Below are 115,343 nucleotides of genomic sequence, written 5' to 3' on the forward strand. Positions count from 1 at the left end.
GAATCTCGCGAGCACGACTTTTTAATTGGCGTGCAGTGGCATCCAGAATGGCTGATTTTCAACCGCCCCCAGCAGCGCCTGATTCGGGCGCTGCTGGAAGCCGCCAAACGACCGCTAAACGCTACGCATTAAGCGCCGCCAGCGCAGCATCGTAATCAGGCTCATTTTTGATTTCGCTGACAAGCTCACTATGCAGTACGCGGTTATCGGCATCCAATACCACAACGGCGCGCGCGCACAGGCCAGCCATGGGGCTATTGCATAGCGCCACCCCCCAGGTTTCCTGGAAATCAGGATGACGGAAGGTTGATAACGTTTTGACGTTATCCAGCCCTTCAGCGCCACAAAACCGTTTGGCAGCAAACGGCAAATCCGCAGATACCACCAGCACTACTGTATCTGCAAGGTTGGAGGCAAGCTCGTTAAAGCGCCGTGTGGACATAGCGCAGGTGGGAGTATCCACGCTGGGAATAATATTGAGCACCTTACGCTTGCCTGCATAGGTATCCAACGTGACGTCCTGCAGGTCGCTATTGGTCAGCGTCATCGCAGGGGCTGTCTGCCCTTTGGCAGGCAGTAAACCGGCGACATCCATTGGTTCGCCTGCACGGGTAACCTGTTGCATTACGTATTCCTTATATCGTTGATGATGAATGCGTTCTTACCATCTGAGAAGCCATGGTAGGCTATCTGCCGCGCTTTGCAGACTTATCGCGAAGCGCAGGGTTAACATTTGCGCTGCATTTCACCGAGGGAGTGATATGACCTGTGTACTGATCGTTAAAACCGGTGACGCTTATCCAGAAGTAGCCGACCAACATGGCGATTTTGAAACGCTATTTTTAAATCAGTTAAACACCGCATTGCCAGCGCATTTACACCTGCAAGTATGGGATGCCAAGCGTCATGCCAAAGCACCTTCCCTGGATACATTAGCAGGCATTGTGATTACCGGCTCCCATAGCATGGTAAGCGAAGCCGAGCCCTGGAGCGAGGCCCTTAAGCCTTGGCTGAAAGAGGCGCTGGAAAGTGATATTCCCATGCTGGGCGTCTGCTATGGACACCAGCTAATGGCGGCAGCCTTTGGCGGTGTCAGCGACTATCACCCGGCTGGCCGTGAGTCAGGCACCCATGGCGTGCAGCTGACGCAAGAAGGCCAGCAAGACCCGCTGTTTGGTCAATTACCGCAACGCTTTGACGCCCATCTTACCCATGCGCAGACCGTTTTGCAGGCACCCGCTAGCGCGACCGTGCTGGCCCACAATCACCATGATGCTCATCAGGCGCTGCGCTACGGCCCACGCCAATGGAGCGTACAGTTTCATCCAGAGTTTACCCCGGCCGTCATGCGAGCTTATATAGAGCGCCAGCGTGCCGCACTGCGCGACCAGGGCGAAGACCCCGGCAGCCTATCTGCCAACGTGATGGAGGCGCCTGAAGCGGCTAGTCTGCTGACACGTTTTCTGACGTTTGTATAACGGTCTGCTTACGCTGGTCGCGGCGCGAAGCGAGCCGGTCCGCCAGACGGGTTGGCTCGGGCAGTTTGGTGCGCCCTAAGCAGCGCATCACCCATTCAAGGGAGGTTTCCAGGCTAATGCGGTGGCCAGGGGAGACAAACACCGGCTTCACCTTGTTACGTGAACGCAGCACTGCACCGATGGTGTCGCGGCCTGAGCGCAGCGGCACCCACTCGCCTCGCTCCTCGCCTACCTCGTCATGCTTTCCGTATAGACGAGACTTGGCAACCCCAATCGTGGGCAAATCGAGCCACAGCCCCAGATGCGCAGCAATCCCCAGCCTGCGTGGGTGGGCAATTCCCTGCCCATCGACCATGATCAGCTCGGGCATGATGCTGAGTTTCTCAAACGCGCCTAGTGCGGCCGGAATTTCACGAAACGAGAGCAGCCCCGGAATATACGGCATGCGTGTGGGCTCGCGGTGAACAATCTGTTCGACCACGGTGAGATCCGGCGCGGTGGCAGGGTCCCAACGGAGCAGCACCACGGCGGCGCGTGTTGTGTCGCCGTTATCCTCAAAACCAATATCCATACCAGCAATATGGGTAACCGGATCAATACGGTCAGTTAACTCCAACTTCTGGGCAAGCTCTTTTTGTAAGGCAATGGCCTCTTTAGGAGCCAGATTCCATTCATGTAGCGCTGTTTTCATCATTGACTCCCTGTCGTGTTTAGCGGGATGTTTTTAGCGTAGCAAAAAAATGCCCCCGCACCGTTTCCGGGCGGGGGCATTTCAGGACGCGGCAGATACCGCTAGCGAGCGCTTATACGCCTACGCTTCGCGACGACGGATCGGCGCATCGCCATCGTCACGGCGACGGCGCGGAGCACGCTCGGGCGCGCTATCTTCGCTGATTTCCAACGGACGGCCAGCAACGCGGGCACGCGCCATCTTGGTCAGAATCGTGGCAGGCAGGCCACTGGGCAGCTCAACAACCGAGAAGGCGTTACGAATATCAATACGACCGATACGCGCACCTTCAATACCGCCTTCATTGGCCAGTGCGCCAACCAGTTGGCCTGGCTTGACGCCATCCTTATGGCCAACGGATACGCGGTAGCGGGTCATGCCTTCGCTGGGTGCACGCGGGCGCTCACCACGCTCGCCACGCTCACGACGGGCTCCCGGCTTGGCGCTGCCGCCATCACGCGGAGCACGCTCTTTACGCGGCGCCTGCAGGCGGCCAATCGGCGCCTCATCAGCACGTGCCATGGCAGCAAACGCACAGGCCAGCTCGATCGGGTCATGACCTTCTTCAACCAGACGCTCGACCAGTGCACGCTGTTCTTCAGCGCCTTTAGTCAACGCAGCTACCACACGGTGGTGGAAAACTTCGTCGCGGTGAGCGCGGATAGCAGCTTCGTCAGGCAGCGGCATTTCGGTCATTTTCTGACCAGTCGCCTGCTCCATCCAACCTACTTTACGGCCTTCGCGGAAACCGGCGAAGGTAATCGCGATGCCGCTACGCCCGGCACGACCGGTACGGCCGATGCGGTGCGTGTAGGCTTCTGCGTCTTGCGGCAGATCGTAGTTGATAACGTGCGTAATACGCGGCACGTCAAGACCACGCGCGGCAACATCAGTCGCAATCAGTACATCGACCTTGCTACGCTTCAAGCGAGTAATTGTACGTTCACGCAGGCTTTGATCCAGATCACCGGACAGGCCAGCGGCATTTACGCCGCGCGCAGTCAGTTGCTCAACCAGCGTGGTACAAGCAGCACGGGTACGCACGAAGACAATAGCGGCATCGACCGGCTCGACTTCAAGAATACGCGCAAGCGCTTCAAGCTTGGCACCGCCGTCAACGCGCACAATACGCTGTTCAATGTTTTCACCGGTGGTCGTGCGCGATTCAATCGCCACTTTTACCGGGTCAACCAAGTAACGGTTAACAATGCGCTCGATTTCAGTCGGAAGGGTAGCCGAGAAGAACACACGCTGTGCATCTTTCGGGGTATCGGCGACCACACGTTTAACGTCGTCGATAAAGCCCATGCGCAGCATTTCGTCAGCTTCGTCTAACACGAGCGCTGACAAGCCATCCAGCTTCAAGCTGCCACGATCCAGGTGATCGATAATACGGCCAGGGGTGCCAACGATGACTTGGGCACCGCGCTTCAGCGCGCCTAGCTGCTCACGATACTCTTGACCACCACACAGCGTCGCAACTTCGAGACCCTGCAGGTTTTGACCATACTTACTAAATGAGGCTGCAACCTGCTGAGCAAGCTCGCGGGTCGGGGCCATTACTAACACTTGGGGCACACGACGCTGGATATCCAGACGTGACAATAACGGTAAAGCAAATGCAGCGGTTTTACCGGTACCAGTTTGTGCCTGGCCCAGCATATCGCGACCTTCTAACAGCGCAGGAATGGTTTGCGCCTGGATCGGCGACGGAACTAGATAGCCCTGTGCTTCAACAGCAGACAGAACGGCAGGCAATAGAGCCAGATCGCCGAAGCTCGGCGAGGCGACAGAAGTCGAGGTCATTAATCACACCTTGGTAGGCCGGCAGTACCGGCAAAAAACATCGTAAGCGTCTCTGACTCTGTTATCGCTGCATAAAACGCATCAATAAACAGACTCCGCCAAGCGGATAATGTCATCAGTGGAGTCGGAGACGCCGGTCGCACCTAGCATCCGGTTGGCAAACCTATTATCAAGAGCCAACCGCTGTGGCGACCTTCTGCGCCGATTTCACCCGTTTGGTGAAATGCTGGAGGCGCGCCATCTTCACAGCAATGAACATCTGCAACTGGCTAGATGTTCCCGCAAGCTTTCCTGCGTATGAATATACAGCTACACAGGTAAATGCTTATCGTCGTGATGGAGGGGTCAACACATGCGAGGAGCGCGCATCCTAACACCCCACTTCATGAATGACCAGCTTTTTTACTTTACCAACATTAAACACCTAAACTTGAAGTTGTGTAAATCTAGTCTAACTTAAGAGATACCTTTGCATGTTCAGCAATTCAAGGAGTGATATATGAACTGGGACCAAATTGAAGGTAAATGGACTGAAGTCAAAGGCAAGGCCCGTGCTAGCTGGGGCGAGCTCTCGGATGATGAGCTTGACCAGATCGGCGGCAAGAAAGATCAGTTGGTTGGGAAACTGCAGCAGAAGTACGGTCTTGAGCGTGAGCAGGCTGAAAAACGTGCCGATGACTGGGCCAACGGTCTGTAAGCTGCCTGCTTATCCATTTTGATGACTATTTCGCTATGGGTAGTGAAGTGGCCTGTACTGACAGCTTGTCTTGAAAAGCCACCACTATCGTTTATTGCCACAGGGAGAGAAGCTATGCGTAAGTCAATGCTAACTACCGCGATCACTACGGCACTGCTAGGCAGCCTGGCATTTGGCGTACAGGCTTCAGAGCAAGAGCCACAGGGCATGTATTCTGCTGAAGATATTCTTGATGCAGAGGTTTACTTTGCCAATGGCTCTGGCGACGAGATTGGTGAAGTCGATAATATTTTGTTTGATGAAGAGATGCGCATTAATGCATTGGTTATCGAAAGCGGCTCTGTACTAGGCTTGGGCGGTCGTGAGATCGTAGTGGGTACTGATTACTTCTCGCTTGAAACACATACAGAAGATGATGGTGAGACTGAGCATCGGATTATTTTGAATGCGACGCATGAAGAGGTCGAAGCCTTCCCCGCCTATAATCGCGACTGGTGGGAACAAACCAAAGCCAATGCACGTGATGCTTGGGAAACCACGCGTGATGGTGCACAAAGCGCATGGCAGTCAACGCGTGAAGCCGTATCAGATAACGAGTAACCCTTTTATAGTCGCTATATGATAGTGGCTATTTTAAAGTTACCGACTGGTCAGCTTAACAGCTAAAACAAACAGGCCGCCCACCGGGCGGCCTGTTTAATTGTTGGCTTTCTATAAAGCCTTATTTCTTGCGTATACCCTGCCCCGGCAAGCGCTCCCGGTCGTGGGGGCGCTCGAAATCAAGCAGCGGCCCGGCAGGCACGATACGTGTCGGATTGATGTTGTCATGGCTATAATAGTAGTGGCGTTTTATATGATCCATATCGACCGTTTCAGCAATGCCCGGCCATTGGTAAATTTCACGCACGTAGTTGGCCAAATTGGGAAAGTCTTCAATACGCTTGAAGTTGCATTTGAAGTGGCCGTAATAAACGGCATCAAACCGGATTAGGGTGGTAAACAGGCGAATATCCGCTTCCGTTAGCCATTCTCCCGCCAGATAGCGCTGGGTAGCCAGACGTTTTTCGACACGCTCAAGCGCTTCAAAAAGTGCTTTTACATGTTTTTCATAAACTCTCTGCTCGGTGGCAAAGCCTGTCTTGTACACCCCATTGTTAATATGGTCATAGATATCAGCGTTGATGTTATCTATGACGTCGCGCAGATCATCCGGGTAGAGGTCCAACACGTTGCCCGTCAACTCGTCAAAGGCGCAATTAAGGATGCGCATTAAATCAGCCGACTCGTTATTAACAATCGCGCTGCGTTTTCTGTCCCACAGCACCGGTACGGTTACACGGCCAGTATAGGCGGGGTCCGTCATGGTATAGAGCTGGTAGTGATAGTCCACGCCGTTGAGCGTGTCACCGCTTGAACCTTCATCTCTTTGGTAAGTCCAGCCCTTATCGAGCATCAGTGGGCTTGTATAGGAAACATTGATCAGTGAATCAAGACCCTTGAGCTTGCGCATGATCAATACACGATGCGCCCAGGGACAAGCTAGCGAGACATAAAGGTGATAGCGATTTTTTTCTGCCGGATAGCACGTGCCATCGGTTTCGGGCTGGCTGCCTACCCAGTCGCGTAGCTGGGCCGATTCACGGATAAATTCACCTCCGCTTTTTTTCGTGTCATACCACTGATCATGCCATTCGCCATTAACGAGCAGGCCCATAGGTCATCTCCTGAAAGGGTGATCATCAGGCTATTTGCCCAACTGACCCTAGCATAGCCCTCTGATGCAAAGGCTCAAGCGGATGTTTTACTGTGTTTCATTCGAGAGAATCGAAGCTTTCCAGGCACTGCTCTTCAACCGCCTGCTTTAGCGCTGCAGCCATGGCATGGGCAGCTGGCCCTGCTCGGTCACGATCCCGGAAGATCATTTGGATAGGCACCACGCGAACGCAGCCTGCTGCCAGCGGAAGCGGCTTGAGCCGTCCCTGGCAAATGTCATCTGCAATACGCGTTTCCGGCATCCAGGCAAATCCTAGGCCTCGCTTCAACATGTCCAGCGAGGTATTCAAGTGGCCTACGGTCCAGCGCTGCTCGGCTTTAAGCCAACCGGCGTTAGTGGATTGGCGCAGTGCCGAGTCACGCACGACCAGCTGCCGATATTGCGCCAGGTCGCGAAGATCAAGAACCCGCCCCAACTGATGCAGCGGATGATCAGGGTGCGCCACTGCGACAAAACGAACGCTCACCAGCGGCTCGCCTAGAAAGCCCTGCGCTTCGATGCCTGATATCACTAAATCCGCGCGTCCATCATAGAGCATTTCGATCCCGCCATTGAGTACGCTTTCATGCAGCTGCACACGCACCTGCGGGTAGGTTTCTGAAAAGCGCTCAAGTGCCTTGGCTTGGGCTGACGCTGGAAACACCTGATCAATCGCCAGCACTATCTCAGCCTCAAGGCCCGATGCCAGGCGTGAAGCAACGTCTTCCAGCGACGCTGCACTCTCGATCAGTTGACGCGCACGGCGAAGCAGTAATTCGCCTGCCTCGGTCAGGCGTACCTGACGACCAATGGGTTCAAGTACCTGCACACCTAGCTGCTCTTCCAGCTTGTGAACGGCATGATTTAAGGTAGAAGGACTTTTGTGGACAACTTCCGCCGCGCGCGCAAACCCTCCATGATCCACGACCGCCGCCAGCATTTGCCATTGTGAAAGTGTTACCCGAGACATTTCGATTTCCTCAACGCTTCACAGCGAAATAATCCGCCTGATCTTCGAAAAATACCGCTAGGATGCCAGCAATTCACCGCGAATATTGTATTTTCACTCTACATTTCGCTTATAGGCCAAGAACGTGCCAATTCCCTGCTGCAGCTAACCTCTATTTGAGGTAACACTTTTGGGTTCATTGTTCTTATTGAGCCGAAAATTAGCCCTCAAGCTCCCAATTAACTTTTTGTTACAAAAAAAACTGGCGATAAGAAGCTCAGCTTAAGCATGAGGGACTCTTATTCTACTCAAGTTATTCTCTCTATCGCAGTCGGGCATAACTTAACTAATATATAAATTATTTAAATGACTGTTTTTACTAACAATAAAAGTAAGCCTTTTGAATTAAACCTGCTTGCAGCTTAATCGTTCTTTATAAAACTTTCACATAGAGACCATGTTGTCTATGGTTAGGTTAACAAAGAGAACGCTAGTAGCATTGATGACTGTGAAAAGCAGCCTACATTAGGTAACATTTTTTTACCTAAATGCTTACTTTTGTTAGCAATAAGCATGCATAAGCAGGCAATGTTCTAATTATATTTAACTTCCTGTCAGAGGCATGCAGATTGTATGGATATACAGTCTATTAACCCCTTCCTTCATGGGGTAAGGTTCCCGGGCTTGCTTCCATACTACTTTTTTGATCACGAACTCGGCGGCCTATTTACCCATGTTGCGAATCCTACATTCGCTGCCCCGCACGCATAAATTGTTACTGTTACCCGTGGCCACAATGGTCACTGTGTTGGGCGCACAAAAATTAATTACAACGTATCAAGATCTGAACCAACCCCATACTCCAATTGAAAGCGTGTTAGTACCGCTTCCAAGTGACTCGGCTCCCGGCATTCCATCGCTTCACCAAGAGCGAACGTCGGTCGCTGATGCAATCAACCGTGCCTCCCGCGCGATTGACGCCACCCGCGAACATATCCCGCTTAGCGATTTAGCAGTCAAGGAGGTTATTGACCTTGACGTTATCTCCAGCGCTGAAGCCTCTATCGCCGATACGACCCCGCCAGGTACCGCGCTTGATCATGGCGCGCTGCATATGGCCATTGTTGTCGGTACGCTGGCAAGCGGCATGCTCGATATCGATTCTACTTCTTCAGTCGAAATCGCCAATGCCACTTCTTATGAAGACTACGGAATCGACCTATTCGACGACGTCTCGTTTCTTGAACTTGAGCTCGCTGCTGAAGAGCCGTTTGTACCGGAATGGAAAACACATATTGTTGAATCCGGTGAGACCTTTGCGGTGCTGGCGCAAAATGAGCTGGGTCTAGGCTACAGCGAGGCATTGGCATTGCTTGATGATTTGCCAGAACCGCGGATGCTGACCAACTGGCAGGCAGGCCATAGCTTTGACTACCAGCTGGATGAAAATGGCCGCCTGATGTCGCTTCGCATGATGAAAAACACGCGTGATGGGGTATTGGTCGAAAGCGAAGACAACCAGTTTGCCGTTACCGCCATCGAGCGACAGGGTGAACCGGTTCAGCGCCTTTATGCAGGTAGCGTTAGCGGTAGTTTTGCCCGCTCCGCTCAAGCCACCGGCTTAAGCAGCAGCTCTGTAACTGAGCTGACCAAACTGCTCGAGAAAAAGCTGGATTTTCGACGTGATAGCCGCCGGGGTGATCAATTCCAGGTGCTGGTCGAGTCCGATATGATCGAAGGTGAAACGCTCGACTCACGCGTGCTGGCGGTCAAGTACAATGGCGAACGCATGGATCTTACCGTGGTGCGTAACGCTACAGACGACAATTTCTACACGCCCGACGGCAACAGCCTCGACCCGTCCTTTGCGCGCTACCCATTTGAGGGCAGCTACCGCTTGAGCTCGAACTTCAACCCTCAGCGCAAGCATCCGGTAACCGGCCGTATCAGCCCGCATAACGGTACAGATTTTGCCATGCCAATTGGCACCCCAGTGATTGCTCCGGCCAACGGCCGCGTCGAGCGGGTAGCCAACCACCCTGCCGCCGGACGCTACATCGTGGTACGCCATGATAACGGCTACCGTACACGCTACCTGCATCTTTCTCAGCCTTTGGTCAGCCAGGGCGATCGGGTAACCATGGGTGAGCGTATTGCGCTTTCAGGCAATACCGGGCGCAGCACTGGTCCTCATTTGCATTACGAAGTCATCGTTAATAACTCGCCGGTGAATGCCATGACGGTCGATCTGCCGGAAAACATGGGGCTAAGCGGCGATACGTTGATTGCTTTCCAGCGTCAGGCCGAACCCATGCTGGCCGCGCTGGATAGCGGCGAGACAGGTACCATCAGCGTTGCAGGCTATCAGCCGGAGAGTGACGCCGAATAACCGCCCTCGCCCTCGCCTCCTAAAACAGTAACGCCGCCCAATGGGCGGCGTTACTGTTTGCAGGGCGATAATTTCAAACTGCAGGCTGCTGGCCAGACGCTACACCGAGCGTTGCAGGGCGGCGAGCAGTGTAGCGTCGCGGCGATAGATATCTGAACGAAATTCGACTTCGCCCTCAGCATTTGGCCAGGCAGTCAAATAGTGCAGTGCCACCGGGATGCGCTGCGGCAGGTTCACGTTGCGGTCACTGCCTCCACTATTTAGCAGCGTACTGAGCTGATAGCGGCTGCCGCTATCCTGAAGCAGCATCTCAGCGAATTCTCGCACGCCCTCCACGCGTATGCAGCCAGAACTCAAGGCCCGCTGGTTACGCTGAAAAAGCCCTTGGGCCGGCGTATCGTGCAGGTAAATCATGTCATCGTTGGGGAAGCGCACCACGATTCTACCCAGCGGATTACCGCTCCCCGCTTCCTGGCGCAGCATAACGCCTCCAGGGCGTTGCCAATCCACCTCGGCGGGGTCTAGCTGTGCGCCGGCCATATTGATTACCTGCATATTGTGCTGAGCCAGATAGTCGGCGTTCTGACGTACACGAGGCAGAACATCCTCACGCATGATGGTAGGCGGAATCGTCCAACTGGGATTAATCGTCAGATGGCTAATAGACGAATGAATGATGGGCGTTTCGCGGCGCGGCGATCCAACCACTACCCGGGCATTCCACTGCTGTCCACTCGGGCGGATATAGTGCAACTGGAAGCCAGCAATATCGACCCAGACACGCGGCTCACTAGCTTGCATGGGGCCTATCCAGCGGGCGCGTTCCAGATTAACCCGCAACTGATCGACCCGGGAGGTGACAGGAGCATTAAGTGCTAGACGCGTCTGCTCGCCGACAACGCCGTCTTCCTTAAGCTGATGGCGTCGTTGAAAACGCTTTACCGCCGCTTCAAGCTCAGCGTCAAAGGCACGCTTATCACCCCCTGCCACCTGTACGCCAATCATCGGATAGGCACTGCTATCCGCCGAGAGCAGGCCGGTTTCGCCCCACAGTGTCAGGCGTTGGCGCAGTGTGGTTACGTCATCGTCGACATCACCCAGGCGCAGCGACTCCTCTCTCGAGCCAAGATAAGGCGCACTGCCCAACATGGCGATCTGGCGATACTGGCTTAACGCTTCACGCAGCTGCTGATACTCGCTGGAGGCTGGCCGCGCCAGGTTAAAAGCACGTTCCAGGTCCTGGTCATCAACCGCGTGTGTGACTCTCAAGAGCGAGTAGCGCCGTTCAGGACGCGTGACGTCCCAGCTGGGTTCAACGTCTCGCGGGTTGACCTTGCCACGCTCCAGGTGGTCAAGCGCCAGTAGCAACGCGCGGGTTGCCTGGATATCGAAGGCAGCCTGGACAGACTCCCCGGCATTCTGGCTACTCTTAAAGGCCCCCATCAACATGTCAGCACGGTAATCTGCCGGGTTTAAACCATCATCTTCAAGCGCATTAAGCGCAGCAACCAATGCCTGAACTGCCGATTCACTCTGCCAGGCCAACTTTTCGTTACGCAGTTGATAAAATTCTTCCACCGGCAATTGCCCCTGACTGTCGGCTTGGCCCTGCAGAGTAAGTGCTTGTTGAAGCGGCTCATTAGCTGCGTACGCCAGCACTGCGCCGAAGGGGATTTGGGACATCGCCAGACCTAGAGCGGCCCCTATCGCCCATTGTCTTAGTGTCTGCATCTCGTTCATCGCCCTCTCCTTGCGTTACTATGAGTTCCCATTTGCAGCATGATTACTTCTATCATAGCCGTTTACTTATTTTCGTCGTCAATATCGTCGGCAGGATTGCTCTGTATGGTAACCCGTTTGCGCCCTTTTTCCGTGTTGTGCTGTGTGCCGTTAGCGTTACTTAGCCTTCCCCTTCAAGCGAGTAGTTTTTTTTCAAGCGTTGCTGCCGCCTCGCCCCCTGGTGTTTCACCGCTCCAGCATCAGCTTCTTCAACTAGCTCCTAGCGCTACCCCTGAAGCCCTGCGCCTTGCAGCTCAAGCACTTAGCTGTGCGGACCCGAATGCCGAGCGACTAGCCGTTATCGACTACTCGCTACCGTCAACCGAACCCCGCCTGTGGGTATTTGATTTGCATGAACATAAACTGCTGTTTGAAGAGCTGGTGTCTCACGGCCAGGGGTCTGGCGACGCTTACGCCGAGGCCTTTTCCAATACCCCTGAGAGCTACCAATCAAGCCTTGGGCTATTTCGCACCATGAACAGCTACTATGGACGCAACGGCTATTCATTAAGGCTCAACGGGCTTGAACCCGAGGTCAACGATCTGGCCTATGAGCGTGCGATTGTGATTCATGGTGCCGACTATGTAAGCGATGACTTTATTGCCCAAACCGGACGCCTGGGCCGTAGCCATGGCTGCCCGGCGGTACGCCAGGATATTACTTACCCGTTGATCGATAGCTTACGCGAAGATCAGTATGTATTTGCTTATTACCCTGATCAGGAGTGGATTGCCACTTCAAGCTTCTTACACTGCACGCAATCCCATACCACTCATTTGGCACAGCGCTAGACAGCTTCTTCTGGCACGCCTGCGTTCTTATGCCATGCTAAAGAGCATTAAACTCACGAACGCATGAGGCCCTATGACGCAAGTCAAGAAGCTGGATCTCGCTTTACAAGGCGGTGGCGCGCACGGTGCTTATTCCTGGGGCGTGATTGATCGCCTGCTGGAAGATGAACGTATCGAGATAGAAGGCATCAGCGGCACCAGTGCCGGCGCCATGAACGGCGTGGTGATGGCGGATGCCTTAACCCGGGGCGACAAGCCCCTCGCCCGGCAGGCCTTGAAGGATTTTTGGCAAGCCGTCAGCCGCGCCGGCATGGCAAGCCCCATAAGACGCTCCCCCATGGATGTCTGGACCGGCAACTGGAGTCTTGACCGCTCCCCAGGCTATCTCGCCATGGATATCATGACTCGCCTGGTATCGCCCTATCAGTTCAACCCGCTTAACATCAATCCACTGCGTGAGATCGTAGCCGAATACATCGATTTTGAGCGAGTACGCCAGTGCAAGCAGCTCAAACTGTTTGTGACAGCGACCAACGTGCGCTCAGGTAAGCAGCGCGTCTTTCGCCGTGAAGAGATGAGTCTGGATGCCATCATGGCCTCAGCCTGCCTGCCGCACGTCTTTCAAGCGGTTGAAATTGACGGCGAGGCCTATTGGGACGGCGGCTATATGGGTAATCCGGCGTTATTTCCTCTGATGGAAGAGTGCAGCTCGCGAGATATTCTGCTGGTGCAGATCAATCCCATCAGCCGCGAAACAGTTCCCACCTCGGCCGCGGCCATCATGAACAGGCTAAACGAGATTACCTTCAACTCTGCCTTGATCAAAGAGATCCGCATGATCGCGCTGCTTCAACATGCACTGGAAGAACAAGGCATCGAAAACTGCTACCAGCAGGCGCTGTTTCATCGCATCAGTGGTGAACAGGCGCTGGAGGGGCTTTCGGTATCCAGCAAGCTCAATTCAGAGTGGGCGTTTCTTTCCCACCTTTTCGAACAAGGGCGAGCCGCCGCCGAGCGCTGGCTGGAGGAAAACTTTGCCGCCATTGGCCAGCATTCGACCCTGGATGTTGACTCGGTTTATCTGCACGAATAGATAGCACTAATGTGAGGCATGCAGTCCACGGTATGCCCATCAATAGCGCGCCTCACAACAGCACAATGGTTTTTCGCCCCTCTAAAAATACATAACCAGCTGATAAAAATACCAAAAATTTCCTTTGGCGAACTAATTGCTTCACTAGGCTTTGTGGTGGTAGGCGTAGACCAGGCCCAACCGGGTACGAGTGCGTCGAGCCTGACCTTCAACGACGAAGGCTTGTTCTCGTAAAACACGTGACGCGATATAGCGATTCGGCGTTACGTGATGCTCAACTGGTGATCCTGAGAGGCCATTCCATGGACATACGTAACAAAGCCAATCGTATACGGTTGTTGAATTTCTCGACGCCACAAATGCGCGCCTTCCACCTATCGTGGTTTGCGTTTCATATCTGTTTTTTCGGCTGGTTCGGCATTGCCCCGCTAATGGCGGTAGTGCGTGAGGACCTTGCGCTGACCCAAACGCAAATCGGCAACACGATTATCGCCTCGGTCGCAATTACCGTGATTGTCCGCCTGTTAATCGGCCTGTTATGCGACCGCCTAGGGCCGCGTAAAACCTACACGGGCCTGCTGGTATTAGGCTCAATTCCCGTGATGGGTATTGGCTTTGCCAACAGCTTCGAAACCTTTCTACTGGCCCGCTTGGCCATCGGCGCGATCGGCGCCTCGTTTGTTATTACCCAGTACCACACCACCATGATGTTTGCACCCAATGTAGTGGGCACGGCCAATGCAACCAGCGCTGGCTGGGGCAACCTGGGTGGCGGCACCACGCAGATTCTGATGCCACTGATTTTCTCAGGGCTATTGATGCTGGGGGTCAATGAGGCGCTTGGCTGGCGCCTGGCCATGGTAGTACCCGGCGTCGTGCTGTTGATTACCGGCATTGGCTATTGGCTGTTCACTCAGGATGCGCCGGACGGCAACTTCAGTGACCTGCGCGCTCGCGGCGAGCTGCCCGAGGCAACAGGTGAAAACGGCGCAATGCAGAGCTTTCTGGCAGCAGCGAAGGACATTCGTGTCTGGGCGCTATTTATCGTCTATGGGCTGTGTTTTGGCGTTGAGCTTACGATCAACAATATTGCCGCCATCTACTTTTTTGACCAGTTTAATTTGAGCCTGGCTACCGCCGGGCTGATCGCCGGGCTATTCGGGCTGATGAATATCTTTGCCCGCACGCTGGGCGGCGTTTTCTCGGATATGTTTGCCAAACAGGGCGGCCTGAAGGGCCGCGTGCGCTGGCTGTTTATTGCTTTGATTTGCGAAGGGGTTGCGCTGATCGCGTTTTCGCAGATGCACATTATGAGCCTGGCAATTGGCATCATGCTGGTGTTCAGCTTGTTCGTGCAGATGGCGGAGGGCGCCACGTTCGGCGTGGTGCCGTTTATCAACAAGAAAGCTCTGGGCGCCGTTGCAGGCATTGTGGGAGCAGGCGGCAATGTAGGTGCTGTCTCAGCCGCGTTTCTGTTTCGCAGCGAAAGCCTGAGCTATCAGCAGGGGCTTTTTTATCTAGGGCTGACCGTGTTGGTATTAGCATCATGTGTGCTGGTCGTGCGCTTTAGCGACGCCACCGAAGCACAGGAAGCCAGTGCTTACCGTAACGCAATGGGCGATGACACCAATGCAGGAGCGCTTTCATTACGTTAAAACCCTCACTACGCCATCATCAGGCGTTATATTCATCAAGACCGTCCCTGCCCTTGCCGTATCTACGCACTGGGGCAGGACGATTAAGGCAGAGAGGAAAAGGAAAACGCCATGTCATCTGCCCAGCAGCTGCTCTTAACCGCCATACGTTGCGATATCGACAACCTTACCCATTTGGCCACGACCTCGGAGATGGTTGGCGACATCAGCCGCTTTATCCACATGCTTCAACGCGAGCGGGGTGCTTCTACGGTTTATCTTGCCTCGCAAGGCCAGCGCTTCAAGACGCGCAGACAGGCCTACCTGACACATAGCCAGAAGGCCGAAGCGCTAATGCGAAAACGCTTGGAGGCGCTAGGTGAGGAAGCGCGACCTCAGGCGGCAGCCCGCTTATTGCGCCGAATTGCCGCAGTATGGAGCGCATTGGACGAACTGAACGCTCTGCGCCGCGCCATTGATACGTTTGCCATTGCCCCGGATGCGGCCACCCAGGCCTACAATCATCTGATCAGTGGCCTGCTCGCTGTGGTGTTTGAAGCGGCCGACACTGCTGACGACCCGGATATCACCCGTACCCTGGTGGCAATCTTTCATCTTATGCAGGGCAAGGAGCTGGCAGGGCAGGAGCGTGCCTGCGGCGCCTTTGGTTTTACCCTTGGTCATTTTGATGACCGCCATCGCCAGCTTCTCCGCCAGCTGATTGAAGATCAGCAACGCTGCTTTACTACCTTTATTGAGTTTGCTACGCCAGAAGCCGAGCTTGGCTGGCAGCAAGCAGTTTCAACCAGCACGCTTACCGGCATTCAACAGCTGCGCGAGGCTGCCTGCCAGCCGGTTTCAAGCCATACCACTTCGAATGCGGTAGGCGAAACCTGGTATGAGCTGACCACACTGCGTATCGATGCAATTAAAACCGTGGAAGATGCGCTGCATACCCAGCTTACGACGCTTTGCTACCGTAAGATTTCCCAGGCTCAGGCAGCGCTTGAGCAGGCCAAAACCCAGCCTTTCCGACCTACCAGCGCGCCTTGTGAGCAGTTGTTGACCCTGGGCCAGGTCCAATCGCTTGGCGACCTGACCGCCAGCGCCCTGACCTCCCCGCTTGGCCGGTCGCTGATTGAGCTTACCCAAGCACAGTCCAGCCGTTTGCAAGGCTTGAGTGATGAGCTGGAAACCACTCGCAAGACGCTGCGTGAACGCAAGCTTATTGAACGCGCCAAAGGGCTGATCATGGCGCACCAGTCCATGAGTGAAGAGGAGGCTTACCGTTTCCTGCGCAAGACATCGATGGATCAAAGCAGGAGCATGGCAGATATGGCACAAGCTATTCTCGATCTTTCCCTCATATTGAAAAAGGATCAGGCACGCTCGTACTAGATAGCTCATCAATCGCCTATGCACGGTTTGCAAGATGCTCATGTATTAGCCATTCTAAAAGTCCCTGTCTATGGCTTAGCAAGGAGTGCCAACCATGCAACACGGCGTGTTACTGATTACCGGCGCATCAAGCGGCATTGGTGCAGCGACAGCACGCGCTGCCGCCCGAGAAGGCTATAAGCTGGTACTGGCTGCCCGCTCAGCCGACAAGCTGGAAGCACTAGCCCATGAGTTGGGCCCTGAAAACGTACTGACCTGTGAGCTTGATGTTACCGACATGGAACAGCAGCTGGCGATGATCGATCAGACCTTGGAAACCTTTGGTCGCCTGGATGCGGTATTTGCCAATGCGGGGCAAAGCGGCTCATCGGGTGGGTTCAGCAGCGCTGACCATACTACATGGCGCGAGATGATTCTAACCAATGTCTATGGAGTGGGTCTTACGCTTCAGGCAACCTTGCCAACCCTTAAACGCCATAAAGGCCACGTACTGTTGACAGGCTCTGCTGCTGGCCGCACCACCATTCCCGGCTCCATGTACAGCGCTACCAAGTGGGCGGTTACCGGCGTGGGATATAATCTTCGCGAAGAGCTGCGGGGTAGCGGAATGCGGGTTACCTTGATTGAGCCCGGCATGGTCGATACGCCTTTCTTTGATGAATCGCCTGAAAATGCCCTGGAAGATCGCGATATCGCAAACGCGGTTATCTACGCACTTTCTCAGCCAGCTCATGTCGATGTTAATGAGATTCTGATTCGTCCTACCCCGCCGACTGAGTAACCGAGCAAATATGTTATGCAGCCCAGCGTGGGCTGCTCCTTGCATTTTGTCTTCTTAGCCCGCATAACACGCTACTACCAAGCGTGCTAATGATTTAAGCCGCGTGCTTTCCCACTGCGTACGCGCCCTGGTCTTTCAAACACGCCCCATGTTTTCAATAGTAGGTGAATTATGAGCCAACTTTCCTCGACGGCACTTTCTGTGCTCGATCTAGCCCCTATACGCCAGGGTGGCAGTGCCGGTGAAACTTTTCGCGACAGTGTTGAGCTAGCACAGTTAACCGAACGACTCGGCTATACCCGCTACTGGCTCGCCGAGCACCACAATATCGCCGGGATCGCCAGCGCGGCAACCTCAGTTTTGATTGGCCATGTGGCGGGCCAGACATCTACCATCCGAGTGGGCAGTGGTGGCATTATGCTGCCTAACCACCCGCCGCTGGTGATTGCCGAACAGTTTGGCACACTGGAAACCCTTTATCCTGGACGCATCGACCTGGGACTGGGGCGCGCCCCTGGTTCTGATGGCGCAACCATGCGCGCAATGCGCCGCAGCATGCACGCAGGTGTCGACGACTTTCCCGAACAGCTAAACGAGCTGCGTCGTTACCTGGGTGATGAAGAGCCTGGCCAGCAGGTGAAGGCTGTGCCTGGTCAGGGAACTAACGTGCCTATCTGGCTTTTGGGTTCGAGCGGCTACAGCGCTCAACTGGCGGCAAGGTTAGGTCTGCCGTTTGCTTTTGCCGCGCAATTTGCACCCGGTTATCTGTTTGAGGCGCTGCGACTTTATCGTGATAACTTCCGCCCTTCCGAGCACCTGGATAAACCCTATGCCATGGTCGGGCTACCGGTAATCGCGGCTGAAAACGATGCCATGGCGCAGTACCTGGCCACCTCGGCACAGCAAAAGTTTCTCAATCTTATCCGCGGCAAACCCACCCAGTCGCAGCCTCCGGTCGAGCAATTGGATTGGTCCCCCATGGAACAGTCACAGGTAAACCAGTTCCTGGGCGCGGCCATTATTGGCGGCCCCGAAACCGTCAAGGCGGGGCTTGCTGATTTCCAGGCGCGTACAGGGGCGGATGAGCTCATGATCAACAGCGACTTCTTTAGCCACGCTGACCGCATGCGCAGCTATGAAATTGTGGCAGACGCCGTGCGATGAGCGCAAAGCTCGACGCACAAGGCACACTACGGGGCTTTAAACGCATGGCCCCCGTTTCACTGTTTGTGGTGGCGTTTGGCTTGGCTTTCGGGGTTGCCGCCATTCAGCACGGTTTAAGCAGTCTGGAAACGCTGCTAATGAGTGGGTTGATATTCGCAGGCGCGTCACAGTTTGCCGCCTTGGAACTCTGGGGACCCACCATTCCGCTAACCGCTCTTGTCGCCACCACGTTTGCGATTAACGCCCGTCATTTATTGATGGGCGCTTCACTTTACCCCTGGTTACGCCACCTACCTCCCGGCCAACGCTATGCCTGCCTGGGGGTAATGAGCGATTCCAACTGGGCCATGGCCGTCGGTGACCATCAGCGCGGAGAAACGAATGTAGGTGTGCTGTTCGGCGGAGGCATCGCCCTGTGGACCGCCTGGATGCTGGGCACCTTGCTGGGGGTAGTGTTTGGCAGCGGGATTAGCGAACCCGAACGATTTGGGCTGGATGTGATTATGGGCTGTTTTTTACTCGCCATGCTGGTCGGCAGTAAACACAAGCCCTCGCTTGCCCTGCTACTTCCCTGGTGTGTAGCGGGAGGTGCCGCGCTTCTGGCGCTTTACTACTTGCCGCCCAATGCGCATGTCATCGTGGGTGCGCTGGCGGGCGGGTTAACCGGTTTGCTCACTCCCCAGACAAGCCCGCAAAAGGAGGCTTAGCGTGCCATTGACCACCACCACAGCGCTGCTGGCGATTCTTATTATGGCACTGACCACCTTTACGACCCGTATTGGCGGCGCGATTATCATGTCGCGTATTCCTATTGGACCTAAGGTAGAGCGGTTTATCAATGCCATGGCCGGGTCGGTGCTGGTGGCGGTCATCGTGCCGCTTGCAGCTCAGGGCGATTGGGGAGCACGGTTTGCGCTGCTAGCGACCCTGGTGGCCATGTTGATAGTGCGCAAGCCATTGATAGCCATTACAGCGGGGGTTGCTACCGCTGCGTTGTGGCGCCTTGTATAAATGCTAAGCTAGCCAGCCGCGCTATTGGTTTTACGGCTCTTGACCAGGTACTCAGAATGTCCTCACTTACCTTTACTCCCATGAACGACGACGCTTTTGCCCTTTTCTGGCCGACTTTTCAGGCCATTGTGGCTGAACAGCAAACCTACGCCATTGACCCCGATATTAGCTATCAGGCGGCGTACACACTCTGGTGTGAAGCCCCCAAAGCCACGTTTGCGGTAAAGGATGCGTCAGGCGAATTGGTGGGCAGCTACTACCTGAAAGCCAATGCAGCAGGCCCAGGCGATCATGTCTGTAACTGCGGCTACATGGTAACCGCAGCTGCCCGAGGCAAGGGCGTTGCCCGTGCCATGTGCGAGCATTCTCAGCAGGTAGCCCAAACACTTGGGTTTAAGGCCATGCAGTTCAATGCTGTCGTGAGTACCAATGAAGTGGCCGTGGCGCTTTGGCAGCGGTTAGGGTTCAATATCGTGGGTACCGTCCCCCATGCTTACCGCCACGCCACTCTGGGGCCGGTGGATACTCATGTCATGCATAAACTTCTGTAGTTTGTTATTTGCTCTCTAAATTGTTTTCACTTCCTGCCGATATGATAGCTAACGTAATGGGCTGATTCGTTCATTGCGTTAGCCTTTCCCCTTCTGAGTGAGTCCCTAACGCAATGAAAGATCTACCCGTAAAATATGCCCTGGCAGGGGCATTAGGTTTGCTGGTTTTAATGTTGGTAGTGGTGGCAGCGCTTGGTATACAAGCGGAGAGAAACGCAGTCAAAAATCTAACCGAGCTGGATGAAGTGGCTGCCCGACAGGTAGCCTATATTAACCGTGCCGAAGTCAACCTGATGGAAGTCAGAGTGCGTCTTGCACGCTATCAGGACTATACCGGACAGGGCAACGCGACGCTGGCCGAACAGTCGCTGGGGCTTGCCCAGGCAGCACTGAAGCGGGCCAACAGCCGATTCGATGAGTTCAGATCTATTCCTATACCTAGCAACTCGCCCCGTGCACCGCTGGTTGCCTCGCTTATCAGCGAGTATGAGCGCCTGATCAACCCAACGTTTCATAATGATATGGAGCGGGGCGACTTCACAGTCCTGATGGCCCACCGCGAACGGCTTAACGCACAGTTTGATACGTTTACCCAAAGCGTGCGTAACTTTAACGCCTACGCCCAGACGTTTGCCCAGGCAACGGCTTCCCAAGCCCAGGCCACGCTTAATCGCGATATGGTGATAAGTGGTGCTCTGATCGCCATTGCGTTAATTACTTACCTGCTGGTTCAAATAGGTATTAACCGTTTGGTAGCCACTCCTTTGCAACGCGCAGTAACGCTTTGCGAACGCGTCGCCCAAGGCGATTTAACCAATGCCATCGAAGCACGTGGACGCAATGAAATAGGCCGACTATATAGCGCTATGAGCGCCATGCAATCCCAGCTGCAGCAGATGATTGCAACGCTTGGGCACAGTAGCCGGGCCGTGGCAGCAAGCTCCCAGGAAATTGCCAGCGGCAGTCAGGACCTCGCTTCGCGTACTGAGCAACAGGCGGCCGCCATTCAGCAGACAGCAGCCAGCATGGATGAGATCTCATCCATCGTCCGGCAGAACGCCGACACGGCAACCCAAGCGGAAAAACTGACGGTGACCGCCGCGCAAAAAGCTGAGCAGGGTCAAACCGAAGCCCAGCGTGCCAGCGACTGGATGCGTGATCTTGAGGAGGATTCGCAGAAGGTTCATGACATTGTTCAGGTGATCGACTCGATCGCCTTCCAGACCAATATTCTGGCGCTAAACGCTTCCGTCGAAGCGGCCCGTGCCGGTGAGCACGGCCGTGGCTTTGCCGTGGTGGCCAGTGAAGTGCGCTCGCTCGCCACCAAGACCTCCAACTCATCGAAGGAAATCCGCACGATGATTGAGGACATTGCCCAGCGCATCGCCGAAGGCGCCAACCAGGCCATGCATAACGGCGAAAGCATGGGCCAGGTTAATACCGCTATTCGCCACGTGACTGATATGATGCAGGAGCTGGCTCTGGCGGCCAAGGAGCAGGAATCGGGAATTGCCCAGATCAGTACGGCCATTGCGCAGATGGATTCCGCTACCCAGGAAAACGTATCACTGGTGGAAGCGACCAGCACGGCCTCCGCCTCGCTTGAAGATGAAGCTACGCGTCTGGCGCAGCTTGTCGGTGCGTTCAAGCTGTCCCATGGAGAGCAGCCCGGCTTATTGAAATCAGTACCCGCTGCCAAGCCCGCCCCCGCTCTACCGCGCAGTAAGCCCTCCACGCTTCACAAGCCGGTATCGGCAGAGCCTGAATGGGAAGCATTCTAGGCTCTTTTGCCGCCTTTCTGCCCGGGCAGCTCACGCTGCCCGGCGCATCAACCTTTGTCAGACTTGTCCCAGAGAACTGGCTAATCGGCCTCCTGATTCAGCGCCTTCTGCAGACAGCGTTCGGCTTCTTCACTGCCAATGGTGTTCAGGTGCTCGATGTTGCGCTCAGGGATCACCGAGGTATCGCCGTAAAACTCAATGGCTTTTTCTACGCTCGCTTCGCGCAGTAGATGCACCATCGCGTAGGGAGAGCGGTTGGTGTAGTTCGAAGCGTCGTCTGGGTCGGCGTCTTCAAAGCAGTAGTCAGGGTGAAAAGTCGCTAGCTGGTAAATGCCTTCGTAGCCCTGCTCGGCCAGAATACTTTCGGCCAGCTCCACATAGTCCAGATAATGCTCAAAATGCTTGAAAAGCGTTGGGAACACTAGCAGCGTAGTTTCGGTTTCCGGATGCTCATCAAGCCACTGCACTTCCGCCATCAGCTCTTCCAGCGCCACTTCAAGCTTTTTAGAGCGCACCACTTCGACACGAATAGAGTCACGCTCTACTTCACGCTGGGCGAAGGGACACACGTTATGGGCAACAATAAAATTACGTACCCATTTCAATGTCTGCTGGGCAACTACCTCATCTGAATATTGCATTACTCGTTTACGCCTGCGCTGTCACGTGTCTGATACGCGCCAGTGTACACCCTTATAGCCGCTGAAACTCACGGACCTTTTCAACTGCCTAGCCGTGTTCCAGAAAACACTGCAGCGCTACATCATAAGATTTGCGAATATGTTCATCCAGAAGCGTTCGCGCGGCCTGCGCATCGCGCTTTAAGGCAAGCTCTACCAGCTCATGGTGCTGTTGATCCAACTCTTGGCGAATCACCGGCATCTTGGGCCCCAAGCGGCGATAGCGGTCAAACTGATCGTGTAACTGTTCAATGAACCGCAATAGCCAGACAGAGCCACAGGGAGCCACCAAGGTACGATGGAACTGGGTATGCAGCTTTTCCCACTCATCGTCTTTATCCAGGGTTATATCTGCGCATTTAAGCCGATGCTCCGCTGCCAGCAGGTCGGCTTCCCAAGCGGCATCGCCGTTAACGATCGCCTGTTCAAACGCCATTCCCTCAAGCGCCAAGCGCATCTGTGCGATATCATCGAGCTCATCACGGGAAAGTGTGGGCACTCGAAAGCCCCGCTGGTTTTCCTGGATCAGCAGACCATAGGCCGCCAGCTTGTTCAGGGCCTCGCGCAGAGGGCTCAAACCTACCTGGTAATGCTCTTTTAACGCATTGATGGCCAGCTTTTCGCCAGCTGCAAAGCGTCCACCGACCAAGTCTTTGCGCAAGACATCGTAAATTCGACTTGAGGCCGTGCTTGCAGAGGGCTGAATGTATTGGTTCATGGTAAATCCTTTCATCCACCGTGACGCGCGTGTTAATTATTCAGTGTTGACGACGATTAACGCACTCGCCTATATTCTACCTCAGCTAATAATCGATTTTTAATGAATAAACGATAAAAAAGAGAAAAATATGTTTTTCTTGACTACTCATACCGGTATGCCGCTCAAATGAAACAGACCGCCCTGTTCTGGGCCTTTTTCCGTGTCGGTATTTTCGGCTTTGGCGGCGGCCCCTCCATGATACCGCTGGTACATGCAGAGGCCGTTACGCGCTACAAATGGCTAACTGATGAAGAGTTTGCCGATATATTGGCGATTGGCAATACGCTCCCCGGTCCTATCGCCACTAAAATGCCTGGCTACATTGGCTATCGCGTTGGCGGCATTCTGGGCTGTGCCCTCTCCATTATTGCAGTTAGTTTACCCATGGTAATCGCCATGATCGTCATGCTGGGGGTTTTTAGTCGCTATCAGGATGTCGCCTGGATCCGCGGAATGGGGCAAGCGGTGGTGCCTGTTGTCATGGTAATGATGGGGCAATTGGCCTGGGACTTCTTTGATAAATCGCAAAAAGCCATGGGTTGGCTTGTCAGTAGCCTGATGGCGATTGTTGCTGGCGTGTTGATTTATTGGCTGGGCATTCACCCTGGCTTTATTATCGGCGCGATTTTACTCGCTGCGCTGTTACGTCCTTCCAAGATGAAAAAAGCGGAGCGCTCAGCATGATTTATTGGGAGCTGTTCCTTGCGTTTTTTATTCCTAACATTGTCGGCTATGGCGGTGGACCGGCCATTATTCCTCTGCTTGAAGCCGAAGTGGTAGGCCGCTATGGCTGGATGACATCGCAAGGCTTTGCTGAAACGCTAGCCCTTGGCAATGCGTTGCCTAGCCCGATCGCCACTAAAATGGCCGGGTACGTGGGTTATGAAGTGGCCGGTATCGGCGGTGCCGCGGTTGCCATAGCGGCAACAGTGGTTCCTTCAATGTTGCTGATGATCGCCGCGCTGGGACTTTTGTATCGTCATCGCGAATCGCCTCAAGTCAAGCGTATGAGCCAATGGGTACGCCCAGTGATTGCGATCATGATGGCCTGGCTAACCCTCGGCTTTCTGCTGGAAGGTGTCAATGGCGCCGGCTGGATACATACGTTGATTATCGGCGTCGTTGCCGTTATTGCTCTGGTACGCTTTAGCCTCCACCCCGCGTTTGTCGTAATGGCCGCTCTTCTGTATGGCGCATTTATCATCCCTTAATGCCCGCTCCCCCATACCACATGCCCTCAACCGCCGAGTATTTAACGTCTCTCGGCGGTTGAATTGGCTATTGCATTGCAAGCCGCGCATCATGGTAGCCCCTTTTGGCTACTGTTTACGCTAACGCTCTATGCCTCCACTGTTTTCTTCCCCTACCGACACGTCGGTTAACGGTTTTTTCAACGTCTTTCGCTACAGCCAGCGAGCTCTCGGCCTTGTTTGGGAAACATCCCGCTGGATGATGTTCGGGCTGGCGCTCTGCACCCTGGTGGCCGGCGTATTGCCTGCCGCTGGTGCTTGGGTGGGCCAACTGATTGTTGATGGTGTAGTAAGCGCGATGGAAACCTATCGCGATAACAGCGCCGCAAATCTGATAGTCACTATCACCCCCGTACTTGAGCTTGTCGCTTTAGAGGCACTTATCATTGCGCTTATTGCCTTGGCCCAGCGCGGGCTTTCTGCCCAACAGTCACTACTTCGTGCGCTGCTGGGCCAGAAAGTGAATGTGATGATTTTAGAAAAAGCGGGCACGCTGTCATTAAGCCAGTTCGAAGATTCAGAACTGTATGATCAGCTGACACGCGCTCGACGCGAAGCCTCCACGCGCCCTTTGGCGTTAGTGAATAAAACCTTCGGGCTATTGCAAAACGCCATCTCGCTGGTCAGCTTTAGCGTACTGCTCGTTCAGTTTTCTCCCTGGGCGCTGTTGATACTGGTGGTCGGCGCCCTGCCGGTGTTTATTTCAGAAGCCAAATTTTCAGGCGATGCCTTTCGGCTATTTCGCCGACGCTCGCCCGAGACGCGCATGCAGGGCTACCTGGAGACGGTACTGGCCCGTGAAGACAGCATTAAAGAGGTCAAACTGTTTGGTCTTGAGCCACTGTTTTTACAACGTTACCGCGACATTTTTAACCGCCTGTTCACGGAAGACCGCCGCCTAACGCTGCGCCGCGAGGGCTGGGGCTTTTTGCTTGGCCTGCTAGGCACGCTGACGTTTTATGCCGCTTACGGCTGGGTGGTAATCGAGACGATTGCAGGCACTATCACCCTGGGCCAGATGGCCATGTACTTGATGGTATTCAAACAGGGGCAATCCGCGCTTTCTGCAAGCCTCACGGCGATCAGCGGCATGTACGAAGACAACCTTTATCTTTCCAATCTCTATGAATATCTGGAACAGCCTACCCAGCAGGAAGGCGGCACACTCAAACAAGGGGCTCTGCCCGGCGACGGGCTGCGCTTTGAAGACGTGAGCTTTGCCTACCCAGGTGGCAAACAGGTGTTACAGCACATCTCGCTGCACCTGTCACCTGGTCAAAGCCTTGCGTTGGTAGGTGAAAACGGCTCGGGGAAAACCACGCTCATTAAGCTGTTAACGCGGCTTTACAACCCCACGCAAGGCCGAATCCTGCTGGATGGGAGTGATCTGCGAGACTGGGAAACCAGTGCGCTACGTAAACGTGTTGGGGTCATTTTTCAGGACTTTGTGCGCTATCAGCTGCCGGTGGGCGAAAACCTGGGCGTTGGCGACATTCACGCGTTTAACGATGAAGCGCGCTGGCAGCAAGCGGCCCACAACGGCATGGCTGATAGCTTTATCAAACGTATGCCCCAAGGCTATAACACCCAGTTAGGCCGCTGGTTTAAAGATGGCCAGGAACTCTCCGGCGGGCAGTGGCAAAAGATAGCGCTCTCCCGCGCCTATATGCGCGAAGAGGCCGATATTTTGGTGCTGGATGAGCCCACCGCCGCCATGGACGCCGCCGCTGAAGCCGATGTATTTACCCGTTTTCGCCAGCATAGCCGCGATAAAATGACGATTCTCATCTCGCACCGCTTCTCGACCGTACGCAGCGCGGATCTCATCCTGGTCATTGATCAAGGAGAGATTATTGAACACGGCACCCATGAAGCGTTACTGGCGATCAATGGCCGCTACGCCCATTTATTTCACCTGCAGGCGAAAGGCTATCGCTAAGTGAGTTGCCCTATACCCGGGCGGAGCAGGAGTATTGCCAAAACGCCTGATCAAGCGGCTTGGCGATACCCCCGCAGGGCCTGGCGCCCTTTACGGGAGTAGCTGCCTTTGCCCTTTTTGGGCGTTTGTTGCTGCATCTTGAACATGGGGGTTCGTAGCTGCGCTTTGAGCGCGTTGTCGCGAATCTTGTGTTGCTTCATGGAATCTTCCTGTAAAGCGAATTTATACAAAAAGGTGCCTGCTAAAACAGGCACCGCTAGGACATTACGAAATACTTAATGTTCCAAAGCACTCACTGAAAATCACTCATCCCAGACGGGTGCAAAGTCAGGGTTAGCGATACGTTCCTTGTGATCCAGCTTGGCAATGCCGGCCATTTCACTTTCGCTTAGCACAAGATCAAACGCGGCAATATTGCTTTGGATATTATGTGCTTTGGTGGAAGAGGGAATCGTGATCATGTTGCGCTGATTAACCCAGGCCAGGGCAATTTGTGCAGGCGTTACGCTATGCGCATCAGCGATCTGCTTGAGGGTGGCATCTTCCATTACCTTGCCTACCGCCAGCGGCATAAAGGCAGTTACCTGGATACCGTGCTGTTCGCAGCGCTCAACCAGCTTGCGGTTTTGGAGGAAAGGATGCACTTCAATCTGGTTGGTCAGGATTTCGCCTTTACCTAAAATCTCCACTGCCTTATCAAGCTGTGCAATAGTGAAGTTGGATACGCCGATATGGCGCGCCTTACCCACCGCTTTGACCTCTTTGAGAGCGGCCAGATAGTCTTCCATCGGCACTTCGTTGTCCGGCGATGGCCAATGGATCAGCAGCAGGTCAACGTAATCGGTGCCGAGCTTTTCAAGGCTTTCATCAACGCTTTCTTTCAAGCGCTGTGGCTCCAGGTTGTCGAACCACACTTTGGTGGTTAAAAAGATGTCGCCACGCGGCACGCTGCTGTCGCGGATCGCCTCGCCAACGCCCTTCTCGTTACCGTAAAACTGAGCGGTGTCGATATGACGGTAGCCCGCTTCAAGCGCAGCATAGATGCTCTCTTTAAGCGTATTGCCTTCCAGGCGAAAGGTACCGAAACCGGGGTTAGGCATGACATTTTGCATCATTGGCATCCTTTTCTATTGATAGCGTGTTAATAACCATGGGGCAGCCATCGCGTGACTTCAACCATCCCTTTAAAAGCTTTTAATAGGTTTGGTGTTAAACAGGCGGAATTTACGGGCTTTTTGATCCACGTTTGGCTTCATAAGCGATAGAATTATAAAAAATTCGCTTGCTAACAAAGATACCGCCCATGCCCACACATAACGACACGCTTGCGGCTACCGATGCTCCGCTGCTTCCCATTCATCGCCAACCGGGCTTTTTGAGCTTTCTTCTCTCCCGCCTTGCCGCCGTTTTTGCCATGCAAATTCAGGCTATTGTGGTGGCCTGGCAGGTATATGACATTACCCGTGATGCCATGTCGCTTGCCTATGTGGGGCTTGCGCAGTTTCTGCCTATGGTGATTTTACTGCTGCCCGCGGGGGATGTGGTTGACCGCTTTCCTCGCAAGCGCATCCTGCAAATGAGCTGGGCGGTACAGGCTATCTGTAGTGCCCTGCTGCTTTTATTGGCGCAGGCCAACCACGGTAGCGTCATTGAATTCTATGCCGTGCTGGCCCTGTTTGGCTGCGCCCGGGCCTTTACTGGCCCTACGCTTCAAAGCCTGTTGCCCAATATTGTACCCCGTGCCCAGCTGGCCCAGGCCATTGCGCTGAACAGCTCCATCATGAAAGTTGCTGTGATCAGCGGGCCATTGCTGGGCGGCGTGCTTTACAGTGTGGGCGGCGGTAGCTTGGCCTATACCGTCTGCTTGGGCTGCTTTATTGTCGCGCTTGTCTTACTGGTGCTGGTACCGGTGCGCTATGTTGAGAAAACTCAGGTATTGGAAAGCACGGCCTGGAAGCGTTTTTCCGCAGGCATTCGTTATATCCGCTATCAGCCGATTATTCTGGGCGCCATTTCCCTGGATCTGTTTGCTGTGCTGCTGGGCGGCGTTGTGGCGCTACTGCCTATTTACGCTCAGGAAGTCTTGCATGTGGGTCCTGAAGGGCTAGGCGCACTGCGTAGCGCAATAGCGGTGGGTGCGCTATTGATGGGGCTTTATCTTGGCGTTCGCGGCATCAAGCGGCGCGCCGGACACGTGATGTTTGCCGCCGTGGCCGTGTTCGGCCTGGCGAATCTGGTGTTTGCGTTCTCCACCCTGTTCTGGGTGTCGATGATCGCTATGCTGGTAGCAGGTGCGGCCGATATGATCAGCGTTTATGTGCGCACCACTGTGATTCAGCTAGCCACGCCAGATGAAATGCGCGGCAGGGTCAACGCCGTTAATATGCTGTTTATTGGCTCAAGTAATGAATTAGGCGAGTTCCGCGCGGGCAGTATGGCCGCCGGGTTTGGCGTGGTGCCCGCCGCGGTGATCGGCGGCGTAGGCACGCTGGCAGTGGTCGGCCTGTGGATGCGTCTATTCCCGACGCTATGTCGGGTCGACCGCTTCGATGATGCCCGCTGAAGAAAGCGCATTAGCGGGGCTGTTTGCGACCAGGCTCACGACGCTGCCCACCAGAATAACGCAGGGCGATGGCAGCGGGTGGTCCGCCAAGCGCTGGGGCATATCTTTAAGCGTGCCCACCAACGCCTGCTGTTCGGGCAGGCTGGCATTGGCTACCAGCATAATCGGCCACTCATCGGGCAGCCCAGCCTGGCGTAGCCCTGCGCAAATGGCCTCTACCTTGGAAAGCCCCATATAAAACACCAGGGTTTCATCGCGGCGAGCCAGGGTTTGCCAGTCGGGCGCGCCGCCCTCACGGCATAGCTGTGCGGTAATAAAGCGCAACTGTTGGGAATGGCCTCGGTCAGTTAGCGGAATCCCCAGGCTCGCGGCAGCAGCAGACGCCGCGGTAATGCCAGGCACGATGTGTGCGGGCACATTCGCGCCAGCCAGGGCGGCAAGTTCTTCGCCCATACGCGCAAATATGCCGGGGTCACCGCCTTTCAAGCGCACCACCGATTTGCCAGCGGTCGCCAGCTTGACCATTAAGGCACCAATTTCTGCCTGGGGCATGCTGTGGTGGCCGCTGGCCTTGCCAACGTAATAGCGCTCGGCTGAAAGCGGAATCAGCCCCAGCACATCGTCGCCTACCAAGCGATCATACACGATAGCATCGGCCTGCATTAACAGCCGAGCGGCTTTCAGCGTTAACAGCTCCATATCCCCGCTGCCCGCACCGACCAGATACACATGCCCGGCAGTACATTCGCCCCGCAGCTTAAGCGAAGGAGTGCTTGAGGCGCTGCGCGTGGAGCGCTGGAACGGCGACAGCACGCGCTGCGTAAAGCGCAACGTGGCCTCAGGCCACTTCTGTATAAGACGCTTGCTTAGCACGCGCATGTGAACGCTCCTCTTCAATCAGGGACTTCAATTCAGGCAAACAACTACCGCATTGGGTTCCACAGGCAAGCCGTGCGCCCAGCGCTTCAACGCTGGTATCGCCAGCACGAATGGCATTAACAATGGCCGCTTGGCCCACCTGGTGGCAGCTACATACCACAGGGCCGGTATCGGCGGCGCCATATTCCCCCCCCGCCAGCAGTCGGCGCCGGTGCTTATCGCTTATGGTCGTCTCGTTAAAACGCGCTTCAAGCCAGGCAAGCCCGGGCAACTCGCGCGGCGGGCCGACCATCAGCCACCAGCGCAGCTTGCCTTGCACAATAGCCGCAGCGCGCAGGCGACCATTGCCGCTGTCTTCACACCACAAGGAAGCTTCGTCAGGTAGCCATTTAGCCAGTAGCGCCAGCCAGTTGTGTACCGGCTTTGCATCTGCCAGCTGCCAGCGCTGGCAGCCCTGCATGGGCACACGCGCCCAGTAATCGCTTTTACACCACGGGGGCGCTTCCTGCTGGCTATTATCCTCTAATGGTTGGGCAATCAACAGCGTTGCCTCCCAAGCCGTTTTAAGCGGCGCCAGCGCCACCGCGCCGTGCTTGGCTTCCGGCTGACCTGAAATGGGGTCGGTAATGGCTTTCAGCATGGCGCCGCTACGCGCTGATTTACTGAACGCATCGCTCCAGTGCATGGGAATAAACACCTCGCCACGGCGCTGAGCGTTTGAGATGCGCACCCGCCCCCGGTACGCGCCGCTCGGGGCGGACAATACTGCCAGCTGCTGGTCGCCAATGCCATAGTTCGCGGCATCGTTTGGGTGAAGTTCGATAAACGGCTCATAGCGGTGATTCATCAACCGGGGTGCGCGTGCCGTTCGGGTCATGGTATGCCACTGATCACGGATACGCCCGGTATTCAGGCGTAACGGATAGGCATCACTCAAGCGTTGCTCCGGCAAGCGCGGCGTTACCGCAATGAATTTGGCACGTCCATTGTGCGTGGCGAATTCACCGTCTTCAAATAGCCGTGCCGTTCCGTGAGGTGCTGAACACGTAACCGGCCACTGAATCGGCGCCAGCGCGTCGTAGCCCTCGCGCCCAAGCCCCACCAGGCCGGAAATATCGAAAAGCCGTTTGCTCTCCCCGTCATTCTCGAAGCCAGAAAGGCGCGCGTGCTCGTCGAAAATTTCATGGGGATGGGTATAGTCAAACGCCTCATGAAAGCCTAAACGTTTGGCGGTTTCGCAAATAATCCACCAGTCGTGGCGCGCCTGCCCAGGAGCGGGTAGCAAACCACGCTGGCGCGAAATACGCCGCTCGGAATTGGTGACCGTGCCGTCTTTTTCAGACCATCCTGTAGCGGGCAGAATGATATCGGCGTACGCCAGCAGATCGGTATGGCTTGCGCATTCAGACACAATCACCAACGGGCATTTTTCAAGCGCGCGCCGCACGCGGACGGCATCCGGCAAGCTGACCGCCGGGTTGGTAGCCATTATCCAAAGCGCCTTTATCTCGCCTCGCTCAACCGCGTCAAAAAGCTCAATCGCTTTATAGCCGGGCGCTTGGGGCAATTCGGGAGTTAGCGTTTCAGTCGCCCAGAAGTGCGTAACTCGGTCCAAGGCGCCTGACGTGTGGTAGTCCATATGCGCGGCCAGCTGGTTGGCAAGCCCACCCACCTCGCGCCCGCCCATGGCATTAGGCTGGCCGGTAATCGAGAAAGGCCCCGCCCCCGGCAAGCCGATTTTGCCGCCCGCCAGGTGGCAATTGATGATCGCATTGCACTTATCAGTACCGCTTGTGGACTGGTTGACGCCCTGGGAATAGAGCGTTACGACATGGAGTTGACTGGCAAACCAGTAGTAAAAAGTTTCCAGCCGCTCAGGGTCAATATCACACATAGCCGCCACGTCATTTATATCGTGGTGGCTCGCGGCCAGCAGCGCTTCGTCGAAACTTTCTGTATGGCGATCCAGATAAAGCTGATCCAACTTATTATTCTCAGCCATCCAGGCTAGCAGGCCGTTAAATAGCACCGCATCGCTGCCAGGTGCGATGCCCAAATAGAGATCGGCAATCTCGCAACTGTCGGTTACGCGCGGGTCGATAACCACCACTCGCATCAGCGGATTGCGCGTTTTGGCGACCTTCAAGCGCTGATAAAGTACCGGATGGTTCCAGGCCAGATTCGAGCCCACCAGCACGACCAGTTCAGCCTCTTCGAGATCTTCATAGTTGCAGGGGACGGCGTCCGCGCCCAGCGAGCGCTTGTAAGCCGCCACGGCGGAGGCCATGCAGAGCCGCGAGTTGGTATCCAGATGCGGCGTGCCTAAAAAGCCTTTAAACAGCTTATTGGCCACATAGTAATCTTCGGTTAGTAACTGCCCTGAAAGGTACGCGGCGACAGATTCAGCGCCATAGGCCGCCCGAGTCGCCTGCAGTCGCTCAGCCAAGGTAGTCAACGCCACATTCCAGTCAACCGCCTGCCCATCGACCCAGGGCGTTGTGAGCCGGTCATGGTGGCCGAGGGTTTCGTGAAGTGCTGAGCCTTTGACGCAGAGCCGCCCAAAGTTGGCAGGATGATCACGGTCGCCTTCAACGGCGCTGAGGACGCCGTCGGCCATGGTAGCGGTGACACCACAGCCGACACCGCAATAAGGGCACGTCGTGTTTACTTTACAAGCCGAGCGTGTGGCCTGGGACATACTGATTTCCTCCCGCTTAAAAAGCAAAAGGCATCCAAGCTAGCCTCAAAGAAGCCTGCCTGGACGCCGTTGTCTCAGGGACACCTGCACCGGTGCCAAATGTTGCACTGCTGGCATTGAGCACACTTGTTAATAGCCTGTCGTCTGATGGCGTTAGCGTTGTTATTTGCCCGTCAAACCCGATGGCTGCATTTTATTGTGCCGATAAACCTGTCTGTGCTTTGTTACTTGTTGACAAGGTAATAGCAAGGCCTGCGCCAACAAGCCAAATAAAATAAAAAATCATTTTTAAACAGAAGGTTAAAATACAAAAAAACACCTGCTGGCTTACCTTGCAGGCATCTATCTTTCTGCCGCTGGCTATTCACGGTGCACCCTTACCACCTAGCGCACCAATAACGTGCGCAGGCTGAGCTCAGGCGGCTGAAAAGATGATATCGTTAACCTGCCCACTTTAATTAAATTATTGATTAAAAATACAAAAACTGAAAATGGCCAATATTTGGCTGATAAATTGCCCTGTACTGAATAGATAAATTTAAGCTTAGCTGGCAGCCAACGGTGGCTGCTCTGCGCTTAACCCAACTCACGGGTTTAGCCTCAGCTACCGGGCAATGAAGCCCCTGATACTGCTTTCCTGGCAATACACTTGCCTGGAGCGCTGTATCAGGGGCTTTCTTTGTTGGGTGTTTTCTTCAGCGCTGCGCCACTAAAGCGTTTATCGCGGCCAGGTATTTGCAGCCAAGTGATGCAGCCAAGCGCTAAACAGTAAGGAGCAACCTATGATACCTATCTCTCGGTGCTCGTCTAATGATCACTTAGTCATTATCGGCAACGGCATGGCGAGCCATCGACTGCTAGAGGCCGTTGTTAAATTGCCTCATCGACCCAAGCAGATAACGGTGATTGGCGCTGAAGCATCACCCGCCTATAACCGGATACTGCTATCGCCACTGCTCGCCGATGAAATGCCGCCTAGCGCTCTCGCATTGCGGGATATGCAGTGGTACGCCGAGCAAGGTATTACCCTGCACCTGAATGAACGTGTGCTGAAGATTGGCCGTGAAAAGCAGTGTGTAGTAACCAGCTGCCGCACGCTGGCTTATGACCGCCTCGTGATTGCCACCGGCTCACGCCCAACGCTACCCGAGGTGCCCGGCATTGGCCTTAAAGGTGTGTATGGGTTTCGTACTCTGCAAGATGCCGACACGCTCGCCGAGCTTGCCCTACGGGGCGGTCAGTGTGTCGTGGTAGGTGGCGGCCTGTTAGGGCTTGAGGCCGCCGAAGGGCTTCGCAAGCGTGGCGCCAGCGTCAGCGTTCTACAGCGCAGCGAGCGGTTAATGAATCGTCAGCTGGATAGCATGGCCGCCGAACTCCTCGAAACGACGCTTGCCAAGCGTGGTTTAAATATTTTAACCCACGCACGCATCAGCCACTTTGAAGACGACGGCGCTGGCAGCTTAGCCGCCGTTGTACTGGAGGATGGCCAGCGCATGCCTGCCCAGAGCGTCATTGTGGCGACAGGGGTTACGCCTAATGCGGAATTGGGGCATCAGGCAGGCCTGACGACACAGCGCGCCATTATGGTCGATGACACGCTCACCACTTCAGACCCGCTTATTCATGCGTTGGGTGAGTGCTGCCAGTTCGAGCAGCACACCTACGGCCTGGTCGAGCCGATCTGGCGCCAGGTAGATGTCTTGGCCAACACGCTGTGTGGCGATGGCAGCGCCCGCTATAGTGAGGCGCCGACCGCGACCAAGCTTAAAATTAGCGGCGTGGCCCTCTACACGTTTGGCCCCACAGAGGCTACGCCAGAACACGAAGTACTGCATTACAGAGACCCGGAAAGCGGCGATTATCGCCGCCTGTTACTGCGCAACGGCCAGCTGGAAGGCGCCGTACTGTATGGCGACACTCATTCCGGCCCTTGGTACTTCGCTCAGGCGTTGGCAAAAACCGATCTTTCCGCCTGCCGCCAGGCGTTGTTGTTTGGTGAAGCCGATGCCAACGCCCTGCTTTTCGATAACCCGCCCACTCCCTCATCGACGCTGGAGGCAGCTTAGCCATGTCCACCACCTCTAAACGCAACGTGGTTATTATTGGTAACGGTATGGTCGGCCACCACCTGGTCGAGCAATTGATTGAAAACGGCGCCCTAGCGCAGATGAACGTCACCGTGTTTGGCGAAGAGCGCCACCGCGCTTATGACCGTGTGCATCTTTCCGAATACTTCAAAGGCCGCGATGCCGAAGCGCTGGCCCTCTGCGATGCCGATTACTATGCACGCCACGGCGTTACGTTCAACAGCTGCGAAGCGGTTGTATCCATCGACCGCGCTGCAAAAACAGTCGCCACCGAACGCGGCAATTACGCCTATGATCACTTGGTACTGGCCACCGGCTCCTACCCCTTCGTGCCGCCCATTCCCGGTAATGATCGCGAAGGCTGCCTGGTTTATCGCACGCTGGACGACCTGGACGCCATCCGCGATGCATCTCAAAGCGCGACCACCGGCGTAGTGGTGGGCGGCGGCCTGTTAGGTCTGGAAGCGGCCAATGCGTTACGCGGTTTGGATCTGGAAACCGCGGTGATCGAGTTCGCCCCGCGCCTGATGCCCATGCAGGTGGATGCTGAGGGCGGCGAGCTGCTGCGCGAAAAAATCGAAGCCTTGGGTGTTCAAGTGCTGACCGAGCGGGCTACCCAGCGTATAGAAGATGGCGAGGCAAGCCGCCATCGCATGGTCTTCCAAGACGGTAAAGTGCTTGAAACCGACCTGATCGTTTTCTCGGCAGGCATTCGCCCGCGTGATCAGCTGGCCCGGGAGTGCGGCCTGGAGGTCGGCGAACGCGGCGGCGTGGTAATTGACGATCAGTGCCAAACCAGCGACCCCGCGATTCTAGCCATTGGCGAAGTGGCGCTATGGAATCAGAGTATTTTTGGCCTGGTAGCGCCTGGTTATCAAATGGCTAAAGCGGCGCTTTCGACCTTAACTCAAGGCGAGACGCGTTTTAAAGGTGCCGACATGAGCACCAAGCTCAAGCTTTTGGGCGTGGATGTTGGCTCGATTGGCGATGCTCACGGCAACCAAAACCCCGGCGCGCGGATGTTTCGCTACCTTGACCCGCTTACTCAGATTTACCGCAAGATGGTGGTTTCAAGCGACGGTAAAAAGCTTCTGGGCGCCATGCTGGTGGGCGATAACAGCGCTTACGACACCCTGCTTCAGTACTACGCCAACGGTATCGAGCTACCCAAAGAGCCCGCCTCACTGATTCTGCCGCAAAGTGGCGCCGCCCCGGCACTTGGCCCGGATGCGCTGCCGGACACCGCAATGATCTGCTCGTGCCATAACGTCACCAAGGCCAGCATTTGTGCGGCCATAGACGCAGGTGCCAGCGACTTAGCGGCAGTAAAAGGCAACACTCGCGCCAGCACCGGCTGCGGCGGCTGTGCGTCGCTTTTGAAAAGCGTGGTGGATCATGAGCTGGCTGCACGCGGTGTTGAGGTGGACAAGTCGATTTGCGAGCACTTTCAGCACACCCGCCAGGAGCTTTACGACATTGTTCGCGTCGAGGGAATCAAGACCTTCAGCGAGCTGATTGAAAAGCACGGCACACCTAGCGCTCACCGTCTGGGCTGTGATATCTGCAAGCCTGCGGTGGGCTCCATACTCGCCTCCTGCTTTAACGAGCCGATTACCGATGCCGCGCATATCCCGCTGCAGGATACCAATGACACCTTCATGGCCAATATGCAGAAAAATGGCACCTACTCGGTGGTACCGCGCATCGCAGGCGGGGAAATCACGCCGGATAAACTGGTAGTGCTGGGCCAGGTGGCCCAAAAATACAGCCTTTATACCAAGATCACCGGCGGCCAGCGAATTGACCTGTTCGGCGCCCGCCTGGAAGATTTACCCGATATCTGGGGCGAGCTGATCGAAGCCGGCTTTGAAACCGGTCATGCCTATGGCAAGTCATTACGTACGGTTAAATCCTGTGTGGGCAGTACTTGGTGCCGCTACGGCGTACAGGACAGTGTGGGCATGGCGATCAAGCTTGAGAACCGCTACAAGGGCCTGCGCGCACCGCATAAAATCAAGTTTGGCGTATCGGGCTGTACCCGCGAGTGCGCCGAAGCGCAGAGCAAGGATATCGGGATTATTGCCACTGAAAACGGTTGGAACCTCTACGTATGTGGCAACGGCGGCATGCGCCCGCGCCATGCAGAGCTGTTTGCAACCGACCTTGACGACGAAGCGCTCTACCGCACCATCGATCGCTTTTTGATGTTTTACGTACGCACAGCGGATCGCTTGCAACGCACCTCGGTATGGCGGGAAAACCTGGAAGGCGGGCTGGATTACCTTAAAGAGGTAATTCTCGATGACAGCTTGGGCATGGGCAACGAACTCGAGCGCCAGATGCAAACTGTGGTGGATAACTATCAGTGCGAGTGGGCAGGCGCTATCAGCGACCCGGACAAACTCAAGCGCTTTAGAAGCTACGTCAACGATAGCCGCCCGGACCCATCGATCATCATGACCAGTGAGCGCGGCCAGCTACGGCCTGCCTAATCATCATTCTCCCAAAGGGCTATTTATGACCGCTACCGCAATGAAGCACACAGCTGTTACGCCAAGCAGGCAGGCACCAGCTGGCCAGAGACTGTGCAGTAAAGCCGATCTGGTCGCGTTTTCCGGGGTTGCTGCGTGGCTTGAAACGCCCCAGGGGCCAAAGCAAGTCGCGCTGTTCTACTTGCCGGGCTACCCGCGCGAGCTTTACGCCATTGACCACCACGATCCGTTTTCCAACGCCAACGTCATCGCCCACGGCATTGTGGGCGATATAAAGGGCGCGGCCGTGGTGGCTTCACCTATCTACAAACAGCACTTTCGTTTAGAAGATGGCCAGTGCATGGAGAACGAAAGCGTCAAGCTACGTACCTGGCAGGCTGAATTCAAAGGCGATGCCGTGTGGATTGAGGAATAAGTCATGTAGGCGAAGCTGCACATACAAGAAGCACTCAGCGTTCTAAACCGTGCTATTAACGGGTAAAGATGCCCTCGGCAATGCGCATTTTTTCCTGACGCGTTCGCTCCAGGTGTTCCGTTAGATAAACAGCCGCTTGTTGATTATCCCCCGCCTCCAGCAGGTCAAGAATCGCCAAGTGCTCTTTATACTCAGGCACTGGCGATTCACGCCGGGCATATACGTGGTATTCAATTAGGCGACGCAGCCTATTAGCGCGCTTAAGGCTCTCAATCAGAAACTGGTTATTTGAGCCGTTAACGATGCTTTCATGGAAGTAGGTGCCGTTTATATACATTTGACGCTCAGAGATCGTGCTACCTTCTTCAGACACGGCCTCAATTAATGACTGCCTTAACTGGCCGAAGACTTTTTCATTAACCTGGTAGCCAGGCTCTCTTAACGCGGCGGGCTCAATTAACAGACGAAAACGAAAACACTGATCATACGTTGCTTGAGAGGTTAAGAACTCGTTAAATTCCCAGCCATAGCCCAAAAGCCTGGACACCCAGCCTTCAGCCTCCATGGCATGCATCGCTTGAAGAATCGTGCTGCGACCAAGCGTATATTTCTTGGCAAGTTCCGCCTCGGTAATTTTCCCGGCGATCTGCTTATTTAAATAATCGACGCCAATCGTAAAACACAGTGGCGAGATGGAAGACCCTTGCTCTAGCGGCTCGTCAGCATCGGCAAAAAGCCCACGCTTGGTATCCACTAAAAAGAAGCCACGATTAGGCTGGCGCTTCACCACCCCCTGCTCTTCCAAAAACTGAAAGGCCGCACGAATGGGCGTCCGCGAGACCTTCAATTTCGTTACATAGCTCGCCTCCGTCAGGTGGCTCCCTACGGGTATAGCCTCTTCATTAATCAACGTGTGAATACGCTTTGCCAAAAGCTCAGCGGTAAGGGGTGATGCACTATTAGCCACGACCCATCCTTTAAGCGCTTGGCGCGACCGAGGCACCCTGAATATTATGCTTGGCTAACAAGCGAGCAACCTCCCCTTCCGCCTTCGCCTCTTCAATAAACGCGGACAGAAAATCGGCGGCTTCCTGGGGCCGGTTTTTCGGAACGCCCATCGCCTGCTGGATCGTCATAAAGTGCCCAGGCAACAGCCGCAAACCACCAAACTCCTCAATACCCGCTTCCAGCTGCTGCTTCACGCCTGCGGCGATATCCAGCTTGTGTTCAATAAAAAACTCCACCACTTTCGGAGAAGTAGGTGCTCTAACCAGCTCGGCGTATTGAATAGCGCGGCTAAGGTAAAGATCATAAGCACTGCCCTTACCAACCACGATCTTCTGACCATGGCGGTCAGCCTCTTGCTGATCAGTAATTGGCGAATCCTCGCGCACCAGATAGCAGCCTTCAATCAGCACATAGGGCGCGGTAAATTGAATACTTTCAGCACGCTTGGGGTCTAGCGCAAAAAAGCCCATATCGGCCTTTTCATCGCTGACAACGGCAACGGCCTCACCGGCGGAGGCATATACTTGAAGCTCAAGCTCAACGCCCAGCCGGTGCGCAATCATCTTTGCCAAATCAACCGAAACGCCATAGGGCTGCTGATCGGCATCGAGCCCGGCCAAAATGGGGTTACCCACGTTAATAGTGGTGCGCAACACGCCGGTAGGCGCCATTAGATCTCTTAACCGGTTAATATCGTTCACTTATCACTTTCCTTATGAAGGGTTTGGCCAGTATTAATCAGGCCAATGTTTTTTCAGTAGAGAGGGAATAACGCCGCCTTCTTTAAGCAGTGCAATTTCTGCCTGCGTATCGACCTGGGCGATAGCCATTAGCGACTCTATCTCGCCTTGCGCTCTTAAAATATTAACTTGAATCCGGGCGCGAGGGGTTAGCGTATCGGCCTGCGCCTGAATTTCGATTTGATCACCCGGTTCAATATTCAGCGTGGTTGAGCTAACGCCCGCGGGTAAGCTCAGCGGCAAAATTCCCATACCGATCAGGTTTGAGCGGTGAATACGCTCAAAACTTGCGGCAAGTACCGCACGAACGCCCAGCAACCGCTGCCCTTTTGCAGCCCAGTCTCGCGATGACCCCATACCGTAGCGCTCACCCGCGACGATCACAACGGATTCATTGGCCTCACGGTAGCGCCTAGCTGCCTCAAAAAGAGGCATAACATCGCCGCTGGGTAGATGACGCGTGTGTGCAACCGGCGCACCAGGGGCAAGATAGTTTTTTAACGTCTTGCTGTGGAAGGCGGCCCTTACCATGACCTCCCAATTGCCCCGGCGTGAGGCAAAAACGTTTAGATCGTCACGACGTTCACCGCGCTCAACCAGATAGTCAGCGACACGACTATCAGCCGGAATGGCACTGGCAGGTGAGATATGGTCGGTCGTGACATCATCACCGACTATCAGCAGCGGGTAAGCAGTGTAATGGCCTAGCTGACTGCCCTCGGATACCGCAGCAAACGGTGGGCGGCGCAGCGTGTTAGAGGCTTCCTCCCATGGGAAGGTTGCTGTTTTAGGCGCATCCAAAGCCTCCCAACAGGCATTGCGGCTTGCGTGTTTGAAATCTTTTGCAAAATCGGCAGCGTTCAGCGCCTTGGCTAACGCGGCATCGACTTCTTCCCTGGCAGGACATAGGTCACTCAGGTAGATATTCCTACCGTCATACTCCGCCAGTGGCTTTTTGAAATCATGCTCGGCATTACCTGCCAAGGCAAAACCCACAACCAGCGCAGGCGACATGATAAAACCCAGGTCAAGATCTGGGTGCACGCGTCCTGGGAAGTTACGATTACCCGACAGCATCGCTACTGCACGGCAGTTGCCTGCTTCCTGTGCCTGTCTGATCTCTGGGATCAATGGCCCCGAGTTACCGATGCAGGTGGTACAACCATACCCGACGATATCAAAGCCGATAGCGGCCAGATCTTCCATTAGCCCTGCCCGCTTGAGATAGGTAGCCGCTGCTGGCGAGCCTGGGGCAAGCGAGGTTTTTACCCAAGCAGGCGGTGTTAACCCATAGCGGCGAGCATTTCTGGCCAATAGCCCTGCGGTGATAATAAGGCGTGGGTCGCTCGTGTTGGTGCAACTGGTAATGGCGGCAATCGCTACGGGATGGCGGGGCAGATTTGAAACTGCGCGGTGAGGTGCTGCACTTGGCTTAAATCCAAGCTGTGACAACACCGCTCCCACGTCGGTGTAGTCATGCACATCCTGGGGTCGCGCAGGCCCGGCTACCTGTACACCAATACCGCTTAAATCAATTTCTATACACTGTGTGTAAGTCGGCTGCTCATCGGCTTCAAACCAAAGCCCTGTCGCTTTGCAGTAGTGTTTTACCCGTGCAACGGCTTCTTTTGAACGCCCTGTTTGGTCAAGATAGCGGAGGGTTTGCTCATCCACCGCAAAAAAACCGGTAGTGGCACCGTACTCAGGCGCCATATTAGCCACAACAGCACGATCACCGGCCGTTAATGTGCTCACGCCCGTCCCAAAAAACTCAACGAACTTGCCTGTTACGTTCAGCGCCCTCAGGCGCTGAGTAACTATCAGTGCCAAGTCGGTGGCCTGTGCTTGCGGCGCCAGTGTGCCTGTCAACTTAACCCCCACCACGTCAGGAATGCGCAACATGGTGGGTACACCAAACATTACCGTTTCCGCCTCCAGGCCACCTGTTCCCCAGCCCAATACACCAATGCCGTTAATCATTGGCGTATGGCTATCAGTACCTATCATCGTATCGGGCACCATCCAGCGTTCGCCGCCACGCTCTTGAGTGGTTACGACGGTGGCCAGTTGCTCAAGGTTTAGCGTGTGCATAATACCGGTGCCCGGCGGGTGAATGGTCACGCCTTCAAGTGCACTAGAGGCCCAGCGTAAAAAACGATACCGCTCGTGGTTACGGCGCATTTCGTGCTGAAGGTTGTCTTCTGAGGCGCTGCTGCTGGCGAACACCTCTACAGCAAGCGAATGATCTACAGAAACATCTACCGGTAAATGCGGCTTAAGAACTTCAGGGTCACCACCCGCCTCACGTACAGCGTCACGCATAGCGGCAATATCCACTAACGCAGGTGTACTCGTTGTATCGTGCATCAATATCCGCCCCGGCTGAAAGGCGATTTCATCACTGCTCGTGCCGTTTTCCAGCCACCTCAAAAGCGCTTGAGCACTGCGCTTACGCTCCTCCCCCGTCGTATTACGCATAATATTTTCAAGCAGAAGGCGCAGCACATAGGGCAGCTTGTGAAGCGTCTCGCCGAGTAATTTGGGCAGTTCGATAATCGCGTAATCATGGCCCTTGAACGACAAATAGCCATGCGCGTAGTGGGTTAGCTTCTCAATATTGTGCATAGTTCAGCCGCCGTATCTGACGATTGTCGTTATTGATTGATGAGTCGATCGCAGGCGCCATAATTGCACTTTATGAATAAAAAATACAATATAGTGTTTTAACCGATTTTCTGTCTTGAAGAAGTCTACTGTTTGATTCTTCCAACGAAAACGCCGCCTTGATAGGCGGCGTTAGAAGCGCTTTCAGTAATTAGCCGTTAAGCATTAAGAAAATTGATCAGCGCTTTATTAAACTCATCGGTATGGGTTGCGTTAATTGCATGCGGGCCGCCTTTAATGACATGCGTTTGCACTTTAGGTAAAAGCTCGGCGGCACGCTTACCGCTGACCTCAAACGGAACGATCTGATCGCCGTCGCCATGGAGTACTAGCGTAGGCACATCGATTTTAGGCAGGTCTTTGCGAAAGTCGGTATAGCTAAACGCTTTTACACATTCATAAGTGGCTAGCGGCGAAGCAAAGGCAGCGATATCGCGATGATATAACCGGTTAGGTTCGCTAATTAAATCGCTGTTTTCGGCGGTCGAGAAAAAGTCTTTGGTGAAATCTTCCAGGAAAGCCAGACGGTCACCACTTACGCCATCAAGAAAGCCGTTAATGGTTGCATCATCTAACCCACCATCCGGGTTGTCGTCTGCCTTATAAAGGTAAGGCGGTACAGCGGCGGCAAATACGCCTTTCGTTACACGACCCGTGCCGTAGCTTCCAAGATAACGGGCCACTTCACCACCGCCCATTGAGAAGCCCACTAGCGTGGCATCGTGGAGATCAAGCTTATCAATCAACTTTTTCAGGTCGGCAGCCAACGTATCGTAGTCATACCCACCGTCTGCCTGGGTAGACCAGCCAAACCCACGGCGGTCGTACGTAATGATCTTATAGCCCGCTTTTACCAACGCGCGTACCTGCTTTTCCCAAGAACGGCCGCTTAATGGCCAGCCGTGAATAAGTACCACGGGCTTACCTGCACCGTATACTTCGTAATAAAGCTCTACCGGCGTACCTTGCTCCGTGCCGACGCTCAGCATAGGCATTTTTAACCCTCCCGTTGGCGTAATTTTTATCCATCAATGCGCTTAAAGGTTAGTACACGTTGTTAACCCTTACCAAAAGACGATCAGCCCATACTGGCACGGCTTGAACTTACGGGCACTCGACCTTTTCCCTCAGGGCACACTGATACACCACGCAGCCCAGACGCTGGTCGACCACCTGGGAATAAGTCGGCAATTTATCAACTACCGTGAACTTCGCTTTTTCCAGCACGCGCTGAGAAGCCTTATTGTCAACGGAAACGGTCGCTGTCAGCGTATCCAGACCATAAATACAGCGGGCCTCTTTCATCAGATGGTTAAGCGCTTTGTGAGCGATCCCTTGCCCACAGGCATTTTCAGCAAGGCGATAACCGACCCTTGCACTGTTTTGATCAATATCATGCAGATTGGCACGCCCGATAATGACGCCTTTATGGCGAATAAGCAGAGGGCTCATACGGCCCTGAGCATTCAGCGCCAAACACTCAATAATATGCTGCGACATACCATGTGGGGTATAAAACTGCTCCCTGCGCGCTTCGATATGTTGCTCAAACCATGCCCGCTCTGCGATTTCAAATGCCAACAGTTCAAAGGCATCTTCAGGGGTTAACAGGCTGAAGGCTAAATCCCTGGCATGGCGTACACGTACATCTCTTTGTGGATACATCGCCGTTCATCCTTGTGGGCGCAGCTATCGTTAGTGAATAAGCCATCAACATTGCTATGCTAGCGTGTTCCACGACTGGCGTTGGAGCCACGACTTTCATGAAAACAGAAGCACGCACGCTGGCATTTTCCGCCTTTATGGCGCTCTTGATCGGCTGTGCCGGTATTACCGCGACGCTAGCCTCCAATTCCCAGGCTATTTTGCTCGATGGGTTATTTAATCTAATCTACTTTAGTGTAGCTTTAGTGACGATCAAGGTAAGTAAATTAGCTAGCCGCCCTGATAGTGAATCCTACCCATTTGGTTACAGCTACTTCGAGTCGCTGGTCAACCTGTGTAAAGGGCTATTGATTCTAGGGGTATCCATCTTTGCTCTGGTTGATGCCATTGCCGCTCTTCTGACAGGCGGCCGGGAGATTGTCGCTGGTCTTGCCGTTATCTATGCATTATTTGCCACCTTTGCCTGTTCGGTCACCGCGTGGGTCATGCACCGCAGCCAGCGTTATGTTCATAGTCCGCTGATCGTCGCCGACAAGCTTAACTGGGTAGTAAATAGCGTGATTTCAGCGGCCGTGCTTGCAGCGTTTTGCCTGGTCATCGTATTTGAGCAGTTAGGCTTGAACACCTTCGTGGCGTATATTGACTCGATTCTAGTGATAGCGGTCGTCGTGCTCTGCTTGGGCGTCCCCGTGCGCATGGCTTCTCAAGCGTTAAAAGAACTGCTGAACAAGACGCCTGAGGAAGCGATTGCCGTGCCCGTGCGTGAGGCTATTAAACAGGCGCTGGCAGGCACGCATACCCATGAAGTACGTGTACGTATGGTGCGGCCCGGCCGGTTGCTTTATGTCATGGTTCATGTTGTGCTGCCTGATGAGGGCACGACCTCCTCATTGAAAGCGCAAGACGCCCTGCGTGTACGTATCGATGATGAAATACGCCGCTGCTATTCTCCCGTTGTATGCGATGTGGTGTTTACCGCAGACACGCATTGGGCAGCACCGTCTTGTGGCTTACTGATCAACAAAACTCCTTAAAAGTGGCCTCTTTCAAGGCTACTACATCCCAGCTGCTTCCAGGGGACTTTAGCCTGGCTGATTAGCAGCAGACTAATAGTGGCGATAGCGCCAATGAGTAGCGCCAGCCCAAAAACTATTAAGGCGACCGTATGACCCACAGCATCAATTAAAGCGCCCGTAGTGATTACCGGCAGGCTAAATCCTACGTAAGCCATCAAAAAATAGCCTGCACTTGCCTGGGTGGGTGAGGCTTCCGCTATCTTCAGCACCCCATTTAATCCACCCAGGTAGATAAACCCATAACATGCGCTGCTAGCCGCAACCGCTCCCACCAGAACGGCCACCAGCATTCCTTGAACTGCCCCCCAGGCGATCAACCCGTAGGCTAACGGTAAGATAACAAGGCCCAACACCGTGGCATGCGTCGGCGTTAATGCTCTTGCCCAAGGTTGAAATAATACTCCGCAGCTACATATACCGAACGTTGCAAAACCGCTCCAGGCTGTTAAACCATGTGAGTGTAATACAGAAGGCAAAATAGCAATCACTAGCCCCACTGTCGCCCAGGCAAACAAAATAGCCAACCCATAACCGAGCGTGCCGGCTGGGTAGCTGGGCAATCGCAGCATTGCGCGTTTGTTAGGGTTGGGAGCCGTATTTTTCAACGTACTAACGGCCACTAATGCGACAACGCCAGCGCCTAAATACAACCATAAACTGGGTGGCGTTACGCTTGGTGTATGGAAGATAAACAGGCTGGTAACCGCCGCCCCTAGACCAAACCCAAGCGCAGTACTGGTCGCTACGTACTTCGTTGCCATGCTGCTACCCCCTCTATTGAGCAGCTTGTGCATATAGGTTGGTGCAACCGCTGATGTCAGGGCGGTGCCTATTCCGAGCAAAAACCGAGCCGCCCCCAGCGCCACCAAACCTGGCACGATCAATGTTAGGGAAGTAGCAACGAGGCATAAGAGCAGCGCGATAATAATCAACGGCTTGCATCCTACCCGCTCTGCCAAACCATTAAGTCCCAGCAATATCGGCATAATGCCCGCTACATAACAGGCAAAAGCGAGCGTCGTTGCGCCGACGCCCAGGCCATCACGAGCTGCTAATGCTTCATAAAGCGGTGCTTGTAAATTGACCGCTGTAGTAATCATACACAGTGCAAAGGCTAGCTTAATGGCATTAGCTCGGTTCATCATTTAATTCTTATCCCAGTCGCCCATGTGAACCGTTACGTTCGCACTCTTAAGGGGCTGGGATAAGGTACACTCAGCCATTATTACTCAGACACTGTTCTGCTTTTTTGAAGAACAGTTGAGGGCAATAAGGACTCTTATGAAATTCCAGGTCGACCGGCACGCGGCCACCCCTGTGGCACAACAGTTAGAAGAGGGCCTTCGTCAGTGGATTCGACATAACGGCGGCGGCCGTCGTTTACCGTCGATACGCCGCTTGGCAGCGACACATAACATCAGCCGCAATGCGGTAATCGATGCCTATGAACGGTTAGTGTCGGCAGGTTTAATTCGTTCAAAACCCGGTTCAGGCTTCTATGTAACGGATAGGGTCGCCGTACAAGCCAACAAACAGCCCACTTTTAACCCGCTACAGGAGGTCACCAATGGATTATGGGGGCTTTTCAGCGCTGAAGAACACACGCTTAAACTAGGCTGTGGATGGTTACCCAATGATTGGCGCGAGAGCGACGACCTTACCTACGCGATTCGTCAAGTTGCCCGTAACAGCCGCTCAGGAATTTTTGAATACAGTACGCCACAAGGGCTTTTAACCTTACGCCGCCTGATACAAGAGCGCCTGCGCCCGCTTGCTATTACAACCGATGCACAACAGATCGTTACGACCAACAGCGGTAGTCATTCTCTAGACCTGTTAGTACGGTTGCTACTTGAGCCCGGCGACGTTGTCTTTGTGGAATCACCCGGTTATTACAACCTTTTTGGACTCCTTCATTTGCAGCGTATCCACGTGGTGGGCGTTCCCCGCTTAGCCGATGGACCTGATATCGAACGTTTGGAAGCGTTGTTAGCCCAACACCGGCCAAAGCTTTTCTATATCAATAGTGTTTACCATAATCCCACCGGCAGTACATTAACGCCTGCAATTGCGCACCGCGTTTTACAGCTTGCTGAACGGTATGATTTTAAGATTATTGAAGACGATATTTATGCTGATTTTCAGCATACCCCAACCACGCGATTAGCAGCACTTGATGGGCTTAAGCGCGTCATCTATCTGGCCAGCTTTTCGAAAACCCTCTCTTCGTCACTTCGCGTTGGTTTTATCGCCTCTCCCCCGGATTTAGTACAACGCCTGGTAGATATCAAAATGCTGACCAGCATTTCCGCTTCCCTGTTTTCAGAACAGGTATTGGTTACGTTGCTGCAAAACGGTAGCTACCGAAAACTGATTGAGCGGCTAAGAACCAGACTTTCCAACCAAATGGCCATAGCACTTACCTTGCTGAAAAAGGCGGGATGGGAGGTTTTTACTGAACCGGCGGGCGGTATGTTCCTATGGGCCAAGCCACCCACAGATGATGAAACGCTCAAGGCAACCGCACAGCGCTATGAAATTATGCTATCGCCGAGCCATCTATTCTTACCCGATAATGCGACAACACCCTGGCTACGCCTTAACGTGGCCTATATGCAGGACCCGAGGGCCAAGGCGTTTATTGAAGCTAATCGCAGTTATGCCAACACGTCAAAATAGGTCATCAAGCCGACAATAACGCTAATGGTGACAAAGGACATGAGCGTGCCAGCCATCAAGGTCCCTGCCGCTACATTCCCCATACCGTAACGTTGGCCAAGCAACGGGTAGATACTTGCCATAGGCGCGCTGGCAAACAGTAAGGCACCTGCTGTCAGCAGCGCGTCGTTATCCGCAATAAGCCACATGCAGATCAATACGCCCAGCGGATGAATAACGAGCTTACCCGTGACGATCTGGCTCACCTCCCCCATTACGCCACGTATTTTAAGACCGTAAAGCGTACCGCCAATCGCAAACAGTGCGGCAGGGCCGGCCGCGGTTGCCAGCATATCAATGGCCTGGGTCACCGGCTTGGGCAGGTGTATATCGGTAATGGCGATCAATACGCCGATAAACAGGCCAATCAAAATGGGGTTTTTAGCCAATTGCTTGAGCGTTTTCTGCAGTGACTTCATAACCCCACGCCCGGCTTGTGAGCCTGCTTCCGCCAGAATAAGCGCCAGCGGGATAATCAATAGATTCTCGATAAGCATGTTCAGGGCAAGAAAATTAGCCGCAGGCGGGCCGATAATCATCACCGCGACCGGGTAGCCGCTAAAAGCGCTATTAGATACCGACATCCCCAGCGCGCTGATACTTCCTGTGGTCAGCGGCTGTTTTTTAAGCATGACGGTGTACCCAAGCGCTAATCCAAAAACACCCAAGGACCCTAGCCCGTAGGCCAGCAGATAGGTGACATTGAAAACTTCTTCCAGAGGATTTTGGGTAATGGCGCGGATTAAAAGTGCGGGGAGTGCAATATACAGCACAAACCGACCCACTCCCTGCATCTGCTCGTAACTGAGAATGCTAAGCCGCATGGCCATAAAGCCAACACCGATCAATAAAAAGATAGGCGTAATGATGGCAGCAATCTCAAGCATTCAACCCACCGTTAGCTGGGATTATCTTCATTTAGCGTTCGTTCCTGTGAGGCATTCAGTGAACCCAGCATAAGCGTTGTTGGCAGCCTTTCACGGTTAATGCGTTAACGCTTTAAGCTCATCATAAAGTGCTTTAGGTAGCGTTACGCCATAGCGCAAGCTGTGTTCGCGAGCCTCGAAGCGGCGCTGTGAAGGTAACCGAGCACCCTGGCCCAGAATATTATCAAACAGCACTTCTGCGTGCTGAAGGTGATGGGTAGCTTGCTCTCCCATAAATACCGCTGGCGATATAGCGATAATCAGCTCGCCATGAAACGGCTTACCGGTTTTCTGCTCGTTGGCGGCCTGGGTTTCATGGCCCAATACATCACCAATCAGCGGCCCGGCCAACAGTTCAATCATGGTAGAAAGCGCTGAGCCCTTGTACCCGCCAAAGGTTAGCATGGCGCCCGCGAGCGCCGCTGCCGGGTCGGTAGTGGCATTGCCTTTATCGTCCATCGCCCAATTCGAGGGAATCGTTTTCCCGGCACGCTTGTGCAGCTCAATTTCGCCGCGTGCCACTACACTGGTCGCAAAATCAAACGTATAGGGTGTGCCGCCCGGCCGCGGCCAGGAAAAAGCGATAGGGTTTGTGCCTAGTAACGGCTTGGTGCCACCCGCTGGTGCGACAAACGCATGGCTTGGGGTCATGGCAATGCCGATCAACCCTTCGCTTGAAAGCGCCTCTACTTCAGGCCACAGCGCTGAAAAGTGAAAACTGTTATTGATTGCAAGCGCCGCGATTCCGGTCTGGTTAGCTTTTTCAATCAGTGGTTTCTTGCCCATTTCAAAAGAGAGCAGAGAACAGCCTTGATGGGCATTGACCCTGACAACCCCTGGCGCTTGGTCAATAACTTCTGGCATAGCGTGCGTATCTACCCCGCCATTTCGTGCCGTGTTAACACAGCCGATCAGGCGATAAAGGCCATGGGAATGGCACTCATCGCGCTGTGCGGCCAGGACGTTGCGGGTGATAGCCTCGGCATGTACCTGGCTATAACCATTATGTTGAAGCACCTTAAGGCTTAGGGATTCAGCGTCTTTCAGGGAAATAGTAATCTCTTCATTCATGATCAGCTCCTGCGCATTCTATTTATTGGATACGCACTTATTAAAAAAGCAGGTAATTGCTTACCTGCTTTGGGTCTTAACTGATTAATGGCCATCGGTGGCTAATAGCGCTGGCTATTCTCTTACCAACACGGCGTCAAATGGGATCAGGCTTCGCGCTTGCCATCAACCAATCGGCTTACCTTCAAGGGATTCGCTTCTTTTAGCGCTTCGGGCAGTAGTACCTCGGGCAGTGACTGATAGCATACCGGGCGCAGGAAGCGCTTGATCGCGGCGGTGCCTACCGAAGTAGTGCGGCTATCCGACGTTGAAGGGTAAGGCCCGCCGTGTACCATGGCGTGACCTACCTCAACGCCTGTTGGCCAGCCATTGGCAAGAATACGCCCTGCTTTACGTTCCAGCGTAGGGATCAAGCCCTTCGCGGTATCTACATCCCCATCCGTCATATGGAGTGTCGCGGTTAGCTGGCCTTCCAACTGCTCGGCGACACGCTTCACTTCGGCCATATCCTGACACTCGATGATCAGTGAGCTTGCACCAAACACTTCTTCCTGCATCACTTCTGAGGCAAGAAAATCACTGGCTGATGTGGCAAACAGGCCGGTTTGGCACTGGTAACTGCCGCTCCCGGTTTCCCCACGCGCGATTTCACGCACGTTGGCTTCACTGCTCAGCGCGGAGACCCCTTTTTGATAGGCCTCATGGATGCCCGGTGTCAGCATGGTTTGCGCGCCGCTGCCCTGCACCGCTTTTTGCGCCGACTGAATAAAGGAATCCAGATCCGGACCTTTCACCGCAATCACCAAACCGGGGCTAGTGCAGAATTGGCCAGCCCCCATATTGAGTGAGCCAACGAATGCCTCGCCCAGCGCCTGACTATTGGCTTTCAAAGCTTCGGGGAGCAAAAAGACCGGGTTGATGCTGCTCATCTCGGCGTAAACCGGAATAGGCTGAGGGCGATTTTGAGCCGCCTGCATCAGCGCCGTACCGCCGCTGCGTGAGCCGGTGAAACCTACCGCCTGAATACGCGGGTCGGTGACCAGCGCCTGACCAATTTCATTACCCGAGCCAAACAGCAGCGAGAACACGCCTTCCGGCAGGTTGCAGGCTTTCACTGCTTTTTGGATCGCCCGGCCCACCAGCTCCGATGTGCCGGGGTGCGCGGAATGGCCCTTCACGATTACCGGGCAACCCGCTGCCAGCGCAGAGGCGGTATCGCCCCCGGCCACTGAGAATGCTAACGGGAAGTTGCTGGCACCAAACACGGCCACCGGCCCCAACGCGATATGGCGCTGGCGTAAATCAGCACGCGGCAGCGGCTGACGATCCGGCATGGCGGGGTCGATACGTACATCCAGCCACTCGCCAGCGCGCACTACCGATGCAAATAAGCGTAACTGGCCACAGGTTCTGCCGCGCTCACCGGCAAGACGCGCTTGCGGAAGACCGGATTCCGCCATGGCACGCTCAATCAGCTCGTCGCCAATCGCTTCGATCTCATTGGCAATGGTTTCAAGAAAGGTAGCACGTACTTCTAGTGAAGTTTCGCGATAGGTATCAAACGCATCCCAGGCGAGCTGGGTTGCCTGTTCAACGTGGCTTCGATCGCCACCTACGTAAACCGGCTCAAGCAGCTCACCCGTTGACGGGTTGGTGGCTTGGATATTAGCGTGTGTGCCGGTGACAGCCTGCTGACCGATTAAGAGTTTGCCTTCCAGTGCCATGGTCGATCTCTCCTAGTAGATTCGCGTAGGGCGCCACCATCAAACGCACCTACTTATATGAATAATACGTTTTGTATGCCCGGTTCAGATGTTGATACATGGCGGCATTTGCTGCCTTTGAATCGCGTGCCAAAATCGCCTCGAGAATATCAGCGTGTTCTTGACTCACTTTTTCCAGATACTGATAAGTCGTTTGCGAGCCCGACTCCACAGACATCAACTTTGCGCGAGGTATAGCGCCGACATCCCACTGTTCATAAATAGTGACGAATGCCGGGTTATGCGTTGCCTGAGCAATTGCGGCATGAAAGGCAAGATCTTCATCACGCGCCTGCGTGGTTTGTTTGCAGGCTTGAAGGAACTTCTGATGGAGTTCTACCAAGCGTTGCTTGTCTTGCTCATCATGCCTGCTGGCCGCTAATGCCGCTACTTCCGGCTCAATAGTGAGACGTAGCTCAAGAATATTTAAGATGTCCTCGATCGTGCTTAGCTGAATTTTCTTTTCAGGATTCTTATGTTCAGGAACTGAGCGCAGTACACGTGTTCCGATCCCGCGACGGGTTTCCACAAGCCCTTGTGACTTTAGGTGAGTGATGGCTTCACGTATGACCGTACGGCTAACACCAAACATGTCACACAACGCTCCCTCAGGAGGGAGCTTGTCACCTACCGGAATTTCCTGGCGTGCAATAATGCTTTCCAACTGCTGGGAGACCTGCCGCGACAAGCTGCCACCATGCACTAAAGGTTTTATGCCAAGACTATTCATGCTTAACCAACTCTCACTGAGATCAAAGTTTCAGGCTTGTTTAACGCCCTCCGTAATGCTTGGTACTATATAGCATCTGTTGTTTTTTTTAATCATACATATGACGATCAGTCATCTGGATGGCCTGAAGCGGCGAACTTTCCACCCTGATAGACTACTTCTGGCGAGTTAGGGTCAACTAAGTTACCCCGTGATTCAATTTCCTCCCGCCACTGCTCAGAGCTATGGCGGGGCTTCCAACCCAGAAACGAAACCAGCTGATTGTCCCACCACTGTTCAGCGTTGTCCGACGCCCCATAAATTACGGTATTACCCAGTTTGGGCGCCTGGAACCCGCGCTCGAACAGCCCCATCAGATCCTCGACGTGAAGCCAGGTGGCCAGCATGCGAGCATCAGCTGGTTTGGGGAAACAGGAGCCGATTCGAATACTTAGCGTTTCAATACCAAATTTATCGAAGTAGAGGCTTGCCAGGTCTTCGCCAAAACACTTTGAAAGACCGTAGATAGAATCAGGACGGCGCGGCACCCGAGTATCAATTTTCTGGGTGCGCTCGTAAAAGCCAATGGTGTGATTCGAGCTGGCAAAGATGATGCGGGGCTTATTCAAATGACGCGCCGCTTCATAAAGATTATAAGTGCCAATAATATTTGACTGTAAAATGCCTTCCCAAGGCTTTTCAACAGAGACGCCGCCTAAGTGAATGATACCGTCACAGCCGTCTACCAGTGCCTTCACGCCTTCATAATCGGCCAGGTCACAAACCATCACTTCTTCATGAGAAGCCGGATCTTCGATATCTGAAATATCGGAAAGGCGAACATTCTTGGCAAGTTTTTGTAAGTAAGGGCGAATCGCTTTGCCCACACCGCCGGCTGCACCGGTCACAAGTAATTTATTCAACATACCCTTCTCCTTCTCATCTTATAGTTGCTAGATATCAAATAGTTAATAACGACCTGTTTATATTTAGAAACCGTAGAGAAATTCCGGGTTGTCTACCAATATTTTCTTTTGGGTTCCTGAATCAGCCCAATCCAACAGGATGTCCAGCTGTTCAGCATCGCTTGGGTACTGCGCCCGATTAACGCCAACATGGGGCCAGTTGGACCCCCAGATAATCCGATCCGGCGCATGTTGGATGACTCGTTTGGCAATAGGCGATACATCTGAGTAATCTGGCCCGCCAGTCAAGCTGGTTTCATAAGCGCCACAGATCTTGAACCATGCGTTACCCTTATCGATCAAGCGTAGTATGTCGTCAACACGCTGGTCATCGGCAGGCACTGGGGCAATGAACTTACCGATATGATCAATAATGTAATGCCCTTTAATCTTTTGCAGCTCTTCATAGTAGTCAGACAGATCGCGGCCGTTGAACTGGACCATCAGATGCCACCCCATATCCTGGATGACATCTTCCACAGCCAACATACGATCAATGCCTACCGCACCGCCTGGCAACTGCATGATACGAGCGCCACGTACGCCCTTCTCATGTAACCGCTCAAGCTCACTCTGCGGGGTATTCGGCGTAATGACCGCTATGGCGCGAGCTACCTCAGGGCCAAACTGCTCTAACGCTTCGACCAGAGCAGCGTTGTTGGTTTGGTAGGCATTCGGCTGTGTAATAACCACACGCTCCAACCCTAGCCACTGCTGTAACTGGCGATAGTTGTCTACAGTGGCCAGTTCAGCAATTTGTGGCCCGCCCTCTTGAGCCTCAAAACCGGGTAGAAAAACATGAGCATGGCAATCTGTTGCCCCCGCAGGCGCTTTGAAACGCGGGGCTGGCCCAGTTAACGGACGGGTGTTTTCTGGAATCGACATCATGCCTCCGAATGACTTGTATAAAGATTGCTGCTGTAGCGGCCTTTAATATTGTTTGGCCACATTAATCAAATCGCTTAACTGATTACGCTCTGACTCTGAGGGCATAACCAGCGGCGCACGCACCTTACCTGCAGGCTTGCCGATAATGTCAGCGCCCAGCTTGATCAAGCTAACGGCATAGCCTTTTTTCTGGTCGCGTAGATCAACAAACGGAATAAAGAAATCCCGGGTAATCGTCTTTACGGTTTTATGCTCGCCTGCACGCAACGCTTTATAAAACGTTGACGCCATAGCCGGCACAAAATTAAACACTGCAGACGAGTACGTATTAACGCCGATCGACAAGTAGGCTTCAGCGAAAATCTCAGCGGTAGGTACGCCTCCAATGTACGCCAGACGATCGCCGACGGTTTTAACAATCTTGTTCAGCGCCTGAATATCGCCTTTACCATCTTTAAGACCGATCAGGTTTGGACAAGCATCGGCTAGCTGCTGAACCGACTCGGCATTCATAATGCCGTTACCACGGTTGTAGTAGATAACGTTGATGGACGTGCTGTTACATACTTCACGTGCATAGTCGACCAAACCGTCCTGAGGGCACTCCGTCAGATAAGGAGGCATCAAGAGAATGCCGTCAGCTCCGGCCTCTTCAGCAATTTTGGCCTGCACCTTCGCCATCTCAACACTTTGGCCTGCGCTGGCAATAATAGGCAGTTGACCACCTATGGTTTCGACTGCCGTCGTCACCACGTCGCGGAAATCTTCCATCGACAGGCTGAAGAACTCACCCGTTCCACCAGCAACAAAGACAGCGGAAATTTCATGGCTTACAAACCACTTTAGTCGATCCTGATAGCTCTCTCGGTCAAAGCGCCCTTGGCTGTCGAAATCCGTAATTGGAAAAGACAACAAGCCATTTGAAATAGAAGCCAACGTGTTTTCGCGTGAAAAATGCATAAAATTATTCCTGTATCATGTCTCGTTGTAATACATCACACAACTATAAGGGGAAGTAGAGGCTGGATCAATATCAATCTGGCAAATATAAATGATCCGGCCTCTATCACTATTGAGATTTATGTTTAAAATTTGAAACTGTATGTTAGCTGAACAGCATCATTGTGCCTGCCAGCATTGTAAGTAGCCCCTTCGCGAGTTTCATCCTTACGCTTGTAAGTCACTGCAAGGGCATTTGCCGCATTGATTCGATACCCAACGCTCAGCTCATGCTCCCATCGATCATCTTCGCCAGTATACATACTGCCAGAGTCACCCAGCACATAGGCATAACTGGTATTCCAGGCCAGCCCGATCTGCTCGGTTAACGCGTAGCTTATATAGCCATCAAAACGATTAACACGTGATCGTACTCCGCCCCCTTCCCTAAAGGTTTGATACTCGTAACGATAGCGAGCACCTACTCGCCAAGCATCGTTGACTTTATAATTTAGCCTCAGCATGGGGCGAGCCGTTTCCGAACCAGGATTGAACTTATACTCAAGCTTGGGCTGAAGCGACCAGCGTTTTGCCTCATCCAGTGTGTAAGAATAGCCAATCCCAAACAGGTTCTCGGCCAATTCCGGCGAGCCACTGATTTCGTCTCTCCAACGACGCTGGTGCTCAAATGCGAGTGACATATTATTGTCGAACACATGTCCGACGCCGAATTTGACTTTGTAATCCTGGTTTTCGCGAAAGGTTTGCTCATACTTTGTTGCAATAGTGGTTGACCCTGCATAAGCAAAACCACTAAATAAAGTAGCCAGCGTTGCTACTCCCGTTAAGAGTTTTTTGTTTTTCATAAAAATAGCCTTTTTGATTTAATATTTATTTTCTAGCGCTAGTCGTTAGGGTTCTAAAACCTAAACCCTATCTTCATCTCACATAATACTTATAACGTATTATGTTTATTTTAAGCACTCTCACATATTTCATAATAAGAGTGCTTGTAGGGGTGAATTACTTATAAGCCACTTGAGGGTTATTACTGGCTATCTGCATTGCCCGCTTGCTGGAACGTGCAGAAAGAAGCATCAGAACCGCAGGGATCATTATTAAAGCACCGCAAAGCAGCATAATCAGGCGGCCATTAGCCGAGTTGGGGAGTAACGACAATCCCATGACCATGACGCTGCCAATCAGAATTAAGCGCCCTAGAATGATCTTCTGGCCATAATCAATCGCATCTGCTGCAGGATCCGCTTCAGTGCTCTCTACTGGCGTTTCCCAACGCTGCCACATTTCCTGACGCTCAGCCGCACGTTCAGTAGATTGCGCTTCGGGTTTATAGAAAAGTGTACTGAGCAAGAAGAAGCCGCCGGTTATTACCACGTGTGCACCGATGGCAAGTGAGACACGAAAATCGGACCACTCACGAGCCGTGATATCCATTCCCAACATATTATTGACAAGTTCCGGGCTCAGCCAAGCGCCAACCGTATAAGAAACCATACAGCCAACAACGAGCGTTCCCCACCCTGACCAATCTGGCGTCTTGCGGATAATCATACCCAGCATGGCAGGAATGGTAATCGGGAAGGTGATCAAGGCACTTGCCGTTAACAGGATCTCAAACAGGCTCATGCTTTTCAGCGAGTTAATAAACAAGCTGATACCAATAATGATGGCACCGAAACTAAGGGTCACAAACCGCGAAACACGCAGCATTTCTTGTTCGGTAGCATGGGGCTTAATGATAGGCAGATAGAAATTGCGTACGAAGAAGCCTGCGTTTCGATTCAAGCCTGAGTCCATTGATGACATGCTGGCAGCAAACATGGCGGCCATTAGAAGCCCAAGCATACCGGCGGGCATGTATTCACTGACGAAGGCAACAAATACCGCTTCATTGGCCTTGGCACCTAGTGAAGAGAAGCTTTCCATGAAGTCAGGGCTGTAGGCGTGCATGAACCATGCAGGGAAGAACCATACAATGGGACCAATCAAGGCAAGGCAAAGTGTAAAGAGCGCGCCATAACGAGCATTTTTACTGTTTTTAGCACACATGTAACGGTAGCCATTAAGCGTATTATTCATCATGAATATTTGCTTAATGATTAACATGAATACCCAGAAACCAAACAACCATGCATAACCGTAGCCACTACCGGTCAGGAATTCGCCATCGTAGCTTGAGATAATGCTACCGACACTTTCCGTATTACCCCAAGCCACAAAGAAGCAGACAAAGGTAACCGACATGATGATCAGCATCTGCACATAATCAGAGGCTACAACGGCCCAGGCACCACCGGTTACCGACATTGCCACCACGGCGATACCCGTAAGCAAAATAACCGTTTCAAGAGGCACGTTGAATACAGCTGAGGTAATAATCGCCAAGGCACTTAGCCATGTAGCGGCAGAAACCAAGCCATCGAACATGCTAAACCAGATAAACGTTTGCTCACTGGGCTTGCCAAAACGCATCTTCAAAGCTTCTGCGGCAGTTACCACGCGCAGCTGACGGAACCGGGGCGCAAAGTAGACATAATTCAGGAAATAGCCGGCGGCATTGGCCATAAAAAGAAAAATGATTGCAAAGCCACTTACATACGCCTGAGAGGCTGCCCCTGTAAATGTCCAGGCTGAGAACTGGGTCATAAAAGCAGTGGAACCCACCAGCCACCACAACATATTACCGCCACCCCGGAAATAATCGCTGGTATTAGTGTTGAAGTTTTTGAAGACCCAACCAATTACCATCAGAAAGACCAGGTAAATTAGTATTACCCAAACATCAATACTCATAACAACTCCTTATTCTTTATTGTTGGAACATCGGCTTAGCCGAATAGTTATAAAGCTGGCGTTTAGAAACAGACGCTCTTAAGCAAACTGGTTACCGAAGCCGATTAGTAACTCTCCAGCGTATTATTTTTGATGTACTCAAAATTTATGCTTTCGCCCAATCCAGGCCGCTCCGGCATGTGGACATAACCGTCAGCATCCATTTCATCCGCAATATCATTGAGATAAGCAGGCGCTTCGTCGTACTCCATATGAGGATGAAGCAGGCCGCGCTCATACCACTGGCAGTTTGTGATGGCGCCTACCACGGCGAGATTAGCCGCACCGTTACCATGGATTTCACAATCCATACCGAAGGCTTCAGCCAAATGGGCCACTTTTAAACAGGGTGTAATACCGCCACCGTTGGCAACCCCTGCCCGCAAGATGTCGCAGGCGTTATGCTGAACCCAGCTGGCACGGCTATAGTGTTTACCAGCGATGGTTTCAGGACCAATAACGGGCACGTCTACCTGTTGAGTAAGCCAACGGTATGACTCCATGGAGTCTTCCGGCATCGGCTCCTCAAACCAGGCAAAATCCAGACGAGAAAGAGCCCGCCCGATCTTGAGGGCGTCTGTGCGGTTGTACCAATGATACCCATCCAACATCAGGGCAATATCCGCTCCCACCGCCTCGCGTACCGCTTCACAGGCGCGAATATCCATTTCAACACTCGGTGCAAAGCTGACCGGGGGCATCCAGGTGTGCAGCTTGATCCCTTTATAACCACGAGCGACCAATTGCTCTGCAAACTGTGCGTATTCATCAGGCGTTGAAAGCCCGCCTGGCGTTTCATCGCCACACATGGTGCTGGCATATGCCTTTACCTTGCTGCGCGCTCCACCCAGCAACTGATAGACAGGCACATCAAGTTGACGCCCGGCCAGGTCCCATAAGGCTTGGTCCAGAATGGCCATGGCTCTATCGGTTAGCTGCGCCCCGCTGCCCCGCTGGCGAAGCCAGAGATCCTGCCAAATTAATTCGCGAGCATGCACCGGCTTGCCTAGCGCTGCTTTCTTGAAATATTGCTCCACAATATACGGCCGAATTAGCTCTTGAGGTGCAAAGGCATGCCCCTGAACGCCGTTTTCGGCTGTAATACTCAGCATGGCAATTTGCGCTTCGCTAGGTTTACCAGCATGCGCGTGGCCGGCACTGTCTCGAGCTAGTTTCGATTCATAGCGGATCACGTCTACAGATATGGATTCAATTTTCATGGTGCTTGGGCCTCCCGCAGGTAGCAGGCTCCTGCATTTGTAATGGATTCTTAAGATCATACATAATATGTTTGATACTAGAGACATCCATGGCCGACAACAATATAGACAATGGTATGAATGCGATAAAACGTATCAGTAACGCTTATATTAAATATATAAATATGAGTTTAATCTAAACTTCGGTTACTAAAACCGCAAACTAAGGAGCTCAAATGAGCGATAAAAATCAAACGTTATATGTTGGGTGTGCATTAAGCGGAGAGCTTTATACCATTAACCTATCAGTAGCTACAGGTGAACTCGAGTATTGTACTCATGAGCAACTACCCGGTTTGCAGAAACCAGGTGGCGCAATGCCGCTTACTATATCCCGTGACCGCAATACGCTGTACGCCGTTTCCAGGGGAACCCCCTTTTTTATTGCGGCTTATAATATTGGTGCACAGGGCCGCTTACAGCATATTGGCAACACACCCATTGAAACTAACCTGGCCTACATTCAGACAAGCGTCGATGATCGCTATTTATTAAGCGCTTCTTTTATCGACCACCATGCGGCCACTTTCCCAGTACGGGAAAACCGTTGTATTGGTGAGCCAGTCCAGCATATTCGCGACATCCCCAATGCCCACATGCTCTCCATGAGTCCCGATAACACAACAGTACTGGCTACTGGTCTGGGTAAAGACGTTATATATCAATGGAAATGGCTGTCTTCCACAGCAAATGATAAAGCCCCTCTCCCCTTGGAGAGTATCGATCAGCTACAGCTCTTAGAGGGAACCGGACCAAGACATATCGCTTATCATCCAACCCAACCTATTGCGTATATTATTGGCGAAAAAAACGGCGCCATTAACGCTGTACATTATAACGCTTCAGGGTTAACCCTTGTTCAAACGGCCTACTTGCCTGATCAGGAGGACAACTTTCAAGCAGCAGATATTCATATCACGCCTGATGCGCGCTTCCTTTACGCTTCCGAAAAGGCAACTTCGGCCTTGCACTTATTCAAGGTTGAGCCAAATGGAAACATTCGATTTGAAAAACTTTTCTCTACGGAAAATCGCCCCCGGGGGTTTGCTATTACACCTGATGGTAACTACCTCGTAGCAGCGGGCCAATTCTCACATCATATTTCGAGCTATCGTATTGATGCTGAAACCGGATACCTACAATTCATTAACCGCCTTGCTGTGGGCCAAAGCCCCGATTGGATTGAAATGCTATAGGCAAATCCACTAGTTAGCCCTGTAGCTTTTAAGCAAGGCCGTAATACTTTTAGCCAATTTCTGATATAAAACATACTATGTATTATCTTTAAAACTATTATATTCCTATTTACTCTTTCTGCCTCAACAGGTGGCAGACTCGCTTGAATAATCATAATGAAAATAAGGTTTAGCCATGAAAAAAATAGCGACGCTTGCATTAACAGTTATCGCGCCTACCTTCGGTACCTCCCTGGCACTTGCAGATGATGCGCACGAACTTACCTGGCAGAGTATTACCTTTGGACAGTCCACCGACCTGAATTTTGGATCTACCATTCTCCCTGAAAAAATAGGCACCAACGAAGTTACCAGCAACGGCCAGCCTGTCTCGTCAGGCGCTTTACTCGATAACATTACGATTGAAAGCCGCGGTGGAAAGCTAGCCAATTCCCATGAAGGCGGCACGTTTTACTACACAACGCTCCCCACCGATATAAATTTCACGCTTTCTGCCACGCTGATATTGGAACAGCTGGGCCCCGAAACAGGTGCGACACCCAATCGTCAGGAAGGCGCAGGCATGATGGTGCGCGATATTATGGGTGCCCCTCGCGCCAACCCTCAACCGCTAGGGCACGAAGAGTTTCCGGCGGCATCCAACATCGTTATGAACCTGCTGCATTCCCATACGCGTGAAAATGACGGGATGGCTAATGTAGCGGCGGTATACCGTGAAGGCATAAACGACCCGTGGGGTAATCCGGGTAATTTATTGAGCAAACAGGACTACGCCCAAGGCGTCCCTCACGGTACCCAATATCAATACCGTATGACCCTGACTCGCACCGATGAAAACTTTACGGTAACCGTCGATAGCGAGCAGGAAAGCTACGTCAAGGAATTGAGCGATGCCCCTGCCAACCTGGTAGAGGTGCAAGACCCCGATCACCAGTATGTAGGCTTCTTTGCTGCGCGTAACGCACGTTTGAACGTTACGGATATTCACCTTGAGCTGAGCGATGCTGATACTAGAGACGATATTGCCTATGAAGCATCTATGCCCCCGCTGGTGTGGTCATTGGCATCGTCAGAAGTAACCAGCGTACCGGATTACACGCTTCAAGCGATTGCCAACCAGCCCGGTGAGTTCAGTATTACTCAGGCAGGCCAGCCTCTGGCAGAAAAACAGGCAGTTGAAGCCGGCGATCTCTTCCAGTTTGCGCTTGAGATTACCGCCCCCACCGATGTGGTGGTGTCGTTTCACCCATCAGAAGGCCAAGGCAGTGAAGAGCACAATGGTGAGGAGCACAGCCAGCAACTTACGATTGAACCTGTAACGCTGGCCGACCCTTATAATATTCATGTGACACCTGATGGGCGCCCCAATCATGCCGGTGATCAAGCGCAGCCACTAGACCTGGCATCTGCCATAGCTCAAGTGGCGCCAGGCGGAACCATTTACTTGGCAAGCGGTGAGTACGAGGCTATTGAAATCCCCCTCACTGCCAGCGGCTCTCCGGGTAAATTGAAGCGTTTAACCGGAGAAGGTGGCGATGTGCGTTTTACCGGAATGGTTTCACATAACGCCCATTACTGGCATCTGGATCATTTAGAGGTTGCGGGCGAACGTTTGATCGTGCATGGCAGCCATAACCTGTTTGAGCATATCGTTACGCATAGCGCTCCAGACACGGGTTTCCAGATTACCTCTCCTGATAATATTGGGAGGGCGCTTTGGGCAAGCCACAATACGGTTCGTTATAGTGAAAGCTATAACAATGAAGACGCCTCAGGTATCAATGCGGATGGGTTTGCCGCCAAAATGCGTATTGGGGAAGGCAATTCTTTTGACCACTGCATTTCCCATCACAATATCGATGACGGCTGGGACTTGTTCAACAAGGTAGAGGATGGTCCCAATGGTGCAGTTACCATTACCAACTCCATTGCGTTCAAAAATGGCCAGACCTTTAACACCCAGCAGACAGGCGGAAACTTGGGGAATGGATTCAAGCTGGGCGGAGAGGGCCTGCCTGCCCCTCACGTTGTTGAGGGTAATCTCTCGTTCAACAATGGAATGGACGGCTTTACCGATAACTTCAATTCCGGCACGTTAACCATTAATAACAACGTGGCAATCGACAATAAACGATTTAATTATATTGTCCGTAAAAGCCCCTATGAAGGCCAACTTGAACCCGCCCAGCTATCTCGGAATATTTCACTGCATCTTGAAAACGTCAGTGACTATAGTGATAGCGTGCATGGCAATATCAGCGATGATAACTGGTTCATTCAAGATGAAAATTCATCAGTAAGAGAGCTACCTTTTGATGAAGAAACGCTCGCCGGAATCAGGACGCTGCTTCAGCAGGAAGCCAATACTGAAAGCGAACAGCGTGAACGCGCCTTTGCCCTGCAGCGGTTAGTGTTCAACCAATAAAAACTAGCGTTGAGTGCTTAGTGCTATCTCTAGCATTAAGCACTCTTTTTTAATACTGCTGTATGAAATGTTATGTGAGTCATCAACCATGCCAAAACGAGTAAAACGTTCAGCTATATGGCTGACGTTAGCCTTGTGGGGCAGCATGAATGCAGGGGGAGCTATGACTGATGCTTTACAGCATGAAGCGGTGTTGCCGCTTTGGAACGGGCGACCCGAGGGAACGCCCGATGACCTCGCACCATTAGTGGAAGAGCGCTCCAAGAACCTGTTCCGACCTGATCGGGCGTTAACAGGCATCGCTGAACCAAGCCTAACGGCATGGATTCCGAAGCATCCCAACGGCACTTCCATTATTATCGCTCCCGGTGGCTCTTATAGGCGTGTCGTCCTAGACAAGGAAGGTATCGAGATCGCCAGGGCGCTGGCACCGCTCGGCATTACCAGCTTTCTTCTGACCTACCGACTACCTGGCGAAGGACATGCCAACCGAGCGGATGCACCTATCGCCGATGCGCAGCGTGCAATGCGCCTGGTGCGCGGACATGCAGAAAAATGGGATCTTAATCCTGAACGAATCGGATTCCTGGGCTTCTCCGCGGCAGGTCACTTGGGAGCGTCGCTTGCGACCAGGTACGATCAGGCAGCTTATGAAGTGGGTGAGGATGAACAGACTATATCGGCCCGGCCAGATTTTATCGCCCTCATTTATCCTGTCGTGACAATGCAGGATGACGATGTTCACGAAGGATCACGCACCGCCCTGCTGGGCGATAGCCCTACATCGCAGCAGAAGCTGGATCGCTCGCCTGAAGTGCATGTAACAGCTGATTCACCTGAAACATTTCTAGTGCTGGCCGATGACGATCTATCGGTGCCGCCCGCCAACGCCGTCGCCTTTTATAGCGCGCTTCACGAGGCAGGGGTGAAGGCTGAGCTGCATATCTTCCGTGATGGCGGCCATGGCTTTGGCATCAGTGGGGCTAAGAATAAGCCCGTTGCAGGCTGGCCATATCTATTAACAGAGTGGATGATGCAAATTGGTGTTATGCCAGAAACACTGCCATAGGCTATACCAGAGCAGGCGCAACGAAAGCGCTAATAATTAAAAAAATCAATAGCGTTAATCTTATAAAAAATTTAGTTACTAATTGCTGCGTTACAACTAACAGCTTTATTAATTAACCCGATACTTCATACCTCTTTTAACGCATAAGCATTCAGCGCTTCACGATTAATCTCAATACCTAGCCCCGGGCCATCCGGAATGGTCATTATGCCTTGCCGGTGCTCAATGGGCGTTTGTACCACCGCCTGACGAAACGGGTTTTCAGTACGGTCAAATTCCATGATCGGTTCAAGTGGCTTTCGGCGTGGCGGATTGGGCGCAAGTGCGGCCATAAACTGTAAGCTGGCCGCCAGGCATACCGCCGTTCCCCACACGTGGGGCACTAACCTTACGCCATGCATAGCAGCCATATCCGCCACTCGGCGAATCTCACTAAAGCCACCTACACCGCAAATATCCGGCTGTACGATATCAACGGCTCTTCGCGCCAGCGGCTCGTGCATGGCGTAGCGCCCATGCCAGTTCTCACCGCTAGCCACTGGTATAGGCTGCCCTGCCCGAACGGCTGCATAGGTATCGATCTGTTCCGGCAGCACCGGCTCTTCAAACCAGTCGATACCAAACGCTGCCGCACGCTGGCCTACTTCGATGGCTTCCAGATAGTCGTAGCCGTGGTTGGCATCAATCATAAGGCGCACATCCGGCCCGATTGACTCACGCACGGCCTCAATCACTTCCAGGTCTTCTTCCACATCAAAGCCGATCTTGATCTTGACGGCGTGAAAACCCTCGTGACGATAGCGCGCCACTTCTGCGGCTACGTCGCTGATACGCTCAACGCCCTCACGGCAAAACGAACCGGTAGCATAGGCACGCACAGATTCACGGAACCGCCCGCCAAGCAACGTGGAAACAGGTACGTCGAAGTGCTTGCCCTTGATATCCCACAGCGCGATATCGATACCACTCAAGGCGGTCATGGTTAACCCGCGCTGCCCCTGATCACGAAGCCGGTTATAAAGGTTGAGCCACACTTTCTCGGTTTGCAGCGGGTCTTCGCCGATTAGTGCCTGGGCGTATACCTGAACAATGGCAGCATTGGGTTTGGCGGGCCCCAGACATTCGCCCCACCCGACAGTGCCGTCTTCACAAATGATTTCGACTAAACAATGCTGGCGGCGCGTGAATGACATCGAAGCACTTTCAAACGCTGTTTCAAGCTTGTGATCCAAAATATGAGTCTTGACCGCTTCTATTCTCATGGCTGATTTTCCTGTCATGGCGTTATCTAAAGAGGCTAGGTAGCGTTAATGAAACCGCCGGGATGTAAGTCACCAGCATTAGCGCCACAAACAGCGCCAGAAAGAAGGGCCAGATGGTACGAACTGCATGTTCAATTTTGATTTTCCCAATCACGCAGCCCACAAACAGGCACGCGCCTACCGGCGGGGTACATAAACCTAGCCCCAGATTCATCATTAAAATGATGCCGAATTGGATAGGGTCCATGCCAAACTGCATGGCGACCGGTAGGAAAATAGGTGTACAGATCAGAATTAACGCCGCCATATCCATGATCATGCCCAACACCAGCAGAATCAGGTTAAGCATCAGAAAGATAACCACGGGCTTGTCTGAAATCGTCATTAATCCGGTGGTCAGCATTTCAGGCACGTTATAGAGCGCCAGCAAATAAGAGAAAGCCGACGCGCAGCCCACCAGAATCATGACCAGCGATGTAGTTTTAACCGACTGAATAACGGCGGCCTTGAAGGACGACCATTTAAGCTCACGGTAGACAAGCCCGGTCACAATAATGGCGTAGATGGCGCCGAAGGCCCCGGATTCTGTGACCGTTAAGATCCCCGAAAGAACACCACCTACAATAATGACGGCTGCCATCAAGCCAGGCAGCGAGGCGACCAGGCTAAGCAACAGGGCTTGCCAGCCGGGAAATGCCTCGCCTTTATAACCACGCTTAACGGCAACAACATAAGCGGCTACGGCCAAGCTTAGGCACATCAAGATGCCGGGAACGATACCAGCAATAAACAGCTGAGTAACGGAAATACCGCCTCCTGCTGCTACGGCATAGAGAATCATGTTATGGCTGGGAGGGATAACCACCCCGGCGACCGACGAGGTTACCGTGACGTTAACCGCGTAGTCAGCGTCATATCCCTTCTCTTTCATCACCGGGATAAGAATCGAGCCCAAGGCAGACGTATCGGCTACCGCTGAGCCAGAGATGCCGCCAAACAGCATCGAAGAACTTATATTGACCATCCCCAAACCGCCGCGCATCCTCCCCACCATAGCGGAGGCCAAGCGAACAAGCCGGGTTGAAATTCCACCATGAAGCATCAGCTCGCCGGCAAAAATGAAAAACGGAATCGCCAGTAGCGAAAAAACGGAAATGCCGGACAGAATGCGCTGAAAAGCGACAAACAGCGGCAGCCCTTCATACATAAAGGTAGCCACAGCGGCCAGCCCAACGGCAAAAGCGACCGGCGCCCCTGCGACAAGGCCGAGAAAGAAAATTCCAAACAGTATCATCAGCCCCATAACTTATGCCCTCTCAGCGCTTCGAGACAGTAATCGTTGCACTATATCCGTCCCTGCAAACAGCATGATCAGCGCGCCACAAATCACCAGAGGGGCTGCACGCCAGCTTTCAGAGAGACCAATCATAGGAATGGCCCTTTCCATGTTTGTCATGACAAGCTTCCAGCCCTGAGCTGCCATAAAACCACCAAATACAAGAATGAAAAGATCCGAGATATGGCGCATTAATCCGCGCAGAAAAGGCGGAAAGCTCTCACGAACAAAGTCGATATTCAGGTGACTGTGATATCTGACGCCAGCAGCGGCGCCCAAGCAGGTGATATACACCACTAATACCAGGGAGGTTTGCTCTACCCAGGTTGGCGTGTTGTTAAGTACATAACGCCCGAAGACCAGCCAACCGAAAGTAGCAATAAGAATGACCAGCATGATCCCTGCCAAGAGCACGCATAGCTCAGCCATGCCGTCCAACACGCGGTCTACAGAGCCTTCTCTTGTCGTGCTTTTCCTACTGCTGGGTGTTTCAATTTCTATACTCACGACACATTTCCTTTTAATCTTTCGGCGGCATCAAGCCGCCGAAAGGAAGTCACAAGAAAATTATTGAGCGGCCCTGATCTCCTCGATCAACTCACCCGTGCCCGGGTTATTGGCGATAAAGTTCTCATACATCGGCTCCATCAATGCCTGGAAAGCCGCTTTATCTTCTACTTCATTAATTTCCACGCCGTGGTCCAGGATAATCTGACGACTCTCTTCAGAACTTTCGACCCACAGCTCACGCTGCATGGCGGAAGCCTTCATCGCTTCTTCACGAACGATTTCCTGGTCTTCTTCGGATAATTTCTCCCAGCTGGCTTTAGCAACACACAGGCACTCGGGAATAATCAAATGCTCGGTTAACGAGTAGTATTCCGCCGCTTCGTAGTGGTTACTGGATTCAAACGAGGGGTAGTTGTTTTCAGCACCGTCCAGAACACCGGTTGTCAAACTCTGGTAGACCTCACCATATGCCATTGGCGTCGCATTCCCGCCAAGCGCTTCCATCATCTCGACGTAAAGATCGTTATTCATGACTCGGATCTTTAAGCCCTGAACATCTTCTGGGGTGTTGATCGGATGCTTGGTGTTGTAAATACTCCTGGCGCCTGAATCGAACCAGGAGAGCACCACCAGACCTTTCTCTTCTAATGCATCAGCAAAGCGCTGGCCAATCTCGCCATCCATCACCGTGTGCATATGATCTACATCGGTAAACAGGAAAGGCAGCGAGAAGACATTCGTTTCCTTAACAATTGGCCCCATGGGCCCCATATTGAAGTTGGCAAAATCAAGCGCCCCATTGCGGGTCTGCTCAATCGCGTCAGACTGGTCACCCAGCACGGCATTGTTGTAAACGCGCGGATTAACGCGCCCTTCCGTCTGCTCTTTAACCGCCTCCGCAAAGGCTTCCAGCGCTACCGTGTTGGGGTAGCCGTCAGGGTGAATATTCCACCCCCGCCAGTTATCGGCCTGGACAGAGATAGAAGCGGCTAATAGCGAGGCACCCGTTAGGGCAAACAGAGCTTGGCGACGGATAGTTTTTGTTTTCATCACTTAAAACCTCTTATTATTACGTGTGGTTTTTTCAGCTTTTAGAAAGAACGCGCTATACCCACCAGGCGCTCTAACTGCTGGCGTTGCTCTTGGGTCGGCATGGTTAAAGGCGCACGGACGTTACCTGCCGGGCGGCCGATAATATCTGCACCCTCTTTAATTAGGCTAACGGCGTAGCCTGCTTTTTGATCACGCAGATCAATAAAGGGAATAAAGAAATCAGTCGTAATCTTCTTCACGGTGTCTTTATCCCCCTGACGTAACGCTTTGTAGAACATCACAGCCATATCCGGAACAAAGTTAAACACCGCGGAAGAGTAGGTATTCACGCCAATGGAGAGATACGCTTCAGCAAAAATCTCGGCCGTAGGCACGCCGCCTACATATACAAGACGGTCACCGACTGTTTTAATGATCTTGTTAAGCGCCTGGATATCGCCCTTACCATCTTTCAATCCGATAAGGTTCGGGCAGGCATCGGCAAGAGTTAGCACAGAATCAGCGTTGAGAACGCCGTTGCCGCGGTTGTAGTAGATAACGTTGATAGTCGTGGCGTCGCAGATCTGCCGGGCATACTCAATCAACCCATCCTGAGGGCACTCGGTCAGATAAGGCGGCATCAGTAGAATACCATCAGCACCGGCTTCTTCAGCGGCATTGGCGAATGCCTTGCCGGCTTCCACACTTAGCCCAGCACTGGCAATGACCGGCAGTTTCCCGTCGACCACTTCAACCGCCACGCGAACAATCTGACGATACTCATCAAGCGTTAAGTTAAAAAACTCGCCAGTTCCTCCTGCCACGAATACGGCAGAAATATCGTGGCTGATAAACCATGTCAGGCGGTCGCGATAACTCTTTTCATCAAACTTTCCATTCTGATCGAAATCGGTAATGGGAAATGACAGCAGTCCGTCTCCAACTGCTTGTATAACTTGTTGTTTGGAAAACTTCACACAGATTCCCTCTCGTTTTCTTACCCAGGCAAATAAGTAATTCAACCTTAAATAAGCAGCATTTGTAATACATCATACAAATTAGAAAGTAATCAACGCCATGAGGCTGTGCAAGCGAAATACATGGGATTTCGACCAAAGTGCTAACGTTAAGACAACGCTTCACGGTCAATTAATATCTTTTAAATAAGAAAAACAGCGGGTTATCTTTTACCGCGATATCGCTAAGTAAACATTAATCGTTTCTTAAAGTGCTGACCACTTGTAGCCAGCCTAAACCTCAATCACAAGGTCCGGCTTAAAGCGTGATGGTTCAAACTCTCCCGGATAGCCGCCAGGGTTGGCAAGCACACGGGTGCCCTGATAGATCACATCCACCGGTTCATGAACGTGGCCGTGAATCCATAGATCCATTTTGCCCATCAGTTGCGGCAAGTGGGAGGCAAACGCAGGCGATAGCGCATCACCTAAATACTGATCAGGAATGCATGCCTGAAGCGGTGCGTGGTGGCTTATGACGACTTTGAGGCCATTAAAAGGCTCTGTCAGTGCGCTTTCTAACCAATTAATAGCCTCTTGATGCAGCTGCTGGCTTGCCTGAGGCGTAAACGTTACGCCTGGTGAAGTTTGCACAATCTTGAAGTCAGGCATGTAACGTAATGCTTTGGCCTCGGTATGAGTAGGATGTTTCGTAGGATCATCAGCGTATAGCGCAAAATCGGTCCACAGAGTCGTGCCATAAAAGCGCACGCCATCAAGCGTAATTGCACGATTATCTAATAGCTCAATAGCATGTCGCTTGGCCTCCTGTGCCAATGCTTCGCGCATCAAAGGCAAGCAGGTGCCATAAAACTCGTGGTTTCCGGGTACAAAAAGAATCGTCTGGTATGGGAAGCGTGTCCGTGCCCAGGCAAGCCCTTCGCACTGGCGATGGATATCCCCTGCCAGTATAACAACGTCAGCGTCAATATCCGGTAGCGGGCGGCCATCCTCGAAATACTCAAGATGCAGATCGGACAAAACACGTAAACGCATATTACTCCTTCTTTTCTACACATCTGCCCGCGCCGATGGCCACCGCACAAGTCAACTGCAGATAACAGTTTATCGTTTCAAGAAGTTGCTCTTCACCAGATGGACCACTTCGTCCATGCGCCCACTCAATACCGCCTTGGCTGAGTACAGCGCGGTTGAGGCAACCTGTCCTGCTTCAACCTTCGGCGGCATTACAAGCTCCATGGGATTAACCGCGACATCCAGTAACGCGGGGCCAGGCTGAGCCAACCATTGGCTAATGGCCGATTCCAGCTGATCCTCTCGTTCAACCCGCTGGCCCCATAGCCCCATGGCCGTGGCCACTTCGCCAAAGTCCGGATTTTGAAGCTCGGTGTAGGCGTCCAAAAGGCCCTCCACTTTCTGCTCCAGCTCGACGAAGCTGAGCGAGCAATTGTTATACACCACAATTTTTAGCGGGATACGTCGCTGTACCAGCGTCAACAGATCGCCCATCAGCATGCTTAGCCCACCATCGCCGCACATCGCAATGACTTGACGCTCGGGGTACGCCAGTTGAATGCCTAGCGCCTGCGGGTAGGCATTGGCCATGGTGCCATGCTGCAGGCTGGCCAGTGTTCGGCGCTGGCCGCTGGCCTGTATATGACGCAGCATCCATACGTTTACACTTCCCGTATCGGCGGTAAAAAGAGCGTTATCAGCCGCTAGCCGGTCGATTGCCAGGGTTAGTTCCTGAGGATGAATCAATGCAGCATCGCGGCTTTTATGCGCCGATTTTTGCAATGATATGGCGTAATGTTTGCGGCACTTTTCCAACCAACGCGGGCTTTGATTATTTTTGACTACTTGGCAAAGCGCTTCACAGGTATCACGTACGCTGCCTACGATACCTACGTTGACCGGGTAGCGCTTGCCTATCTGGGCAGGGTCGCTATCTACCTGAATGATGGCAGCATCTTCTGGGTAAAACTGTTTAAAAGCGAAATTGCAGCCCAGCATCAACAATGTGTCGCATTCGGCAACGGCGTGGTAACCGCCTTCCAGGCCATAAACACCGGTCATGCCCACCTGATAAGGATTATCGGGTTCGATAAAATCTTTGGCCCGGGATGTCCAGGCAATGGGCGCCTGGAGTTTTTCGGCAAGCGCTATTACCTGCTCACGCGCGTCACGGCAGCCTGAGCCGGCAAAAATGGTAATCTTGCCGCCTTTATTAAGTTGCGTAACGGCAGGTACAAACGCTTCTGCGCTTGGGCGCAGGGAGTACTCAAACCGATGTGTACGGTAAGCAAGCTGGTTTTCCGGCGTTTGGCTCATTACATCGCCCGGCACAATCAATACGGCGACGCCGCCTTTGGCCAACGCCGTTTGCGCGGCAAGCGCTGTCATGCGGCGGGCCTGCTCAGGCGAGGCTACTGTTTCACAAAACACGCTGTACTGTTTGAAGATCTGTACCTGATCAACTTCCTGGGGGAAACTGCCCCCCGTTTCCGATAGCGGAACCTGTGTGGCGATTAGTACAACAGGAGCACCATTTCGGTGGGCATCAAACAATCCATTCACAAAGTGAAGGCTGCCAGGGCCGCAGGAACCCGCACAAAGCGCCAGCTCTTGGGTTAAATAGGCTTCGCCGCCTGCCGCAAACCCACCGACCTCTTCATGGCGTACGCCGACCCACTCAATATCGCTTTGACGTAACGCGTCCGTAAAGTGATTAAGTGTATCTCCAACGACTCCATAACAGCGTTTGGCTCCCGCGTTTTGCAAGGTATCGACCATAATTTCAGCAACATTAATGCTCATCCGCGACTCCATTCGCAAGGGTAAAGAGGTGTTCTTGACTGAAGCTTAGCGGGTGATGTGTATTTCTGCCGTTATCGCGTTTGATTCCTGCTGCTCTGTCAGTCAGCCACCGAATTCCACCCTTGCTGCAAAGCAGCAAAAACCCGCTATACTCAATTGTGTGTCCTAACAGGAGGACTCCACTATGACGCTAACCCTACTTCCCTTTAACGATGATAATGACGTTCTTCAATTCTGGTTCCTTCAAGCGCAGCTACAGCGTGCGGCCATGAATGCATTGGCAGGCTATTTAGGCTAACCATCTATTTTTCTTCGCGGTTTAGAAAATATACTTATCGAAGCCGGAAGAAATTCTGGCTTTTTTATTTATTACGAAATTCTTTTCCATTCAATTAGATAGGAGGCTAACTACCACCTTGTAAGTAAATGCTTACAAGACATAGCAATATACCTACATCTTTTTTACTAGATGGAGGAGTAAAAAAAGCCTACTATCCCGCACCACAGCATATGCTGCACCGCACTAAACACTCACCATAATAAGAATATTTGATAAATTACTGAAAAGGAGTGCATGCCATGCAACACTCAACGACGCAATATCCGGCCACTAGTGAAGATATTATGAAAGTATGGGCTCAATGTGCTCAGGAGCAGCGCGCAGCATTCGATGCGCTGGCTGCCTATATGCGCCAGCTGTAAAAGCTTTGCGATAACAGTTGAACCAACGCCTCAGTATGAGGCGTTATTTTTTACAATCAGGTAAGTCTAGACCTCGTTACGCTCCAGCGCTTCCAGATAAGTTTCTTGCAGGATATACATGCGTTTTACATCCCGGTATTTGCCGTTGATAAAGAACTCCTGAACCAGATGCCCCTCTTCAATAAATCCGCTCTCTTCATAGAGATGGATTGCCTTGACGTTTTCCACTGCAACGATCAAAAACACCTTGTGAATATTCAAGATGGTAAAAGAATAATGCAGAGCCTGGCGGATCAGCGAACGAGCAAAGCCTTTTCCCTGGTGGTCTGGTGCAACAATAATCTGAAATTCGGCGCTCCGGTGGATGTAGTCGATTTCGATCAGCTCCACCAACCCAATGGCAATCCCTGCACTATCTTCTGCAATAAAACGTCTTTCGGCATTGTCATGAATATGCTTGTTATATAGCTCTTCGAGTTCATCAAATGACTCGTATGGCTCTTCAAACCAATATGACATGATGCTTTGATTATTATTTAATTCATGCACAAAACGTAGATCACTACGCTCAAGCGCACGTAAAAAAAGTAGATGGTTCATGGGTACTGCTCTCATCGTGTAGTGAGCTTATACGTGACGTGGTACTTAAAAATAGTTTTGTGAGTCGGGGGGCTCCCTGCCCTCAATCAAGGCGCACATCAGTTTGGTCACGGGCATCGTGAAACCCAAAATAAGGCAATCCGCCACTTGTTTTGCCTAGGTTCCCGCCCAGCTAAATGTAGGATTAATTATCAGCGAGAGCCAGAGCGCCTTTATCTTGTCAGCTAGTCCTTGGGTCTTTTCCAGCATTCGATCATTACGGCACTCAAGCACCACCACGTTGTGGCTATGCTGTCTTAACTCATGGGGAGCCAATGGCGACTATTCCGCCATCTATTAGCGTCTATATCACATTGATGCTCAGGGCCAAGCTGTGGGAAAGTAGCCAATAGACCATTTTTGCCGTCCCAAACGGATAGCCGCTTTTAAGATCCATTCTACTCCCTTTACAAAGTGGGTATCGATAGCTTTACCAATAGTTGCTTATCGTAAAAATCACTTATTTATAAAGGAAGATTTTATGATTGATTTACGCAGTGATACGGTCACTCGCCCAAGCGCCGCTATGTTAGAAGCCATGATGAATGCGCCCCTTGGTGACGATGTCTGGGGTGATGACCCGACGGTAAATGCGTTTCAGGAGCACCTTGCCACCTTGACAGGCAAGCAGGCGGCGCTGCTGTTTCCAAGCGGTACTCAGAGTAATCTGGTAGGCCTGATGGCCCATTGCGAGCGCGGTGACGAGTATATCGTCGGGCAGTCAGCCCATACCTATCGCTATGAAGGGGGCGGCGCTGCGGTGCTTGGCAGCATTCAGCCGCAACCCATTGAAAATGCCAGCGACGGTAGCCTGCCGCTGGAAAAAATCGACGCTGCCATTAAGCAAGATGATTTTCACTTTGCCCGTACACGCCTTTTGGCCTTAGAAAATACCATCGGCGGTAAAGTGCTGCCGGAAGCCTACGTTCATCAAGCCACCGAGCTTGCCCGTTCCCGGGGCCTGGCAACGCATCTGGACGGCGCGCGGCTTTTCAATGCAGCCGTTGCAAGCCAGGTACCGATTGAACAGCTGTGCCGCCCCTTTGACAGCGTATCGCTGTGCTTTTCAAAAGGCATGGGTACACCGATCGGCTCTGCTCTGGTAGGTTCGCGCACGCTTATTGAGCGTGCCCGCCGCTGGCGAAAAGTGGTAGGTGGGGGAATGCGTCAGGCAGGGATCATAGCCGCCGCCTGCCAGTATGCGCTTGACCACAACGTGCAGGACCTGGCCGACGACCACCGCCGCGCGGCACGTCTGGCCGAAGGGCTGGCCGCCCTTCCCGGTGTCGAGGTGACATCTCAAGCGACCAACATGCTGTTTGTGCGCATTTCTGAAGAGCACGTGCGGCCCCTTTCCACATGGCTTAAACAGCACGATATTTTAATCGAGCTTTTATATGCCACGCGCCTTGTCGTGCACCGCAATATTAATGATGAAGATATCGAAAAAGTACTTGATGTGATGACAGCCTATTTCAAGCAGCAAACCGCTGTCTGAGCGTAACATTTGAGCATTGAAGACTTAGAGCCGCCGCAGGCCCCACATGAAGTAAGCCCCGCCAATGAGCGAGGCAACGAGGCCTGCCGGTATCTCATAAGGGAACATGACCTGGCGGCCAACCCAGTCAGCCAGCACCATTAGCAGCATGCCGATGAGAGCAGCGCCAACAAGGTGTTGTCGAGCGCGCGAAAACCCCACCAGGCGTGCCATATGAGGGGCCAGCAGGCCGATAAATGAAAGCGGCCCGACCACCAGCGTGGCGCATGCCGTTAATAGCGCAACCAGTAATAGTAGCCCTAATCGTGCCCGGTTCGAGGTGACACCAAGCGCCTGAGCCATCGGCGCGCCCAAAGGGAGGATATCCAGCCAACGGCTAAACGGAAGCGCTACCAGTGCAAGCCCGGCAGCCAGACTGCCTACCACCACAGCACTGGTAACATCAACGTAATAGGTAGACCCTGCCAGCCACGCAAGCACCTGCTGACCACGCGGATCACCGCCCGCCAGCAGCACGCTGCGCACAGCGTCAAACAGGGCACTGATCGCCACGCCACTGAGTAGTAGCCGTTCGGGCACAAAGCCGCTACGGCGGTTCAAGCCAATCAGTACCAGTAACGAGGCCAACGCGCCTAATGTCCCGATACCGATCAGTGCCAGGTTACTTGGGCCGGGTAGTAAATAAATACCCAGTATCAGCGCGATGGCGCAGCCGCCGCTGATACCCAACACCTCGGGGCTTGCCATGGGGTTGGCGGACAGGCGCTGCAACACCGTACCGGCGACGGCCAGCATCAGGCCACTGGCAGCGGCCGCCATGACGCGGGGTAGGCGCCACTCCATAACGTTCCAGTTGAACGGGCTTATCCATCCCCAGCCATTGGCACCCTGGCCTGACAGCAGCCCCAGGCACGCGGCAACCAGTAACGCTACCAGCAGCCCAGTCGCCAAGCGATACGGCGATGGATGGCGGCTAACCAGCATGCTGAGAGGCTGAGGCGGCCGGTCACCCTGAAGCTTCAACCGAGGAATTAGCCATAACAGCAGCGGTGCACCCAGCGCACCGGTAATCGCTCCGGTGGGAATCAGCGTTGTCAGCAAGCCGGAAAAGCGTTGTAGCAAAAGATCGGTAGTTGCCAGCAGCACCGCACCCAAGAGCGTAGACCAGAGTAGTCGGCTACCTAATCGGCGGACTCCGGCCATACGCACAATATTAGGCGCTGCAAGACCTATAAAGCCGATAATGCCGACAACGCTAACCACACTACCGGTAATAAACACCGCAAGCCCAAGGCCTGCAAAGCGCAGGTATTTAAGCGAAATACCCAGGCTTTTGGCGCTGGCATCATCAAGTTCCAGCACGGCCAGAGGACGTAACAGCAGCCATGCGGCCACAACACTGATGGCCAGGTGGGGCCATAAAGTAGCAACACCATCCCAACCATTCTGAGCAAGCGACCCCGCTCCCCAGATCAATAGCCCCGCCAGAGTTTCATGGTTGAACAGCAAAAGCGCGGTTGAAAGCGCGCCCAGGTACAGGTTGACCACTAGCCCTGCCAACACCACCACAACGGGCGCAAGCCCGCGGCGCCAGGTAAGTGCAAACACTAGGCCAACGGCCAAACTGCCACCTGCTAACGCCACCCATTCACGCCCGATAACCAGCATCCCCGGTGCCATCAACGTGGCGGCCATCAACGCCAGATTGGCGCCCGACGCCACACCCAATGTAGTTGGCGATGCCAGTGGATTACGCAACACCTGCTGCATTAGTACCCCGGCGAGCGCTAAACCGCCGCCGGCCAGGAGCGCCACGTAAAGCCGCGGCCACCAAGCATAGTAAAGTAATACCTCATCGGTGTTTTCAAACGAAGGCGCCAGCAATGCGTGAAACCCGGAAACAATGCCGCCCTGAGCGTGAAGGCTAACCCCGAAGAGCACTAGCAGCGGCAGGCTAGATAGCAAGAAAACGCTGGCAGGCGACATACCGCGCGCTTTCTGTTTAAGAGCGACTGCATTTAGCATGGCGAGTTATCCCGGCTAAACACCCAACCCTGGGTGATGGGCAATGCAACAGGCAGCACGGTCATTTCAGAGCCTTGGCTTTATTAGGACAGATACAGATAAATATAACGCAGTGATTTTAAATGATAACGATTAGCACTACAATTGACGCTCTTATTATCGGAATGCCTCTTCATGGGCCCCAAAATCAAGTTACCCACTATTAATATCTCTTTACGCCTGATTTGAGGCCAAAACCACCATACAACTGCGCCGCTATCGGATGAGCCAAGGCTGTAATAACTTTTCTCTGTTTTAACTTCCCCTGCTTTCTGCCGAGTCCTCGGCCATCCTGACGAATAGCATTCAGCCGCACTTTGCACTAGTTGGCGGCGGTTATTTTACTGCTTCAGTTCAGCGTTTTATTGGCGTGGTGTGAGTATGGCGAAACCACGTTTACCCTAATAATTCCAGGCAGCGGCCCTCACGGCTCGCTGGGCGTTTTGCTTTTAGGTTCTGTCTGAAAAGTCGACGAGCGAAGGTAAGACAAGGCAAAATCGGCGAAGAAACGGAGTTTACATGTGGTAAATGAGTATTCTGACCGATTTTTAACGCCGTATTGCCAAGTGTAAGCACTTTTCAGACAGTACCTAGCGCTTACCTTACTGCGCGCAGACTAAGCTTGGCTCAATCGCCAGCATCGTCCTTTACCCGCGTTGGGCTAAACGGCGCGTTAGTGTGGGGCTCATCCAACTATTAAGCGCAAGCGCATTTGCACCGCTATTAAATGATAACCATTAACGATACAATCCACGCTTTATTCACCATCTTCTGACGGCCAGGAGTCCTTCATGTTCGAGGTCAAAGGCGCTACCTTTGCGATCAATGGCAAGCCCCTTTTACAGCCCATTGAGCATACCTTTCAGCAAGGTAAGGTCTACGGCCTGATTGGCCATAACGGTTCGGGCAAATCGACCCTGATTAAGCTGCTTGCCCAGCAGCAGCCGATTAGCCAGGGTGATATCCATTTTGATCAGCGCCCGCTAAACGCTTGGGGCAGCCGGGAGTTTGCGCGTCAAGTGGCCTACCTTCCCCAGCACCTGCCCAGCGCTGAAAACCTGACGGGGCGCGAACTGGTCGCTTTCGGCCGTTATCCATGGCATGGCCTATTGGGCCGCCATAACCAGAAAGATACAGACGCGATCGAACGTGCGATTGCCCTCACCCATACCGAAGCCTTTGCTGACCGCCTGGTCGATACCCTTTCCGGCGGTGAACGCCAGCGCGTCTGGCTCGCTATGCTATTGGCACAAGGCAGCCGTTTTCTACTGCTCGATGAGCCGCTGGCCGCATTGGATATCGCTCACCAGATGGAAGTCCTCGCCCTGATTCGCAAACTCTGCGACGAGCTTGACCTGGGCGTCATTATCGTACTGCACGATATCAACATGGCCTCACGCTATTGCGATGAACTGATGGCCTTGCACAGCGGCCGCTTACTCGCCCATGGCCCCCCGAGGGACATGATGTGTAACAGCACCTTGGAAGCTATTTATGGGCTACCCATGCAGGTCATGAAGCATCCTAAAGGCGATCACCACATTGCAGTGGCTCAATAGCGCACCTTTTTTGTAAAACGCATTGATTCGCAACTAACACTTCAACTGATAAGCATTATCGATTAAGCTAAACCTCTCACTTTCAGCCTGCGCCAACGCAACGTATTCCTCATTTGCCTTTGCGCGGGTGTGCTTGAGCTTTCAAAGAGCTCATGTTCGGGAGTTTCGTTATGCCGCCGCTAGCCCTGCACTATTCAGATCACGCCATGTCTGAACACGTCTTGCTTACGCTCGCCGACTGCTATCAGGGGGCGTTGGTGCTGTTTACCCCTCCATTGATCGGCGGCGCGCCGCCGGCAGGTGCGGTAAAAGCTTCACGCTGGCGCAATACGGCACTATTGGAGCAGGACCTGGAACGCTACGCTGCCCGCTATCCGGGTGGAGATAAGCGTGCGATTACCTCGTTATGGTCCAAATGGCATTTCAGCGCGCTTACCGTACCTACCCTCGCCTCTCATCTACTTCTCAACCGTGACTTGCCGGTAGAGCTTGATGATGTACACGTCATTTTTAATGATGAAGGGTGTACCAAGCAGCTATGGCTACCCCATGAAGGCGCGCTTATGGAGGCACAGGATTCCAGCGAGCGTTTTGCCAAACTGATTACTCACCACTGGGAACCGCTTATTGAACGCCTATCGGCCATTTCAGGCGCCGCGCCACGCGTGTTCTGGAGCAATGCCGGTGGCTACCTGAATTACTATGTGAACGTGCTTGCCGAGCATCCTGAGATCAATCGAGAGGCACTTACCGCCGCACGAGCGCTGCTGGAATCCCGCCATATTGGCGGTCAGCGTAATCCTCTGTTTGAGCCAGTGCGCACGTACACACCCAAGGGCAGTGACGAAGTGAAGCAGGTGCGCAAGCTTTGCTGCCTGCGCTACTTGCTGGATGAGTTCAGCGTGTGCAGTAACTGCCCGCTGGAAGGGTGTGATCGAGTGGCCCGCAAACGGGTCACTTAACGGCTGCCAAGTAATCAGGTAGTAATCTGCGCTACCGCATCCTGGCTTGCCAGATCGCGCTGAGTGCCGGTTAACTCACGCAACTTTCCCTGGGACATTTCCAGCAAACGATCGGCGTGCACGAAGTAGCTGTCATCGTGGCTGATCGCAAAGACCGTTTTCCCCATATCGCGCAGGTGTGGCAGCAGCTCACGGTAAAAAAGTCGCCTGAACTGCGGGTCCTGGTCGGCGGCCCACTCATCGAGCAGCAGAATGTCGCGCTCCTCGGCGATAGCCAACAGAAGTGCCAGGCGCTTGCGCTGCCCCTGGGATAGCTGGGTATTAATTACCCGATTACCATCCCACTGCAGCTTGTGCTGCATTTGCAGCCGCTCAAGCCAAGTCTCCATCAGCGCCGGGGCAGCCTTCTGGCCACCAGGTCCCATCGCCAGGTCGAACTGATGGAAGTCGGTAAACACACTAGCGAACCGGGCTCGAAATCCCTGCCATTGCGCGGGCGTAAGCGTTTGCCCATCCACCTTGATATGTCCGCTTTGCGGCTGGTACAAGCCGGTCAACAGGCGCGCCAATGTAGATTTACCGCTGCCATTGCCGCCAATCAGGAACACCTGTTCCCCCCGCTCAAGGGTCAAATTGACAGGCCCAACGTGGAACCCCTCGCCCTGTTCAACCGAAGGGTAGTGGTAAGTAACCTCAACAAGCTCCAGGCACTGCCAGCATGCAAAGGTATCATCGACATCAAAGCCCGGCTGATATTCGGCCAGTTCCAAGCTTGCCAGTTTATCAAACGCCACCTGAGCGCTAATCAGAGTCGGCCAGGCACCAATCGCCTGAATGAGTGGCGTACGTAAAAATAGCAGGGTCAAGGCAAAGGTGGCAGCAACAGCGGGGGTTGCCCAACCAAGCCCGTTGGCCATGAAAAACACCACGCCGATCGCCCCCAGCATCATGATATTCGACCAGTTGCCCGCACTCAGGTGATACGTGTCAGCACGAATAATATGGTAACGGTAATCCCGTGCATTTTTGGTGAAGGTTTCATCGAAGAAGCGCTTCGCCCGGTCGCGGTTTAGCGCAAGCTCCTTGCGCCCTTCAATCGCCGATTGGTAATCCTTGTATAAACGGTCTTCGCTTTCCCGCACCAGATTGAAGTGGCGGTACACCTTGGAAATCAGTACCCAACCAATACCCATGGAACAAGCGATCCATAGTACGGTGATAACAACCATTTGCGGTGATAGCCAAGCGAGATAGGCGATAGAAGCAAGCGTCAGCACCACGCCTTGAACGAGCTCAGGCAGGCGCACAAAACCGATGGTGATATTGCGTACATCGCTTGAAAGGCTTGCCAGCAACGTGGCATTACCAAGCTGTTCAAGGCGCTCGATATCCGTGTCCAGAATGCGTTTAACGAGCCTTGAACGTAGGTCATAGACAAAGTGATGACCCAGTAAGGTCAGCGCCAGCTGTGTGCCCAGCGTGACCGCCAGCAGCACGGCAAGCAGCCCCAGAAATTGGGGGAGCGCAGAAAGCGGGCTACCCACTTCAATAAGGCGCTGGTTGATAAAGGCGATCACTCCGACCCCCAAGCCTGCACTGAGCAGACTCAGGCCAATGGCACCTAGAAAGGGCCAGCGATAATGACGAAAAACAACCTTCAACAGCTCCATGAGTGCTTCCCTACTGCGGTATAAGCGGCGAATTGTGACGTACTAACCTGCCAAGTCAATAAACAAAGTGATTTTCATTTACCTTGGCAAGCGATAATACTTAATCCAAAACACTCGTGCCGATCAGGCAGACAGCAAAAAGCACAGATGGACGTAACCAAGCATAAGCCCAGCACCTTATGGTTCAGCGAATACCAACAACACGGTGCTGCCCGCTAACCCCAGTGCAAACGGCCAGAAACGACTACGCCGGTCTTCAGGTAGCTCCTCTTTAAGCACGTTAAGCACCAGGCCGCCGGCAACAAACGCGTAGAGCAGGCTGACAAAGGCTTCGGTTACCTCAACCATGACACCCACCAGCCAGCCTACCACTACCGCACTGGCCAGCACCCATCGCCCTTTCGCCAGGTAACGCTCGCGGTGATGGCGCACCAGCCCATGATCATTGACCAGAAAATGTGCGCTCATGGCCAAAAAGAAGAACACAACATCTGGAAAGTGGTTGTCGCGATAAACCAGCAAGTAACCGATGAGCGCGTTATACAGCGAGAAAGACCCTACGTGTATCCAGAAAACGCCTTCAAGTTTTCTAAAATTGGTCCTGACACCCTGCTGGTAAGGCTGTGAGTGCCGGGTGGCTACCTGCTCAAGTCCGTAAAATGCGGCCAGACCGATAAGCGCGACGATATACGCATTATGCTCAAGAATCGCCAGCAGGCCGTGGTCATTGATGGTTTGATGGGCTTCGCTCAAGGCAGGGAAGACATGGATGAATACGTAGGCAACCGATATGCCACCTGCCCACGAAAGCCAGGCGCTACGCGGTACGGCGCTAAGCTTTCGAAGCTTGTTGGCAAACACATGAACGGCGGCTAAGCCAATAATAAACACGATTTGCTGGCCCATGGCGATTTCGCTCTCTGCGCGCCGTTATGATTACGCTTCAATCAAACAGGCTCATGCGTTTGGTGACTGTGTCGCACTTGATACGCCAGTGAAATAGCGCCCCTGCCACGTGGAGAACGGTCAATACCAAAATGGCCCAGCCAATACGCCCGTGCCAGATATAAAGCTGGCTGGAAAGCGCCGGATGCTCACCTAAAAGCCCTGGCAGGTGCCACTTAAAGAACTCGATCGGATAACCGCCGGTGGCGGTTGCCGCCCAGCCGAGTAGCGGCATGACGATCAGTGCTAAATATAAAAGATGATGCACGCTGGTACTGACTATCCGTTCAAAGGCATTCAGGGGCGGGTCGTGGTCGGGTACGACAAAGGCGACGCGAGTGATAATGCGTAAGGTCATCAGCAGCAAGATAGTCACGCCCAGCGTCTTGTGACTGGTGTAAAGCAGGTTTGTGAACGTATTGCCCACTAGATCAAAGGTACGCTCATAACCCAGCGTGCCGATGGTAAAACCACTGGCCAGCGCCAGCGGCACAGCCCCGGCCACTAGCCAGTGGAGTACCCGGTGTGGATAAATATAGTGATCCAGCTCGTGCATTCAGCGCTCCTAGTGACAAGATTCTTTGGCATTCAGTCTAGTTCAGTTCGGCTAACATTAGCCGATGAATCCCTCAACGCTAGAGAAAGGAGAAAGCCCGCCACCCTCATACCGCTTCACTGGGCGCGGCCAACTGCTCGCGTATCAGCTCACCCAAACGCCTTGCAGGCTCTGACGGCCGATGGGGTGCCCGGTGAAGAGCCAGTTCAATCATGGGCAAGGCCGGCAGACCACTGCTTTCATCCAGCGGACGCAGCGAAGGCGTCAACATGCTGCGGGTCACCACCACCACCGCAAGGCCAGCAATCACGATGGGAGCAAGCCCGGCCATGGACTGGCTGGTGTAAGCCACCCGCCAGTTACGTCCGGCCCCCTGCAGGGCCTGCTCGGCCACTTCCCTGAACACGTCGGCGCCGGGCGAGTAAAGAGCCAGCGGTATGGGGTCGCTAAGCAAAGGCTGCTGATTAACTCCTACCGCCCATACCAGTGGTTCGCGACGGATAACGTCTCCGCCCGGCGAGTTGCGCTGGCGTGTCACCAAAGCCAAGTCAAGCTCGGCGGCTTTTACCTGTTCAACCAGATGAGCACTCGTGCCACAGATAACTTTCAGCCCCACGGCTGGATAAAGCTGATGAAAGTAGGCAAATACCGACGGCAACAGCGAGGCGTAATCCTCAGGGATCCCCAGCGTCAGATCGCCAGTTACCTGCTGGGCCTGCATATCTCCCCAGGCTTCATCATTGAGGGCCAGAAGGCGCCGCGCATGGGTGATTAAACGCTCACCATCGGGTGTGAACCTGAGCCTGCGACCATCGCGCTCGTGCAGACTTAACGCTAAATGGGTCTCCAGCCGCTGCAATTGCATACTCACCGTTGACTGAGTATAAGCCAAGCGCTTGGCCGCCGCGGTAACACTGCCCGTATCCGCGATCGCCACCAGCGTACGCAGCAGGGTAAGGTCTAACGTGGGTGCGCGCATATATCACCTATCGTGATCGAAACTATCAAAAAAGATCGATATTGTGATGTTTTATTGACGAGTATGCTGCTTTACACATGTTCTAGGCAAGGAGACTACTCATGCAACGCACTCACTCCCCCGTTGTGTTTCCTCGTTGGTACAGCGTTGGCGCCGCTTTGATCGCCGTCATCCTGTGGAGCCTGGCGCCCCTGCTTGCCGAACGTGCGCATACTTCTTCACCGCTTCAGCTCGCGGCGTTAACGCTGTTGGCCGGGGCACTCGCCACACTGCCATTAAGCCGTCGCGTTAATGTCGCCAGCTGCAGCCGGGGCTGGCAGCTGGGCATCTGGATAGGTATTCCTTTATTGATACTGGGCGCAGTAAGCACTTACTTTATCGGTATGCGGCTTGCCCCAGCAGCCGAGGCTGCGTTGATTACCTATACCTGGCCGGTTTTGTTTGTGCTTTTAAGTCAGTGGAGCCGTTTTGGCAGACTGCGCCTAGCGGGCGTGACAGGCGCGTTGATTGCCTTCTCCGGTGCCGCTCTGCTGCTGGTGCCCCAGGCGTTAAGCAGTGGCCTGGGCGGAGCTACCGTAGGCTATGGCCTGGCTCTGCTGGCTGCCTGCTGCTGGGCTCTCTATTCGTGGTTAAGTCAGGCAGCGCCGGTTTCCATTACCCCCTTACTTCCGCGCCTGCTGTTGATTGCCTGTGCGATTACCACGCTTTTGGGCGTAGGGTTGGAAGGCCAACTGATTCTTCCCAGCGGTGAAGCGCTACTGGCTGGCGTGGCATTGGGTTTAGGGCCATACGGCGTGGCCATGGTGGCCTGGGATAAAGCGCTACGTTGGGGTCATGCAAGCCTAGTGGGCAGCCTTGCCTACGGCGTGCCCATTCTGGCAGGACTTTTACTGGTGCTTGCGGGTGTCAGCGTACTCGACTGGCGCTTGCCCACCGCTGCTCTGCTGGTGGTTATTGGTTGTCTAAACGCTGGCCGGTAGGTCTGATGGCAACGGTGGCTCGCTGGTCAGTACGCTGGCCAGCAGCTCAGGTAACCAGGTAGGTTCAAAGATATCACTGCTTTCTTCAAACATTTCAGTCATCGGCCACCACCGGCAGGTGGCGCCAGCCGCCTGAAAGGCTTTATTACTATCGTCCTCTATGTCCATTGTCTTGGGGCAGCGCACAAGAAAGTAGCGCTCGCACCAGCGTCCTGCGGTCTCCGGCTCTTCACTATCAATCTCTTCGTCAAGACCTTCCCGCTCGCGCAGAAGAGGCCCCAAGGGGCAGGCAAGGTGAGTGGTTTCTTCAAGAACGCGCCGTGCAGCGCCAGGATAATCCTCCTCTGGGATTAGCAGGCCTCCGGGGGCGTACCAACGTTTTGGCTGCTGTTCATTTTGTGAGCGAAATAGCAGCAACTCGCCCTTTGCGTTAACAATGGCCAGGCGTACCCAGCGCCGTGTTTCCAGTAAGTGACTCATCGCAATCCATGCCTGTTTGTTTTAAGAGTCAGGACAGAAGCTTGAAACTTGCGACCTTAGACCCTTCGCCTCTGCCCTTACGTATAACGCCTTTATCAGCATAGCTGCTTTATATCAGTTTACTGCCCCAATTAGCGCGGCTCAGCAATCCCTTTCAAAGCTTCGAGCGGAATGACAAGTTCTGACTGCCCCACGGCGTAGGGTGCGATTTCATAGACATTGAGTTTCGCAAGCCAGCTACCTTCCAGCGGCTATACATCCTCCCTTACCTCCTTGGAATACGGCCGCACCACGCATTGAAGATTGAGAGTAGCCAAACTTAAACGCCCCTGCCCACTTAGTGGACAAGGGCGCATCAATCCCCAGCTATCTAACCTCTTACATGCTGGGCTGCATTTGGGTGGGCTCGGAGCTTACTTCCAGTTCGAATAGCCCGCTACCTTGGGTGCTGAAGCCACGCGCGATTACGCGGTAGATACCCGGCAGCAGTTGCTGTTGCAGGCGCGCATCGGTACCGGAGCCGCCGTCGTCGTCACTGTAGGCAACGCCCTCGCCTTCAAGCTCAAGATAAGCATCGAAATCACTGGAACGCATATCCAGCGTTACAAGCGAGCTTTCATCCAGTTCAAGCTCATAGATCAGCGGCTCACCGCTAAACCAGCCGTTGATATTCTCACCTGGGGTTATGGCACCCTCATTTCGCAGCTCAACACCCTCAGGCAGATCATGAGGCGCCATGGTAATGGTAAACAGGCCGCTTTCGCTGCCGTAAGCGGTACGTGCGGTTAGCTGGTAAGTGCCCGGCTCCAGGAAGTCGGCAATGCGTGCATCCAGATTACCGCCGCTGTCGTCATCTTCACGGTAATAACCGTTCGGGCCTTCAAGCACCAGATAGGCATCCACATCGCTGGAGCCCATATCGATTTGATACATACCGGCTTCTTCGACTTCTACCTGGTAGGTAAGATCCTGGCCGCTGTACCAGCCGTTTAGCGAGTCATTGGGTACAATAGTACCGTCATTACGCAGCTCGCCATCACCGGGCAGCTCTCGCGGCTCAACCGAAAGCGTAAAAAGGCCACTACCTTCGCTATAGGGCGTACGCGCAGTGACCGTGTAATCACCCGGCGCTAGGAAGTCTGAAATTCGGGCATCCAGATTACCGGCGCTATCATCGTCTTCTCGGTGATAGCCGTTCGGCCCGTCAAGCTCCAGATAAGCATCGAATTCGTCAGAGCGCATTTCCAGCTGGTACATACCCGCTTCTTCAATGGTCAGCGTAAACTCACTGGATGTGCTGTCCAGCCAGCTATCCAGCGGAGCATCGACGGTCAATACATCGCTATCGCTTAGCTCAACGACCCGGCTGTTCAGCGTATAGGGACCGTAGCTACTGCCATCGGCACCGCTGACTACGACCATGTAATCACCTGCTTGCTCAGCACGGTGGCGCGCAGTCGGTGCATTGCTCAACAATTGAAGCTGATCATCATATAGCGCAACAATGCCGTTTAGTGCACCGCGCAGGTTGAACTCGACCAGATCGCCCTCTTCAAGATGAATCACGTAACGGTCATAGCGGCTTCCGTCGTTTCCATTAAGCAGATCACTGGACGTGATTTCCCCCCGCATGCGCTCACCCAGAGTGACGCTATCCAGGCCCACTAACGCATCCGCAGTTGTAGCTTGTTCGGCTGTCTGTGTATCCGACGATGAAGAGGATGATGCATCGGCAGAAATGGTCTGCGCGGCTAAAAAACCGACGACAGCCCCCCCTACAGCAACAAGTACTAATGCAAAAGGAGAAGACTTGGCCATGAGTGCGTCCTTGAAAATTGGCAATGGTTAAGGAAATCAACAACCAAGCGATAATACGCAATGTTAGGGAAAAGACCCAATGAAAGTCATCGTTTTAAGGTACCAAATGACGCTCTAATACAGCGTGGACACTCTACGTTAAACCGCTGAAATGCAAAGGCATAACCGGAACATCAAAAAATACGTAATTTTGGAGGCAATTGCATCGAACGTCTAAAAGCTTGCTGCTCCTCATAGAGCGCGTTAACATCCTTTCGCCTATCCGGCACCTCATTGATGGTTGCGAGACTCTCGACACGAATAACTGAGGTATTCCAATGGAAAGTTCTAAACGACTACTTCGAACGAGTTGTTTAGCTGTACTGCTGATGGCCATTACAGCAAATAGCGCGTTTGCAAATGATATAGATGCACAGGAAGGCGTTGCTTCCTATTACAGTGACCGCTTTCAAGGCGCCCTGACAGCCAGTGGCGAAGCCTTCGATCAACAGGCGCTGACAGCCGCACACCCAACCCTGCCGTTTGGCTCGAAAGTGCTGGTAACCCGCCCCGATACCGGGCAAGAAGTGGAAGTACTGATCAATGACCGCGGCCCGTTTGTTCAAGGACGGATAATTGATCTTTCCAAACAGGCAGCGCGCAAGCTGGGCATGCTGCGTAGAGGTGTCGCCCCTGTTATGGTCACGTTGCTGGATTAACGGATAACACACCCGCCAAGTGTGTGGTACCCCTTAGCCGCTCAACGCAATTGCTGTTATGCATGATAGTCTCCCCTATAGGGCGCTCTGAAAAGAGCGCCCTATTTTTGCTGCACGCTGCACCGCTAAAACATAACGAACTTGCAAGCAGGTTAATGATCTCTATGCTGCAAGTACATCAAGACGTTTAGATACCTGGATACGCTAAGCCTTGCAGGAGGTATGCATGCAGTCTCGCTTTTTCACCATCACCGATTACCCCAATGGCCTACCCGAACGCGAGCTGTTCAAGCTTGAAACCCAACCCTTGCCTGACCTGAACCCCGGTGAAGTCCGCATTCGCAACCATTGGCTTTCCGTCGACCCTTATATGCGCGGACGCATGAGCGGCCAACATACTTATGTAGCACCGTTCAGGCTGGACCAGCCCATGGAAGGTGCCGCAATTGGGGAAGTGATTGCATCAAACGATGAGCGATTGAAAGAGGGCGATATCGTCAGCCATATGGGCGGCTGGCGCGATATCGCGCAAATTTCCGCAGACGGTGTTTATCCGCTACCCAGCACCGATGTGCCGGAGCAAGCCTACCTGGGCGTACTGGGCATGCCGGGAATGACGGCCTGGACCGGTCTCAATCGTATTGCCGAGTGCCGCCCTGGCGACAATGTCCTGGTAAGCGCAGCAAGCGGCGCCGTCGGCTCACTGGTTGTGCAACTGGCCAAGGCCAAGGGCTGTCACGTGGTGGGCATCGCGGGTGCTGCGCATAAGCTTGCCTGGCTTGAATCGCTAGGCGTTGAGCCGGTCAGCTATCGCGACAGAACAGCCAAGGAACTCAGCGACGCTATCCAACTTGCAAGCCCTGAAGGCATTGATGTTTATTACGAAAACGTAGGCGGTATTTGCCTGGAAGCGGCGTTAAGCCAGCTAAATGAAGGTGCCCGTATTGCGGTTTGCGGTATGATTGATAGCTACAATGCCGAAAAGCCCGCACCAGGGCCCAGCAACCTGTCTCAAATACTGGTTCGCAAGGTCAGGATGCAGGGATTTATCGTGTCGGATCACTGGGATCACTACGGCGAGTTCTTAAAGGAAGTGTCGCCGCAGGTAGCCGCTGGCGATATCAACTATAAGGAAACGGTGAAAGAGGGCCTGGAAAGTACGCCCGATGCGTTTCTTGAGCTATTCAAGGGCGGTAATACAGGCAAGATGCTGGTTTCGTTAAACGACTAATGCCGTATTTAGCAGGTAAACAGCTGAGCAGATGACCGCTCAGCTGGTGAAAAATAATAGCAGTACTCCATGGCCGCGCTATCTTTATAGCACGGCTTTTTTACTCATTATTTATAGCGCCGTTTGGTCAGCCCAAACATACGGCTGATACGCTCGGTAACTACCTATGCTTTAACCAACAACCAGCTGATGGGTATAAGCACGGTAGGGAGCGGCGTCTGGCGTTAATCGCCAGGTAGCCATTAACATTGTTAACTGGGGAACCCTCATGGATGAAAACACGCGAACTCGCGGTAAATGGCCTGCTTTGCTGCTAGGCCTTTTTCTTGTTGTTGCTGGCTTGGCGCTCGCCATTGGCGGCGGCAAGCTTATCAGCCTGGGCGGTAGCGCCTATTACTTGATTGCCGGCATTGGTATCGCGGCAACTGGCATTTTGCTTGCCATGCGACGAGGCGCTGCCCTTTGGCTTTATGCCCTGATTTTAATTGCCACACTGCTTTGGGCATTGTGGGAAGTAGGTTTGGATTGGTGGCAGCTGGTGCCCCGCGTCGCCATTCTTGCGTTCATCGGCATCATCATGCTGCTCCCCTGGTGGCGCAAACCGCTTCACTCGCGAGGCGGAAGCCTTGCGCTGACGGCCAGTATCGCCGCCGCTATTGTAGTGGCCATTGCCAGCCAGTTTGACGACCCGGCCCAGATCGAAGGCACCCTGGCAGCTAACCGCTCAAACGGCGATGTGAACCCAGCGCAGGCAGCAGGCAATGATTGGCCTGCCTACGGCGGCACCAACGCGGGCACGCACTATTCCTCGCTTAGCCAGATCACCCCGGAGAACATTGGCGAGCTTGAAGAGGTATGGCGCATTCAAACCGGTGACGAGCCCGGCCCCAACGCCCCGCCGGAAATTACTAATCAAAATACGCCGTTAAAAGTTAACGACAGCCTGTATATCTGCACATCACACAGTCGCGCCATGGCGCTCTCCCCGGAAACCGGTGAAACGATCTGGGAATTCGACCCGCAAATCAGCACCATGGGCGCCGAGGACTTCTCCGGCTGGGCGCATATGACCTGCCGTGGCCTGGCCTATTACGATGCGGCTAACTATACTGCCGAGCCCGGTGATGACACCGACACAGGCAACGCCGCCACTGAAGGCGCGGCGAATAATGCGGCCGACGACACCGATGAACCATCAGCACTCTTCGCAGACAGCGACGCCTTTGATATTGACATGTCGGTGCTTGCCACCCTCACTGAAACGCAAGCAGGTGACGGCGAAAATGCTCCTTCTGCCCTGATTAGCCAAACCGATGTGATGTGCCCGCGTCGTCTTTACCTGCCTACGGCCGATGCCCGCCTGATTGCGCTCAATGCGGATACCGGCGAGCCCTGCGAAGGATTTGGCGATAATGGCGAAGTTGACCTGACGCGTAATATCGGCAGTTTTGACCCAGGCGGCTACTACTCCACCTCCCCGGCCACGGTGACCGAAAATCTGGTGATTCTGGGCGGCCACGTAACCGATAACAGCTCTACCGATGAGCCATCGGGTGTTATCCGTGCCTTTGACGTGCGCACCGGCGAGCTGGTCTGGAATTGGGATAGTGGTAACCCCGAAGAGACGGAACCGCTGGAGGAAGGGGAAACCTATACCCGCAACTCGCCTAACGTATGGGCGCCTATCAGCGTTGATGAAGAGTTAGGTCTTGTCTATCTGCCCATGGGTAACGCCACGCCCGACCAGTACGGCGCGGATCGTACCGAAAACGATGAAACCTACAGTGCAGGTCTGGTTGCATTGAACCTGGACGACGGTCAGGTTGAGTGGGTTTATCAATTTGTTCATCACGACCTATGGGATATGGATACGCCTGCTCAGCCTGTGCTGATTGATCTGGCAACGGATGAAGGCACCCAGCCTGCGGTGATTCAGCCGACGAAGCAAGGCAGCCTCTACGTACTCAACCGTGAAACCGGCGAGCCGATCGTACCCATTGAAGAAATCCCCGCTCCTCAAGGCGCAATTGAAGGCGACTGGACAGCAGAAACCCAGCCGCGTTCAGCGCTGAACCTATTACCACCGCCGCTTACCGAGCGTGATATGTGGGGCGCATCACCCTTTGATCAGATGATGTGCCGTATTCAGTTCAACTCGCTGCGCTATGAGGGCCAGTACACGCCGCCGTCATTGGAAGGCAGCATTATCTACCCGGGTAACGTCGGCGTCATGAACTGGGGCGGCGTCGCAGTTGATCCTGAACGTCAGGCACTGTTCACCGGTGCCAAGTACCTCGCCTTCGTTTCTCGCCTGATTCCGCGTGACGAGGTAGAAGAAGGCCAAGGTTCGGCCAGTGAACAGGGCCTTCAGCCCAACGCTGGCGCACCTTATGCCGTTGAGCTAGGCCCGCTGCTGTCGATTTTTGATCTGCCCTGCCAAGCCCCGTCCTGGGGTGATGTAGCAGGTATCGACCTGCAAAGCGCGGAAGTCGTATGGAAACATCGTAACGGCACCACCCGCGACAGCATGCCGCTTGGTCTGCCAATTGGTCTGCCTGTGGGTGTTCCGGCATTAGGCGGCCCGCTGACCACAGCAGGCGGTGTTACCTTTATGTCGGGCACGCTGGATCAGTACCTGCGCGGTTACGATATCACCACGGGTGAAGAGCTATTCAAGGCTCGCTTGCCCGCGGGCGGCCAGGCAACCCCCATGACCTATACCGGCGCCGATGGCCGTCAGTACGTTGTGGTAACGGCGGGCGGCCATGGCACCTTTGGAACCTTGATGGGTGACTACGTTATCGGCTACGCCTTGCCCGAGTAAGGCCTACCGACCGACATAGTTAACCCAAACGAAAACGGGCAGCCCAAGGGCTGCCCGTTTTGATTGCCGTTTTTATTTCCCAAAAACTTAAAAGCGTACTTCCAAGCCACCGTAGACACTGCGCCCCGGCGCCGGCTCATAGTAACGCCCATAGGTGCCGTTCAGGCGCACATTGGCATAGTGCTCCTCATCAAACAGGTTACGCACGCCCACATAAGCGTTTAACAACGTATCACCACCCAGCTGCCAGCCATCGCCTACCCGCAGGTTGACCAGCCAATAGCTGTCGATCTCCGTTTCATTGGCATTGTCGGCCACCATGTCACCCACGTACTGGGTTTCAAGCGTGGCAAAGCGGTGTGTCAGCCCTTCCCAGGTTAGCTGGTTGACCCAGGTCTGCTCGGGCAGGCCAGGGATGCGATTGCCATCAAAGCGCTCGCTGGGCGTGGAAAATTCGTCAAACTCATAGCGGGCCAGGGTTAATGCGCTGTTCAGGCGCCACTGTTCGGCAAACTGCCAGCCCAAGGAAAGCTCCAGACCATCCCGATTGGTATCGCCCGCATTCTGGTAAAAGGTGCGTCCGCCTTCATCAAAAGGCACCAGCTCATCGCGTACGCGCACCGAGAACAGGGCGACGTCATAATCCATGGCTAGCGGTTCAATATACCCACGCATACCGACCTCACGGTTCCAGGCTTTTTGCGGCTCGATGGACGGGTTGAACCCGCCGCCTGCCGGGTTGGCAAATTCGGAGAACGTCGGCGTTTCAAAGGCCGTGCCGGTGTTGATATACATCTGATGCTGGGGGCGATAGCGATAGCTTAGCCCGGCGGAACCGCTCCACTCATTGAAGGTGCGGTCGCCGCTTTGATCGCCATCGGCTAGATACCGGTCATCCACTTCCAGATCTACACGATCAAAACGTGCTCCCAAGGAAAGCGTTACCTGCTCGGTAAGCCCCAAATCCCCCTGAGCAAATACCCCGGCAGAGGTTGCCGTTTGAGTCTCATCCGCTTCCTGCTCACCCACCACCCCTTGGGCGTTTACATCATTGCGGAAGCGATCATCACTCTGGCGCGCGGCATCAACCCCCGCCACATAGCTTAGCGGCAGCTCGCCGAGCATGATGTCATGGTGGTATTCAGCACTCGCGCCCATATAGTCTCGCTGATAGCCCAGGCGGCTATCACCTATGTAAGGTAATTGCTGTTCAAAATCGCGCCGGGCGATAAAGCCTTTCAGGTAAAACTCGCCCGGGCCTGCAGACAGATCCTCGTACTGCAAGCCGATAAGTTGCTGATCTACATTCTGTCTTGCATCCAACGCCAGCGAGTTCGGCGCGGCTTGATGCCGCCCACGCGTCACCTCACCGGCATTCAGCGCACCGGGGTCTTCCGAGCGAGGGTTTTCCAGAAGATTAACAATCGCCGTTAGCGCCCGCTCACTACCCAGCTCGCGGCGCAACTTGGCATTGAGTAGGTACTTTTCCGTTGAACTTTGGTCGCGGTAGCCATCCACATTAAGCGCTGAAAAACTGACGTTGTGCGACCAGTCGCCCTGAGCGCCGCCGGTTTGCAGGGACGCTTTGCGATACCCGTCGCTACCCGCTTCCACTCGCAGCCGCGTACCCGGGTTTTCGCGCCCATCGGCGGTCGTCACATCAATTACCCCGCCTGTGGCATTGCCATACAGCACTGACGAAGGCCCCCGAATCACTTCGATACGCTCGGCGCTATCCAGATCAATCGCATCCAGCTGCGCCTGGCCATCCGGCAAGGTATAAGGGATGCCATCGACCATCACCGTAATACCGCGCACGCCAAACGGGGCGCGGGCGCCAAAGCCACGAATGGCAATACGCTGGCCCTGGGCAAAGTTATCACGGTTCTGAATGAAAACCCCAGGTACGCCGACCAGCGTTTCATCCAGCCGAACACGCTGCTGGCCTTGGGAAATGGCTTCCTGGTCCACGGTGGAAACCGCCGCTGGCGTGGCGTAAAGCTCACGCGCCAAACGCGGCGCGCTCACTTCAACCGTAGGCAAAGCCTGCACTGAGGATGGCTCGCTTTGTGCCCAAAGTGGGCTGGAGACTGCGAGTCCCGTCAGCATTAGCGACGGCGGCAATAGTTTATACATGGATTCCCTTCCCTATTTCTTGATAATCGGTTTTTGATAATTCGGCGTAACTGTGTGAACCGCAAACTTAAACGCTAAGTCTAACAAGTGTGCATACGTTCGCTAAGTTTGAACCTTGCGTCTACACTTGCAAGTAGTAACGTACCGATTAAGCAAAGGAGGCTTTATGGCGTTTACTGCAACAGATCCTATCAAGATGATTTTCGCGGTCATCCTGCCGCCGTTAGGCGTATTTTTTGAAGTTGGCCTTAAAGGACATTTTTGGCTTAACATCATTTTGACATTGTTTGGTTTTATTCCGGGCATCATTCACGCGTTCTATGTCATTTTGAAGCACTAGCGACGCCTTCCCCATTCTCAACAGCCCGAGCCATTGGTTCGGGCTGTTTCGTTTAGGTGGCGCTTAAATACTAGCCTACGTCGTCTTGATATTTGACGTTGCCTTCGCACTGCTCGCCTTCGCTTTGCGCAATCACGGCGGTGCCTACCAGATCGCCTGTTACGTTCAGCGCGGTTGCTCCCATACCTACCAAAGCGTCAATAGCGGTCAAGAGCACCACAGTTTCAATGGGTAGCCCCACCTGGGCAAACACCGTAGCAATCATGATGATGCCCGCCCCAGGCACGCCTGCAGTGCCCACCGAAATCAGCGTTCCGATTACCACTATCTGTACCATGTTCGCCAGATCGAGCGGTGTGCCAATAACATTGGCAGCAAATACGGCTGAAATGGCAATACGAATCGCCGCGCCATCCATGTTCATGGTGGCGCCCAACGGCAAGCTAAACCCGTATACACCTTGGGAGATACCCATGCGCCGTGCGGCATTCATGGTCAGAGGCAGAACACCGGAGCTACTTTGAGTGGCAAACGCAGTCGCCATCGGCGTGCGGGCTTCCCGAAAGAAGCGGCGCAGTTTGACCCCAAAAAGGCGCATCACCAGGCAGTAGATCGCCAGCTGAACGGCCAGGGCAATGTAGAGCACCATGACCATATCGCCGAGTGACAGCAGCGTATTCAACCCCTGCTGGCTTACCGTTTCAGCCACAATGGCAAATACCCCAACCGGCACGACGTGCAAAATGCCAGACATCACTTTCAATGTGACCGCATTCAAGCCTTCAATCATTTCATACAACCGCTCGGCGCTTTTGCCATGCGCTTCACTCTGGCGCACCTTCATCAAGGCAATACCGAACACCAGCGCGGTAAAGATTATCCCCAGCAGGTTCTGGTCGGCAAACGCGCCAATAATATTGTTTGGCACGATATTGAGTAGCACATCCACAAGCCCTGGGTTTTCCGGCACTGAAAAACTGGCGCTTTCATCCAGCGTCATGCCACTGCCCGGATTAAAAAGCGTCGCGATCGAAAGCCCAACGACAATGGCGAACGCTGAAGAGGCCAGGTAATACAGCAGCACTTTGCGCCCTACCCGACCAACACTGCCCACTGATGCCTGATTAATACCTACCATCAGCGTAAAGAGCACGATAGGCACGATCAGAAACGTCAGCAGGCGAAGCAACAAATCCCCTACCGGGCCAAGCCAAACGGCGACCGCGTCACCGCCAAATATCCCGACTACCACACCCAGCAACAGCGCAATCGTGACTCGTAAGATCAACGAAGAACGCATATATCCTTTTAATAGCGCCATCATGCCATTTACCTTTGCCAAGAAAACCCGTAAGTGCCCGTCAACTGAAAACGCCACCCTAAGGAGCCGGGACTAAAATACAACCATTATATGCAACGTAAACAGGGAGACTTTTCAAAAGAAAAGCGTTCTCTACCAGGTTACGGATGGTCCGCTGCAAATATTGTAGATAACCGACAGCGGCCAGCACACGTCGACACTTCTGCATTTCCGGTGAAGGCCCGATCTACACAATCCAGTCGCCGATCTGCTGGCACAAGTTTACGGTGTAGGCACGCGTATTGAGCGCTTTCCCAAGGATGTTTAAGAGTACTGGTTGACCGCGATATTGAGGTCTGGCTTACAAGTCGAATACCAGCGAATGATGCGCTGCCTGTCCAGCGAGCACACCGTCACTGACTGCAAGCGATAGATTACCCACGGGTCTTGCAATATCACCGCAGGCGAAGACGCCGGGCACGGAGGTAGCCTTGGCATCGTTGGTTTTGATGACACGTCCCAGCGGCGTCACATCAAGTTCACACCCCAGCCGTATGGCCAGCGCACTGGGAGCGGTCTGGGTAACGACAAATAGACCATCCAGGGGAAATACCCGGCTATCCGCCATCACCACCTCGACGCTGTTCCCCGTTAAGCGCTCGACCGGCCCACGCTCAACATGCGTGCCACGCTTGGCGAGCTTTTCCAATTGCTCTTTATCAGGCTCGAAAGCGTCGTTTAGAAACAGAGTGGTCTGTCCCCAGTCGGGCAGCAATAATGCCAAGTGCATGGCCGCCTCAGAGGTTGCCAGCACGCCGATCCGCCCACGGTTCAGATCAAAACCGTGGCAATAGGGACAATGAAAAACATACGTGCCCCATCGTTCGTCTAGCCCAGATAAAGACGGCAGCTCATCCCCCACACCAGCGGCAAGAATAACTCGGCGGGCATGCAGCGGCGCTGCCGCTGAATCGGCAAGCGTCAACGTAAAGTCATCCACTTCACCAACAATCGTTTCTACTTTACCCTTGTACCAGTCTACCGATGGATACTGCGCCAGTTCCGCATAGCCAGCCCCTGCGATGTCATGGGGCGATTTACCATCCTGGGTCAAAAATCCCCGCGAGTGAGAGGCAAAGCGATTGCGCGGCTGGCCCGCATCAATCACCACTACGTTACGTCGCGTCTGGGCCAACTGCAGCCCAGCGGCCATTCCGGCATAGCTGCCGCCTACAATTGCCACGTCGTACATCATCGCTTGCTCTCCTTCCATTGAGTGCATATCGCTCATATCTGCTTAGGTAAAAATCCTTGTCAGATAGTGTAGGTCAGCGTGAAGATAGCACGGCAAAAGGCTAAGAAAACCAACATAAGTTGGCGAGTCTAGAAGGCATTTCTTTTGTTAAAGGTATTTGTCCAATGCGCCATTAATACCACCGTCCTATTTTTGACGGCCACGTTCTCCGCCCCTTATCCAAAGGGGAACGTTAGACATTGATAGGTACGTCACATGACGAAGACGTTTAGCTCGCTCGATCGCGTTTCATATACGGTACCCAGTGGTCGCGTTCTGTTTCCGACCTAACGAAAACCTCTGACACGACGCAAACCGGCCTAGTGGGCCGTAATGGCATAGGTACAACGCTGCTGGCCGGCTAATGGCTGGCGAAATTGCACTCTCAAAGGGGCGCTGCACGCGCGCTGGTGAAGTGCGCTATCTATTACAACGTATTACGCAATATGTACCAGCGCGACCATTAAGCAATTAATATTAAATACTTAGCACTCGATATGTAGCCAGCCGGTGTGCAGGAATGAAATATTGCCCTGGCCCTGGAAAATAAATACAAAAACACTTTGACGCGCGATGCGAAACGTGACACTGTAGCGTCAGTTGGTTAGCAAGCAGCATGGTTTCAGAAGCGTACGATCTTTTTCGACAGCACTGATATTGTATTCCTTGTTTCACCCGCTACTTAAATCTGGGTAATACCAGGAACTTTATTACAGCGCTTATGCGCGAAAGGATCTACTCATGGCAACTGGCACAGTTAAATGGTTCAACGATACTAAAGGTTTTGGCTTTATTGCTCCTTCCGACGGTAGCGACGACCTGTTTGCTCACTTCTCCGAAATTCAGTCAGACGGCTTCAAAACCCTGCAAGAAGGCGCTAGCGTTTCTTTTGACGTTACCCAGGGTAAAAAAGGCCTTCAGGCTTCTAACATCAAGCAAACTTCTTAATATTTACTATTAAGTGTTTGTTCAGACCTTAGGGTCTGACTGACAAGGCCCGCCTCGGCGGGCCTTGTTGCGTTTGTGCCTGCCAAAAATTGAGCCAGGCCCAAACAAGTCGCTAACCACGACTTGCCTGCCTCTTCTTCTATTCGCTTTTGATCCATTTAACTAGCCGTACATCAACACTTACTGCTAGTGTCTCAAGCGCTGCCGCCCTTTCGCGGCCCTCAGCGCTTGCCCGATAAAGATGGGGGGTCATGGCCAATAGATCCGAGATGGCCTCTTTGCCATTAAGCGCGAGCGAGTAACTGACCGTTTCCGTTGCTTGCAGCATAAATCCTTCCGGCACCGTCAGCTCATCATTGCGTTCAGGCTTAAGCGTTGGATAAATAACTTCGCGCAGCTCGCGCAAATGGTTTGACCCTGCCTCCACCTGTAATAGCATCCCACCCGGCTTAAGCACCCTGGCAAACTCGCTGATCACGGGGAAACCGAACATGCATAACAGCCTATCCAGCGAGGCAGACTGCACGGGCACGTTAGCGTTACTGCCTACCACCCAAGTGGCCGACTGGTCTTGCTGACGGCTTTGCTTTGCCGCAGCCATGACCGCCCATTTGGAAATATCCAAACCAATTAGTTCAATTAAAACCGTAGCAGGCGCTGCTTGGGCCAACTGGCGAAGGTAATAGCCTTCACCACAACCGGCATCCAGGCAGCTAAGCGGCATATTCTCCGGTGCGCCGCTTAAGGTAGCGTGATTAATAGCTTCAGCAATGGGCTGGTAATATCCCGCATTCAGAAAACGCTGCCGAGCAGCCACCATGGCTTTGCTATCGCCTGGGTCGTTTGAGCGTTTTCGCTGAACGGGCAGCAGGTTCACATAGCCTTGTTTGGCAATATCAAAGCTATGCCCTGTCGCACAGCGCCATGTGCCTTCAACTTGGGTGAGCGGGTCGCCGTCAAGCGGGCAGGCTAGTGCTTTGAACGGAGCGTTATTCATAAATGAAAGTACTGTTGATGAAGCGGTAACGGGTCATAATGAATCTCTGCAAGCAAGGCAACTATAAAAGGTGAGCAGTTTACCTGACCGCGCCAGAGCGTACTAACACACCGCTGCTCCTTGCCTTTAAACACCCCGTGCTGCCACTGGCGTACGGCCAACATTGAGGTAGTGCCAAAGCGCCGGGTGATGGGCAGCACGTTTTCCCGCTGATAGAGATCGTGAAACTCCTTGTCCAGACGCTGCATGATCTGTTGCCACTTGTCGTTACTCGCCCTGGATAGCAGCCCATTAAGAACCAGCAACTTTTCGCTCTCGCTGACAAAACGCGAGCGAAAGAACTCGTTGGCAATATACTGTTGAAAGAGCTGCTGTATGGGGCTGCCGGGGCGTTAGCGAAAATTGGCCACTACCCGGCGGAGAACTCGACGTTAAGCCGGTCGCATGTGCATTCAAGCCGCGCCAAGGTAAAGTGCTTTTCGGCGAATAGGCACTTAATGGAGGCTTTGCTCAGCGCAAGCCACTGGGCGGCATAGGTTCTGCCCTGAGCTCACAGTTGGTGCTTCAACGTATCAATTAAAGATCAACTTGGAAGATAATCGTCTCACAGTGCCAAAAAGTAGCAAATAACGATATCTAATGCCCCTATAACACAACTCGGCCTAACAACGTTGCAACCAAGGCCCGACATGCACAAATTGCTACTACCTACAGGGATTTATAAGGCTTAGTGAACATGCAAAGAGTGCTAAACATAAAGGGTGCCTGGCCCTATTTCATCGCCATTTTTCTTAATGCCTTTATGGACTTAGGGCATAAGATCGTCATTCAGAATACGATCTTCAAAAGCTACGATGGCACGTTCCAGATAGTGCTTACCGCGCTGGTAAATGGATTGATCCTGCTCCCCTTCATTGCACTGTTTAGCCCTGCAGGCCACGCCGCTGACACCTACTCCAAAGTACGCGTTCTGCGCTTTTCGGCGTGGGCCGCCGTGGCGGTTTCATTAGGTATTACGGCAGCTTACTATCAGGGCTGGTTCTGGATGGCCTTCTCCATGACGCTACTTCTGGCGATCCAGTCAGCCTTTTATTCTCCGGCCAAGTACGGCATGGTTAAAACACTGTTCGGCAAGTCGCATCTGGGGGAAGCCAACGGCCTGGTACAGGCCGTTACTATCTGCGCCATTTTGGCAGGCACGGTGGTCTTTACCGCCTTCTTTGAAGCCTGGACGCCTTCGGGTAACCAGTCACCTGATCAGCTGTTACGCCAAATTGCGCCACTTGGCTGGCTGCTAGTGTTTAATAGCCTGATCCAAGTGCTGGCACTTTATCGTCTGCCGCTGGATACCCCGCAATCACCTAACACCCCGCTTACCTGGGAGCGCTACCTAAAAGGCCGTGCCCTAAAACACAACCTGCGTACCGTTGCGTGTCAGCCAGTGTTAAGGCTTTCCATTATTGGCCTGGCGACCTTCTGGTCGGTGGGCCAAGTGCTACTGGCCGCCTTCCCTGCCTACGCAAAAAGCGCGCTGAGCATTGATAACACGCTGGTATTACAAGGCATTCTGGCCGCCAGTGGCGTAGGCATCGCTTTTGGCTCCATGCTTGCCAGCAAGTTCTCTCATAACCGTATTGAAACCGGGCTGATTCCTGTAGGTGCCTTAGGCGTGGCTGTAGGGCTTTGGTGCCTGCCGTTTTTTTCTACGCCGCTTACCCAGGCGCTTAATTTTGTGTTTATCGGTCTGATGGGCGGGCTTTTTATTGTGCCTCTAAACGCGCTGATCCAGTTTCATGCCGCTGAGCAGGAGCTTGGCACCGTGCTGGCCGCCAACAACTGGATCCAGAACCTGTCCATGCTGGGCTTTTTAATGCTCACGGCGCTGTTTGCCTTGGCGGGTGTGGATAGTCATTACCTACTGGTACTGGTTTCAGTGGTAGCGCTGGTGGGCGGCGCTTACACCGTGATCAAGCTGCCCCAGAGCCTGGTGCGTTTTCTGCTCAGTTTTCTGCTGACTCGCCACTACCGTGTAGATGTTCATGGCCTGGAAAACCTGCCTTCCCAGGGCGGCGTACTGCTTTTAGGCAACCATATCAGCTGGGTGGATTGGGCTATGGTACAAATCGCAAGCCCACGCCCGGTACGCTTTGTCATGCTGAGAAGCGTCTATGAGCGCTGGTACCTGCGCGGTTTCTTCAAGGCCCTGGGCTGTATCCCCATTGAGCGTGGGAGTAACGCACGCCAAGCGCTGGAAACCGTCGCGGAGCAGCTTAATGCAGGCGAAGTGGTATGCCTTTTCCCGGAAGGTGCGATCAGTCGCACCGGCCAGTTAGGTGAATTTCGAAGCGGCTATCAGCGGGCATGTGAAATGGCCAACCCCGACGTCAAGATCGTGCCGTTTTATCTACGCGGCCTGTGGGGCAGCCAATTTTCGCGCTCCTCAAGCAAGCTGAAGGTGTTACGCAACGCGCCGCTACACCGTTCGGTCATTGTCGCCTTTGGCGAACCGCTCCCCAAGGAGACCCCGGCCGATGTACTTAAACGGCGCATCTTCGATCAGGCCACCCGCTCCTGGCAGCATGCCATGGATGATCTACAAACACTGCCCGATGCGTGGATTGGCAGCGTCAAGCGCCGCCCAGGCGAACTTGCCTTGGCCGATTCGTTGAGCCGTCCTCTCAAGGCGGGCATGGCGCTTACCGCAAGCCTGCTGATGGCCAAGCGGATTCGCAAGCTAAGCCCTGCACAAAACGTGGGCCTGCTATTGCCTACCAGCAGCGCAGGCGTACTTGCCAACATGGCCACACTGCTGGCAGGTAAAACGGTGGTGAACCTCAACTACACCGCGGGCCAGGAAGCGCTGGCTTTTGCATTAAAGCAGGCTGAGATCAGCACCGTTTTTACCTCACAGCGCTTTGTGGAGAAGCTTACCCAGCGCGGGCTTGATGTGAACGCTTTATTAGCCAATACCCATGTAGTCTATGTGGAAACGCTGCAAGCCTCTATTAGTCGTATTGAGCGCCTTTCCATGTGGCTGACGGTGCGTTTAATGCCCACCTGGCTCTTGCGCCAATGCTTCTGCCGCTCACACAACGGCAATGCCACAGCCGCCATCCTCTTTTCAAGCGGCAGCGAAGGCCAGCCCAAGGGCGTCATGCTCAGCCACCATAATTTGATGGCCAACATCAAGCAGACGTCCGATGCGCTTAACACCGAGCATGACGATGTCATGATGGCCTCGCTGCCGCTCTTTCACGCTTTCGGTTTGACAGTGACCCAGTTTCTACCGCTCATCGAAGGTCTGCCACTGGTATGTCACCCAGACCCCACCGATGCGGCTGGTATCGCCAAGGCGATTGCCCGGCATCGGGCCACCATCATGTGCGGTACCTCAAGCTTTTTGCGTCTGTTTACACGCAGCTCAAAGGTTCACCCGCTCATGCTGGATAGCCTTCGCGTGGTGGTCGCGGGCGCGGAAAAGGTCGACGACAGCGTTCGCGAAGCCTTCCAGCTTAAATTCCACAAGCTGATTTTTGAGGGCTACGGTGCAACGGAAACCGCACCGGTCGCCGCGGTTAACCTTCCCGATGCGCTGGATATCAACTACCTGCAGGTGCAGCGCGGCGCCAAGGTAGGTAGTGTAGGAATGCCGCTGCCGGGCACTAGCTTCAAGATTGTCGATCCAGAAAGCTTTACAGAACTGCCCACCAATGAAGCGGGTATGATTCTGATTAGTGGCCCACAAGTCATGCAGGGGTATCTTCACGATGCCGAGCGCACCGCCAGCGCGCTGCGTGATATCAACGGCCAGCGCTGGTACGTGACGGGCGACAAGGGGTATCTGGATGACGATGGCTTTTTAACCATCGTCGACCGCTACTCGCGATTTGCCAAAATTGGCGGAGAAATGGTAGGGCTCGCCTCGGTCGAGCAAGCGGTAAAAGCTGTGCTGCCAGACCCGGATACCGCCGTCATGGCCGTCACCGTGCCGGACGCCAGCAAAGGCGAGCGTATTGTACTGCTCTCTGAAACGCCGCTGGATGCCCAATCGGTAAGATCCAGCATGCTGGAAAACAGCGTCTCGCCGATAATGTTGCCCAGCCACTGGCTTACCGTTGATGCGTTACCCACCCTAGGCTCTGGCAAGCCCGATATTGCCGGTGCCAAGCGCCTGGCCCAAGAGACACTGGCTAAAAATAAGGCGCTTTCCTCTCTCTGAGGCAAATGGCAAGCTTCTACTGTTTCACCAACGCCGTGTTTGATTCACTCTTGGACGGCGCATCACGATGCACCGTCCAGCGAGAAGACCTGCATGAATGACGAAGAACGCTTCCGCGGCTTCTCCAAATCGGCATTTAACCACCCGCTGAGCTTATTTACCCAAGCCAGCGGGTGGCCGCGCTTTCTAGTCGTATTGCCAGGATGGCTATCGCTCTAGCCACTATTCATTCTGCGAAGGCCTTACCCTATACCGGGGTTTCTCCGCCTTTTGGTCGTTAGCTTTATCTGTAGTGTCATCTTGCCTGACAGCTTCGTCGCTCTCTTTATCGGTGCTTTGCTCTTCATCACCAGCGCCATCTTTCTCCGCCAAAGGTTCGCTCTGTTCTTTTTCTACATTCTCGTTCCGGCGTTCATGCGTTTCTGCGCTTTCTGTCTCAGCCGTATCTTCGTTATCTGAAGAAGGCGCCGTTTCATCCAAACGTTTTTCATCCTCCGCTCGCGATTTGCTCTCTTTATCGCTCGATGCCTGAACGCTGCTTGTCATCGGTTCGCCTTTAGCAACATCATGGTTGCTAATCACCACCACTTCACGCGGCCACCACTCGGGGTGATTATCGCGAATAAACGCCATTAACCGTTCACGAACCGTCATTTCCGCTGCCCAGCCCGCAAGCGGTTCCGATGCCATCAGATAACAGGTAACCGTTTGCGCCGTTGCGGTTTGCCCCGTGACGTAGCAAAGCAACTTGTGGTGCTCGACAATTGCGTCCTCTTCCTTGGCATACTCCAGAAACTTTTCTCTGATAAGTGAAATATCGGCGCTTAGGTGAAGAATCAGCTCCAAGCTTCGGTACATCTTGGCACTTTTAACCGAGAGGTTTTCAAAGGGTTTGGAGGTAAAGTAGGTAACCGGCACGATCAACCGCCGATCATCCCACACTCTCAAACTGATGAACGTGTAAAAAATGCCCTCTACATAGCACCACTGCCCTTCGAATATCACCAGATCGCCAATCCGAATGGGCTTGGCAAGTGAAAGCTGAAAAGAAGCGAGAATATTGCCCAGCACAGCCTGACCCGCAATACCCACAAGAACGGCCAGCACGCTGGCAGATGCCAGAATAGAGAGTCCCAGGGTTTCAAACAGCTGGATTTGGCTAAGCACATAAATAGAAACGGCAACGACGGTTAATAAAATGATGCCTCTGCGTAATGCGTACAGAGTGGTCAGTAACTTGCGCTCATCCTTGGGCTTGGTATCGTCAATTTCGCCGACCAATCGGCGCGTCATGCGTAGCATGATGGTATCCACCAGGCGCAGCGCAATCGTGCCCGCCCCCCAAGCCAACACCGCGATCAGCATGACCCGAAAGGTAGTGGTTGCAACGGCTGAAAAGGACACCACGTAATCAAGCAGCACCTGAGCGACCAGCGACATGGTAATCAGTGATACCGGACTTTTGATTCGCGCCGCAAAAATACTTTGCGGGCCAGAGGGTAGCCAACGCGCGATTAACCCGACAAAGCTGTATATCCCCCACCCCACTAAAGCGATTATCAGTACAAACAGAGGGATGGCGATCCATTCCCAGAGGTTGAGCAGCCCTACCGAGGTTTTCAAATCCTCGGGAATATGCTCCTCCAGCATGGAGGGGCCATACTCTTCATAAAGCGTTGGGATTGCCGAAACGCTGTCCGGCATAACAAGCCAGATAGGGTCTTGATCTTCCACCCTATATCGGCCCAATCGAATATCGTAGGCTTCGCCTTTGGCTTTGAGCGATGCCACCTCAATATCCCGGCGCGGCTCACCCGCCCTTGGGTTTTGCCCTGTTGGGTCTTCAATGGCTGCATCCTGGCGCCCGGAAAGGTCAGAGGCGTTTAACCACTCACCGCGCCGGAACACTTCAGCCAGTTGCTTGGCTAATTGCGCACCGCGTTCCTGCTGCTCGCTATCCTCAAAGGCAGAAAGGTTGAGCACATGCGCCGCCGCCGCAAACTCCTCTTCCTCTGTCAGCTGCAAAAAATTGCGCATCGCCTCACGCGGCGTTGACAGACTCATATCCTCGGGCGCTTCACCCAGCCCTGGGTTTAACTCGTCAACCGTGAACCAGCGGGCATCCTCGCTCTCTTCATTCTGCGCTTGCGCCAGACATACGCTGGAAAATGCGAGCATTACGACCAGTACTATCCATGCAGGCCACACGCTTTGTGCTTTCATAATTGCCTTATCCATCCTGGGGCCTAAAGTTCTACACCAACTGTTAGCAGGTAATACTGAAATATCCATGTCAGTGAAGATGAAAAAACAAATTACAGCTTACGCTTATCAATGACGCAAGGCGACGTCCTCCCCCGCCACGGCCCACGGCAGGCGTCGGTTCGACCCGGCATATTCATGTTCAGTTCAGCTAATAAGGGGAAAGAAAATCGATTCGCTGGTGCGCTCCGGCATCGCTATGAGCGGTTATGAGCACGGCTGGATATGTACAAGGCGCTGGACCTGACGGTACAGAGCCTGGGGCGGGAGCGTTAACCAGTACTAGGAGGCCCAAAAGCCTACCCCGTGGGGTGGGCGTAATCGTGTCATGCTCTTCTGACGACCGTCCACTTGCTTGCAGTACGCACCGTAATGGCAATAGCGCTTGCGGCAACGATGATCAAAAAAGCGCCTACTCCCAGCATCGCCTTGAAGCCGAATAAATCGAACAACACCAACCCGACAGCACATCCGGTTAGAAATGAAAAAATCGTCGTTAAATGGGTGTGTAACTGCTTTTGGAAAAAGCGCCGGTCGAGCGATCCATCGCGTGACACGAATGATGACAAAAACGAACCTAGCGCGATGCCCGCGTCCGTCAGTGTGCCGGTCACGTGAGTCGATCTTACTCGACCATTGGACAGCTGCGTTGAGGTCGAGTTATGCACTCCCATCAAGAAGCCCAGCGTTATCAGTACTTCCGAGTTGGAGTGTGTCGAGTACAGCAGAACTTGAAGCAGCGACACCGCAGTCAGTGCCACGCCTTCCGCCAGAAGAATCAGGCAGAAGATGGTTCTGATTTTTTGACCCGCGATGACGGCCATGCGGGCAAGCATACCCCCCATTACGAAGGCGATGAGCAGGGTGGCCAGAAATAGAAAACCATACGTGTCGGAGTTGGCCACTTCACTCGGTATTAGTGAGACGTTGCCACTCATATGGGATGGAAGAAAACCAAAGGCGCCCAGCGCCATGGCATTGAGGATACCCGCAGCTGTCGCCAGCACCAGTGCTAGATAGCGGTCTTCGGCATGGGATCGAGCTTTCTTCTTTTTGATCAGCACAATAGTCTCCAACTACCTGACTGACAGTGAGTTATTACGATGTTAATACTAAAGAATAGTTCTAATTTATCTAATTAAGAAAGTACTACCTTTCTAAATACTGACTTCAGACGTAAAAAACCACCAAGCCGTGTAGGCGACTCTGCTCTCGCTTCGTCCACTTATAAGGCAAAATTCGTTTAAGCTCTCTATGCTATAAAGAGAGCGAAACATCGAGTATCTAGCAAATAACCCACTAAACTTTTGTCTCTTTACATGACTTCTGGCCACGTTAAGGGTGTTATGGGTCTTCAAGAAATCACTTTTGGCGGCATTTATCTCAGCCCATTGCTGATTTACGCATTGATTGGGTTTATCGCCACTCTGGTGACCCGCTCATTGCTCCATTGGATAGTCGGGCAGACTGCGCTGTGGTACGAGGCATGGTTCGATATTTCTCTTTTTATCATTTTCACAGCATCCACCACCTTCATTTTTACCATTCTTCTTGAGAGCCCTTAATGCGCCCTTCGCTTCGCATTCTGCTTACCTTGGTTATAGTCGCAATTGCTATTGCCGCTGGCACCTGGCTATGGCGCTACTACCTTTATACGCCTTGGACGCGCGACGCCCGTGTGCATGCTGAGGTGATCACCATTGCCCCCGATGTCTCCGGCTGGGTACGTACCCTTAACGTGGCCGATACCGATTATGTTGCTCAAGGCGATACTCTGTTCGAGATCGACGATGCGCGCTATCAAGCGGCGGTGAATAAAGCCCAGGCAACGGTGGAACACCGCCAGGCAACGCTTGAGCTCAACCGGGCCGAAGAGGGCCGCCGCAATCAGCTGCGCAATAGCCAGGCGATTAGCGCCGAGGACCAACAGGTTGCCCAGGTGAATTCGCGCATTGCCGCTGCCGACCTTCAGCAGGCGGAGGCCGATCTGGCAAGCGCCCAGCTTGATCTGGAGAGAACCCGGATCGCTGCGCCGGTAAGTGGGCATGTGCTTAATGTGCAGTTTTCGGCAGGCAACTACGTCAACCGAGGCAGTTCGGTACTGGCGCTGATCGCCGCCAACTCCTACTACGTGGTGGGGTATTTTGAGGAGACCAAAATATCCACGATCAACGTGGGCGATCCGGTGGATGTCGTTTTAATGAACGGCGATACGCACCTGAACGGCCATGTAGCGGGTATTGGCCGAGGCATCGCCGACAGCAACACCAACCTGAACCAGCAGCTTCTGCCCCAGGTCTCGCCTACGTTTAACTGGGTACGCCTGGCGCAGCGCATCCCGGTACGTATTGCCCTGGATGAAATTCCCGATGAAACGCTGCTGAGTGTAGGCATGACGGCAACCGTTCGCGTCCGCCCTGCCGACCAGCCTGAGTAAACCATGTCGCCGTTTGTTCAAACGTATCTAATGCCCAACGCCACGGCGGTTAAATTTGCCATAAAGACCACCCTGGCGATGATGCTCGCGCTCTATGTGGCGCTCTGGTTTGACCTCGAACGCCCCTACTGGGCGCTTATGTCGGCGGCGTTTCTACAGGTTCGCCCGATGAGTGGCATGGTGATTGAAAAAGGTATCTGCCAGCTTGGCGGCACCTTTATCGGCGCCGTGGTGGGCATCGTTATCATGGCCTTGTTCGCCCAGGCGCGTATACCGGCGCTGATTACCCTGACCGGCTGGATCATGCTGTGTACCTATGTTGGCTCGCTATGGCGTAACAACTACACCTACGGCTGCCTGATGGCCGCGGTGACCGCCATGCTGATTGTGGTCATATCCAGCGGTAGCACGCCCGCAGGGATTTTCGATATCGCAGTGGCACGCCTTTCTGAACTGGGGCTGGGCGCGGTCTGCGCAATGCTGGTCAGCTCGCTGCTATGGCCATCCCACGTGGGAACGCACCTGGCGACCCAAGCTGATAGCGTAATCAACGAAGCCTTCGAGCATGCCGCTCTGCGCTTAGAGGCAAGCGATGATATCCCTGCAATGCAGAAGGCCCTGCGAGGCAGTTTAGGACCGTTAACCCAACTTGAATCCGATAGCCAAGCTGCCCGCTTCGAAGGCCCGGCAGGCCCAGGTCGCGTGCGCGCGACCCATGTACTGACGCGACGCACGCTGCGCTTTTTCGCCAACTTACAGGCGCTCCATCAACTCATGCACGACCATGCCGATCGGCTTGATCCACAAAGCCTTAAGCTGGCGTGTCAGGTGGCGCGAGGTTTTCGTGATGCCGAGCACAACAAAGGCGTTGCTGAAGCCAGAAAAACGCTTCAGGCGCTACGCCATGTGGTACATGAAAATAACGAGGAAACCACCTTAGCACCGCTGGACCGCCGCTTGCGTCTAGGGCTACGTGAATCTATTGGCCACGCCATGGTGATGCTTGACGCCCGCGAAGCGATAGCCTCCCCCGGGCGCTATCAATTGCGCTCATCGCCGCTGGCCTGGCACCGTGATCACCTCGCCGCGAGTATCAATGCGATACGCTCAGGAATTGTGTTCTCGCTGCTCGCGGTTTTCTGGATTGTTACCGCCTGGCAGAGTGCCATGATCGCCATGATGCTGGGCACACTGTTCTCCGCCTTCTTCGCCAGCCGCGAAAACCCGGTGGCGATTACCATGATGTTTTACAAGGGCATGCTGGCGGCGATTCCCAGCGCTTTTTTATTTGGCCATGTACTGCTCTCTCAAGCCAATAGCTTTCCACTGTTGGCGCTCATTTTCGGAACACCGCTGTTTTTAGGCTTATTAGGCGCGACCAACCCAGCCACGATGGGCTACTGCCTAGCCTTCACCATCTTCAATATTCTGCTGACGATGCCCGGCAATGGTATGGATTTCTCGTTCGACAGTTTTGCTAACAGGGTAGTGGCTGTGGTTATTGGGCTGACCTGCGTAGTGATGGGCTTTCGCCTGCTGCCAGGGCTGGGCACTCGGCTTCGGCGGCGGCGTCTGATCAAGGCAATATCCAATGATATACACGAGCTTAGACGACGTTCAATTCGCGATGCTGAAACCCGCTTTAGCGGCCATATGGCAGACCGTCTTCTGCACCTGGCCCAGCACGACGATATGCTGCCCGAAGAACAGCGCCATCTGTTTATTCTTGGCCTGACCGGGCTTGATTTAGGCACCGCCACGCTGCGCCTGCGCGACCGGCTTGACGATGCGCCGCACCCGCTTATCCGCCAAGCGCATCAAAATGTGCTGCGTGCATTAGCTGTCGGTTTTCAAGACAGCGCCACCGGCCACCCGCCGCAAGGTATTCGTGAAGCGGGTAAACAGCTGGAAGACGCCATTGCAACCCACGGCGATATTCCCGCCGACCGCCGCGTCCTGCTGGAAGGCCTGATTGAGCGCCTGGAACTCTCGCTTGAGCGCTTGGCGTGCATTATGGCAGAACGCCCGCAGCGTAAGCCTAAACTACCGGCCAAGCACTTTGCTCAAGAAGTAAAAGACCACTAAACACGTTACCGAGATTGCTGATGCTTTACCGGTAGAAGTGAAGGAATTTGGTCACTCAGCAATGGAGGTGCTACATGTCTCGTCCACGCAGAGTCTGGCTCGCGGTAGCTGCTATGTTCTTTCTCAATGGCGGACTGTTCGGCACCTGGGCTTCGCGCATCCCTACGGTAGCGTTGCACCACGACCTGGATGGGGTACAGCTCGGCCTATTGCTGCTCGTGCTGGCTTCCGGCGCTCTGATCTCGTTTCCATTGGCTGGCAGGGCCTCAGATACTTTCGGCGCTGCGCGCGCGACACTCGCGATTGCCGCCGCCTATACTCTTGCCCTAGTGCTGATCGCTTGTGCTTTCAATCTCTGGCTGACGGCGGCGGCGCTGTTTCTCTTTGGTGCCGGCCATGGTGCTATGGATGTCACTATGAACAGTTGGGCCGGCGAGGCGGAGCGCTTCATCGAAAAGCCGGTTATGTCATCGTTTCACGCCATGTGGAGCCTGGGAGCGGGCATTGGTGCCGCGGCGGGCTATATGGCGGTCAGCTTGGAACTGTCACTGCTTACCCACTTTTCGCTCATCGGTATTGCGATGTACGTGAGCATGATCTGGCTTGGGAGTATCGGCTGGCAATCTGAAACGCGGCCGCGCTTGGCAGGTGCGAAACGCTTTCCCCTGCCCCATGGTGTTCTACTTTGGGTCGGGATTATCGCCCTGTGTGCCTCACTCGGCGAAGGCGCCGTTGCCGATTGGAGTGCGCTGTTTCTAGTCACCGTCACATCGGCGACCACGGCCCAGGGAGCAATAGGATACGCCGTATTCTCGCTGGCAATGGTCATCATGCGTTTGATCGGCGGCAGCGTGATTTCCCGGCTAGGCCCGGCAAACGCGGCACGCTTTGCCGGGTGCTCGGCCACCATCGGCGTGCTTCTCGCCGTAATTCCCGCCGACTTCATGGCAGCACTGCTTGGCTTCTTCTTCCTTGGTATCGGCTACGCGCTCATTATGCCGCTGGCATTTTCGCGCGCGGCCAACGACCCTGATATGCCACCCGGTGCCGCCATCGCAAGCGTAGCGACCCTGGGCTATGGCGGTATGCTGCTCGGGCCGCCGTTGATCGGCTTTACCGCCCACTTTGTCACGCTGCACTATGCCTTCGGGCTACTTGGCCTGCTGGCACTGTGCATCGTGTTCATTGCCTCATCACTCGAGCGCTTCTAGCGCCTGCTCAGCAAGCGCTGATGTCAGCTAAGCCACGGGCAAATCGTTTAGCCAAACAGGTGCGTCAGGTGCTGGGCGTAAGCGGCCATATCGCGCTCGACGTCCGGCGCCTTGATTACATCGTTGGCGATAAAAGTGGGCAGCGCTTCCAGGCCAATAAACTCCTGAGACTTGTGGAACGGGAAGTAAACGCCATCGACACCACGCCCTTCAAAGAAGTTATCCGCTTCATCGAAGGCAACCAGCGGCGCATTCCAGGTGAGCGACAGCATATAACGACGCCCTTGCAACAAACCACCGCTGCCGTATTGCTTGGTGGGGTCCTGACGTGAGCGGCCGTCGCTGGCATAGAGCGAGCCGTGCCCGGCGGTGAAGACTTCATCAATGTAGCGTTTAACGGTCCAGGGCGCGCCCATCCACCAGCCTGGCATCTGGTAAACGATGGTGTCCGCCCAGAGGAATTTTTCCACCTCGGCCTCTACCTCGTACCCCTGCTCAATCACCGTCTCGCGAACCTCATGGCTCTGCTCGGCTAACGTACGCCACGCGACATCATGCAGGGTATTGTTGAGTTCACCGCCAGAATGGGCGAACGGCTTGCCGCCATTGATTAACAGAATCTTCATCGTTAAAACCTCTTACCTAATAGATGACCTTGCCTGCCAATGGGCGATAACCCTACTAGCATGGCTTGAATGTTACCTATTATGGGATGCTCATAGACATGGAAAAACCCGCCGCTTGGCAATAGACTTTTGATATAAAATCAACAGCCGTGTTTAAACTCAACAGGTGTGAGAAACGCCATGAAAACCACACTCGAAGAGCAGCAGGCATTTATCACCGTGGTGGACAGCGGTTCGATCACCGGCGCCGCCGAACGGTTGGGCATTACGGTGTCGGGCGTTAGCCGGGCGCTTAATCGCCTGGAACGCAAACTTGGCGCCACCCTATTGCGCCGAACCACGCGTCGCTTGGAGCTAACCGAAGAGGGAGAAACGTTTTTAGATCACTGCCGCCGCATCCTGACTGCGGTAGAGGCCGCGGAAGAGTCGGTTCAGGATCGCCACGGCCAGCCTCAAGGACGGCTGCGAGTGAATGCCGCGCCCAGTTTCATGCAGTTTGTCATTGTTCCGGTACTCGGTGAGTTTCGCGCCCGCTATCCAGACATTACGCTGCAGCTGGATACCCACGACCGTTTTGTTGACCTGTTGGAACAGCGTGTGGACCTCGCCATTCGTATTGGAGAGCTGGACGACTCTTCGCTGCATGCTCGGCGCCTGGGCCATAGCCCGCTTCGCCTGCTGGCAAGCCCCGCTTACCTTGAGCGCGCAGGCATTCCACAAGCTATTGAAGACCTTGAGCACCACAGTCTGCTTGGCTTCAGCCAGCTTGAACACCTTAACCACTGGCCGCTGCGCCGTGCCGATGGTGAATGCTTACACATTACACCCGCCCTCTCCGCCTCCAGCGGCAGCACGCTCATTGAGCTAGCGCTTAATGGCGAAGGGATCGTTTGCCTTGCCGACTTCATGACCATCAAGCCCCGCAAAGCAGGTGCATTGGTCGATGTACTGCCCCATTATACCGAACTTCAAATGCAGGCCATCAATGCTGTCTACTACCGCCAGGCCACGCTATCCCAGCGCGCCCGGCTATTTATGGATTTCCTGGCCGAACGCTTGCCAGGAGAGTATTTGCAGGGTTGAAACTGCTAAGAGCGAATTAAGGTTTCTGGGATAAAGTATCCAGTCATTCTGGCCTAGCGCCCTATATTCACCTTACGAGCCATGCTTATTTTGCAGCGCATCGCTAAACGCGGCGGCTAGTATTCCCGTGGGCATAGCGATAATCCCGATACCCGCGACCGCGGTTATACCTGCAAAAAACTTACCCAGTGCCGTGATAGGAGTGACATCGCCATAGCCTACTGTGGTCAGGGTAGCAATGCTCCACCATAGCGCACGCGGTACGCTACCAAAGGCTTCCGGTTGCGCGGCGGCCTCCACCACGTAAAGGCAGCAGGATGAAAACAGTAGCAGCAGCCCCGCCACCCCTGCACTTAGCAATAACTCATGGGTACGTGATTTAAGGGCGCTCGCCAAGGCCGACCACGCTTGACTAAACCGGCCCAATCGCGCTAGGCGCAATATGCGCGCCAAACGCAGAAGCCGCAGTAGAAAGGCATTGTTATGGGTCATAAAGCCCAGGAAGAAAGGCAGAATGGCGAGCAAATCCACCAGCGCCCAAAACGAGAAAATATAGCGAAGACGCCCTATAACACCGCGGTAGCGCGGGTCTTCTCCTATTGCATACAGCCGCAGCAGATACTCAACCGTAAACATACCGACAAACACGGCCTCCAGCGCGGTAAATAGCCCTGGCGCCATCGCACGAAGCGTCGGCTCGATTTCCAGTATGGCGGTAAGGGAGGCAAGCAGAATTAACAGGCAAATAAGCTGGTTGAGTTTCGACAATCCCTTCTCATGCCAGGCTTCAGGTGCTAGCTGATGATAGAGTTTGGCTTTATTCATGCCCTCGCTCCAGCGGGCGCTGGTTGATGCAAATCATTCGACGTACTGCCCAGTGGCATAAATATTCAGACGCGTATTCCCTTGGCCTCTCAGGGTCTGAGCTTTTAATGGTTATAACTACTTTATTATTAACTCAATCCAAGTAAACCCGAAGGCGTAATCTATTGTAAAGAAAAAGGCATGGCTCTTTGTAGGTCATTATCAATGCGGTACGGATGCCTTTAACGCAAAGCCCCGGCCTGGCCGGGGCTTGTAAAGCACATGAGTTTTCAGCACCAAGCTTAGGACTCTACGTGAAACGCCATGGTAGCGTTAACGGCTTTTTTCCAGCCGGCATAGAGTTCATCGCGCTTTGCGTCTTTCATCTGTGGTGTAAAGCGCCGCTCTAACGCCCACTGCTCGACGATTTCATCACGTGATTTCCAAAACCCCACGGCAAGCCCAGCGAGATAAGCCGCACCCAGTGCGGTGGTCTCATTAACCTCGCAGCGCAGTACGTCTACCCCCAGTATGTCGGCCTGGAACTGGGCGAGAAAATCATTGGAGATCGCCCCGCCATCGGTACGCAGCTCGGTCAGCGCAATGTCGGCATCCGCCTGCATGGCTTTGAGCACATCGGCGCTTTGATACGCAAGCGATTCCACCGCCGCGCGCACAAAATGCTCTTTTTGGGTACCCCGTGAGAGCCCAAACATGGCGCCGCGCACGTTGGAGTTCCAGTAGGGTGCCCCCAGGCCGGTAAAGGCAGGCACCATATAAACGCCGTTATTATCTTTAGCGCGCGTGGCGTAAGCTTCTGAGTCGGACGCCTTGCCTAGCATTCTCAGGCCATCACGCAGCCACTGAATCACCGAACCCGCCACAAACACGCTGCCTTCCAGAGCGTATTCCAGCGTGCCATCCACTTCCCATGCTACGGTGGTGATAAGGCCGTTTTTAGAAGGCGTGGCATGGGTGCCCGTATTCATTAGCGTAAAACAGCCAGTGCCATAGGTATTTTTTGCCATGCCCGGTTTGAAGCAGGCCTGACCGAATAGCGCGGCGTTCTGATCACCGGCGATACCCGCAATCGGCACCTCCTGGCCCATCAGGAATTTAGGCAGTACGTTGCCGTATACTTCACTGCTGGATTTAATCTTGGGTAGCATCGATCCCGGCACACCAAACAGCGCCAGTAGCTCCGGGTCCCACTCACGGTTATGGATATTAAACAGCATCGTGCGCGATGCATTACTGACATCGGTCGCATGCACAGCACCGCCGGTCAGGTTCCACACCAGCCATGAATCGATGGTGCCAAACAGTAGATCGCCCTTTTCCGCTTTCTCCTTGACGCCCGCCACGTTCTCGAATAGCCACTTCAATTTGGTAGCGGAAAAGTAAGCATCAATGACCAAGCCCGTTTTATCGCGAATCATGTCGGCGTGACCCGCTTCACGCAGTTCATCACAGATCTCGGCAGAGTGACGCGACTGCCAGACGATGGCGTTATGCACAGCCTGCCCGGTATGTTTGTCCCATACCACGGTGGTTTCACGCTGATTGGTAATACCGATGGAGGCAATTTCGGCAACATCAACGCCGCTGTTATTAATCACCTCGGTCAAGGTGGTCAGCACGCTGGTCATGATCTCGCGAGGGCAATGCTCGACCCAGCCTGGGCGCGTAAAAATCTGTTCAAACTCGTGCTGCGCTACGCTGACTATCCGGCCTTCATGGTCAAATAGCATCGCCCGTGAGCTGGTGGTGCCTTGATCAATAGCGAGAATATAGTTTTTCTGACTCATGAAATGCCTCTCAAGCGCTAGCCTTAAATGATTGTTTTAAAAACAAAAACTGCATAATTATTTAATAAACGTAGACAGTAAGCCCGGCAAGGACGCCGCCGGTAACGGGCCCTAAAATCGGTACCCAGGTACAGGACCAGTTACTCGCCCCCGTTATGCTTGATGGGGAGTAGCGTGTGAACAATACGCGGCCCCAAACGCGCAGAAAACCGTTAGCCCCCAGCCAAAAAAGATAACCATACCATCGCTACCTTTACCGTTGGTTTTGTTCAACAGCACATTAGCCACTACCCTGCACCCTAACAGCGTTAATACGGCTGTACTGGCTATTTCGTGTAGAAAGACTGTTTCAAGCATTGCCGCTCAGCTACCCCGTTTGGCCAGCTTGTCACTCTTTAAAGCAACCAGATGTTCTTTTTTGAAAATATCGTTTTCTTTTTGGCATCCTATAGTGAGTATTTAAAAAAACAATACGAAAAAACAAAACCTTCTAAATATCCAAAATAACCTAATAATTTATAAATATTTTATTAATAACTAGACATTAGCTTAAGGCATGTATATCAATTAAAAAATCACTAGCCCGATCACACAAAGCTCTAGAATTGTCAAATAACGAACATTTCGTTTTACTGCCGTGACCAGGCTCCCTTCTTTAACGATATTTTTATTAGCGCAAAAGCTCAGTAATTATTGGGTTAGCAAAACGTGACCTATACTCAGGTTGACAGCGCTTGAGCTGGCCACCCTAAGCCCGTATCGAAAGCGGGC

General features: G+C 53.6%; 96 protein-coding genes and 1 pseudogene (1 of these 97 running past the window's edge). 44 read left to right on the forward strand and 53 right to left on the reverse strand.

Going from position 1 to position 115,343, the window contains the following annotated elements; translation table 11 throughout:
* Positions 1-132, forward strand: the 3' portion of a protein-coding gene (locus ELY38_RS01200) for a gamma-glutamyl-gamma-aminobutyrate hydrolase family protein (RefSeq protein WP_127059697.1). 549 nt of this gene lie to the left of the window's left edge; 132 of the gene's 681 nt are visible here — the last part of the coding sequence; its start codon lies off the left edge, out of view; the stop codon is at positions 130-132.
* Here ELY38_RS01200 and tpx read toward each other — a convergent pair.
* Positions 122-625, reverse strand: a complete 504-nt coding sequence (gene tpx / locus ELY38_RS01205) for a thiol peroxidase (RefSeq protein WP_127059698.1) — start codon at positions 623-625, stop codon at positions 122-124. The two genes, ELY38_RS01200 and tpx, sit on opposite strands and share 11 nt — an antisense overlap.
* A 136-nt stretch (positions 626-761) precedes the next feature.
* Here tpx and ELY38_RS01210 point away from each other — a divergent pair, with 136 nt between their 5' ends.
* Positions 762-1,478 carry a glutamine amidotransferase gene (locus ELY38_RS01210; protein WP_127059699.1) on the forward strand — a complete coding sequence of 239 codons (717 nt, stop codon included), beginning with the start codon at positions 762-764 and terminating at the stop codon, positions 1,476-1,478.
* Here ELY38_RS01210 and nfi read toward each other — a convergent pair.
* Positions 1,444-2,169: a deoxyribonuclease V gene (gene nfi, locus ELY38_RS01215; RefSeq protein ID WP_127059700.1), complete on the reverse strand. Its 726-nt coding sequence runs from the start codon at positions 2,167-2,169 to the stop codon at positions 1,444-1,446. The genes ELY38_RS01210 and nfi overlap by 35 nt on opposite strands.
* 120 nt (positions 2,170-2,289) lie before the next feature.
* Positions 2,290-4,014 (reverse strand): DEAD/DEAH box helicase, encoded by a 1,725-nt coding sequence (locus ELY38_RS01220; RefSeq protein WP_127059701.1) that lies wholly within the window; start codon positions 4,012-4,014, stop codon positions 2,290-2,292.
* A gap of 499 nt (positions 4,015-4,513) precedes the next feature.
* Between ELY38_RS01220 and ELY38_RS01230 the strand changes: the two genes are divergently transcribed.
* Positions 4,514-4,711: a CsbD family protein gene (locus ELY38_RS01230; protein ID WP_127059702.1), complete on the forward strand. Its 198-nt coding sequence runs from the start codon at positions 4,514-4,516 to the stop codon at positions 4,709-4,711.
* A 114-nt stretch (positions 4,712-4,825) separates the two neighbouring features.
* Positions 4,826-5,311: a PRC-barrel domain-containing protein gene (locus tag ELY38_RS01235; protein WP_127059703.1), complete on the forward strand. Its 486-nt coding sequence runs from the start codon at positions 4,826-4,828 to the stop codon at positions 5,309-5,311.
* Between the two features lie 121 nt (positions 5,312-5,432).
* On the opposite strand, the gene ELY38_RS01240 is transcribed toward ELY38_RS01235, so the two are convergent.
* Together ELY38_RS01240 and ELY38_RS01245 are read right to left on the reverse strand one after the other, a co-directional pair.
* The gene (locus ELY38_RS01240) at positions 5,433-6,425 is read right to left on the reverse strand and encodes a glutathione S-transferase family protein (protein WP_127059704.1); all 993 of its coding nucleotides are present in this window, start codon (positions 6,423-6,425) and stop codon (positions 5,433-5,435) included.
* Positions 6,426-6,522: 97 nt separating this feature from the next.
* Positions 6,523-7,434, reverse strand: coding sequence for a LysR family transcriptional regulator (locus tag ELY38_RS01245; protein WP_127059705.1), 912 nt, complete (start codon positions 7,432-7,434; stop codon positions 6,523-6,525).
* A 712-nt stretch (positions 7,435-8,146) separates the two neighbouring features.
* On the opposite strand from ELY38_RS01245, the gene ELY38_RS01250 reads away from it, so the two are divergent.
* Positions 8,147-9,802 (forward strand): peptidoglycan DD-metalloendopeptidase family protein, encoded by a 1,656-nt coding sequence (locus ELY38_RS01250; protein WP_127059706.1) that lies wholly within the window; start codon positions 8,147-8,149, stop codon positions 9,800-9,802.
* A 99-nt stretch (positions 9,803-9,901) separates the two neighbouring features.
* Here ELY38_RS01250 and ELY38_RS01255 read toward each other — a convergent pair whose 3' ends face one another.
* Positions 9,902-11,542, reverse strand: a complete 1,641-nt coding sequence (locus tag ELY38_RS01255) for a L,D-transpeptidase family protein (RefSeq protein ID WP_127059707.1) — start codon at positions 11,540-11,542, stop codon at positions 9,902-9,904.
* A 105-nt stretch (positions 11,543-11,647) separates the two neighbouring features.
* Between ELY38_RS01255 and ELY38_RS01260 the strand changes: the two genes are divergently transcribed.
* From ELY38_RS01260 to ELY38_RS01305, 10 genes are all read left to right on the forward strand, one after another.
* Positions 11,648-12,373 (forward strand): murein L,D-transpeptidase catalytic domain family protein, encoded by a 726-nt coding sequence (locus ELY38_RS01260; protein WP_127059708.1) that lies wholly within the window; start codon positions 11,648-11,650, stop codon positions 12,371-12,373.
* 73 nt (positions 12,374-12,446) lie between these two features.
* Complete coding sequence (locus ELY38_RS01265; protein WP_127059709.1) at positions 12,447-13,466, forward strand: patatin-like phospholipase family protein; 1,020 nt, start codon at positions 12,447-12,449, stop codon at positions 13,464-13,466.
* A gap of 302 nt (positions 13,467-13,768) precedes the next feature.
* On the forward strand, positions 13,769-15,121 hold the full coding sequence (locus ELY38_RS01270) for an MFS transporter (RefSeq protein ID WP_127059710.1): 1,353 nt from the start codon (positions 13,769-13,771) through the stop codon (positions 15,119-15,121).
* Between the two features lie 111 nt (positions 15,122-15,232).
* Positions 15,233-16,498: a nitrate regulatory protein gene (locus ELY38_RS01275; RefSeq protein ID WP_127059711.1), complete on the forward strand. Its 1,266-nt coding sequence runs from the start codon at positions 15,233-15,235 to the stop codon at positions 16,496-16,498.
* 94 nt (positions 16,499-16,592) lie between these two features.
* The gene (locus tag ELY38_RS01280) at positions 16,593-17,279 is read left to right on the forward strand and encodes an SDR family oxidoreductase (RefSeq protein WP_127059712.1); all 687 of its coding nucleotides are present in this window, start codon (positions 16,593-16,595) and stop codon (positions 17,277-17,279) included.
* A gap of 171 nt (positions 17,280-17,450) precedes the next feature.
* Entirely contained in the window at positions 17,451-18,443 is a 993-nt protein-coding gene (locus ELY38_RS01285; protein WP_127059713.1) for an LLM class flavin-dependent oxidoreductase, read from the forward strand.
* A 44-nt stretch (positions 18,444-18,487) separates the two neighbouring features.
* Positions 18,488-19,150: an AzlC family ABC transporter permease gene (locus ELY38_RS01290; RefSeq protein ID WP_246009041.1), complete on the forward strand. Its 663-nt coding sequence runs from the start codon at positions 18,488-18,490 to the stop codon at positions 19,148-19,150.
* 1 nt (position 19,151) lies between these two features.
* Entirely contained in the window at positions 19,152-19,454 is a 303-nt protein-coding gene (locus ELY38_RS01295; protein WP_127059715.1) for an AzlD family protein, read from the forward strand.
* Between the two features lie 56 nt (positions 19,455-19,510).
* Entirely contained in the window at positions 19,511-20,005 is a 495-nt protein-coding gene (locus ELY38_RS01300) for a GNAT family N-acetyltransferase (protein ID WP_127059716.1), read from the forward strand.
* 113 nt (positions 20,006-20,118) lie between these two features.
* Positions 20,119-21,786: a methyl-accepting chemotaxis protein gene (locus ELY38_RS01305; protein ID WP_127059717.1), complete on the forward strand. Its 1,668-nt coding sequence runs from the start codon at positions 20,119-20,121 to the stop codon at positions 21,784-21,786.
* Positions 21,787-21,866: 80 nt separating this feature from the next.
* Here the strand turns inward: ELY38_RS01305 and ELY38_RS01310 are convergent, their stop codons facing one another.
* Together ELY38_RS01310 and ELY38_RS01315 are read right to left on the reverse strand one after the other, a co-directional pair.
* Positions 21,867-22,427: a DUF1415 domain-containing protein gene (locus ELY38_RS01310; protein WP_127059718.1), complete on the reverse strand. Its 561-nt coding sequence runs from the start codon at positions 22,425-22,427 to the stop codon at positions 21,867-21,869.
* Positions 22,428-22,515: 88 nt separating this feature from the next.
* Positions 22,516-23,184: a GntR family transcriptional regulator gene (locus ELY38_RS01315; RefSeq protein WP_127059719.1), complete on the reverse strand. Its 669-nt coding sequence runs from the start codon at positions 23,182-23,184 to the stop codon at positions 22,516-22,518.
* Positions 23,185-23,352: 168 nt separating this feature from the next.
* Here ELY38_RS01315 and ELY38_RS01320 point away from each other — a divergent pair, with 168 nt between their 5' ends.
* The 3 genes from ELY38_RS01320 to ELY38_RS01330 all read left to right on the forward strand — a co-directional run bounded on the left by ELY38_RS01320 (position 23,353) and on the right by ELY38_RS01330 (position 26,415).
* Entirely contained in the window at positions 23,353-23,910 is a 558-nt protein-coding gene (locus ELY38_RS01320) for a chromate transporter (protein ID WP_127059720.1), read from the forward strand.
* Positions 23,907-24,437 carry a chromate transporter gene (locus tag ELY38_RS01325; protein ID WP_127059721.1) on the forward strand — a complete coding sequence of 177 codons (531 nt, stop codon included), beginning with the start codon at positions 23,907-23,909 and terminating at the stop codon, positions 24,435-24,437. Before ELY38_RS01320 ends, ELY38_RS01325 begins: the two co-directional genes overlap by 4 nt.
* 130 nt (positions 24,438-24,567) lie before the next feature.
* On the forward strand, positions 24,568-26,415 hold the full coding sequence (locus ELY38_RS01330) for an ABC transporter ATP-binding protein (RefSeq protein ID WP_127059722.1): 1,848 nt from the start codon (positions 24,568-24,570) through the stop codon (positions 26,413-26,415).
* A 50-nt stretch (positions 26,416-26,465) separates the two neighbouring features.
* Here ELY38_RS01330 and arfA read toward each other — a convergent pair whose 3' ends face one another.
* Both arfA and dkgB read right to left on the reverse strand, forming a co-directional pair.
* Positions 26,466-26,615 carry an alternative ribosome rescue factor ArfA gene (gene arfA / locus ELY38_RS01335; RefSeq protein ID WP_127059723.1) on the reverse strand — a complete coding sequence of 50 codons (150 nt, stop codon included), beginning with the start codon at positions 26,613-26,615 and terminating at the stop codon, positions 26,466-26,468.
* Between the two features lie 102 nt (positions 26,616-26,717).
* Positions 26,718-27,536, reverse strand: a complete 819-nt coding sequence (gene dkgB, locus ELY38_RS01340; RefSeq protein WP_185858898.1) for a 2,5-didehydrogluconate reductase DkgB — start codon at positions 27,534-27,536, stop codon at positions 26,718-26,720.
* Positions 27,537-27,718: 182 nt separating this feature from the next.
* Here dkgB and ELY38_RS01345 point away from each other — a divergent pair, with 182 nt between their 5' ends.
* On the forward strand, positions 27,719-28,978 hold the full coding sequence (locus ELY38_RS01345) for an MFS transporter (protein WP_127059725.1): 1,260 nt from the start codon (positions 27,719-27,721) through the stop codon (positions 28,976-28,978).
* Here the strand turns inward: ELY38_RS01345 and cobA are convergent.
* Both cobA and ELY38_RS01355 read right to left on the reverse strand, forming a co-directional pair.
* Entirely contained in the window at positions 28,943-29,857 is a 915-nt protein-coding gene (gene cobA, locus ELY38_RS01350) for a uroporphyrinogen-III C-methyltransferase (protein ID WP_127059726.1), read from the reverse strand. The two genes, ELY38_RS01345 and cobA, sit on opposite strands and share 36 nt — an antisense overlap.
* The gene (locus ELY38_RS01355) at positions 29,817-32,555 is read right to left on the reverse strand and encodes a nitrate reductase (protein ID WP_127059727.1); all 2,739 of its coding nucleotides are present in this window, start codon (positions 32,553-32,555) and stop codon (positions 29,817-29,819) included. The genes cobA and ELY38_RS01355 overlap by 41 nt, the downstream gene beginning before the upstream one ends.
* A gap of 782 nt (positions 32,556-33,337) precedes the next feature.
* Here ELY38_RS01355 and ELY38_RS01360 point away from each other — a divergent pair.
* Genes ELY38_RS01360 through nirD form a run of 3 tightly spaced genes read left to right on the forward strand, consistent with a single transcriptional unit; the run spans position 33,338 to position 37,549 of the window.
* Complete coding sequence (locus tag ELY38_RS01360; RefSeq protein WP_127059728.1) at positions 33,338-34,621, forward strand: NAD(P)/FAD-dependent oxidoreductase; 1,284 nt, start codon at positions 33,338-33,340, stop codon at positions 34,619-34,621.
* Between the two features lie 2 nt (positions 34,622-34,623).
* A complete protein-coding gene (nirB, locus tag ELY38_RS01365) occupies positions 34,624-37,134 on the forward strand; it encodes a nitrite reductase large subunit NirB (protein ID WP_127059729.1) in 2,511 nt (836 codons plus the stop codon).
* A 25-nt stretch (positions 37,135-37,159) separates the two neighbouring features.
* Complete coding sequence (gene nirD, locus ELY38_RS01370; protein ID WP_127059730.1) at positions 37,160-37,549, forward strand: nitrite reductase small subunit NirD; 390 nt, start codon at positions 37,160-37,162, stop codon at positions 37,547-37,549.
* A gap of 55 nt (positions 37,550-37,604) precedes the next feature.
* On the opposite strand, the gene ELY38_RS01375 is transcribed toward nirD, so the two are convergent.
* The 5 genes from ELY38_RS01375 to ELY38_RS01395 form a co-directional block, all read right to left on the reverse strand.
* Positions 37,605-38,516 carry a GntR family transcriptional regulator gene (locus ELY38_RS01375; protein ID WP_127059731.1) on the reverse strand — a complete coding sequence of 304 codons (912 nt, stop codon included), beginning with the start codon at positions 38,514-38,516 and terminating at the stop codon, positions 37,605-37,607.
* A 10-nt stretch (positions 38,517-38,526) separates the two neighbouring features.
* A complete protein-coding gene (locus ELY38_RS01380) occupies positions 38,527-39,258 on the reverse strand; it encodes an ABC transporter substrate-binding protein (protein ID WP_127059732.1) in 732 nt (243 codons plus the stop codon).
* Positions 39,259-39,291: 33 nt separating this feature from the next.
* The gene (acnA, locus tag ELY38_RS01385; RefSeq protein ID WP_127059733.1) at positions 39,292-41,922 is read right to left on the reverse strand and encodes an aconitate hydratase AcnA; all 2,631 of its coding nucleotides are present in this window, start codon (positions 41,920-41,922) and stop codon (positions 39,292-39,294) included.
* Between the two features lie 197 nt (positions 41,923-42,119).
* On the reverse strand, positions 42,120-42,956 hold the full coding sequence (locus ELY38_RS01390; protein ID WP_127059734.1) for an alpha/beta fold hydrolase: 837 nt from the start codon (positions 42,954-42,956) through the stop codon (positions 42,120-42,122).
* A 109-nt stretch (positions 42,957-43,065) separates the two neighbouring features.
* Positions 43,066-43,626 (reverse strand): GNAT family N-acetyltransferase, encoded by a 561-nt coding sequence (locus ELY38_RS01395; protein ID WP_127059735.1) that lies wholly within the window; start codon positions 43,624-43,626, stop codon positions 43,066-43,068.
* A gap of 98 nt (positions 43,627-43,724) precedes the next feature.
* Between ELY38_RS01395 and ELY38_RS01400 the strand changes: the two genes are divergently transcribed.
* On the forward strand, positions 43,725-44,660 hold the full coding sequence (locus ELY38_RS01400; protein WP_127059736.1) for a cation diffusion facilitator family transporter: 936 nt from the start codon (positions 43,725-43,727) through the stop codon (positions 44,658-44,660).
* Here ELY38_RS01400 and ELY38_RS01405 read toward each other — a convergent pair.
* A complete protein-coding gene (locus ELY38_RS01405; RefSeq protein WP_127060131.1) occupies positions 44,657-45,844 on the reverse strand; it encodes an MFS transporter in 1,188 nt (395 codons plus the stop codon). The genes ELY38_RS01400 and ELY38_RS01405 overlap by 4 nt on opposite strands.
* Before the next feature lie 139 nt (positions 45,845-45,983).
* On the opposite strand from ELY38_RS01405, the gene ELY38_RS01410 reads away from it, so the two are divergent.
* Positions 45,984-47,381 carry an aminotransferase-like domain-containing protein gene (locus tag ELY38_RS01410; RefSeq protein WP_127059737.1) on the forward strand — a complete coding sequence of 466 codons (1,398 nt, stop codon included), beginning with the start codon at positions 45,984-45,986 and terminating at the stop codon, positions 47,379-47,381.
* Here the strand turns inward: ELY38_RS01410 and ELY38_RS01415 are convergent.
* The 10 genes from ELY38_RS01415 to ELY38_RS01460 form a co-directional block, all read right to left on the reverse strand.
* Positions 47,360-48,307: an AEC family transporter gene (locus ELY38_RS01415; RefSeq protein ID WP_127059738.1), complete on the reverse strand. Its 948-nt coding sequence runs from the start codon at positions 48,305-48,307 to the stop codon at positions 47,360-47,362. The genes ELY38_RS01410 and ELY38_RS01415 overlap by 22 nt on opposite strands.
* A 96-nt stretch (positions 48,308-48,403) precedes the next feature.
* The gene (locus ELY38_RS01420; RefSeq protein WP_127059739.1) at positions 48,404-49,417 is read right to left on the reverse strand and encodes an Ldh family oxidoreductase; all 1,014 of its coding nucleotides are present in this window, start codon (positions 49,415-49,417) and stop codon (positions 48,404-48,406) included.
* Between the two features lie 146 nt (positions 49,418-49,563).
* The gene (locus ELY38_RS01425; protein WP_127059740.1) at positions 49,564-51,141 is read right to left on the reverse strand and encodes an aldehyde dehydrogenase (NADP(+)); all 1,578 of its coding nucleotides are present in this window, start codon (positions 51,139-51,141) and stop codon (positions 49,564-49,566) included.
* 49 nt (positions 51,142-51,190) lie between these two features.
* The gene (locus tag ELY38_RS01430; protein WP_127059741.1) at positions 51,191-51,910 is read right to left on the reverse strand and encodes a FadR/GntR family transcriptional regulator; all 720 of its coding nucleotides are present in this window, start codon (positions 51,908-51,910) and stop codon (positions 51,191-51,193) included.
* Between the two features lie 107 nt (positions 51,911-52,017).
* Complete coding sequence (locus ELY38_RS01435; RefSeq protein WP_127059742.1) at positions 52,018-52,815, reverse strand: NAD-dependent epimerase/dehydratase family protein; 798 nt, start codon at positions 52,813-52,815, stop codon at positions 52,018-52,020.
* 63 nt (positions 52,816-52,878) lie between these two features.
* Positions 52,879-53,739 carry an amidohydrolase family protein gene (locus ELY38_RS01440; protein ID WP_127060132.1) on the reverse strand — a complete coding sequence of 287 codons (861 nt, stop codon included), beginning with the start codon at positions 53,737-53,739 and terminating at the stop codon, positions 52,879-52,881.
* A 45-nt stretch (positions 53,740-53,784) separates the two neighbouring features.
* Positions 53,785-54,702 (reverse strand): 5-dehydro-4-deoxyglucarate dehydratase, encoded by a 918-nt coding sequence (gene kdgD, locus ELY38_RS01445; protein ID WP_127059743.1) that lies wholly within the window; start codon positions 54,700-54,702, stop codon positions 53,785-53,787.
* 125 nt (positions 54,703-54,827) lie between these two features.
* Entirely contained in the window at positions 54,828-55,547 is a 720-nt protein-coding gene (locus ELY38_RS01450) for an oligogalacturonate-specific porin KdgM family protein (RefSeq protein WP_127059744.1), read from the reverse strand.
* 157 nt (positions 55,548-55,704) lie between these two features.
* Positions 55,705-57,495, reverse strand: coding sequence for a sodium:solute symporter family transporter (locus ELY38_RS01455; RefSeq protein ID WP_127059745.1), 1,791 nt, complete (start codon positions 57,493-57,495; stop codon positions 55,705-55,707).
* Between the two features lie 104 nt (positions 57,496-57,599).
* Positions 57,600-58,754, reverse strand: a complete 1,155-nt coding sequence (locus ELY38_RS01460) for a mandelate racemase family protein (RefSeq protein ID WP_127059746.1) — start codon at positions 58,752-58,754, stop codon at positions 57,600-57,602.
* 215 nt (positions 58,755-58,969) lie between these two features.
* Between ELY38_RS01460 and ELY38_RS01465 the strand changes: the two genes are divergently transcribed.
* From ELY38_RS01465 to ELY38_RS01475, 3 genes are all read left to right on the forward strand, one after another.
* Positions 58,970-59,989, forward strand: a complete 1,020-nt coding sequence (locus tag ELY38_RS01465) for a lactonase family protein (RefSeq protein WP_127059747.1) — start codon at positions 58,970-58,972, stop codon at positions 59,987-59,989.
* Positions 59,990-60,164: 175 nt separating this feature from the next.
* A complete protein-coding gene (locus tag ELY38_RS01470; protein ID WP_127059748.1) occupies positions 60,165-62,414 on the forward strand; it encodes a right-handed parallel beta-helix repeat-containing protein in 2,250 nt (749 codons plus the stop codon).
* Positions 62,415-62,577: 163 nt separating this feature from the next.
* Positions 62,578-63,483 (forward strand): alpha/beta hydrolase, encoded by a 906-nt coding sequence (locus ELY38_RS01475; protein ID WP_127059749.1) that lies wholly within the window; start codon positions 62,578-62,580, stop codon positions 63,481-63,483.
* 125 nt (positions 63,484-63,608) lie between these two features.
* On the opposite strand, the gene ELY38_RS01480 is transcribed toward ELY38_RS01475, so the two are convergent.
* The 7 genes from ELY38_RS01480 to ELY38_RS01510 form a co-directional block, all read right to left on the reverse strand.
* Positions 63,609-64,745, reverse strand: coding sequence for a mandelate racemase/muconate lactonizing enzyme family protein (locus ELY38_RS01480; protein WP_127059750.1), 1,137 nt, complete (start codon positions 64,743-64,745; stop codon positions 63,609-63,611).
* 22 nt (positions 64,746-64,767) lie between these two features.
* Positions 64,768-66,048 (reverse strand): TRAP transporter large permease, encoded by a 1,281-nt coding sequence (locus tag ELY38_RS01485; protein WP_127059751.1) that lies wholly within the window; start codon positions 66,046-66,048, stop codon positions 64,768-64,770.
* Between the two features lie 3 nt (positions 66,049-66,051).
* A complete protein-coding gene (locus ELY38_RS01490; protein ID WP_127059752.1) occupies positions 66,052-66,588 on the reverse strand; it encodes a TRAP transporter small permease in 537 nt (178 codons plus the stop codon).
* A gap of 60 nt (positions 66,589-66,648) precedes the next feature.
* The gene (locus tag ELY38_RS01495) at positions 66,649-67,641 is read right to left on the reverse strand and encodes a TRAP transporter substrate-binding protein (protein ID WP_127059753.1); all 993 of its coding nucleotides are present in this window, start codon (positions 67,639-67,641) and stop codon (positions 66,649-66,651) included.
* A 41-nt stretch (positions 67,642-67,682) separates the two neighbouring features.
* On the reverse strand, positions 67,683-68,600 hold the full coding sequence (gene kdgD, locus ELY38_RS01500) for a 5-dehydro-4-deoxyglucarate dehydratase (protein WP_127059754.1): 918 nt from the start codon (positions 68,598-68,600) through the stop codon (positions 67,683-67,685).
* A gap of 273 nt (positions 68,601-68,873) precedes the next feature.
* Complete coding sequence (locus ELY38_RS01505; protein WP_127059755.1) at positions 68,874-69,635, reverse strand: metallophosphoesterase; 762 nt, start codon at positions 69,633-69,635, stop codon at positions 68,874-68,876.
* A gap of 69 nt (positions 69,636-69,704) precedes the next feature.
* Positions 69,705-71,417, reverse strand: coding sequence for a thiamine pyrophosphate-dependent enzyme (locus ELY38_RS01510; protein ID WP_127059756.1), 1,713 nt, complete (start codon positions 71,415-71,417; stop codon positions 69,705-69,707).
* 579 nt (positions 71,418-71,996) lie between these two features.
* On the opposite strand from ELY38_RS01510, the gene ELY38_RS19495 reads away from it, so the two are divergent.
* Positions 71,997-72,119 (forward strand): hypothetical protein, encoded by a 123-nt coding sequence (locus tag ELY38_RS19495; RefSeq protein WP_281274304.1) that lies wholly within the window; start codon positions 71,997-71,999, stop codon positions 72,117-72,119.
* A gap of 66 nt (positions 72,120-72,185) precedes the next feature.
* On the opposite strand, the gene speG is transcribed toward ELY38_RS19495, so the two are convergent.
* Positions 72,186-72,719, reverse strand: coding sequence for a spermidine N1-acetyltransferase (gene speG, locus ELY38_RS01515; RefSeq protein WP_127059757.1), 534 nt, complete (start codon positions 72,717-72,719; stop codon positions 72,186-72,188).
* Positions 72,720-73,239: 520 nt separating this feature from the next.
* Here speG and ltaE point away from each other — a divergent pair.
* Complete coding sequence (gene ltaE, locus ELY38_RS01520) at positions 73,240-74,256, forward strand: low-specificity L-threonine aldolase (RefSeq protein WP_127059758.1); 1,017 nt, start codon at positions 73,240-73,242, stop codon at positions 74,254-74,256.
* 24 nt (positions 74,257-74,280) lie between these two features.
* On the opposite strand, the gene fhuB is transcribed toward ltaE, so the two are convergent.
* The gene (gene fhuB, locus ELY38_RS01525; RefSeq protein WP_127059759.1) at positions 74,281-76,281 is read right to left on the reverse strand and encodes a Fe(3+)-hydroxamate ABC transporter permease FhuB; all 2,001 of its coding nucleotides are present in this window, start codon (positions 76,279-76,281) and stop codon (positions 74,281-74,283) included.
* 830 nt (positions 76,282-77,111) lie between these two features.
* Here fhuB and ELY38_RS01530 point away from each other — a divergent pair.
* Together ELY38_RS01530 and fhuF are read left to right on the forward strand one after the other, a co-directional pair.
* Positions 77,112-77,879, forward strand: a complete 768-nt coding sequence (locus ELY38_RS01530; RefSeq protein WP_127059760.1) for an ATP-binding cassette domain-containing protein — start codon at positions 77,112-77,114, stop codon at positions 77,877-77,879.
* 170 nt (positions 77,880-78,049) lie between these two features.
* Positions 78,050-78,841, forward strand: a complete 792-nt coding sequence (gene fhuF, locus ELY38_RS01535) for a siderophore-iron reductase FhuF (RefSeq protein ID WP_246009042.1) — start codon at positions 78,050-78,052, stop codon at positions 78,839-78,841.
* Between the two features lie 14 nt (positions 78,842-78,855).
* Here fhuF and ELY38_RS01540 read toward each other — a convergent pair whose 3' ends face one another.
* The 4 genes from ELY38_RS01540 to ELY38_RS01555 all read right to left on the reverse strand — a co-directional run bounded on the left by ELY38_RS01540 (position 78,856) and on the right by ELY38_RS01555 (position 82,991).
* Positions 78,856-80,511: a multidrug ABC transporter permease/ATP-binding protein gene (locus tag ELY38_RS01540; RefSeq protein WP_127059761.1), complete on the reverse strand. Its 1,656-nt coding sequence runs from the start codon at positions 80,509-80,511 to the stop codon at positions 78,856-78,858.
* A gap of 177 nt (positions 80,512-80,688) precedes the next feature.
* A complete protein-coding gene (locus ELY38_RS01545; protein WP_127059762.1) occupies positions 80,689-81,417 on the reverse strand; it encodes a hypothetical protein in 729 nt (242 codons plus the stop codon).
* Positions 81,418-81,454: 37 nt separating this feature from the next.
* Positions 81,455-82,012 carry a cytochrome b gene (locus tag ELY38_RS01550; RefSeq protein WP_127059763.1) on the reverse strand — a complete coding sequence of 186 codons (558 nt, stop codon included), beginning with the start codon at positions 82,010-82,012 and terminating at the stop codon, positions 81,455-81,457.
* 106 nt (positions 82,013-82,118) lie between these two features.
* The gene (locus ELY38_RS01555) at positions 82,119-82,991 is read right to left on the reverse strand and encodes a LysR substrate-binding domain-containing protein (protein WP_127059764.1); all 873 of its coding nucleotides are present in this window, start codon (positions 82,989-82,991) and stop codon (positions 82,119-82,121) included.
* Between the two features lie 101 nt (positions 82,992-83,092).
* On the opposite strand from ELY38_RS01555, the gene ELY38_RS01560 reads away from it, so the two are divergent.
* Positions 83,093-83,971 (forward strand): DMT family transporter, encoded by an 879-nt coding sequence (locus ELY38_RS01560; RefSeq protein ID WP_127059765.1) that lies wholly within the window; start codon positions 83,093-83,095, stop codon positions 83,969-83,971.
* Here the strand turns inward: ELY38_RS01560 and ELY38_RS01565 are convergent.
* Both ELY38_RS01565 and ELY38_RS01570 read right to left on the reverse strand, forming a co-directional pair.
* Positions 83,954-84,451, reverse strand: a complete 498-nt coding sequence (locus tag ELY38_RS01565; RefSeq protein ID WP_127059766.1) for an NUDIX domain-containing protein — start codon at positions 84,449-84,451, stop codon at positions 83,954-83,956. The genes ELY38_RS01560 and ELY38_RS01565 overlap by 18 nt on opposite strands.
* Before the next feature lie 378 nt (positions 84,452-84,829).
* Entirely contained in the window at positions 84,830-86,269 is a 1,440-nt protein-coding gene (locus tag ELY38_RS01570) for a hypothetical protein (RefSeq protein WP_127059767.1), read from the reverse strand.
* 368 nt (positions 86,270-86,637) lie between these two features.
* Between ELY38_RS01570 and ELY38_RS01575 the strand changes: the two genes are divergently transcribed.
* The 3 genes from ELY38_RS01575 to ELY38_RS01585 all read left to right on the forward strand — a co-directional run bounded on the left by ELY38_RS01575 (position 86,638) and on the right by ELY38_RS01585 (position 91,022).
* The gene (locus ELY38_RS01575; protein WP_422822304.1) at positions 86,638-86,967 is read left to right on the forward strand and encodes a septal ring lytic transglycosylase RlpA family protein; all 330 of its coding nucleotides are present in this window, start codon (positions 86,638-86,640) and stop codon (positions 86,965-86,967) included.
* Positions 86,968-87,193: 226 nt separating this feature from the next.
* On the forward strand, positions 87,194-88,198 hold the full coding sequence (locus tag ELY38_RS01580; RefSeq protein ID WP_127059769.1) for an NADP-dependent oxidoreductase: 1,005 nt from the start codon (positions 87,194-87,196) through the stop codon (positions 88,196-88,198).
* Between the two features lie 268 nt (positions 88,199-88,466).
* Entirely contained in the window at positions 88,467-91,022 is a 2,556-nt protein-coding gene (locus ELY38_RS01585) for a glucose/quinate/shikimate family membrane-bound PQQ-dependent dehydrogenase (protein WP_127059770.1), read from the forward strand.
* 87 nt (positions 91,023-91,109) lie between these two features.
* On the opposite strand, the gene ELY38_RS01590 is transcribed toward ELY38_RS01585, so the two are convergent.
* Positions 91,110-93,158, reverse strand: coding sequence for a TonB-dependent receptor family protein (locus ELY38_RS01590; RefSeq protein WP_127059771.1), 2,049 nt, complete (start codon positions 93,156-93,158; stop codon positions 91,110-91,112).
* A gap of 166 nt (positions 93,159-93,324) precedes the next feature.
* Between ELY38_RS01590 and ELY38_RS01595 the strand changes: the two genes are divergently transcribed.
* Positions 93,325-93,498 (forward strand): YqaE/Pmp3 family membrane protein, encoded by a 174-nt coding sequence (locus ELY38_RS01595; protein ID WP_127059772.1) that lies wholly within the window; start codon positions 93,325-93,327, stop codon positions 93,496-93,498.
* Positions 93,499-93,568: 70 nt separating this feature from the next.
* On the opposite strand, the gene ELY38_RS01600 is transcribed toward ELY38_RS01595, so the two are convergent.
* Entirely contained in the window at positions 93,569-94,822 is a 1,254-nt protein-coding gene (locus ELY38_RS01600) for a dicarboxylate/amino acid:cation symporter (protein ID WP_127059773.1), read from the reverse strand.
* 337 nt (positions 94,823-95,159) lie between these two features.
* Positions 95,160-96,089: an NAD(P)/FAD-dependent oxidoreductase gene (locus ELY38_RS01605; protein WP_246009044.1), complete on the reverse strand. Its 930-nt coding sequence runs from the start codon at positions 96,087-96,089 to the stop codon at positions 95,160-95,162.
* Positions 96,090-96,833: 744 nt separating this feature from the next.
* Here ELY38_RS01605 and ELY38_RS01610 point away from each other — a divergent pair.
* Positions 96,834-97,040 carry a cold-shock protein gene (locus ELY38_RS01610; protein WP_018917934.1) on the forward strand — a complete coding sequence of 69 codons (207 nt, stop codon included), beginning with the start codon at positions 96,834-96,836 and terminating at the stop codon, positions 97,038-97,040.
* 139 nt (positions 97,041-97,179) lie between these two features.
* Here the strand turns inward: ELY38_RS01610 and ELY38_RS01615 are convergent, their stop codons facing one another.
* Positions 97,180-98,037, reverse strand: a complete 858-nt coding sequence (locus tag ELY38_RS01615; protein WP_127059774.1) for a putative RNA methyltransferase — start codon at positions 98,035-98,037, stop codon at positions 97,180-97,182.
* Complete coding sequence (locus ELY38_RS19290) at positions 98,034-98,342, reverse strand: hypothetical protein (RefSeq protein ID WP_246009045.1); 309 nt, start codon at positions 98,340-98,342, stop codon at positions 98,034-98,036. Before ELY38_RS19290 ends, ELY38_RS01615 begins: the two co-directional genes overlap by 4 nt.
* 431 nt (positions 98,343-98,773) lie before the next feature.
* Between ELY38_RS19290 and ELY38_RS01625 the strand changes: the two genes are divergently transcribed.
* Both ELY38_RS01625 and ELY38_RS19500 read left to right on the forward strand, forming a co-directional pair.
* Positions 98,774-102,256 (forward strand): acyl-[ACP]--phospholipid O-acyltransferase, encoded by a 3,483-nt coding sequence (locus ELY38_RS01625; protein WP_127059775.1) that lies wholly within the window; start codon positions 98,774-98,776, stop codon positions 102,254-102,256.
* A 93-nt stretch (positions 102,257-102,349) separates the two neighbouring features.
* Positions 102,350-102,475, forward strand: a complete 126-nt coding sequence (locus ELY38_RS19500; protein ID WP_281274305.1) for a hypothetical protein — start codon at positions 102,350-102,352, stop codon at positions 102,473-102,475.
* A gap of 315 nt (positions 102,476-102,790) precedes the next feature.
* On the opposite strand, the pseudogene ELY38_RS01630 reads toward ELY38_RS19500, so the two are convergent.
* Positions 102,791-104,479, reverse strand: a pseudogene (locus ELY38_RS01630) (mechanosensitive ion channel family protein); the annotation flags it as partial.
* Between the two features lie 365 nt (positions 104,480-104,844).
* Positions 104,845-105,582 (reverse strand): YoaK family protein, encoded by a 738-nt coding sequence (locus ELY38_RS01635; RefSeq protein WP_127059777.1) that lies wholly within the window; start codon positions 105,580-105,582, stop codon positions 104,845-104,847.
* Between the two features lie 282 nt (positions 105,583-105,864).
* On the opposite strand from ELY38_RS01635, the gene ELY38_RS01640 reads away from it, so the two are divergent.
* The 4 genes from ELY38_RS01640 (at position 105,865) to ELY38_RS01655 (ending at position 110,251) form a co-directional block, all read left to right on the forward strand.
* Positions 105,865-106,083: a DUF1656 domain-containing protein gene (locus tag ELY38_RS01640; protein ID WP_127059778.1), complete on the forward strand. Its 219-nt coding sequence runs from the start codon at positions 105,865-105,867 to the stop codon at positions 106,081-106,083.
* A complete protein-coding gene (locus ELY38_RS01645) occupies positions 106,083-106,955 on the forward strand; it encodes an efflux RND transporter periplasmic adaptor subunit (RefSeq protein WP_127059779.1) in 873 nt (290 codons plus the stop codon). The genes ELY38_RS01640 and ELY38_RS01645 overlap by 1 nt, the downstream gene beginning before the upstream one ends.
* Positions 106,956-106,958: 3 nt before the next feature.
* Complete coding sequence (locus ELY38_RS01650) at positions 106,959-109,040, forward strand: FUSC family protein (RefSeq protein WP_127059780.1); 2,082 nt, start codon at positions 106,959-106,961, stop codon at positions 109,038-109,040.
* 74 nt (positions 109,041-109,114) lie between these two features.
* A complete protein-coding gene (locus ELY38_RS01655) occupies positions 109,115-110,251 on the forward strand; it encodes an MFS transporter (RefSeq protein WP_127059781.1) in 1,137 nt (378 codons plus the stop codon).
* 47 nt (positions 110,252-110,298) lie between these two features.
* On the opposite strand, the gene ELY38_RS01660 is transcribed toward ELY38_RS01655, so the two are convergent.
* Positions 110,299-110,877 carry an NAD(P)H-dependent oxidoreductase gene (locus tag ELY38_RS01660; protein WP_127059782.1) on the reverse strand — a complete coding sequence of 193 codons (579 nt, stop codon included), beginning with the start codon at positions 110,875-110,877 and terminating at the stop codon, positions 110,299-110,301.
* 180 nt (positions 110,878-111,057) lie between these two features.
* On the opposite strand from ELY38_RS01660, the gene ELY38_RS01665 reads away from it, so the two are divergent.
* Positions 111,058-111,960: a LysR substrate-binding domain-containing protein gene (locus ELY38_RS01665; RefSeq protein WP_127059783.1), complete on the forward strand. Its 903-nt coding sequence runs from the start codon at positions 111,058-111,060 to the stop codon at positions 111,958-111,960.
* A gap of 72 nt (positions 111,961-112,032) precedes the next feature.
* Here the strand turns inward: ELY38_RS01665 and ELY38_RS01670 are convergent, their stop codons facing one another.
* Both ELY38_RS01670 and glpK read right to left on the reverse strand, forming a co-directional pair.
* A complete protein-coding gene (locus ELY38_RS01670) occupies positions 112,033-112,785 on the reverse strand; it encodes a potassium channel family protein (RefSeq protein ID WP_127059784.1) in 753 nt (250 codons plus the stop codon).
* A gap of 281 nt (positions 112,786-113,066) precedes the next feature.
* Positions 113,067-114,572: a glycerol kinase GlpK gene (glpK, locus tag ELY38_RS01675; RefSeq protein WP_127059785.1), complete on the reverse strand. Its 1,506-nt coding sequence runs from the start codon at positions 114,570-114,572 to the stop codon at positions 113,067-113,069.
* Between the last annotated feature and the right edge of the window lie 771 nt (positions 114,573-115,343).

Origin of the sequence: Vreelandella nanhaiensis, assembly GCF_003990185.1 — a bacterium.
Taxonomy (GTDB): Bacteria; Pseudomonadota; Gammaproteobacteria; order Pseudomonadales; family Halomonadaceae; genus Vreelandella; species Vreelandella nanhaiensis.

What these genes read in the sequence shown, in the direction of transcription:
- tpx (WP_127059698.1), bottom strand. Translation starts at nt 625, where the DNA reads ATGCAACAGGTTACCCGTGCAGGCGAACCAATGGATGTCGCCGGTTTA.
- ELY38_RS01210 (WP_127059699.1), top strand. Translation starts at nt 762, where the DNA reads ATGACCTGTGTACTGATCGTTAAAACCGGTGACGCTTATCCAGAAGTA.
- nfi (WP_127059700.1), bottom strand. Translation starts at nt 2,169, where the DNA reads ATGAAAACAGCGCTACATGAATGGAATCTGGCTCCTAAAGAGGCCATT.
- ELY38_RS01220 (WP_127059701.1), bottom strand. Translation starts at nt 4,014, where the DNA reads ATGACCTCGACTTCTGTCGCCTCGCCGAGCTTCGGCGATCTGGCTCTA.
- ELY38_RS01230 (WP_127059702.1), top strand. Translation starts at nt 4,514, where the DNA reads ATGAACTGGGACCAAATTGAAGGTAAATGGACTGAAGTCAAAGGCAAG.
- ELY38_RS01235 (WP_127059703.1), top strand. Translation starts at nt 4,826, where the DNA reads ATGCGTAAGTCAATGCTAACTACCGCGATCACTACGGCACTGCTAGGC.
- ELY38_RS01240 (WP_127059704.1), bottom strand. Translation starts at nt 6,425, where the DNA reads ATGGGCCTGCTCGTTAATGGCGAATGGCATGATCAGTGGTATGACACG.
- ELY38_RS01245 (WP_127059705.1), bottom strand. Translation starts at nt 7,434, where the DNA reads ATGTCTCGGGTAACACTTTCACAATGGCAAATGCTGGCGGCGGTCGTG.
- ELY38_RS01250 (WP_127059706.1), top strand. Translation starts at nt 8,147, where the DNA reads ATGTTGCGAATCCTACATTCGCTGCCCCGCACGCATAAATTGTTACTG.
- ELY38_RS01255 (WP_127059707.1), bottom strand. Translation starts at nt 11,542, where the DNA reads ATGAACGAGATGCAGACACTAAGACAATGGGCGATAGGGGCCGCTCTA.
- ELY38_RS01260 (WP_127059708.1), top strand. Translation starts at nt 11,648, where the DNA reads ATGGTAACCCGTTTGCGCCCTTTTTCCGTGTTGTGCTGTGTGCCGTTA.
- ELY38_RS01265 (WP_127059709.1), top strand. Translation starts at nt 12,447, where the DNA reads ATGACGCAAGTCAAGAAGCTGGATCTCGCTTTACAAGGCGGTGGCGCG.
- ELY38_RS01270 (WP_127059710.1), top strand. Translation starts at nt 13,769, where the DNA reads ATGGACATACGTAACAAAGCCAATCGTATACGGTTGTTGAATTTCTCG.
- ELY38_RS01275 (WP_127059711.1), top strand. Translation starts at nt 15,233, where the DNA reads ATGTCATCTGCCCAGCAGCTGCTCTTAACCGCCATACGTTGCGATATC.
- ELY38_RS01280 (WP_127059712.1), top strand. Translation starts at nt 16,593, where the DNA reads ATGCAACACGGCGTGTTACTGATTACCGGCGCATCAAGCGGCATTGGT.
- ELY38_RS01285 (WP_127059713.1), top strand. Translation starts at nt 17,451, where the DNA reads ATGAGCCAACTTTCCTCGACGGCACTTTCTGTGCTCGATCTAGCCCCT.
- ELY38_RS01290 (WP_246009041.1), top strand. Translation starts at nt 18,488, where the DNA reads ATGGCCCCCGTTTCACTGTTTGTGGTGGCGTTTGGCTTGGCTTTCGGG.
- ELY38_RS01300 (WP_127059716.1), top strand. Translation starts at nt 19,511, where the DNA reads ATGTCCTCACTTACCTTTACTCCCATGAACGACGACGCTTTTGCCCTT.
- ELY38_RS01305 (WP_127059717.1), top strand. Translation starts at nt 20,119, where the DNA reads ATGAAAGATCTACCCGTAAAATATGCCCTGGCAGGGGCATTAGGTTTG.
- ELY38_RS01310 (WP_127059718.1), bottom strand. Translation starts at nt 22,427, where the DNA reads ATGCAATATTCAGATGAGGTAGTTGCCCAGCAGACATTGAAATGGGTA.
- ELY38_RS01315 (WP_127059719.1), bottom strand. Translation starts at nt 23,184, where the DNA reads ATGAACCAATACATTCAGCCCTCTGCAAGCACGGCCTCAAGTCGAATT.
- ELY38_RS01320 (WP_127059720.1), top strand. Translation starts at nt 23,353, where the DNA reads ATGAAACAGACCGCCCTGTTCTGGGCCTTTTTCCGTGTCGGTATTTTC.
- ELY38_RS01325 (WP_127059721.1), top strand. Translation starts at nt 23,907, where the DNA reads ATGATTTATTGGGAGCTGTTCCTTGCGTTTTTTATTCCTAACATTGTC.
- ELY38_RS01330 (WP_127059722.1), top strand. Translation starts at nt 24,568, where the DNA reads ATGCCTCCACTGTTTTCTTCCCCTACCGACACGTCGGTTAACGGTTTT.
- arfA (WP_127059723.1), bottom strand. Translation starts at nt 26,615, where the DNA reads ATGAAGCAACACAAGATTCGCGACAACGCGCTCAAAGCGCAGCTACGA.
- dkgB (WP_185858898.1), bottom strand. Translation starts at nt 27,536, where the DNA reads ATGCCAATGATGCAAAATGTCATGCCTAACCCCGGTTTCGGTACCTTT.
- ELY38_RS01345 (WP_127059725.1), top strand. Translation starts at nt 27,719, where the DNA reads ATGCCCACACATAACGACACGCTTGCGGCTACCGATGCTCCGCTGCTT.
- cobA (WP_127059726.1), bottom strand. Translation starts at nt 29,857, where the DNA reads ATGCGCGTGCTAAGCAAGCGTCTTATACAGAAGTGGCCTGAGGCCACG.
- ELY38_RS01355 (WP_127059727.1), bottom strand. Translation starts at nt 32,555, where the DNA reads ATGTCCCAGGCCACACGCTCGGCTTGTAAAGTAAACACGACGTGCCCT.
- ELY38_RS01360 (WP_127059728.1), top strand. Translation starts at nt 33,338, where the DNA reads ATGATACCTATCTCTCGGTGCTCGTCTAATGATCACTTAGTCATTATC.
- nirB (WP_127059729.1), top strand. Translation starts at nt 34,624, where the DNA reads ATGTCCACCACCTCTAAACGCAACGTGGTTATTATTGGTAACGGTATG.
- nirD (WP_127059730.1), top strand. Translation starts at nt 37,160, where the DNA reads ATGACCGCTACCGCAATGAAGCACACAGCTGTTACGCCAAGCAGGCAG.
- acnA (WP_127059733.1), bottom strand. Translation starts at nt 41,922, where the DNA reads ATGCACAATATTGAGAAGCTAACCCACTACGCGCATGGCTATTTGTCG.
- ELY38_RS01390 (WP_127059734.1), bottom strand. Translation starts at nt 42,956, where the DNA reads ATGCCTATGCTGAGCGTCGGCACGGAGCAAGGTACGCCGGTAGAGCTT.
- ELY38_RS01395 (WP_127059735.1), bottom strand. Translation starts at nt 43,626, where the DNA reads ATGTATCCACAAAGAGATGTACGTGTACGCCATGCCAGGGATTTAGCC.
- ELY38_RS01400 (WP_127059736.1), top strand. Translation starts at nt 43,725, where the DNA reads ATGAAAACAGAAGCACGCACGCTGGCATTTTCCGCCTTTATGGCGCTC.
- ELY38_RS01405 (WP_127060131.1), bottom strand. Translation starts at nt 45,844, where the DNA reads ATGAACCGAGCTAATGCCATTAAGCTAGCCTTTGCACTGTGTATGATT.
- ELY38_RS01410 (WP_127059737.1), top strand. Translation starts at nt 45,984, where the DNA reads ATGAAATTCCAGGTCGACCGGCACGCGGCCACCCCTGTGGCACAACAG.
- ELY38_RS01415 (WP_127059738.1), bottom strand. Translation starts at nt 48,307, where the DNA reads ATGCTTGAGATTGCTGCCATCATTACGCCTATCTTTTTATTGATCGGT.
- ELY38_RS01420 (WP_127059739.1), bottom strand. Translation starts at nt 49,417, where the DNA reads ATGAATGAAGAGATTACTATTTCCCTGAAAGACGCTGAATCCCTAAGC.
- ELY38_RS01425 (WP_127059740.1), bottom strand. Translation starts at nt 51,141, where the DNA reads ATGGCACTGGAAGGCAAACTCTTAATCGGTCAGCAGGCTGTCACCGGC.
- ELY38_RS01430 (WP_127059741.1), bottom strand. Translation starts at nt 51,910, where the DNA reads ATGAATAGTCTTGGCATAAAACCTTTAGTGCATGGTGGCAGCTTGTCG.
- ELY38_RS01435 (WP_127059742.1), bottom strand. Translation starts at nt 52,815, where the DNA reads ATGTTGAATAAATTACTTGTGACCGGTGCAGCCGGCGGTGTGGGCAAA.
- ELY38_RS01440 (WP_127060132.1), bottom strand. Translation starts at nt 53,739, where the DNA reads ATGTCGATTCCAGAAAACACCCGTCCGTTAACTGGGCCAGCCCCGCGT.
- kdgD (WP_127059743.1), bottom strand. Translation starts at nt 54,702, where the DNA reads ATGCATTTTTCACGCGAAAACACGTTGGCTTCTATTTCAAATGGCTTG.
- ELY38_RS01450 (WP_127059744.1), bottom strand. Translation starts at nt 55,547, where the DNA reads ATGAAAAACAAAAAACTCTTAACGGGAGTAGCAACGCTGGCTACTTTA.
- ELY38_RS01455 (WP_127059745.1), bottom strand. Translation starts at nt 57,495, where the DNA reads ATGAGTATTGATGTTTGGGTAATACTAATTTACCTGGTCTTTCTGATG.
- ELY38_RS01460 (WP_127059746.1), bottom strand. Translation starts at nt 58,754, where the DNA reads ATGAAAATTGAATCCATATCTGTAGACGTGATCCGCTATGAATCGAAA.
- ELY38_RS01465 (WP_127059747.1), top strand. Translation starts at nt 58,970, where the DNA reads ATGAGCGATAAAAATCAAACGTTATATGTTGGGTGTGCATTAAGCGGA.
- ELY38_RS01470 (WP_127059748.1), top strand. Translation starts at nt 60,165, where the DNA reads ATGAAAAAAATAGCGACGCTTGCATTAACAGTTATCGCGCCTACCTTC.
- ELY38_RS01475 (WP_127059749.1), top strand. Translation starts at nt 62,578, where the DNA reads ATGACTGATGCTTTACAGCATGAAGCGGTGTTGCCGCTTTGGAACGGG.
- ELY38_RS01480 (WP_127059750.1), bottom strand. Translation starts at nt 64,745, where the DNA reads ATGAGAATAGAAGCGGTCAAGACTCATATTTTGGATCACAAGCTTGAA.
- ELY38_RS01485 (WP_127059751.1), bottom strand. Translation starts at nt 66,048, where the DNA reads ATGGGGCTGATGATACTGTTTGGAATTTTCTTTCTCGGCCTTGTCGCA.
- ELY38_RS01495 (WP_127059753.1), bottom strand. Translation starts at nt 67,641, where the DNA reads ATGAAAACAAAAACTATCCGTCGCCAAGCTCTGTTTGCCCTAACGGGT.
- ELY38_RS01505 (WP_127059755.1), bottom strand. Translation starts at nt 69,635, where the DNA reads ATGCGTTTACGTGTTTTGTCCGATCTGCATCTTGAGTATTTCGAGGAT.
- ELY38_RS01510 (WP_127059756.1), bottom strand. Translation starts at nt 71,417, where the DNA reads ATGAGCATTAATGTTGCTGAAATTATGGTCGATACCTTGCAAAACGCG.
- ELY38_RS19495 (WP_281274304.1), top strand. Translation starts at nt 71,997, where the DNA reads ATGCAACACTCAACGACGCAATATCCGGCCACTAGTGAAGATATTATG.
- speG (WP_127059757.1), bottom strand. Translation starts at nt 72,719, where the DNA reads ATGAACCATCTACTTTTTTTACGTGCGCTTGAGCGTAGTGATCTACGT.
- ltaE (WP_127059758.1), top strand. Translation starts at nt 73,240, where the DNA reads ATGATTGATTTACGCAGTGATACGGTCACTCGCCCAAGCGCCGCTATG.
- fhuB (WP_127059759.1), bottom strand. Translation starts at nt 76,281, where the DNA reads ATGCTAAATGCAGTCGCTCTTAAACAGAAAGCGCGCGGTATGTCGCCT.
- ELY38_RS01530 (WP_127059760.1), top strand. Translation starts at nt 77,112, where the DNA reads ATGTTCGAGGTCAAAGGCGCTACCTTTGCGATCAATGGCAAGCCCCTT.
- fhuF (WP_246009042.1), top strand. Translation starts at nt 78,050, where the DNA reads ATGCCGCCGCTAGCCCTGCACTATTCAGATCACGCCATGTCTGAACAC.
- ELY38_RS01540 (WP_127059761.1), bottom strand. Translation starts at nt 80,511, where the DNA reads ATGGAGCTGTTGAAGGTTGTTTTTCGTCATTATCGCTGGCCCTTTCTA.
- ELY38_RS01545 (WP_127059762.1), bottom strand. Translation starts at nt 81,417, where the DNA reads ATGGGCCAGCAAATCGTGTTTATTATTGGCTTAGCCGCCGTTCATGTG.
- ELY38_RS01550 (WP_127059763.1), bottom strand. Translation starts at nt 82,012, where the DNA reads ATGCACGAGCTGGATCACTATATTTATCCACACCGGGTACTCCACTGG.
- ELY38_RS01555 (WP_127059764.1), bottom strand. Translation starts at nt 82,991, where the DNA reads ATGCGCGCACCCACGTTAGACCTTACCCTGCTGCGTACGCTGGTGGCG.
- ELY38_RS01560 (WP_127059765.1), top strand. Translation starts at nt 83,093, where the DNA reads ATGCAACGCACTCACTCCCCCGTTGTGTTTCCTCGTTGGTACAGCGTT.
- ELY38_RS01565 (WP_127059766.1), bottom strand. Translation starts at nt 84,451, where the DNA reads ATGAGTCACTTACTGGAAACACGGCGCTGGGTACGCCTGGCCATTGTT.
- ELY38_RS01570 (WP_127059767.1), bottom strand. Translation starts at nt 86,269, where the DNA reads ATGGCCAAGTCTTCTCCTTTTGCATTAGTACTTGTTGCTGTAGGGGGG.
- ELY38_RS01575 (WP_422822304.1), top strand. Translation starts at nt 86,638, where the DNA reads ATGGCCATTACAGCAAATAGCGCGTTTGCAAATGATATAGATGCACAG.
- ELY38_RS01580 (WP_127059769.1), top strand. Translation starts at nt 87,194, where the DNA reads ATGCAGTCTCGCTTTTTCACCATCACCGATTACCCCAATGGCCTACCC.
- ELY38_RS01585 (WP_127059770.1), top strand. Translation starts at nt 88,467, where the DNA reads ATGGATGAAAACACGCGAACTCGCGGTAAATGGCCTGCTTTGCTGCTA.
- ELY38_RS01590 (WP_127059771.1), bottom strand. Translation starts at nt 93,158, where the DNA reads ATGTATAAACTATTGCCGCCGTCGCTAATGCTGACGGGACTCGCAGTC.
- ELY38_RS01595 (WP_127059772.1), top strand. Translation starts at nt 93,325, where the DNA reads ATGGCGTTTACTGCAACAGATCCTATCAAGATGATTTTCGCGGTCATC.
- ELY38_RS01600 (WP_127059773.1), bottom strand. Translation starts at nt 94,822, where the DNA reads ATGATGGCGCTATTAAAAGGATATATGCGTTCTTCGTTGATCTTACGA.
- ELY38_RS01605 (WP_246009044.1), bottom strand. Translation starts at nt 96,089, where the DNA reads ATGAGCGATATGCACTCAATGGAAGGAGAGCAAGCGATGATGTACGAC.
- ELY38_RS01610 (WP_018917934.1), top strand. Translation starts at nt 96,834, where the DNA reads ATGGCAACTGGCACAGTTAAATGGTTCAACGATACTAAAGGTTTTGGC.
- ELY38_RS01615 (WP_127059774.1), bottom strand. Translation starts at nt 98,037, where the DNA reads ATGAATAACGCTCCGTTCAAAGCACTAGCCTGCCCGCTTGACGGCGAC.
- ELY38_RS01625 (WP_127059775.1), top strand. Translation starts at nt 98,774, where the DNA reads ATGCAAAGAGTGCTAAACATAAAGGGTGCCTGGCCCTATTTCATCGCC.
- ELY38_RS19500 (WP_281274305.1), top strand. Translation starts at nt 102,350, where the DNA reads ATGAATGACGAAGAACGCTTCCGCGGCTTCTCCAAATCGGCATTTAAC.
- ELY38_RS01640 (WP_127059778.1), top strand. Translation starts at nt 105,865, where the DNA reads ATGGGTCTTCAAGAAATCACTTTTGGCGGCATTTATCTCAGCCCATTG.
- ELY38_RS01645 (WP_127059779.1), top strand. Translation starts at nt 106,083, where the DNA reads ATGCGCCCTTCGCTTCGCATTCTGCTTACCTTGGTTATAGTCGCAATT.
- ELY38_RS01650 (WP_127059780.1), top strand. Translation starts at nt 106,959, where the DNA reads ATGTCGCCGTTTGTTCAAACGTATCTAATGCCCAACGCCACGGCGGTT.
- ELY38_RS01655 (WP_127059781.1), top strand. Translation starts at nt 109,115, where the DNA reads ATGTCTCGTCCACGCAGAGTCTGGCTCGCGGTAGCTGCTATGTTCTTT.
- ELY38_RS01660 (WP_127059782.1), bottom strand. Translation starts at nt 110,877, where the DNA reads ATGAAGATTCTGTTAATCAATGGCGGCAAGCCGTTCGCCCATTCTGGC.
- ELY38_RS01665 (WP_127059783.1), top strand. Translation starts at nt 111,058, where the DNA reads ATGAAAACCACACTCGAAGAGCAGCAGGCATTTATCACCGTGGTGGAC.
- ELY38_RS01670 (WP_127059784.1), bottom strand. Translation starts at nt 112,785, where the DNA reads ATGAATAAAGCCAAACTCTATCATCAGCTAGCACCTGAAGCCTGGCAT.
- glpK (WP_127059785.1), bottom strand. Translation starts at nt 114,572, where the DNA reads ATGAGTCAGAAAAACTATATTCTCGCTATTGATCAAGGCACCACCAGC.